Annotated in this window: 101 protein-coding genes, 2 tRNA genes and 9 pseudogenes (2 of these 112 running past the window's edge); 60 read left to right on the forward strand and 52 right to left on the reverse strand. The window is 68.2% G+C overall.

The window, feature by feature from the left end; genetic code table 11:
- The 6 genes from MZV50_RS06050 to MZV50_RS06075 all read left to right on the forward strand — a co-directional run.
- Positions 1 to 842: the 3' portion of an SGNH/GDSL hydrolase family protein gene (locus MZV50_RS06050; RefSeq protein ID WP_252633516.1), read on the forward strand. The gene continues 409 nt to the left of window position 1, outside the view; 842 of the gene's 1,251 nt are visible here — the last part of the coding sequence; its start codon lies off the left edge, out of view; its stop codon occupies positions 840 to 842.
- A 1-nt stretch (position 843) separates the two neighbouring features.
- Entirely contained in the window at positions 844 to 1,662 is an 819-nt protein-coding gene (locus tag MZV50_RS06055) for a sialate O-acetylesterase (RefSeq protein ID WP_252633517.1), read from the forward strand.
- Between the two features lie 59 nt (positions 1,663 to 1,721).
- The gene (locus MZV50_RS06060; RefSeq protein ID WP_252633518.1) at positions 1,722 to 2,312 is read left to right on the forward strand and encodes a DUF4893 domain-containing protein; all 591 of its coding nucleotides are present in this window, start codon (positions 1,722 to 1,724) and stop codon (positions 2,310 to 2,312) included.
- 96 nt (positions 2,313 to 2,408) lie between these two features.
- Complete coding sequence (locus tag MZV50_RS06065) at positions 2,409 to 3,176, forward strand: M48 family metallopeptidase (protein ID WP_252633519.1); 768 nt, start codon at positions 2,409 to 2,411, stop codon at positions 3,174 to 3,176.
- A gap of 97 nt (positions 3,177 to 3,273) precedes the next feature.
- Positions 3,274 to 5,853, forward strand: a complete 2,580-nt coding sequence (gene clpB / locus MZV50_RS06070; RefSeq protein WP_252633520.1) for an ATP-dependent chaperone ClpB — start codon at positions 3,274 to 3,276, stop codon at positions 5,851 to 5,853.
- 182 nt (positions 5,854 to 6,035) lie between these two features.
- Positions 6,036 to 6,368, forward strand: coding sequence for a hypothetical protein (locus tag MZV50_RS06075; RefSeq protein ID WP_252633521.1), 333 nt, complete (start codon positions 6,036 to 6,038; stop codon positions 6,366 to 6,368).
- Between the two features lie 125 nt (positions 6,369 to 6,493).
- On the opposite strand, the gene MZV50_RS06080 is transcribed toward MZV50_RS06075, so the two are convergent.
- Positions 6,494 to 7,081: a TetR/AcrR family transcriptional regulator gene (locus MZV50_RS06080; RefSeq protein WP_252633522.1), complete on the reverse strand. Its 588-nt coding sequence runs from the start codon at positions 7,079 to 7,081 to the stop codon at positions 6,494 to 6,496.
- 104 nt (positions 7,082 to 7,185) lie between these two features.
- Here MZV50_RS06080 and MZV50_RS06085 point away from each other — a divergent pair, with 104 nt between their 5' ends.
- Positions 7,186 to 8,154: an SDR family NAD(P)-dependent oxidoreductase gene (locus MZV50_RS06085; protein WP_252633523.1), complete on the forward strand. Its 969-nt coding sequence runs from the start codon at positions 7,186 to 7,188 to the stop codon at positions 8,152 to 8,154.
- Between the two features lie 205 nt (positions 8,155 to 8,359).
- Here MZV50_RS06085 and MZV50_RS06090 read toward each other — a convergent pair whose 3' ends face one another.
- Positions 8,360 to 11,026 (reverse strand): glycoside hydrolase family 3 C-terminal domain-containing protein, encoded by a 2,667-nt coding sequence (locus MZV50_RS06090; protein ID WP_252633524.1) that lies wholly within the window; start codon positions 11,024 to 11,026, stop codon positions 8,360 to 8,362.
- Positions 11,027 to 11,237: 211 nt separating this feature from the next.
- On the opposite strand from MZV50_RS06090, the gene MZV50_RS06095 reads away from it, so the two are divergent.
- Entirely contained in the window at positions 11,238 to 13,418 is a 2,181-nt protein-coding gene (locus tag MZV50_RS06095) for a TonB-dependent receptor (protein ID WP_252633525.1), read from the forward strand.
- Between the two features lie 209 nt (positions 13,419 to 13,627).
- Here the strand turns inward: MZV50_RS06095 and MZV50_RS06100 are convergent, their stop codons facing one another.
- The 3 genes from MZV50_RS06100 to bla all read right to left on the reverse strand — a co-directional run bounded on the left by MZV50_RS06100 (position 13,628) and on the right by bla (position 16,932).
- On the reverse strand, positions 13,628 to 15,268 hold the full coding sequence (locus tag MZV50_RS06100; RefSeq protein ID WP_252633526.1) for a sensor histidine kinase: 1,641 nt from the start codon (positions 15,266 to 15,268) through the stop codon (positions 13,628 to 13,630).
- Between the two features lie 131 nt (positions 15,269 to 15,399).
- The gene (locus MZV50_RS06105) at positions 15,400 to 15,750 is read right to left on the reverse strand and encodes a hypothetical protein (RefSeq protein ID WP_252633527.1); all 351 of its coding nucleotides are present in this window, start codon (positions 15,748 to 15,750) and stop codon (positions 15,400 to 15,402) included.
- 267 nt (positions 15,751 to 16,017) lie between these two features.
- Positions 16,018 to 16,932, reverse strand: coding sequence for a class A beta-lactamase (bla, locus tag MZV50_RS06110; protein ID WP_252633528.1), 915 nt, complete (start codon positions 16,930 to 16,932; stop codon positions 16,018 to 16,020).
- 99 nt (positions 16,933 to 17,031) lie between these two features.
- On the opposite strand from bla, the gene MZV50_RS06115 reads away from it, so the two are divergent.
- Together MZV50_RS06115 and MZV50_RS06120 are read left to right on the forward strand one after the other, a co-directional pair.
- Positions 17,032 to 17,901, forward strand: a complete 870-nt coding sequence (locus tag MZV50_RS06115) for a LysR family transcriptional regulator (RefSeq protein ID WP_252633529.1) — start codon at positions 17,032 to 17,034, stop codon at positions 17,899 to 17,901.
- Positions 17,902 to 18,093: 192 nt separating this feature from the next.
- Positions 18,094 to 18,663 carry an OmpA family protein gene (locus tag MZV50_RS06120; protein ID WP_252633530.1) on the forward strand — a complete coding sequence of 190 codons (570 nt, stop codon included), beginning with the start codon at positions 18,094 to 18,096 and terminating at the stop codon, positions 18,661 to 18,663.
- Between the two features lie 111 nt (positions 18,664 to 18,774).
- Here MZV50_RS06120 and MZV50_RS06125 read toward each other — a convergent pair whose 3' ends face one another.
- A complete protein-coding gene (locus MZV50_RS06125; protein ID WP_252633531.1) occupies positions 18,775 to 19,572 on the reverse strand; it encodes an SDR family NAD(P)-dependent oxidoreductase in 798 nt (265 codons plus the stop codon).
- Between the two features lie 112 nt (positions 19,573 to 19,684).
- On the opposite strand from MZV50_RS06125, the gene MZV50_RS06130 reads away from it, so the two are divergent.
- Together MZV50_RS06130 and MZV50_RS06135 are read left to right on the forward strand one after the other, a co-directional pair.
- Complete coding sequence (locus tag MZV50_RS06130; RefSeq protein WP_252633532.1) at positions 19,685 to 20,182, forward strand: winged helix-turn-helix transcriptional regulator; 498 nt, start codon at positions 19,685 to 19,687, stop codon at positions 20,180 to 20,182.
- 207 nt (positions 20,183 to 20,389) lie between these two features.
- Positions 20,390 to 21,766, forward strand: a complete 1,377-nt coding sequence (locus MZV50_RS06135) for a M20/M25/M40 family metallo-hydrolase (protein ID WP_252633533.1) — start codon at positions 20,390 to 20,392, stop codon at positions 21,764 to 21,766.
- 40 nt (positions 21,767 to 21,806) lie between these two features.
- On the opposite strand, the gene MZV50_RS06140 is transcribed toward MZV50_RS06135, so the two are convergent.
- Entirely contained in the window at positions 21,807 to 22,076 is a 270-nt protein-coding gene (locus MZV50_RS06140; protein WP_252633534.1) for a GNAT family N-acetyltransferase, read from the reverse strand.
- A 168-nt stretch (positions 22,077 to 22,244) separates the two neighbouring features.
- Positions 22,245 to 23,429, reverse strand: coding sequence for an acetyl-CoA C-acyltransferase (locus MZV50_RS06145; protein WP_252633535.1), 1,185 nt, complete (start codon positions 23,427 to 23,429; stop codon positions 22,245 to 22,247).
- A 235-nt stretch (positions 23,430 to 23,664) separates the two neighbouring features.
- Here MZV50_RS06145 and MZV50_RS06150 point away from each other — a divergent pair, with 235 nt between their 5' ends.
- Together MZV50_RS06150 and MZV50_RS06155 are read left to right on the forward strand one after the other, a co-directional pair.
- Positions 23,665 to 24,165, forward strand: a complete 501-nt coding sequence (locus MZV50_RS06150) for a winged helix-turn-helix transcriptional regulator (protein WP_252633536.1) — start codon at positions 23,665 to 23,667, stop codon at positions 24,163 to 24,165.
- Positions 24,162 to 24,374, forward strand: coding sequence for a hypothetical protein (locus MZV50_RS06155; protein WP_252633537.1), 213 nt, complete (start codon positions 24,162 to 24,164; stop codon positions 24,372 to 24,374). Before MZV50_RS06150 ends, MZV50_RS06155 begins: the two co-directional genes overlap by 4 nt.
- 202 nt (positions 24,375 to 24,576) lie before the next feature.
- Here MZV50_RS06155 and MZV50_RS06160 read toward each other — a convergent pair whose 3' ends face one another.
- From MZV50_RS06160 to MZV50_RS06190, 7 genes are all read right to left on the reverse strand, one after another.
- Entirely contained in the window at positions 24,577 to 25,203 is a 627-nt protein-coding gene (locus MZV50_RS06160) for a hypothetical protein (protein ID WP_252633538.1), read from the reverse strand.
- A 207-nt stretch (positions 25,204 to 25,410) separates the two neighbouring features.
- Positions 25,411 to 25,815, reverse strand: coding sequence for a DUF4126 domain-containing protein (locus tag MZV50_RS06165; RefSeq protein ID WP_252633539.1), 405 nt, complete (start codon positions 25,813 to 25,815; stop codon positions 25,411 to 25,413).
- A gap of 118 nt (positions 25,816 to 25,933) precedes the next feature.
- Positions 25,934 to 26,887, reverse strand: coding sequence for a proline iminopeptidase-family hydrolase (locus tag MZV50_RS06170; protein WP_252633540.1), 954 nt, complete (start codon positions 26,885 to 26,887; stop codon positions 25,934 to 25,936).
- Positions 26,888 to 26,960: 73 nt separating this feature from the next.
- Complete coding sequence (gene mnmA / locus MZV50_RS06175; RefSeq protein ID WP_252633541.1) at positions 26,961 to 28,181, reverse strand: tRNA 2-thiouridine(34) synthase MnmA; 1,221 nt, start codon at positions 28,179 to 28,181, stop codon at positions 26,961 to 26,963.
- 65 nt (positions 28,182 to 28,246) lie between these two features.
- Positions 28,247 to 29,170: a flagellin gene (locus tag MZV50_RS06180; protein ID WP_252633542.1), complete on the reverse strand. Its 924-nt coding sequence runs from the start codon at positions 29,168 to 29,170 to the stop codon at positions 28,247 to 28,249.
- A gap of 3 nt (positions 29,171 to 29,173) precedes the next feature.
- A complete protein-coding gene (flgK, locus tag MZV50_RS06185) occupies positions 29,174 to 31,285 on the reverse strand; it encodes a flagellar hook-associated protein FlgK (protein ID WP_252633543.1) in 2,112 nt (703 codons plus the stop codon).
- On the reverse strand, positions 31,276 to 31,404 hold the full coding sequence (locus MZV50_RS06190; RefSeq protein ID WP_252633544.1) for a hypothetical protein: 129 nt from the start codon (positions 31,402 to 31,404) through the stop codon (positions 31,276 to 31,278). Before MZV50_RS06190 ends, flgK begins: the two co-directional genes overlap by 10 nt.
- 76 nt (positions 31,405 to 31,480) lie before the next feature.
- On the opposite strand from MZV50_RS06190, the gene MZV50_RS06195 reads away from it, so the two are divergent.
- From MZV50_RS06195 to MZV50_RS06250, 12 genes are all read left to right on the forward strand, one after another.
- Positions 31,481 to 31,714, forward strand: a complete 234-nt coding sequence (locus tag MZV50_RS06195; protein ID WP_252633545.1) for a hypothetical protein — start codon at positions 31,481 to 31,483, stop codon at positions 31,712 to 31,714.
- Positions 31,711 to 33,600, forward strand: a complete 1,890-nt coding sequence (locus MZV50_RS26685) for a flagellar hook-length control protein FliK (protein WP_436792210.1) — start codon at positions 31,711 to 31,713, stop codon at positions 33,598 to 33,600. Before MZV50_RS06195 ends, MZV50_RS26685 begins: the two co-directional genes overlap by 4 nt.
- A gap of 14 nt (positions 33,601 to 33,614) precedes the next feature.
- Entirely contained in the window at positions 33,615 to 34,331 is a 717-nt protein-coding gene (locus MZV50_RS06205; RefSeq protein WP_252633546.1) for a flagellar hook assembly protein FlgD, read from the forward strand.
- Positions 34,332 to 34,464: 133 nt separating this feature from the next.
- On the forward strand, positions 34,465 to 36,225 hold the full coding sequence (gene flgE, locus MZV50_RS06210) for a flagellar hook protein FlgE (RefSeq protein WP_252633547.1): 1,761 nt from the start codon (positions 34,465 to 34,467) through the stop codon (positions 36,223 to 36,225).
- 167 nt (positions 36,226 to 36,392) lie between these two features.
- Positions 36,393 to 36,674, forward strand: coding sequence for a CtrA inhibitor SciP (gene sciP / locus MZV50_RS06215; protein ID WP_047410412.1), 282 nt, complete (start codon positions 36,393 to 36,395; stop codon positions 36,672 to 36,674).
- A 267-nt stretch (positions 36,675 to 36,941) separates the two neighbouring features.
- Entirely contained in the window at positions 36,942 to 38,603 is a 1,662-nt protein-coding gene (fliF, locus tag MZV50_RS06220; protein ID WP_252633548.1) for a flagellar basal-body MS-ring/collar protein FliF, read from the forward strand.
- The gene (gene fliG, locus MZV50_RS06225) at positions 38,603 to 39,625 is read left to right on the forward strand and encodes a flagellar motor switch protein FliG (protein WP_252633549.1); all 1,023 of its coding nucleotides are present in this window, start codon (positions 38,603 to 38,605) and stop codon (positions 39,623 to 39,625) included. Before fliF ends, fliG begins: the two co-directional genes overlap by 1 nt.
- A 10-nt stretch (positions 39,626 to 39,635) precedes the next feature.
- The gene (locus MZV50_RS06230; RefSeq protein WP_252633550.1) at positions 39,636 to 40,271 is read left to right on the forward strand and encodes a FliH/SctL family protein; all 636 of its coding nucleotides are present in this window, start codon (positions 39,636 to 39,638) and stop codon (positions 40,269 to 40,271) included.
- A gap of 15 nt (positions 40,272 to 40,286) precedes the next feature.
- A complete protein-coding gene (gene fliN, locus MZV50_RS06235) occupies positions 40,287 to 40,619 on the forward strand; it encodes a flagellar motor switch protein FliN (RefSeq protein ID WP_252633551.1) in 333 nt (110 codons plus the stop codon).
- A gap of 63 nt (positions 40,620 to 40,682) precedes the next feature.
- Entirely contained in the window at positions 40,683 to 42,056 is a 1,374-nt protein-coding gene (gene flbD / locus MZV50_RS06240) for a sigma-54-dependent transcriptional regulator FlbD (protein WP_252633552.1), read from the forward strand.
- 134 nt (positions 42,057 to 42,190) lie between these two features.
- Complete coding sequence (gene flhA, locus MZV50_RS06245; protein ID WP_252633553.1) at positions 42,191 to 44,296, forward strand: flagellar biosynthesis protein FlhA; 2,106 nt, start codon at positions 42,191 to 42,193, stop codon at positions 44,294 to 44,296.
- A 93-nt stretch (positions 44,297 to 44,389) separates the two neighbouring features.
- A complete protein-coding gene (locus MZV50_RS06250) occupies positions 44,390 to 45,802 on the forward strand; it encodes an OprO/OprP family phosphate-selective porin (RefSeq protein WP_252633554.1) in 1,413 nt (470 codons plus the stop codon).
- On the opposite strand, the gene MZV50_RS06255 is transcribed toward MZV50_RS06250, so the two are convergent.
- Positions 45,799 to 47,127: an oxygenase MpaB family protein gene (locus MZV50_RS06255; protein ID WP_252633555.1), complete on the reverse strand. Its 1,329-nt coding sequence runs from the start codon at positions 47,125 to 47,127 to the stop codon at positions 45,799 to 45,801. The two genes, MZV50_RS06250 and MZV50_RS06255, sit on opposite strands and share 4 nt — an antisense overlap.
- A 121-nt stretch (positions 47,128 to 47,248) precedes the next feature.
- On the opposite strand from MZV50_RS06255, the gene MZV50_RS06260 reads away from it, so the two are divergent.
- From MZV50_RS06260 to MZV50_RS06270, 3 genes are all read left to right on the forward strand, one after another.
- A complete protein-coding gene (locus MZV50_RS06260) occupies positions 47,249 to 47,872 on the forward strand; it encodes a TetR/AcrR family transcriptional regulator (protein ID WP_252633556.1) in 624 nt (207 codons plus the stop codon).
- 84 nt (positions 47,873 to 47,956) lie between these two features.
- Positions 47,957 to 48,484 (forward strand): hypothetical protein, encoded by a 528-nt coding sequence (locus MZV50_RS06265; protein ID WP_252633557.1) that lies wholly within the window; start codon positions 47,957 to 47,959, stop codon positions 48,482 to 48,484.
- A gap of 130 nt (positions 48,485 to 48,614) precedes the next feature.
- Entirely contained in the window at positions 48,615 to 49,019 is a 405-nt protein-coding gene (locus MZV50_RS06270) for a DUF4282 domain-containing protein (RefSeq protein ID WP_252633558.1), read from the forward strand.
- Between the two features lie 15 nt (positions 49,020 to 49,034).
- On the opposite strand, the gene MZV50_RS06275 is transcribed toward MZV50_RS06270, so the two are convergent.
- From MZV50_RS06275 to MZV50_RS06290, 4 genes are all read right to left on the reverse strand, one after another.
- Positions 49,035 to 49,481, reverse strand: coding sequence for a MarR family winged helix-turn-helix transcriptional regulator (locus tag MZV50_RS06275; protein WP_252633559.1), 447 nt, complete (start codon positions 49,479 to 49,481; stop codon positions 49,035 to 49,037).
- Positions 49,482 to 49,492: 11 nt separating this feature from the next.
- Positions 49,493 to 49,909: an organic hydroperoxide resistance protein gene (locus tag MZV50_RS06280; RefSeq protein ID WP_252633560.1), complete on the reverse strand. Its 417-nt coding sequence runs from the start codon at positions 49,907 to 49,909 to the stop codon at positions 49,493 to 49,495.
- 120 nt (positions 49,910 to 50,029) lie between these two features.
- Complete coding sequence (locus MZV50_RS06285; RefSeq protein WP_252633561.1) at positions 50,030 to 50,731, reverse strand: DnaJ domain-containing protein; 702 nt, start codon at positions 50,729 to 50,731, stop codon at positions 50,030 to 50,032.
- A 49-nt stretch (positions 50,732 to 50,780) separates the two neighbouring features.
- Positions 50,781 to 51,125: a hypothetical protein gene (locus tag MZV50_RS06290; RefSeq protein ID WP_252633562.1), complete on the reverse strand. Its 345-nt coding sequence runs from the start codon at positions 51,123 to 51,125 to the stop codon at positions 50,781 to 50,783.
- A gap of 92 nt (positions 51,126 to 51,217) precedes the next feature.
- On the opposite strand from MZV50_RS06290, the gene pdxH reads away from it, so the two are divergent.
- Complete coding sequence (gene pdxH / locus MZV50_RS06295; RefSeq protein ID WP_252635193.1) at positions 51,218 to 51,883, forward strand: pyridoxamine 5'-phosphate oxidase; 666 nt, start codon at positions 51,218 to 51,220, stop codon at positions 51,881 to 51,883.
- Positions 51,884 to 51,892: 9 nt separating this feature from the next.
- Here the strand turns inward: pdxH and MZV50_RS06300 are convergent, their stop codons facing one another.
- Positions 51,893 to 52,354, reverse strand: coding sequence for a hypothetical protein (locus MZV50_RS06300; protein ID WP_252633563.1), 462 nt, complete (start codon positions 52,352 to 52,354; stop codon positions 51,893 to 51,895).
- 126 nt (positions 52,355 to 52,480) lie between these two features.
- A complete protein-coding gene (locus MZV50_RS06305) occupies positions 52,481 to 53,167 on the reverse strand; it encodes a LuxR C-terminal-related transcriptional regulator (RefSeq protein WP_252633564.1) in 687 nt (228 codons plus the stop codon).
- A gap of 164 nt (positions 53,168 to 53,331) precedes the next feature.
- Between MZV50_RS06305 and MZV50_RS06310 the strand changes: the two genes are divergently transcribed.
- Positions 53,332 to 54,027 (forward strand): alpha/beta fold hydrolase, encoded by a 696-nt coding sequence (locus tag MZV50_RS06310; protein ID WP_252633565.1) that lies wholly within the window; start codon positions 53,332 to 53,334, stop codon positions 54,025 to 54,027.
- 337 nt (positions 54,028 to 54,364) lie between these two features.
- Here MZV50_RS06310 and MZV50_RS06315 read toward each other — a convergent pair whose 3' ends face one another.
- Both MZV50_RS06315 and MZV50_RS06320 read right to left on the reverse strand, forming a co-directional pair.
- Positions 54,365 to 55,390 (reverse strand): IS110 family transposase, encoded by a 1,026-nt coding sequence (locus MZV50_RS06315; protein WP_252633566.1) that lies wholly within the window; start codon positions 55,388 to 55,390, stop codon positions 54,365 to 54,367.
- 117 nt (positions 55,391 to 55,507) lie between these two features.
- Positions 55,508 to 56,128 carry a TetR/AcrR family transcriptional regulator gene (locus MZV50_RS06320; protein ID WP_252633567.1) on the reverse strand — a complete coding sequence of 207 codons (621 nt, stop codon included), beginning with the start codon at positions 56,126 to 56,128 and terminating at the stop codon, positions 55,508 to 55,510.
- Between the two features lie 158 nt (positions 56,129 to 56,286).
- Here MZV50_RS06320 and MZV50_RS06325 point away from each other — a divergent pair, with 158 nt between their 5' ends.
- Positions 56,287 to 57,786, forward strand: a complete 1,500-nt coding sequence (locus MZV50_RS06325; protein ID WP_252633568.1) for a bifunctional aminoglycoside phosphotransferase/ATP-binding protein — start codon at positions 56,287 to 56,289, stop codon at positions 57,784 to 57,786.
- A 212-nt stretch (positions 57,787 to 57,998) separates the two neighbouring features.
- Here MZV50_RS06325 and MZV50_RS06330 read toward each other — a convergent pair whose 3' ends face one another.
- Entirely contained in the window at positions 57,999 to 59,744 is a 1,746-nt protein-coding gene (locus MZV50_RS06330) for a hybrid sensor histidine kinase/response regulator (RefSeq protein WP_354668945.1), read from the reverse strand.
- Between the two features lie 232 nt (positions 59,745 to 59,976).
- On the opposite strand from MZV50_RS06330, the pseudogene MZV50_RS06335 reads away from it, so the two are divergent.
- Positions 59,977 to 61,656 (forward strand): annotated as a pseudogene (locus MZV50_RS06335) (long-chain-fatty-acid--CoA ligase); the annotation flags it as partial.
- A gap of 241 nt (positions 61,657 to 61,897) precedes the next feature.
- Here MZV50_RS06335 and MZV50_RS06340 read toward each other — a convergent pair.
- Positions 61,898 to 62,803, reverse strand: coding sequence for an MBL fold metallo-hydrolase (locus tag MZV50_RS06340; RefSeq protein WP_252633570.1), 906 nt, complete (start codon positions 62,801 to 62,803; stop codon positions 61,898 to 61,900).
- Between the two features lie 72 nt (positions 62,804 to 62,875).
- Between MZV50_RS06340 and MZV50_RS06345 the strand changes: the two genes are divergently transcribed.
- Positions 62,876 to 63,034: a hypothetical protein gene (locus tag MZV50_RS06345; RefSeq protein ID WP_252633571.1), complete on the forward strand. Its 159-nt coding sequence runs from the start codon at positions 62,876 to 62,878 to the stop codon at positions 63,032 to 63,034.
- Here MZV50_RS06345 and MZV50_RS06350 read toward each other — a convergent pair.
- Positions 63,031 to 63,438, reverse strand: coding sequence for a TIGR01244 family sulfur transferase (locus tag MZV50_RS06350; RefSeq protein WP_252633572.1), 408 nt, complete (start codon positions 63,436 to 63,438; stop codon positions 63,031 to 63,033). The two genes, MZV50_RS06345 and MZV50_RS06350, sit on opposite strands and share 4 nt — an antisense overlap.
- A 605-nt stretch (positions 63,439 to 64,043) precedes the next feature.
- On the opposite strand from MZV50_RS06350, the gene MZV50_RS06355 reads away from it, so the two are divergent.
- A complete protein-coding gene (locus tag MZV50_RS06355; RefSeq protein ID WP_252633573.1) occupies positions 64,044 to 67,226 on the forward strand; it encodes a TonB-dependent receptor in 3,183 nt (1,060 codons plus the stop codon).
- Between the two features lie 451 nt (positions 67,227 to 67,677).
- Here MZV50_RS06355 and sppA read toward each other — a convergent pair whose 3' ends face one another.
- Positions 67,678 to 69,465: a signal peptide peptidase SppA gene (sppA, locus tag MZV50_RS06360; protein ID WP_252633574.1), complete on the reverse strand. Its 1,788-nt coding sequence runs from the start codon at positions 69,463 to 69,465 to the stop codon at positions 67,678 to 67,680.
- A 174-nt stretch (positions 69,466 to 69,639) separates the two neighbouring features.
- Positions 69,640 to 69,716: transfer RNA gene (locus MZV50_RS06365), tRNA-Pro, on the reverse strand.
- A 165-nt stretch (positions 69,717 to 69,881) separates the two neighbouring features.
- Here MZV50_RS06365 and MZV50_RS06370 point away from each other — a divergent pair.
- The 5 genes and pseudogenes from MZV50_RS06370 to MZV50_RS06390 all read left to right on the forward strand — a co-directional run.
- Positions 69,882 to 69,955: transfer RNA gene (locus MZV50_RS06370), tRNA-Gln, on the forward strand.
- Between the two features lie 198 nt (positions 69,956 to 70,153).
- Positions 70,154 to 70,306 carry a hypothetical protein gene (locus MZV50_RS06375; RefSeq protein WP_252633575.1) on the forward strand — a complete coding sequence of 51 codons (153 nt, stop codon included), beginning with the start codon at positions 70,154 to 70,156 and terminating at the stop codon, positions 70,304 to 70,306.
- Positions 70,307 to 70,630: 324 nt separating this feature from the next.
- Positions 70,631 to 71,062 (forward strand): MucR family transcriptional regulator, encoded by a 432-nt coding sequence (locus MZV50_RS06380; protein ID WP_252633576.1) that lies wholly within the window; start codon positions 70,631 to 70,633, stop codon positions 71,060 to 71,062.
- A gap of 276 nt (positions 71,063 to 71,338) precedes the next feature.
- Positions 71,339 to 71,674 (forward strand): hypothetical protein, encoded by a 336-nt coding sequence (locus MZV50_RS06385; protein WP_252633577.1) that lies wholly within the window; start codon positions 71,339 to 71,341, stop codon positions 71,672 to 71,674.
- An 81-nt stretch (positions 71,675 to 71,755) separates the two neighbouring features.
- Positions 71,756 to 72,694 (forward strand): annotated as a pseudogene (locus MZV50_RS06390) (IS1182 family transposase); the annotation flags it as partial.
- A 20-nt stretch (positions 72,695 to 72,714) separates the two neighbouring features.
- Here the strand turns inward: MZV50_RS06390 and MZV50_RS06395 are convergent.
- Positions 72,715 to 73,934: pseudogene (locus tag MZV50_RS06395) on the reverse strand (IS256 family transposase).
- Between the two features lie 62 nt (positions 73,935 to 73,996).
- Here MZV50_RS06395 and MZV50_RS06400 point away from each other — a divergent pair.
- A pseudogene (locus MZV50_RS06400) lies at positions 73,997 to 74,359 on the forward strand (transposase); the annotation flags it as partial.
- Between the two features lie 609 nt (positions 74,360 to 74,968).
- Here the strand turns inward: MZV50_RS06400 and MZV50_RS06405 are convergent.
- From MZV50_RS06405 to MZV50_RS06415, 3 genes are all read right to left on the reverse strand, one after another.
- Positions 74,969 to 76,774 carry an ATP-binding protein gene (locus MZV50_RS06405; protein WP_252633578.1) on the reverse strand — a complete coding sequence of 602 codons (1,806 nt, stop codon included), beginning with the start codon at positions 76,772 to 76,774 and terminating at the stop codon, positions 74,969 to 74,971.
- Between the two features lie 75 nt (positions 76,775 to 76,849).
- A complete protein-coding gene (locus MZV50_RS06410; protein WP_252633579.1) occupies positions 76,850 to 77,401 on the reverse strand; it encodes a GNAT family N-acetyltransferase in 552 nt (183 codons plus the stop codon).
- Positions 77,402 to 77,531: 130 nt separating this feature from the next.
- A complete protein-coding gene (locus MZV50_RS06415) occupies positions 77,532 to 79,739 on the reverse strand; it encodes a S9 family peptidase (protein ID WP_252633580.1) in 2,208 nt (735 codons plus the stop codon).
- Between the two features lie 20 nt (positions 79,740 to 79,759).
- Here MZV50_RS06415 and MZV50_RS06420 point away from each other — a divergent pair.
- Positions 79,760 to 80,720 (forward strand): annotated as a pseudogene (locus tag MZV50_RS06420) (trypsin-like serine peptidase).
- An 85-nt stretch (positions 80,721 to 80,805) separates the two neighbouring features.
- Positions 80,806 to 81,002 (forward strand): annotated as a pseudogene (locus MZV50_RS06425) (CsbD family protein).
- Between the two features lie 100 nt (positions 81,003 to 81,102).
- On the opposite strand, the gene MZV50_RS06430 reads toward MZV50_RS06425, so the two are convergent.
- The 9 genes and pseudogenes from MZV50_RS06430 to MZV50_RS06470 all read right to left on the reverse strand — a co-directional run bounded on the left by MZV50_RS06430 (position 81,103) and on the right by MZV50_RS06470 (position 90,650).
- Positions 81,103 to 83,010: a M1 family metallopeptidase gene (locus tag MZV50_RS06430; RefSeq protein ID WP_252633581.1), complete on the reverse strand. Its 1,908-nt coding sequence runs from the start codon at positions 83,008 to 83,010 to the stop codon at positions 81,103 to 81,105.
- Positions 83,011 to 83,055: 45 nt separating this feature from the next.
- Entirely contained in the window at positions 83,056 to 83,532 is a 477-nt protein-coding gene (locus MZV50_RS06435; protein ID WP_252633582.1) for an OsmC family protein, read from the reverse strand.
- A 13-nt stretch (positions 83,533 to 83,545) separates the two neighbouring features.
- Positions 83,546 to 83,863, reverse strand: coding sequence for a DUF1272 domain-containing protein (locus MZV50_RS06440; RefSeq protein WP_252633583.1), 318 nt, complete (start codon positions 83,861 to 83,863; stop codon positions 83,546 to 83,548).
- Positions 83,864 to 84,091: 228 nt separating this feature from the next.
- Positions 84,092 to 84,541, reverse strand: a complete 450-nt coding sequence (locus tag MZV50_RS06445; protein WP_252633584.1) for a MaoC family dehydratase — start codon at positions 84,539 to 84,541, stop codon at positions 84,092 to 84,094.
- 54 nt (positions 84,542 to 84,595) lie between these two features.
- Positions 84,596 to 85,945 (reverse strand): Nramp family divalent metal transporter, encoded by a 1,350-nt coding sequence (locus MZV50_RS06450; protein ID WP_252633585.1) that lies wholly within the window; start codon positions 85,943 to 85,945, stop codon positions 84,596 to 84,598.
- A gap of 32 nt (positions 85,946 to 85,977) precedes the next feature.
- Positions 85,978 to 86,319: a DUF4180 domain-containing protein gene (locus MZV50_RS06455; RefSeq protein ID WP_252635194.1), complete on the reverse strand. Its 342-nt coding sequence runs from the start codon at positions 86,317 to 86,319 to the stop codon at positions 85,978 to 85,980.
- Between the two features lie 30 nt (positions 86,320 to 86,349).
- A pseudogene (locus tag MZV50_RS06460) lies at positions 86,350 to 87,357 on the reverse strand (nucleotidyltransferase family protein); the annotation flags it as partial.
- Positions 87,358 to 87,426: 69 nt separating this feature from the next.
- The gene (locus tag MZV50_RS06465) at positions 87,427 to 88,965 is read right to left on the reverse strand and encodes an acyl-CoA synthetase (protein ID WP_252633586.1); all 1,539 of its coding nucleotides are present in this window, start codon (positions 88,963 to 88,965) and stop codon (positions 87,427 to 87,429) included.
- 17 nt (positions 88,966 to 88,982) lie between these two features.
- Positions 88,983 to 90,650 (reverse strand): GMC family oxidoreductase, encoded by a 1,668-nt coding sequence (locus MZV50_RS06470; RefSeq protein ID WP_252633587.1) that lies wholly within the window; start codon positions 90,648 to 90,650, stop codon positions 88,983 to 88,985.
- A gap of 167 nt (positions 90,651 to 90,817) precedes the next feature.
- On the opposite strand from MZV50_RS06470, the gene MZV50_RS06475 reads away from it, so the two are divergent.
- The 8 genes from MZV50_RS06475 to MZV50_RS06510 all read left to right on the forward strand — a co-directional run bounded on the left by MZV50_RS06475 (position 90,818) and on the right by MZV50_RS06510 (position 97,051).
- Positions 90,818 to 92,155: a cytochrome P450 gene (locus tag MZV50_RS06475; RefSeq protein ID WP_252633588.1), complete on the forward strand. Its 1,338-nt coding sequence runs from the start codon at positions 90,818 to 90,820 to the stop codon at positions 92,153 to 92,155.
- A gap of 183 nt (positions 92,156 to 92,338) precedes the next feature.
- Positions 92,339 to 93,223 (forward strand): crotonase/enoyl-CoA hydratase family protein, encoded by an 885-nt coding sequence (locus MZV50_RS06480; RefSeq protein WP_252633589.1) that lies wholly within the window; start codon positions 92,339 to 92,341, stop codon positions 93,221 to 93,223.
- Between the two features lie 76 nt (positions 93,224 to 93,299).
- Positions 93,300 to 94,523, forward strand: a complete 1,224-nt coding sequence (locus MZV50_RS06485; RefSeq protein WP_252633590.1) for a DUF2336 domain-containing protein — start codon at positions 93,300 to 93,302, stop codon at positions 94,521 to 94,523.
- Positions 94,524 to 94,909: 386 nt separating this feature from the next.
- Positions 94,910 to 95,329, forward strand: coding sequence for a MucR family transcriptional regulator (locus MZV50_RS06490; RefSeq protein WP_252633591.1), 420 nt, complete (start codon positions 94,910 to 94,912; stop codon positions 95,327 to 95,329).
- Positions 95,330 to 95,525: 196 nt separating this feature from the next.
- Positions 95,526 to 96,020, forward strand: coding sequence for a motility/cell cycle regulatory protein MopJ (gene mopJ, locus MZV50_RS06495; RefSeq protein WP_252635195.1), 495 nt, complete (start codon positions 95,526 to 95,528; stop codon positions 96,018 to 96,020).
- Positions 96,021 to 96,111: 91 nt separating this feature from the next.
- Positions 96,112 to 96,516 carry a hypothetical protein gene (locus MZV50_RS06500; protein WP_252633592.1) on the forward strand — a complete coding sequence of 135 codons (405 nt, stop codon included), beginning with the start codon at positions 96,112 to 96,114 and terminating at the stop codon, positions 96,514 to 96,516.
- A complete protein-coding gene (locus MZV50_RS06505) occupies positions 96,513 to 96,779 on the forward strand; it encodes a DUF5985 family protein (RefSeq protein ID WP_252633593.1) in 267 nt (88 codons plus the stop codon). The genes MZV50_RS06500 and MZV50_RS06505 overlap by 4 nt, the downstream gene beginning before the upstream one ends.
- A complete protein-coding gene (locus tag MZV50_RS06510) occupies positions 96,776 to 97,051 on the forward strand; it encodes a DUF5985 family protein (RefSeq protein WP_252633594.1) in 276 nt (91 codons plus the stop codon). Before MZV50_RS06505 ends, MZV50_RS06510 begins: the two co-directional genes overlap by 4 nt.
- On the opposite strand, the gene MZV50_RS06515 is transcribed toward MZV50_RS06510, so the two are convergent.
- Genes MZV50_RS06515 through MZV50_RS06525 form a run of 3 tightly spaced genes read right to left on the reverse strand, consistent with a single transcriptional unit; the run spans position 97,048 to position 99,096 of the window.
- A complete protein-coding gene (locus tag MZV50_RS06515; protein ID WP_252633595.1) occupies positions 97,048 to 97,959 on the reverse strand; it encodes a ribokinase in 912 nt (303 codons plus the stop codon). The two genes, MZV50_RS06510 and MZV50_RS06515, sit on opposite strands and share 4 nt — an antisense overlap.
- A 34-nt stretch (positions 97,960 to 97,993) precedes the next feature.
- Positions 97,994 to 98,794 (reverse strand): flagellar type III secretion system pore protein FliP, encoded by an 801-nt coding sequence (gene fliP / locus MZV50_RS06520; RefSeq protein ID WP_252633596.1) that lies wholly within the window; start codon positions 98,792 to 98,794, stop codon positions 97,994 to 97,996.
- Positions 98,794 to 99,096, reverse strand: coding sequence for a FliO/MopB family protein (locus MZV50_RS06525; protein WP_252633597.1), 303 nt, complete (start codon positions 99,094 to 99,096; stop codon positions 98,794 to 98,796). Before MZV50_RS06525 ends, fliP begins: the two co-directional genes overlap by 1 nt.
- A gap of 116 nt (positions 99,097 to 99,212) precedes the next feature.
- Here MZV50_RS06525 and flgB point away from each other — a divergent pair, with 116 nt between their 5' ends.
- Genes flgB through fliE form a run of 3 tightly spaced genes read left to right on the forward strand, consistent with a single transcriptional unit; the run spans position 99,213 to position 100,412 of the window.
- The gene (flgB, locus tag MZV50_RS06530) at positions 99,213 to 99,656 is read left to right on the forward strand and encodes a flagellar basal body rod protein FlgB (RefSeq protein ID WP_252635196.1); all 444 of its coding nucleotides are present in this window, start codon (positions 99,213 to 99,215) and stop codon (positions 99,654 to 99,656) included.
- A gap of 11 nt (positions 99,657 to 99,667) precedes the next feature.
- Positions 99,668 to 100,087, forward strand: a complete 420-nt coding sequence (gene flgC / locus MZV50_RS06535) for a flagellar basal body rod protein FlgC (protein ID WP_252633598.1) — start codon at positions 99,668 to 99,670, stop codon at positions 100,085 to 100,087.
- Positions 100,088 to 100,097: 10 nt separating this feature from the next.
- Positions 100,098 to 100,412 carry a flagellar hook-basal body complex protein FliE gene (gene fliE, locus MZV50_RS06540; protein WP_252633599.1) on the forward strand — a complete coding sequence of 105 codons (315 nt, stop codon included), beginning with the start codon at positions 100,098 to 100,100 and terminating at the stop codon, positions 100,410 to 100,412.
- 67 nt (positions 100,413 to 100,479) lie between these two features.
- Here the strand turns inward: fliE and MZV50_RS06545 are convergent, their stop codons facing one another.
- Positions 100,480 to 101,463, reverse strand: coding sequence for a sodium-dependent bicarbonate transport family permease (locus tag MZV50_RS06545; protein ID WP_252633600.1), 984 nt, complete (start codon positions 101,461 to 101,463; stop codon positions 100,480 to 100,482).
- A 119-nt stretch (positions 101,464 to 101,582) separates the two neighbouring features.
- Between MZV50_RS06545 and MZV50_RS06550 the strand changes: the two genes are divergently transcribed.
- Positions 101,583 to 102,455, forward strand: coding sequence for a LysR substrate-binding domain-containing protein (locus tag MZV50_RS06550; RefSeq protein WP_252633601.1), 873 nt, complete (start codon positions 101,583 to 101,585; stop codon positions 102,453 to 102,455).
- A 76-nt stretch (positions 102,456 to 102,531) separates the two neighbouring features.
- On the opposite strand, the gene MZV50_RS06555 is transcribed toward MZV50_RS06550, so the two are convergent.
- Positions 102,532 to 102,684, reverse strand: a complete 153-nt coding sequence (locus MZV50_RS06555) for a hypothetical protein (RefSeq protein WP_252633602.1) — start codon at positions 102,682 to 102,684, stop codon at positions 102,532 to 102,534.
- A gap of 149 nt (positions 102,685 to 102,833) precedes the next feature.
- On the opposite strand from MZV50_RS06555, the gene MZV50_RS06560 reads away from it, so the two are divergent.
- Genes MZV50_RS06560 through MZV50_RS06570 form a run of 3 tightly spaced genes read left to right on the forward strand, consistent with a single transcriptional unit; the run spans position 102,834 to position 105,134 of the window.
- Positions 102,834 to 103,595, forward strand: a complete 762-nt coding sequence (locus MZV50_RS06560) for an ATP-binding cassette domain-containing protein (RefSeq protein WP_252633603.1) — start codon at positions 102,834 to 102,836, stop codon at positions 103,593 to 103,595.
- On the forward strand, positions 103,588 to 104,403 hold the full coding sequence (locus MZV50_RS06565) for an ABC transporter permease (protein WP_252633604.1): 816 nt from the start codon (positions 103,588 to 103,590) through the stop codon (positions 104,401 to 104,403). Before MZV50_RS06560 ends, MZV50_RS06565 begins: the two co-directional genes overlap by 8 nt.
- The gene (locus MZV50_RS06570; RefSeq protein ID WP_252635197.1) at positions 104,403 to 105,134 is read left to right on the forward strand and encodes a glycine betaine ABC transporter substrate-binding protein; all 732 of its coding nucleotides are present in this window, start codon (positions 104,403 to 104,405) and stop codon (positions 105,132 to 105,134) included. Before MZV50_RS06565 ends, MZV50_RS06570 begins: the two co-directional genes overlap by 1 nt.
- A gap of 59 nt (positions 105,135 to 105,193) precedes the next feature.
- Here the strand turns inward: MZV50_RS06570 and MZV50_RS26690 are convergent.
- The 5 genes and pseudogenes from MZV50_RS26690 to hutI all read right to left on the reverse strand — a co-directional run.
- Positions 105,194 to 105,271, reverse strand: a pseudogene (locus MZV50_RS26690) (hypothetical protein); the annotation flags it as partial.
- Between the two features lie 7 nt (positions 105,272 to 105,278).
- Positions 105,279 to 106,943 (reverse strand): urocanate hydratase, encoded by a 1,665-nt coding sequence (hutU, locus tag MZV50_RS06575; protein ID WP_252635198.1) that lies wholly within the window; start codon positions 106,941 to 106,943, stop codon positions 105,279 to 105,281.
- A 135-nt stretch (positions 106,944 to 107,078) separates the two neighbouring features.
- Positions 107,079 to 107,892: pseudogene (gene hutG, locus MZV50_RS06580) on the reverse strand (N-formylglutamate deformylase); the annotation flags it as partial.
- Between the two features lie 152 nt (positions 107,893 to 108,044).
- Entirely contained in the window at positions 108,045 to 109,583 is a 1,539-nt protein-coding gene (gene hutH, locus MZV50_RS06585; RefSeq protein ID WP_252633605.1) for a histidine ammonia-lyase, read from the reverse strand.
- Positions 109,568 to 110,773: an imidazolonepropionase gene (gene hutI / locus MZV50_RS06590; protein ID WP_252633606.1), complete on the reverse strand. Its 1,206-nt coding sequence runs from the start codon at positions 110,771 to 110,773 to the stop codon at positions 109,568 to 109,570. The genes hutH and hutI overlap by 16 nt, the downstream gene beginning before the upstream one ends.
- A 72-nt stretch (positions 110,774 to 110,845) precedes the next feature.
- Here hutI and MZV50_RS06595 point away from each other — a divergent pair, with 72 nt between their 5' ends.
- Together MZV50_RS06595 and hutC are read left to right on the forward strand one after the other, a co-directional pair.
- Complete coding sequence (locus MZV50_RS06595) at positions 110,846 to 112,225, forward strand: formimidoylglutamate deiminase (RefSeq protein WP_252633607.1); 1,380 nt, start codon at positions 110,846 to 110,848, stop codon at positions 112,223 to 112,225.
- Positions 112,222 to 112,708, forward strand: partial view of a histidine utilization repressor gene (gene hutC, locus MZV50_RS06600; protein WP_252633608.1) — the 5' portion only. Its footprint extends 221 nt past the window's final position; only the first 487 of its 708 coding nucleotides appear in the window; its start codon is at positions 112,222 to 112,224; the stop codon falls past the right edge of the window. Before MZV50_RS06595 ends, hutC begins: the two co-directional genes overlap by 4 nt.

The following is a 112,708-nucleotide window of genomic DNA, read 5'->3' on the forward strand; positions in this document are numbered from 1 at the left end:
TGGACCGCCTGGCCGTCAGCCTGGTCCTGCCCCAGGCGCCAGGCCTGTCGACCCAGCACCGCTCGGCCCGCACCACCACCTATCTGGCCGCCGGGGCGACGCCCGCCGCCGCCGACCTGCCGGGCGCGGCCACCACCCTGATGTGGCTGCAACTGGCCGGGGTCGAGGTCGACAACGCCAAGGTCTCGGCGGTCGCCACCTTCGGCGACTCGATCACCGACGGCGCGGGTGCCGGCGTGAACCGCTACGAGCGCTGGCCCGACGTGCTGGCCGAGCGACTGCGGGCCGATCCCGGGACGCGCGGCCTGTCGGTGATCAACGCCGGCGTCGGGGCCAACCGCCTGCTCAAGGACGGCTCCAGCCCCAGCGGCCTTGCGCGGCTGGACCGCGACGTGTTCTCGCAGCCGGGCGTCACGACCCTGATCGTGCTGATCGGGGTCAACGACATCGGCATGCTGTCGCGCGAGGGACCGGTGACCGCGGAAGGCCGCCAGGCGGTGGTCGAGGGCCTGAAGGCCGGCTACCGCCAGGTGATCGAGCGCGCCCACGGCCTGGGCATCCGCGTGGTCGGGGCGACCATCCTGCCGTTCGGCGGGACCAAGACCTACCGCTCCGACGCGGACGCCGACGCCGATCGTCAGGCGGTCAACGCCTGGATCCGGACCTCGGGCGCGTTCGACGCGGTGGTCGACTTCGACGCCGCCACCCGCGACCCGGCCCATCCCGAGCGGCTGAAGGCCGAGTACGACAGCGGCGACCTGCTGCACCCGTCGCCGGCCGGCTATCGCGCCATGGCCGCGGCGATCCCGCTGTCGATCCTGACGCCGGCCAAGGGCCGTTAGGATGCGTCGCCTGCTGCTGGTCGCCTGCGTCGCCGTCCTGGCCACGCCGGCCGTCGCCGCCCGCTCCACGTCCACGAAGGGGCCCGACGTCTATCTGCTGACCGGCCAGTCCAACATGTCGGGACGGGGCCTTCTGGAGGAGCTGACGCCCGAGGAGCGGGTCGCCGACCCGGCCATCCGGCTGTACGGCAACGACGGCGTGACCCGGCCGGCGCTGGATCCGCTGGACGATCCGACGGGCCAGGTCGACGCGGTCTCGACCGACGTCCAAGCGGCGGTCGGGCCGGGGTTGTTCTTCGCCCGGACCCTGCGCGGACTGAACGGCCGGCCGATCCTGATGGTCCCCTGCGCCAAGGGCGGCTCGTCGATCGGGCAATGGAAGCCGGGCGAAGGGCGAGACACCCTCTACGGTTCCTGCCTGGCGCGGGTCCGCGAGGTCGGCGGCAAGGTCCGGGGGATCCTCTGGTACCAGGGCGAGAGCGACGCCGGCCGCGCCGACTCCGCCGCCGGCTGGCGCGAGAGCTTCGAGGCGCTGGTCGCCCGGTTCCGGGGCGATCTGAAGACCAAGCGCCTGCCGCTGGTGCTGGTCCAGCTGGCCAACCCGCCGTCGCCCGAGGTCAGCGCGCCGCGCACCTATCCGTCCTGGGCGGCGATCCAGGCGGTCCAGGCCGGGCCCATGCCCGCCTGCGTGGCCATGGTCTCGGCCCAGGGGCTGCCGCTGAAGGCCGACACCCTGCACCTGACGACCGCCGGCCAGCGGGAGCTGGGCGGCAAGCTGGCCGAGGCGATGGACGGGCTGCGACGGCGGGGGTGCCGGTAGTCGAACTCTCGCCATCCGCGCGGCGTTAGCTTCTGACCTCAACGTCCCAGGAGCCGCCCATGCGCGCCGCGACCGCCGTCGTCCTTTCCCTGCTCGCCGCCAGCCCGGCCCTGGCCGCTTCGGGCGACTGGCGCGCCGACGCCCGCCGCGACGACATCCGACGGCTGGAGCGGCTGGACGAGGCCTGGGACGCGGCGCTGTCGCAGGCGCGGGGCGAGGGGCATGGTCGGGAGCTGCGGGCCCTGGGGGCGCTGGTCGACCCGCGCGCCGCCCTGGCCCGGCCCCAGCCGACGCCGGGCGGCTATCGCTGCCGGACCGTCAAGCTGGGCTCGCCGGGATCGGGTCCCTCCTACGTCGCCTATGGCTGGTTCCGCTGCCGCGTCGCGCTGACGCCGGGCGGCGACCTCGTCCTGGAGAAGACCACCGGCTCGCAGCGCCAGGCCGGCAACCTCTATCCCGAAGCGTCCAGGCGCCTGGTGTTCCTGGGCGCGGTCGCCTGGGGCACGGGCGAGGGCCGGGCCCGCTACGGCCGCGACGCCGACCGCGACCAGGTCGGGGTGTTCGAGCGGATCGGCGCGGGCCGCTATCGCCTGGTCCTGCCGTGGCCCAGGCAGGAGTCGAAGCTGGACATCCTGGAACTGCGGCGCTGACGGATGACAAACCGGTAAGGTCAAGCTCTGGCGGTTGCGCGCCGCAATGCGGCCGTCGATAAGGCGTATGTCGCGTTTGAAACATAGCCGAGCTTCATGGCCATCCTCGCCCGCCTGACCCTGCCTTTGCTTCTGGCCGCCGCCTGCATGGTGTCGGGCTGCGCCTACAATGCCGACCTGGGCCGCGACCAGCTGCTGATCGTCAATGACGACAGCCTGGCCCGCGACGGCGAGAAGGCCTGGGCCGACACCCTGCGCCAGAGCTACGTGTCCAAGGAGCCGCGCAAGAACGCCCGCGTCCAGGCCGTGGGCGAGCGGGTGATCGCGGCGGCGGGCCTGGCCAACCGGCCGTGGGACTACGCGGTGTTCCTGGACGAGGCGCCCAACGCCTTCGTGCTGCCCGGCGGTCACGTCGGGGTGACCGTGGGCCTGCTGGCCCTGGTCAAGAACGACGACCAGCTGGCCGCCGTGATCGGCCACGAGGCCGGCCACGTCGTCGCCCACCACGCCGCCGAGCGCGTCTCGCAGGAGCGGACCTCGCGCATCCTGCTGGGCATCGCCGGGGCGGCGGCCGGGGGCAGCGACCTGGGCAAGCTCTTGAAGGATCACGGCGGCGAGGCGGCCAAGTACGGCGTGCTGCTGCCGTTCTCGCGCAAGCAGGAGCTGGAAGCCGACCGCCTGGGCGTCGACTTCATGGCCCGCGCCGGCTACCGCCCGCGCGAGGCGGTGGCGCTGTGGAAGAGCATGGAGGCGCTCGACGAGGCCCAGGGCAGCAAGGGCGGCGACGCGCTGGGCTCGACCCACCCCTCGGACGCGGTGCGGATTTCCGAGCTGGAACGATATCTGACCAGCCGGGGTTGGTAGGCCTTGTGTGGCTGATCCGCCACACCTAAATGCCCTCTCGGAGCGTGCTGTGCTTGATCAAGGCGGCGCGCCCCGATCCGCCTAGGAAGGGGACACCATGAACATCGATCTCTATTCGGACCGCGCCAAACAGGCGGTCCAGTCGGCCCAGAGCCTGGCCCTCGCGCGAGGCCATCAGCAGTTCGCGCCCGAACACATCCTCAAGGTCCTGCTCGAGGAGAAGGACGGCCTTTCCCGCGCCCTGATCCAGAGCGCCGGCGGCCGCCCCGACCAATTGGACGGCGGCGTCGAGACCCTGCTGGCCAAGACCCCGCGCGTCGACGGCGCCGGCGGCCAGCTGTACATGAAGCCCGACACCGCCCGCGTCTTCGCCGAGGCCGAGAAGGCCGCCAAGGCGGCGGGCGACGCCTTCGTCACCACCGAGCGCCTGCTGATCGCCGTCGCCAAGGAAGGCGGCGACGCGGCCAAGCTGTTCAAGGAGGCCGGCGCCTCGGCCCAGGCCCTGGAGACCGCCGCCAACGCCATCCGCAAGGGCCGCACCGCCGACAACGCCAACGCCGAGGAAGGCTACGAGGCGCTGAAGCGCTACGCCCGCGACCTGACGGCGGCGGCCCGCGACGGCAAGCTGGATCCGGTGATCGGCCGCGACGAGGAAATCCGCCGCACGATCCAGGTCCTGTCGCGCCGCACCAAGAACAACCCCGTCCTGATCGGCGAGCCCGGCGTCGGCAAGACCGCCATCGTCGAAGGCCTGGCGCTGCGCATCATCAACGGCGACGTGCCCGAGAGCCTGAAGGACAAGAAGCTGCTGTCGCTGGACATGGGCAGCCTGATCGCCGGCGCGAAGTATCGCGGCGAATTCGAGGAACGGCTCAAGGCCGTGCTGGCCGAGGTCACCGCCGCCGAGGGCTCGATCATCCTGTTCATCGACGAGATGCACACCCTGGTCGGGGCCGGCAAGTCGGACGGGGCGATGGACGCCTCCAACCTCCTGAAGCCCGCCCTGGCGCGCGGCGAGCTGCACTGCGTCGGCGCCACCACGCTGGACGAGTACCGCAAGCACGTCGAGAAGGACGCGGCCCTGGCCCGTCGCTTCCAGCCGGTGTTCGTGCAGGAGCCGACGGTCGAGGACACCATCTCGATCCTGCGCGGCCTGAAGGAGAAGTACGAGGTCCACCACGGGGTGCGCATCTCGGACAGCGCCATCGTGGCCGCCGCGACGCTCAGCAACCGCTACATCGCCGACCGCTTCCTGCCGGACAAGGCGATCGATCTCGTGGACGAGGCCTCCAGCCGCGTGCGCATGGCGATCGACTCAAAGCCGGAAGAGCTGGACGAGATCGACCGCCGCCTGGTGCAGCTGAAGATCGAGCGCGAGGCCCTGTCCAAGGAAACCGACAGCGCCTCGAGGCAGCGCCTCGAAAACCTGGAAGTCGAAGTGGACGACCTGCAGTTCCGCAGCGACGAGATGACCGCCAAGTGGAAGGCCGAAAAGGAAAAGGTCGGCGGCGCGGCGCAAGCCCGCGAGGCCCTCGATCGCCTGCGCGCCGACCTGGCCAACGCCCAGCGCGCCGGCGACTTCGCCCGCGCCGGCCAGATCCAGTACGGCGAGATCCCGGCCCTGGAGCGCCGCCTGGAGGAAGCCGAGCAGGGCGACACCCAGGCCCTGACGCCCGAGGTCGTCGACGCCGAGCAGATCGCCGCCGTGGTCAGCCGCTGGACCGGCGTGCCGGTCGAGAAGATGCTGGAAGGCGAGCGCGAGAAGCTCTTGAAGATGGAGGACGAGCTGCGCGGTCGCGTGGTCGGCCAGGACGAGGCGCTGGCCGCCGTTTCCGACGCCGTCCGCCGCGCGCGGGCCGGCCTGCAGGATCCGTCCAAGCCGATCGGCAGCTTCCTGTTCCTGGGCCCGACGGGCGTGGGCAAGACCGAGCTGACCAAGAGCCTGGCCGAGTTCCTGTTCGCCGACGAGCACGCCATCACCCGCATGGACATGTCCGAGTACATGGAAAAGCACTCGGTCAGCCGGCTGATCGGCGCGCCTCCCGGCTATGTCGGCTACGACGAGGGCGGGGCGCTGACGGAGGCCGTGCGCCGGCGTCCGTACCAGGTCGTGCTGTTCGACGAGATCGAGAAGGCCCATCCGGACGTCTTCAACGTGCTGCTGCAGGTGCTGGACGACGGTCGCCTGACCGACGGCCAGGGGCGTACGGTCGACTTCCGCAACACGCTGATCATCATGACCAGCAACCTGGGCGCCGAGTTCCTGGCCAACCAGGAAGAGGGTGAGGACGTCGAGGCCGTCCGGCCGATGGTGATGAACATGGTGCGCGGCCACTTCCGCCCCGAGTTCCTCAACCGGATCGACGAAATCATCCTGTTCAAGCGCCTCAGCCGCGCGCACATGGGCGACATCGTCAAGATCCAGCTGCAACGGGTCGAGAAGCTGCTGACCGACCGCCGCATGACGCTGTCGATCGACGCCGAGGCCCTGAACTGGATCGCCGACAAGGGCTATGACCCGGTCTATGGCGCGCGCCCCCTCAAGCGCGTGATCCAGAAGGAGCTGGTCGACCCGATCGCCCGCAAGCTGCTGGCCGGCGAGATCGAGGACGGCGGCGTCATCGCCGTCGGCGTCGCGGACGGCCAGCTGTCGTTCGGCAAGGCGACCCTGCAGTAAATGGCCAAACTCCCTCTCTCTTGGAGATAGGGAGGGGCCCGCCTCCCAGAACGGACTCCATCCGTGTCATCCCGGCTCTCCGCGCTTGCGCTACGGCCGGGATGACACGAGATGGGGTGTTGCTGGCCCTGTGGCGTTGTCTGAACGCTTTCCCGTCAACGCCGTACGCGGTATCTCCCCGCATGGCCAAAACCACCAAGCTGATCGTCGAGTTCGACATCGAGGTCGACGGAGACCCCTATGTCTGGCGCCTGCACCGCCTGCCGCAGTGGTCGTACGACCCGTCGGAACGCCACGGCAAGGTGATCGCCGCGCGCCACAAGGAAGGCCAGCGCGAGGCGCTGATCGAGTTCCCGCCCGGCCCCAAGCCCAAGTTCAGCGCCCCGCCGCTGAAGCCCTCGCAGGTCCCCGTCCGCGTCGTCGCCAAGGCCATCGCCTCGGCCATCGAAGCCGGCTGGGAACCCCTGTCGCGCGGCAAGCCCGTGGTGATCTACGTCGACGAGGAGGGGGCGTAAGGCGCCCATCCTCCCCCTAGCGGGGGAGGTGCCGGCTCGAAGAGACGACGGAGGGGGAAGAGGCAAGGTTCGCAGCACTTCCCCCACCGGTCCTTCGGACCACCTCCCCCGCTAGGGGAGGATTTCTAGGCCCGCAGCCCCGCCATCATCACGCTGAGCAGCCTTCGCGCGCCGGCGTCCCAGCCGGGTTGTTCGTAGCCCTGGCTGAGCCCGCTCATCATCCTCAGAATATCCTCGAAGCCGATGTCGGGGCGGATGTCGCCGGCCGCGTGGGCGGCGTCGGTCAGCCTTTGCAACGTCGCCAGGATCGTCGAGCCCGAGCTGGCGTAGAGTTTCGAGCCCTCGCCCGGATCGGCGCGCAGCGCCGGGGCGATGACGCGCTTGGTGGCCATGTAGTCGATCAGCACATTCAGCCAGTCGCCCAGGGCCTGGCCCGCCGGCCCTCGGGCCAGCAGAGCGTCGGCCGAGGCCGCCAGCTGCTCGATCTCGCGCGCATAGACCGCCGCCACCAGCGCCTCGCGGGTGGGGAAGTGGCGATAGAGCGTGCCGATGCCCACGCCGGCCCGGCGCGCGATGTCCTCCAGCGGCGCTTCGGCCCCGGTCTCGGCGAAGGCCGCCTTGGCCGCCCCCAGCAGCAGGTCGCGGTTGCGCAGGCTGTCGGCGCGGGGCTTGCGGGTCCCCTTCTCGGGAGGAGCTTCAGAATCTTCGGGCATCGACCTTGAAAAGCGGAGGCTGCCTCCGAATATGTATCCGGAGCCTTCCTCCATTTAATCCTCCGGATCGGCTCGGACAACACCAAACCCTCAGGGACAGAGCCATGAGCACTCCATTCGGCGCCACATCCACCACCGACGACGTCCTGGCCGGCGTCGATCTTTCGGGCAAGCGCGTGCTGGTCACCGGCGTCTCGGCCGGCCTGGGCGTCGAGACCGCCCGCGTCCTGGCCGCTCACGGCGCGGATGTCGTCGGCGCGGCCCGCGACCTCCAGAAGGCGGAAGGCGCGACCGCCGTCGTCCGCGAGGCGGCGGCCGCCGGCGGCGGGTCGCTGACCCTGATCGAGCTGGACCTGGCCGACCTGAAGAGTGTCCGCGCCGCCGCCGACGCCCTGGTCAAGGACGGCCGGACCTTTGACCTCGTCATCGCCAACGCCGGCGTCATGGCTCCGCCTTTCGGCAAGACCAAGGACGGCTTCGAGACCCAGTTCGGCACCAACCACCTGGGCCACTTCGTGTTCGTCAACCGCATCGCCAGCCTGCTGAAGGCCGGCTCGCGGGTGGTGTCGCTGGCCTCGGCCGGCCACCGCTTCTCGGATGTCGATCTCGAGGATCCCAATTTCGAGACGACCGAGTACACGCCGTTCGGCGCCTATGGCCGCTCCAAGACCGCCAATGTCCTGTTCGCCGTCGAGTTCGACCGCCGGCACAAGGATCGCGGCGTGCGGGCCACCGCCGTGCATCCGGGCGGCATCCAGACCGAGCTTTCCCGCCACATGGACCCGGTCTTCATCCAGCAGTGGATGGACCAGCTGAACGCCGAGGCCGCCGCCGCGGGCCAGCCGCCGATCCAGCTGAAGACCATTCCGCAGGGGGCGGCGACCAGCGTCTGGGCCGGGGTCGTGGCGCCGGCGGACGCGGTCGGCGGCCGCTACTGCGAGGACTGCCATGTGGCCGAGCTGACCGACAACGACTCGCTGCTCCGCGCCGGCGTTCGGCCCTACGCCCTCGACCCCGCCCGCGCCCAAGCCCTGTGGGCGCTGAGCGAGACGATGGTCGGCGAGACGTTCTGAGGGGGTTTTAGCCGCCGGCCTCCAGACCCAAACACCGCTTCCCCGGCGAAGGCCGGGGCCCAGATCGAACCCAGGGCGGTTCACGCAATGGCGAGGTGAAAGGCGCGTTAGCCCCAGCCTCCCCGGATGAATCTGGGCCCCGGCTTTCGCCGGGGAGACGGAGAATGGGGATATGAATCGCGTTGGGCTGCCGAGGGGCCGGACCCTAGCCCCCGACCTCCACCGTCGCCGCGACGCCGGCGGGCTTGGCCAGGCCCTGCCGGCTGACCGGTTGGCCGCCGCCGATCCAGAGGTCGGCGGCGCCGGGGACCACGCGGCGCTGGCCCTTGTCGTCGACCGTGCTGAAGGCGGCGGGGTCGAGGGCGAAGGTCAGCTTGCGGGTCTCGCCCGTCTTGAGCGTCACGCGCTGGAAGCCCTTCAGGGACCGGATCGGCGCACCAGCGACGCCGGGGCGGGTGACATAGAGCTGGGCCACCTCGTCGCCGTCGCGGCCGCCGGTGTTAGTGACCTCGACCGAAACGGTCAGCGGCTGGCCCGGCTTCAGCTTCGCCGCGCTGAGCACCGGCTTGCCATACTTGAAGGTGGTGTAGGACAGGCCGTAGCCGAACGGGTACAGCGCTTCGCCGCCGAAGTAGCGATAGGTGCGGCCGGCCATGCCGTAGTCCTTGAACGGCGGCAGCTGCTCGGCCGAGCGGTAGAAGGTCACGGGCAGGCGGCCGGCGGGGCTGTAGTCGCCGGCCAAGAGGCCCGCCACCGCCGTCCCGCCCTCGCCGCCGGGGTACCAGGCCTCAACGATGGCCGGGACCTTCTGGTCGGCCCAGTTCACCGACATCGCCGAGCCGTTGACCAGCACCAGCACGGTGGGCTTGCCGGTGGCGACCAGGCCTTCCAGCAGCTTGGCCTGCGGGCCGGGCAGGTCGAGGCTGGTGCGGTCGCCGCCGGCGAAGCCCGGGGCGTGGACCGGCATCTCCTCGCCCTCGACCCGCGCCGACAGGCCGCCGACGAAGACGATCAGCTCGGCGTCCTTGGTGGCGGCCACGGCCGTGTCGGCGTTGTCGGCGGGCTGGCTCCAGGTCAGGCGCTGGCCGCCGCGATTGCTGTCCTGGCGGGCCTCGATGGTGATGGCGTAGGCCTTGCCGGCGGTCAGCATCACGGTCTGGGCCTGGCCCGGATCTTGGATCGTGTCCCAGGCTTCGGCGACCGGCCGGCCGTCGATCTTGATACGCCAGCCGCGCTCGCCGTCGATGGCGAAGCTGTGGGGGCCGCTTTGCGTCGGCGTGACGAAGCCACTCCAGCGGATGGAGGCCTGCCGGGCGGTGCGCGTCGGCCAACCCCAGCGGAAGTTGACGTTGGCGTCGACGCGCGTGGCGGTCGGCGCGCCGGCCAGCTCCAGGCCCGCATATTCCTCGACCTTCAGGCCCTTGGCCGCGCAGGCGGCGTCCTGGCAGAAGATCGCATCCGGCGTCGGCGCGCTGGGCGGACCGATCAGGCCCGTGCCCGCGACATAGGTGACCTTGGCGCCGGGGAAGCGGTCGCGGATGCCGGCCAGCACGGTGACCGGCTTGGACGGCGTGCCGTTGTAGTTGCCGACCAGAGCGTCGACGCTGTCGGCGTTGGGGCCGATCACGGCGATCGTCTTCGGCGCGGTCTTCAGCGGCAGCAGGCCGTCGTTCTTCAGCAGCACCATGGCCTTTTGCGCCGCCTTCAGGGCCAAGGCGCGGTGGGCGGGTGTGTCGTTGTCGGCGGCGGTGATCTTGCCCCAGGGACCCGAGCCCTTCGGGTCGAACAGGCCCAGGCGCATGCGGCCCTCGAACAGCCGGCGGGCGGCCTGGTCGACCTCGGCCTCGGTGGCCAGGCCCGTGCGCACGGCCTCGACGATGGCGGGCGCCTCGACGCCGTTGGCGCCGCCGAAGTCGCACAGCAGGTCGGTGCCGGCCTTGACCGTCACGGCGAAGGCCTCGGCCGCGGTCTTGCGATAGGCGTGCGAGGTGGGCAGGTAGACGTCGGCGATGGCCCCGCAGTCCGAGACCACGTGGCCGTCGAACTTCCACTGGCCGCGCAGCTTGTCCTTCAGCAGCGCATCGCTGGCGCAGGCCGGCTGGCCGTCGACGGCGTTGTAGGCGCACATCACCGACTGCGCCTTGGCCTTGGTCACCAGGGCCTCGAAGGCCGGCAGATAAGTGTCCTCCAGGTCGTGGCGCGAGGGGTGGATGTCGTCGCGATGGCGGTCGGCCTCTGGCCCGCTGTGGACGGCGAAGTGCTTGGCCATGGCCAGGGTCTTCAGGTGGTTCAGGTCGGGACCCTGCAGGCCCTCGACGAAGGCCGAGCCCAGGGTGGCGGTCAGGACCGGGTCCTCGCCCCAGGTCTCCTGGCCCCGGCCCCAGCGCGGGTCGCGGAAGATGTTGATGTTGGGCGACCACACCGTCAGGCCGCGATACTGGGCGGTCGAACCGTCCGGCGCGACCTTCTCGACATATTTGGCGCGGAACTCGGTGGCGATGGTGTCGGCGATCTCGTGGACGAACGGCGCGTCCCAGGTGGCGGCCATGCCGATCGCCTGCGGGAAGACGGTGGCCTCGCCGGCCCGGGCCACGCCGTGCAGGCCCTCGTTCCACCAGTTGTAGGCGGGCACGCCCAGGCGCGGGATCGCGGGGGCGGCGTGGCGCAGCTGGCCGGCCTTCTCCTCCAGCGTCATGCGCGAGACCAGGTCGGCGGCGCGCTGGGCGGCGGGCAGCTTGGGATCCTGGTAGGGCAGGGGCTTGTCGGGCGGGGTCTGGGCGACCGCCGAGGACGCGATGGCCAGCGCGATCAGCGACGGCGTGATGGCCCTGACGGCGATCTGGCCAGCAATCTTTCCAGCGATCAGGCGCATGGTCGTTTCTCTCCCCGCTCCCGGCTTCGTCGCCGATGTCAGCGCCGGGAAGCTAGCAGAAATGATACCGGTAACAAGTAGCTCGCTGGTCATGATGGCGTTCCGATATTCACTATCGTGAGTGTGAATATTGACGCATCCGCCGTTTGGTGGGACCCTTGGGTTTCGGGCGCCGCAAGAGCGCCGGAGGAAGCATCCGAAGGGGAAGACCATGAGACGAGAGCTCTGGCTGACGGCGTCGGCCGCCATGCTGCTGTGGGCGGGCGCGGCGCGGGCCCAGGACGCCCAAACGACCCAGACGACCCAGCAGGCCAAGCACGACGAGCCGGCGGTGCTGGGCGAGGTGGTGGTCACGGCGGAGCGGCGGACGACCAACCTGCAGACCACGGCCGTCGCGGCCACGGTGCTCAGCGCCGACGACCTGAACAACAAGGCCGTCTCGTCCCTGGACCAGCTGCAGTTCGCCGCGCCGTCGGTGACGGTGCAGAACTTCGGCCAGGGCAACTTCTTCAACGTGCGCGGCATCGGCAAGTCCGAGGCCACGACCGCTGTCGGCGTGGGGGTGATCACCTATCGCGACGGCGTGGCGGCGTTCCCGGGCTATTTCCAGACCGAGCCCTATTACGACCTAGCCAGCCTGGAAGTGCTGCGCGGTCCGCAGGGCACCTTTGCCGGCGCCAACGCCACGGGCGGGGCGGTGTTCATCCGCTCGCAGGATCCCAACTTCCGGGGCGTGAACGGCTACGTCCAGGGCCAGGTCGGCAACTACAAGGACTTCAAGGCCCAGGGCGCGATCAACCTGCCGATCAGCGACACCCTGGCCGGCCGGATCGCCTTCAACCACGAGACCCGCGACAGCTTCTGGGACATTACCGGCCCCTACAAGGGTCACCCCGGCGACGTGGACAGCAACAGCATCCGCCTGGGCCTGCTGTGGGCCCCCAGTCCGGCGCTGAAGGTGACGCTGAAGGCCGACTACAACGACATCGACCTGGGCGGCTATCCGGCCGATCCGGCCCTCTCGACCAACGATCCGTTCAAGATCACCAGCAATGGCCCCAACTCGGCCCACGACACCTTCGTGCGCTCGTCGCTGAACGCCAGCTACACGTTCGGCAACGGGATCATGCTGCGCTCGATCACCGGCTACCAGAACGGCACGGCCAAGTTCTCGACCGACCTGGACGGCACGAGCGCGCTGAACAACACCTTCTACGACACGGTCAAGGAGGAGGTCTGGTCGCAGGAGTTCAACCTGCTGTCGCGCGGCGACCAGCGCCTGACCTGGCTGCTGGGCCTGTACTACCAGTACGACGAGGTCGAGTTCCCGGCCTCGAAATATCCGACCGCGGACTATCGGGTCGGCTTCCCCGAGAACGTCCTGGACATCTATCTGTGGGGCAAGACGCCCAAGGAGACGTCGGCGGCGTTCGGCCAGGTCAGCTATGACCTCAGCGACCGCCTGCAGCTGCAGGTGGGCGCGCGCTACGCCCATTCGGTCTCGACCAACGACGACGTCTACCAGACCTATCCGCAGTTCGGGATCGTCCTGCTGCAGAACTCCCAGATCAAGGACGACAAGGTGACCGGGAAGGTCACGCTGAACTGGAAGCTGGACGACGACAACTTCGTCTACGGCTTCGTGGCCACGGGTCACAAGATGGGCGGGCTGAACGGGCCCAACCTCTACCAGCCGGCCAAGGCCTTCGCGCCCGAGAACCTGACCGACTACGAGGCGGGTTGGAAATCGACCCTGGCCGGCGGCCGCGTACGCACCCAGCTGGGCGTCTACTACAACGTCTACAAGAGCTTTCAGGTCAACATCGGCGACCCCCAGTACCCGCAGATCAACCGCATCCAGAACGTCCGCGGCGACACCAAGCTGTACGGCCTGGAAGGGTCGGCCCAGGCGCTGTTTGGACGCGCCGCCTTCGACGTGGCGGTGTCGGTCTCGCACTCGTCGCTGGGCGGCTTCTACGGCGCCGATCCGCGCCGGGGGCGGACGGGGACCTGTGATCCCGCCAGCGGCCCGGCCAGCGTCAACTGCGTCGACCTGAACGGCAACCGCCAGGCCTACGCCCCGACGTTCACCTTCCACGCCGGGGCGCAATACACGTTCGCGCTGGACGGCGGGGCCACCCTGACGCCCCGGCTGGACTACGCCCACATCGGCTCGGCCTATACGACCATCTTCAACAACGCCGCGCTGGGCGACCGGCTGGCGGCGCGCGACATCGCCAACGCCCTGGTCACCTGGGCCAAGGGCGACTGGAAGCTGGCGGCGTACGCGACCAACCTGACCAACCAGACCTATGTCGCGGCGATCAATTCGGGCCTGCGCTACGCCGGGCCGCCCCGGCAGTACGGCCTGAACCTGACCCGGATGTTCTAGAGCGGATCGGCGTTCAGCACCTCAATGGACCTCGCACTCCTTTCCCCGTTTCCCCGGCGAAAGCCGGGGCCCAGATTTATCCAGAGAGACTGGGGCTGACGCGCCTTTTCGCCTCGCCATGCCGGTGAACGCCCGGGGTTCGACCTGGGCCCCGGCTTTCGCCGGGGAGAGCGGGTTTTTGAAGCTCAGAAGCCGAAGTTCGATCTGTTCTAGAGCTTCGGGACGCCGGCGAAGACCGGGCGGGCGGCGGGCGCGGGCTGGGCCACCGCGAACGCCGCCTCGACGGTGAAGCGGCTGCCCTGGCCGGGCTGGCTGTCGACGTCCAGGACGCCGTCCATCATCTCGACGATCTGGCGGGTGATGCCCAGGCCCAGTCCCGCGCCGCCGGCGCGGCTGGCTTGGTCACCGACCTGTTCGAAGGGGCGGAAGATGGCGTCCAGCTGGTCGGCGGCGACGCCGACCCCGGTGTCCTCGACGACGAAGCGCAGGCGGGCGCTGGCGTCCTGGGCCGAGACGACCGACACCCGCAGGGTCACGCCGCCCGTTTCCGTGAACTTGATGGCGTTGCCCAACAGGTTGATCAGCACCTGGCGCACGCGCTTGCGGTCGGCGACGACGGCGGCCGGCACGTCCGGCGCGATGTCGACCCCGAAGTCCAGGCCCTTTTCCTCGGCGGGCAGGCGGAACATGTCGCCGACCCCGGCCAGGGTCTCGCGCAGGTCGAATGGCGCGGCGACCAGCTCGAACTTGCCGGCCTCGATCTTGGCGATGTCCAGGATGTCGCTGATCATGGCCAGCAGGTGCTCGCCGCTGGACTGGATGGCCGTGACGGCGGCGCGCTGCTTGATGTCCAGGTCGGTGCGGTTCAGCCAGTAGGCGTAGCCGATCACCGCGTTCAGCGGCGTGCGCAGCTCGTGGCTCATATTGCCCAGGAAGCGCGACTTGGCGCTGCTGGCGGCCTTCTCGGCGGCGTGGGCTCCGGCCAGCAGGCGAGCCTCCTGGGCCTGCATCCGCTGGCGGGTCTCGTAGGCGCGCCGCATGCCCAGGGCGCGATGGACCAGGAAGCCGGCGCTCAGGACCAGCCAGGCCCCCAGGATGACCAGGTAGTATTGCTCGGTCGAGAGGTACGAGCCCTCGAAGACGATGTCGTCGATCGACATGGCCAGGGCGTCGGGCGCCTTGGCGTCGCGGGTGGTGATGGCCACGATGTGGACCTGGTCCAGGTCCGGGGCGGTTTCGCGCGACGGCAGGCCGTGATTGGCCACCCACCACTGCTCGGGGGCCAGCTGGGCCAGCGGCAGGCGGACCTCGTTGCGGCCCTGGACGACGGGGAAGTCGATGGCCAGCGGCATCAACTCGTCGCCGAGCCGGGCGCGCAGGGCCGGCGGCGGCGAGGCCTTGACCAGCAGGCGCAGGTGGTCGCCCGCGCCGTGATAGGTGAACCGCAAGGTGACGGTGCGCAGGCGCGTGAAATCCAGGCCGACGTCGCGGCGCTTGGCGTCCAGCTGCAGGCCATAGCCGCAATAGGGATATTGCACGCCTCCGCGGATCTCGCACGACCAGGCCAGCGGCCGGGCGGGGTCGATCGACGCGACCGAGCGGCCGCCGTTCTTGGCGTCGGAGAAGGCGAAGGTCGCGAACCGTTCGGACTGGGGCGAGAAGACCAGCCGCTGGGTGGTGAGGGCGCTCTTGCCCAGCACGGCGGCGAAGGTGATGGCCAGCAGCAGGAAGACCGCCGCCTCGAGCCGGAGGTTGGCGTAGTCCAGCCAGGGCTTGTGGCCGAACCGTCCGGCGGGGCGCGCTAGAACGCGCTCCGGGGTCGACGCCTGATGATCCGGACCGTTGGGCACTTTTCCCCTCGAACGCCCCGAGGCGCGCTCGGCTCCCGACATGGAAACCGGTGTCTCCCTCTTAGGAGAACAGCGTTTCCGCATCGTTTAGCGGGGACCTTAAAGGGTGCGACATTTTTGACCGTCCGGGCCTACCGCCGCCCCATCCGCGCCAAGGCGGCCTGCATGGCCGCGGCCTGGGCCGCCGGCGCCCTGACGGGCGGCGGGGCCGGCGGCGGCTCGGCGTCGATCCGGGCCAGGGCTTCCTGGAGGATCGTCGGCGCCGCGCGGGGTCTGTTCTCACGCGGCGGCGGGACCAGGGCGCTGATCCTGCGAGCCTCGACGGCCAGCTGGCCGGCCAGCCGCGCCTTTTCACGGGCCTTGGCCAGCACGGCCGGGTCGTTGCTGTGCTCGATCATCGCCCAGGCGGCGTCGATCGCGTCCATCAGCTTCTTCTGCAGGGTTTCGCACCAGCTGCGGGCGGGGGTGTCGGTGTCGCTCATGAGGGTCAAGCATGAGGGCGCCGAGACCCGCGAGCATAAGAAACGGGTGTTTTCGTCTAAGTATCTGTAATTGAAGGGAAGTGTCGGCGTTTTTACGGGGATATCCACGGGCGTTCCCTCCCCCTTGCGGGAGAGGGGGGCCGTCGAAGGCGGTCGGGTGAGGGGTGCTCTCTTTGCGATGACGCCTTTCGACCCCTCATCCGTCAGCTTCGCTGAGCCCTTCTTCCGCAAGGTGAGAAGGGGCGCCCTGTGGATAACTTTATGTCGTTACGCCCCGAACCCCGCCGTCACGACGGCGCGGGCCACTTGGGCGTGCACCGCGTTTCGCGCATCGTCGTCACTGCTGCCCCGGTCGTGGAAGCACGCGATCAGGATCGGCTTGCGGCCGGGCGGCCAGGCGATGGCGATGTCGTTGGTGGTGTTCTTGCCGTTGTTGCCGGTCTTGTCGCCGACCCGCCAGCCCTTGGGCAGGCCCGCCCGCAGGCGCCTGTCGCCGGTCCTGTTGGCCACGACCCAGTCGGTCAGCTGCCGGCGCGAGGCGGGCGAAAGGGCGTCGTCCAGCAGCAGGGTCCTCCAGGTCGCCAGGATCGCGGACGGGGTGGTGGTGTCGCGCGGATCGTCGGGGGCGCCGGTGTTCAGCTCGGGCTCGCGGCGGTCGCTGCGGGTGGTCTGGTCGCCGATGGCCCGCAGGAAACGGGTCAGGTCGGCGGGGCTTCCTAGAGCGTCGAACAGCAGGTTGGCAGCGGCGTTGTCGCTCCAGGTGATCGTCGCCTCGCACAGGGCGCCGATGGTCATGCCGTCCTCGATGTGCTTCTCGACCACCGGCGAATTGCCCATCAGCACGTCGCGGCCGAAGGTCACCCGGCGGTCCAGCCGCTCGCGGCCCTGGTCGACCCGGCGCAGGATAGCCGCCGACAAGGGCATCTTGATCGTGCTGCACATGCGGAAGCGCTCGTCGCCGCGCCAGGCGAACCGGCGGCCGGTCCGGGTGTCCAGGACCGCAACGCCCAGCCGACCGCCGCTGGCCCGCTCCAATTCGTTAATACGTGAAGTAAGGTCTGAAGCCGGCTTGTCGGCGAAGAGGGCGGCGTTCGCCACGTCGGGCGCCAGGCCAAGCGAAAGTCCGGACACGACGGCGGGCGCGGCCGCCAGGGCCGTTATCAGCATTCTGCGATTGAGCATGTAGGGGTCTCCTTGCCCGCGAACCCTTGCCCGGCGCTGGCCCTCCCCGCAAACGACGATACCTTGGCGGAGCCATTAGCTGAATTTGGGTCTATCGCCATGAGCCGCGCCCAGCTGCCCCTGAACGCCCTGCGCGCCTTCGAGGCCTCGGCCCGCCACCTGTCGTTCACGCGGGCCGCGATCGAGCTGTGCGTGACCCAGGCCGCCGTCAGCCACCAGGTCAAGGGGCTGGAGGCGCGGCTGGGCGCGGCCCTGTTCCGCCGCCTGCCGCGCGGCCTGGCCCTGACCGACGAGGGCCTGGCCCTGCTGCCCAGCGTGCGCGACTCGTTCGACAAGCTGGGCGACGTCCTGGCCCGCTTCGAGGGCGGCCGGGTGCTGGAGGTCCTGAGCGTCGGCGTGGTCGGCACCTTCGCGGTCGGCTGGCTGCTGCCGCGCCTGGCCGACTTCCGCGAGGCTCATCCGTTCGTGGACCTGAGGCTGTTCACCAACAACAACCGCGCCGACCTGGCGGGCGAGGGGCTGGACTGCGCCATCCGCTTCGGCGACGGGGCCTGGCACGGCACCGAGGCCGCCCCGCTGTTCGAGGCGCCGATGAGCCCGCTGTGCGCGCCCGCCCTGGCCGAGCGCATCGCCGAGCCGACCGCCCTGTTCGGCGAGACCCTGCTGCGCAGCTATCGCGCCGCCGACTGGCCCGACTGGTTCGCCGCCGCCGGCCTGTCGCCGCCCCCAATCCGGGGGCCGGTGTTCGACAGCTCTTGGGTGATGGTCGAGGCGGCGATGCAGGGAATGGGGGTGGCGCTGGCCCCGCCGATGATGTTTGCTCGCGACCTGCAACAGGGGCGCCTGGTACGCCCCTTCCAGACTCAGGTCAGCGCCGGCCGCTACTGGCTGACGTGGCTGAAGTCCAAGGCTCCGAGTCCCGCGCTTCGGGCTTTTCAGGCGTGGCTTTCGCGCACTTCGGAAGAATAAAAAACTTCGGAACCAAAGTCCGGACACGGCGCTTGCGCGCGGTATAAAGTCTCGGAATTGTCGAGCTGTATCAATGGTCTAGCTTGGCCCGGAAGCGCCGGAATCGCGCCTATCTTTGGCCCAGTTTGGCTTGCCGAGTTCATCCCAGCGAGCGTTGCAGGACGCCCGCGCCCACTACGGATGAGACTTAAAATGATAGCAAGCACGAAGACCATGATGGTCGCCGCCGCCCTGGTGATGGGCGGCCTGTCGGTTTCCGGCTGCGCGACCAAGAAGTACGTCAACACCCAGGTCGGTCAGGTTAATGAGCGGGTCAGCGCTCACGACACCCAGATCGGCGAGCTGGACAAGACGTCCAAGGAAGCCCTGGATCGCGCCATCGCGGCCGGCAAGCTGGCCGAGGGCAAGTTCCAGTACGCCCTGGTGCTCAGCGACGACTCCGTGAAGTTCCCGGTCAACGCCGCGGATCTCTCGCCGGAAGCCGAGCAGCGCCTGGCGGAGTTCAGCGAGAAGCTGAAGGCCGACAACAAGAACGTGTACCTGGAGATCCAGGGCCACACCGACAATTCGGGCTCGAAGGAATACAACGAAGAGCTCGGCGAGAAGCGCGCGGAGACCGTGCGCAAGTTTCTGAGCCAGCATGGCGTCGCCCTGAACCGGATGGCGACGATCTCGTACGGCCCGGAAAGCCCGGTCGCTCCGAACGAAACGCGCGAAGGCCGGGCCCAGAACCGCCGCGTCGTCGTGATGGTGCTCAGCTAAGAGTTTACCTTCCGGGAGGTCATTCAACGGCCGGCATCAACCCGTTGAACGACCTTCAGGGCGGACTCGCCGGCGCGGGAGTGAGCGCCGCGCCGGCGAGCTTTCCATTGTCTAGGCCTTGAAACGCGCGGCCGGCTGGCTGCGCGACAGGTTCGGATAGAGCTTGGCCTTGGCGGCCAGGGCATTGTCCCAGTCGGCGGCGTCCGGCAGCGACGGGATCGTCACCAGCTCGCCCCGGTCGAAGCCGGCCAAGGCCGCGTCGACCATGTCGTCGACGTCCATGACCATGTTCGGATCCATCGCCTCGATGTCCGAGCCCGAGCGTTCCCAGATCTCGGTCCGTGTGGCGCCGGGCAGCACCGCCTGCAGGCGAACGGCCGAGTTGGCGAACTGCACGCGCAGGCCCTGAGTCAGGTACAGGACGAAGGCCTTGGTCGCGCCGTAGACGGGCATGCCCAGCTCGGGCATCAGCCCGACCACCGAGGCCAGGTTGACGATCACGCCGGTGTCGCGCGGCACGAAGTTGCGGGCCGCCGCCGAGGCCAGGCGGGTCACGGCCGTCACGTTCAGCTGGATCATCTTCTCGAACGCCTCGGGATCGGTCGCCACGAAGTCGTTCGCGCCGGCCACGCCGGCGTTGTTGACGAGGGCGGTGATGGCCGTGTCGGTCGCCAGGCGCTGCTCGATCTTCACCAGGTCGGCCTTGTCGGTCAGGTCGGCCTTGATCACCTCGACCTTGACGCCGGCCTCGGCGCGCAGGCGCTCGGCCAGGGCGTTCATACGGGCCTCGTCGCGGGCGACCAGGATCAGGTCGTGGCCGCGCTTGGCCAGGCGGTCGGCATAGACCGCGCCGATGCCGGTGGACGCGCCCGTGATCAGGGCCACGCCCTGGTTGCTCTTGTCGCTCATCTTCGTCTCAAGTCCCTCTTGTCCAATCGTGGGCCGAGGCCCCAACGGTCCGGCGTTCCGCATAGCTATGAGGTAACTTGCATTTCGCAAGTAAGTGGCCAAGTCTTTCGTCATGAGCAAATCTGAACGCGCCCTCACCCAATGTCCGGTCGGCCGCACGCTGGAGCGGGTCGGCGACGGCTGGACCTTCCTGATCCTGCGCGACGCCGGCCATGGCCTGACCCGCTTCGACCAGTTCGAGAAGAGCCTGGGCGTGGCGCCTAACATCCTGACCAAGCGTCTGGCGGCCCTGATCGAGAACGGCCTGCTGGAGAAGCGCCGCTACCAGGAACGGCCGCCGCGCTTCGAATACGTGCTGACCGACCTGGGTCGCGACTTCGGCGGCGTGCTGGCGGCCATGCTGGCCTTCGGCAACCGCCACTTCATGCCCGAGGGCGTGGCCGGCCAGCTGGTCGATCGTGAAACAGGCAAGGCGGCCGAGCCGATCCTGGTCGACAAGGTCAGCGGCAAGCCGATCACCGCCGAGGCCTTCGCGTACGCCGCCGGCCCGGCGGCGGGGCCCGAGGTGCTAGACCGGGTGGCGTTCATCGCCGCGCGGGGGTCCCAATAATCCCACCTCCCCGGCTAAAGCCGGGGCCCAGGTCGAACCCGGAGCGCTCGATGGGCTGACAGGGCATGTCTCGGATCATCCCAAATCGCTCGGACTGAATCTGGGTCCCGGCTTTCGCAGGGAAGACGGAGGGGGAGATCGGGGTTGGGGGTTGTGTGTCGAGAGCTTGATCGGCAACGTCCGGACCCTGATTTCCGGGGAATCCGCATGCGTCTGCCTCTAACCCTCGCCGCCCTGCTGGTCGCCGGCGCCGCCAACGCCCAGCAAGCCCCTTCGACCGACCAGCCGCTGCTGCGGACCATCGCCGCCGACGTCGATCCCAAGGCGCTGGAGAGCACGATCCGCGCGCTGGTCGGCTTCGGCACGCGGCACACCCTGTCGGACACCAGGTCGGACAAGCGCGGCATCGGCGCGGCGCGCCGCTGGGCCAAGGCGCGGTTCGAGGCGATCGGCAAGGACTGCGGCGGCTGCCTCACAGTCGAGACTCCGGCCCAGACCTTCACCGGCAAGCGCGCGCCGAACGGCGTCGAGGTCATGGACGTCCTGGCCATCCAGAAGGGGACGACCGATCCGAACCGGGTGATCCTGATCGCGGGCCACATCGACAGCCGCGTCACGGACGTCATGGACTTCACCAGTGACGCGCCGGGCGCCAATGACGACGCCTCGGGCGTGGCGGCGGTGATCGAGGCGGCGCGGGTGCTCAGCAAGCACCGGTACGCCGCCACCCTGGTGTTCGCGGTGCTGTCGGGCGAGGAGCAAGGCCTATACGGCGGCAAGGTGCTGGCCGACTACGCCCGGGCCCAGGGCTGGAAGGTCGAGGCCGACCTCAACAACGACATCGTCGGCAACAGCCGCGGCCAGAGCGGGGTGATGGACAACACCCACGTCCGGGTCTTTTCCGAAGGCACCAAGGCCGTCGAGACGCCGGAGCAGGCCAACAGCCGGCGCTACAACGGCGGCGAGGTCGACAGCCCCTCGCGCAACCTGGCCCGCTACCTGGACGGCCTGGCCGACCGCTACCTGACCAATTTCGACGTGGTCATGGTCTACCGCACCGACCGCTATGGCCGGGGCGGCGACCAGGTGCCGCTGCTGGAAGCCGGCTATCCGGCCGTGCGGGTGACCGAGGCGGTCGAGAACTACGACCGCCAGCACCAGACCCTGCGCACCGAGAACGGCAAGGCCTATGGCGACACCATTGACGGGGTCGACTTCGCCTACCTGGCCCAGGTGACGCGGTTGAACACGGTGGCCATGGCCAGCCTGGCCTCGGCCCCCGCGCCGCCGGCGGGCGTCAAGATCGAGGGCGCGGTCAGTCCGGACACCAAGGTGTCCTGGAGCCCGACGCCGGACGCGGCGGGCCACAAGGTCTGGTGGCGCGGCACGACCGACCCGACCTGGCGCTTCAGCCGCTGGGTCCCGGCTGGCGACACCGCCACCACCCTGAAGGACGTCGTGATCGACGACTTCTTCTTCGGGGTCTCGTCGGTCAGCGCCGACGGCTGGGAAAGCCCGGTCGTGTTCCCGGGGGCGGCGGGGAGCTTCGAGAGCGCGGTCACCGCTCCCGCGATCAACAAATAAACCAACTTCCCGGCGAAAGCCGGGGAAACGGATTGAAGAGCTAGGCGATCAGGTCCGGATCGTTCCGCTTCAGCCAGGCCGCCGCGTAGGAGCATAGCGGGGTGATCCGCATGCCCTCGGCGCGGGCGGTCTCGGCGACCTTGCCCATCAGCCGTCCGGCCGCGCCGGTCCCGCGCAGGGCCATGTCGGCCTCGACGTGGGGGATGACCAGCCGGTGGCCCGCGCGCTGGTAGTCGGCCCAGGCGAGATGCCCGTCCTCCTCAAGCTCGTAGCGGCTGAGTTCGGGGTTGTGGCGGAAGGTGTCGGTCATGGCTTTCCAACGCGGGGCGACGGCGGTCGTTGCCACATATAGAAACCCTCCCCCTAGCGGGGGAGGTGGCGCGAAGCGCCGGTGGGGGAAGTATTACTGAGCTTGCCTCTTCCCCCACCGTCGTCTCTTCGAGCCGACACCTCCCCCGCTAGGGGGAGGATTGAATCGCTAAACCAGCTCCACCGCCATCGCTGTGGCCTCGCCGCCGCCAATGCAGAGGGACGCCAGGCCCTTCTTGCCGCCGCGCGCCTGCAGGGCCGCGATCAGGGTGCACAGGATCCGCGCGCCCGAGGCGCCGATCGGGTGGCCCAGGGCGCAGGCGCCGCCGTTGACGTTCAGCTTGTCGGGGTCGATGCCCAGCTCCTGCTGGGCGATCATGGCGACCACGGCGAAGGCCTCGTTGACCTCGAACAGGTCGACGTCAGCGACCTCCCAGCCGGCCTTCTTCAGCGCCTTCTTCATGGCCGGCACGGGGGCGGTGGTGAACAGGCCCGGTTCGTGGGCGTGGGCGGCGTGGCTGACGACGCGGGCGACGATCGGCAGACCCAGTTGCTTGGCCACGCTCTCGCGGGTCATGACCAGGGCGGCGGCGCCGTCGCTGATCGAGCTGCTGTTGGCCGCCGTGATGCCGCCGTCGCGGGCGAAGGCCGGGCGCAGGGTCGGGATCTTGGCCGGGTCGGCCTTCAGGGGCTGCTCGTCGGTGTCGACGACCTCGGTCCCCTTGCGGCTGACGACGGTGACCGGGGTGATCTCGGCCTTGAAGGCGCCGCTCTCGATCGCCGCCTTGGCCTTGGCCAGGCCGCGCGTGGCGTAGTCGTCCATGGCCTCGCGGCTGAACTGGTACTGGGCCGCCGTGTCCTCGGCGAAGGCGCCCATCAGCTTGCCCGGCGTGTAGGCGTCCTCGAGCCCGTCCAGGTACATCGAGTCCCACATCTGGTCGTGGCCGATGCGGGCCCCGGCGCGGTGCTTGGACAGCAGGTACGGCGCGCCGGTCATGCTCTCCATGCCGCCGGCCACAACGACGTCGACCGAGCCCGCGGCGAGGGCGTCGTGAGCCAGAATGGCGGCCTGCATGCCGCTGCCGCACATCTTGTTGACGGTGGTGGCCTCGACCGAGAGGGGCAGGCCCGCGCCCAGCGCCGCCTGACGCGCGGGGGCCTGGCCCAGGCCCGCCGGCAGCACGCAGCCCATGATGATCTGCTCGACCTTGTCGCCGGCCACCCCGGCCCGTTCGACCGCCGCCTTCACGGCGCTGGCGCCCAGTTCGGTGGCCTTCACCCCGCCCAGCGCGCCCTGGAAGCCGCCCATCGGCGTGCGGGCATACGAGACGATGACGACGGGATCGGCGGACATGAACGAGGCTCCCTGAGCTGATTTCGAGGCGAGATAGGCCCTCATCGACGCATCATGCGCAAGTCGGTTGCGAGAGCGTGATGGAAAGGGGCGAGCGGTTTCGACGGGGGATCGCCGGACCGCTCGCCAGTCTGCAATAACCGAGAGAGTCAATTGCGATAAAAAACCTACTCCGGTTCATATTCAAACGCAACGCTCTCTTGCTTTCCCTCGCGGAACGCCGCACCCTGCCAAAATGGGCCGCACAGCTGACTATACGAACGAACGTTGCTCGGTCGCCGCCACCCTCGAAGTCGTGGGCGATCCGTGGACCTTGCTGATCCTGCGCGACGCCTTCGCCGGGGTGAAGCGCTTCGAGCAGTGGCAGGAGCGGCTGGGCGTGGCCCGCAATGTCCTGGCCGCGCGGCTCAAGAGCTTGGTCGAGAACGGGGTCATGGAGACCCGGCGCTATTCCGAGCGTCCGCCGCGCCACGAATACTGGCTGACCCAGAAGGGCCTCGCTTTGTCGCCGGTGCTGCTGACCATGGCCGAGTGGGGCGACCGCCACGTCTATGGCCGCGACAACTCGCCGGTGCTGTTCAATCACAAGGCCTGCGGCTGCGCCTTCCATCCCGTCCTGGCCTGCGAGGCCTGCGGCGACGTGGTCCAGCGCCGCGACCTGGAGCGCGCCCCGCGCAAGACCGAGGCCCCGACCGTCGGCGAGGCCCTCGAGGCCGTGAAGATCGCGGCCGAGTGAGCTTTCGCTTCCACGTCCATCGCGACAAGCCGGCCTATCGGCTGGTGATCGCGGAGGGCGCGCCGTTTCCGGCGGAAGCGAATGAGGACGACTGGCGCTTCACCCTCGCCCGAGAACGCGCCGACACCGCGCCCGATGTCGCCAAACGGGTCGACGAGACCGGCTACTGCCTGTTCAAGATCGGGCTGTCGTTCGACGAGATCGTCTAGCGCGGATCCAGGTTCAGCGTCCTCCGAGCCTCATACCCCATCACCGTCTCCCCGGCGAAAGCCAGGGCCCAGATCCATCCAGAGAGGTTGGGGCTGACGCGCTTTCTCGCCTCGCCGCCCCATGAATGCTCGTGGGTTCGATCTGGGCCCCGGCTTTCGCCGGGGAGGGCGGATCTTGGGGGTTCGAAGCTGAATGCAGACCCTACCGCGCGGCCCTGCCGTAGGCGCTGATGGCGGCGGCCATTTCGGGGGTGGCGTCGGCGGGGACGGCGGGCGCAGTGTCGGGCGCGGCGCCGCCGGCCAGGCGAGCCTGGGCCTCGGCCGACAGGGTGATGCTGTCGCGGCGCTCGGCCGTCGCGGGCTGGACGCCCTCGAGATCGGCCTGCAGGCGGCCGCGATAGTCGGCGACCGAACTGGGCCCCTGGCTGTCCTGAACGCCGACCTGCAGCGAGGCGATGATCGCCTGATCGGTTTCGGACAGGCCGTTGAAGGCGTCGAGCGCCTGGCGTTGCGGCGCGGGCGGCGCGGCGTCGGCGCCGGCCCAGGCCGAGCGGGTGAAGGTGTTCAGCGCCGACTGGATGGTCTTGGCGAAGGGCGACTCGGTCAGCGCCTGGGTCAGGCTCGCGCGCTCGGCGTAGCCCGCGCCGTTATAGCGATTGGCCAGGGCGTGATAGGCGTTCAGCTGCTGGTCGACCCCAACCGCGCCGCTGGTGTCGTTCAACGCGGCCGTCGCGGCCGCGACGCCGCCGGGAAAGGCGAGCGAGGACTGGGCCGCGTCGATCGTCGATGTCTGCGATATCCGCATCTTGTCGGCAGCTTGGCGAGTCATGGTGAAGGCCGCGTGAATAACGCGGTTTTTCGCACGGAAAGCGTGGCCCTTACGCTGCGGCCGAATGGCGCGGCCTTAGTCCGCGACGCCGCCGCGCAAAGGATCCTCGCCGGTCAGGTCCTTGATGTGCTGGCGCTGGCGGCGGACGCCCTCGGCCGTGACCTTGGGCTTGGGCGGTTCGGGGGCGCGGCGCGGGTTTCTTCGGGGTCATCGCAGGGCTCGCGTGACCAGCTGGGCCGCGCCGACGGTCAGGGCGTCCTCGACCAGGCCGCTGGGCGTCTGGCCGAAGCGGTCGATGGCCCGCATGCGCAGGTTGAAGATGACATAGGCCGCCGCCACCGCCGCGCCGGCCGCGATCGCGCCGCCCAGCAGCATCCGCTTGCGTGGCGCCAGGGCCGCCCCGGTCAGGCCGGCGGTGATGACCCGCGCGGCGATGCCCAGCGGCACGATCCGGTCGGGCGCGGACTTCAGCTTGTCGCCCCACAGCTCGCCGGCGGCCAGGGCCTTGGTTCCCGCCGCGACCAGCGGGTGACCCAGCAGGCGGGCCGAGGGGTTGTTGTCGGCCAGATGACCGCCGTGAGCGGCCTCGCTGACCGCGGCCAGCGGCGTCATGGAACGGGATCCGGCCGACAGGCCGATGAGTAGGGAGCGGAGCATACGGGCGTTCCTATTGGCTGTCCCAACCAGAACCCCGCGCCGCCCGGTTCGATCCCTTGGCGGGCGACCGGCCTCAGGTCTCGGCCAGGAACCCCCGTACCAGGGCGTTGTAGGCGTCCGGCTGTTCGACCATGGTCATGTGCGAGCAGCCCTTCATCACCACCATGCGCTTCGGTCCGGAGATCCCGTCGCGGATGGTCTCGTGGCAGTCCAGGGTGACCTCGTCGAACTCGCCGGTGGTGATCAGGGTCTTCTGGGTGATGGCCTTCAGGTCCTTGCGGCGGTCCCAGGTCTTGATCACGCCGGTGATGTAGAACTCGTTGGGACCGTTCATCACCCGGTAGGCGATCGACTTGGAGAGGGCCTCGAACGAGACCAGGGCGTCCGGCGTCGGTGGGACCCGCAGGACGAAATTGTCGTAGAACTTCTGGGTCAGGGCAGCGTATTCGGGCGTGTCCATCTTACCGGCCTTCTCCAGGCCGTGCAGTTTGGCGGCGAAGCCGTCGGGCATGCTGTCGATCAGCCGTTGCTGGCCGGCCATGGCCTGGGGCACACTGGCCAGGGCGCCGCCCAGAATGACTTTCTCGACGCCCGCGCCGCGACCTTGGCACAGATACTCGATGGCCAGCATCGAGCCCCACGAGTGTCCCAGCAGCACCACCCTCTCCAGGCCCAGGGCCTTGCGCACCGCATCCAGCTCGTCGACCGAGCGCTGGACGGTGTAGATCGCCGCGTCGGTCGGGGCGTCGGCCTTGCCCGTGCCCAGCTGGTCGTAGAAGATCACCGGGCGCTCGTCGGCCAGGGCCTTCATCGAGAGCAGGTAGTTGTGCGCCGCGCCGGGACCGCCATGCAGGGTCAGAAGCGGCGTCTTGCCGCCCGATCCGAACTTTCGCCAATAGATCTTGCCGCCCGGGATCTGGGCGTAGCCCTCCGCTTCCGGAACCGCGGCCTTGGCCATGCCCGCGCTCAGCAGGGCCGCGCCGCCGGCCAGCGCGCCGCGCCGGCTGATCGTCGTTCGATCGGTCATCTCTTGAAGTCCCCTGGCGCGGCTCGCGGCATGCGGGTCGATTAGTCGACGGCGCGCCAGAATGGCAAGGGGATCAGGCTGCGTCGAGATCCATCGTCCGCGTCGTGCCGGCGATGAAGCCGCCACCCAGCACGCGCTCGGGATCGGCGGGATCGTACAGCACACAGGCCTGGCCCGGGGCGACGCCTTCCTCGGCGCCGTCGAACACGACCGCGACCTCGCCGTTCTTCAGCGCCAGGCGGCCGGAGACCGGTTCGCGGGTCGAGCGGACGCGGGCCAGCACGGGCTGGCCGTCTTCGGCGGCGGCTTCCAGGCTGTCCTGGCCGCCCAGCCAGCTGCCTTCCTTCAGGGTCAGGGACGCGGTCAGCAGGGCCTCGCGCGGACCGACGATCACGTGGCGCTTGTCGGCGTCGATGCGGACCACGAACAGCGGGTCGCCGACGGCGATGTTCAGGCCCCGGCGCTGGCCGATCGTGTAGCGGGTCACACCCTCGTGGCGACCCAGCACGCGGCCGTCCAGGTGCACGACGTCGCCCGGCTCCGCGCCCTGCGGCCGGATGCGGTCGATGACCGTGGTGTACTTGCCCTCGGGCACGAAGCAGATGTCCTGGCTGTCGGGCTTGTCGGCGATGGCCAGGCCCAGGCCGGCGGCGACGGCGCGCACGGTCGGCTTGTCCATGCCGCCCAGCGGGAAGCGCAGGAAGTCCAGTTGGTCGCGCGTGGTGGCGAACAGGAAGTAGCTCTGGTCCTTGGCCGGGTCGGCGGCGCGGCGCAGCTGCGGGCGGTTGCCGCCCCCCGTGAAGGCCCGTTGCACATAGTGGCCGGTGGCCATGGCCTCGGCGCCCAGATCGCGGGCCACGTCCAGCAGGTCGCGGAACTTGACCGTCTGGTTGCAGCGCACGCACGGGATCGGCGTCTCGCCGCGCAGATAGGCGTCGGCGAAGTCCTCGATGACCTGCTCGCGAAAGCGGCTTTCGTAGTCCAGCACATAGTGCGGGATGCCGATCCGCTCGGCCGCCATGCGGGCGTCCAGGATGTCCTGGCCGGCGCAGCAGGCGCCCTTGCGCGAGACCGCCGCGCCGTGGTCGTAGAGCTGCAGGGTCACGCCGACCACGTCATAGCCGGCGCGGGCCAGCAGGGCGGCGGTGACGGTGGAGTCCACGCCGCCGGACATGGCCGCGACGATCCGCGTTCCCTCCGGCAGGCCGACCGCCGCGCGCACCTGTTCGACCGCGCGCGCGATGAGGGCGTCGGCGTTGTCGGTGGGGGCAGGGGACAGCAGGTCGGCGTTCATCCGCCGCCATATAGCGGCTGGAGGGCCTTTTTGCGAGGTCGCGGCGGGGCGGCTTGTCGCCGCCCCTACTTCAGGACGTTCAGCAGAGACGACTGCTGCAGGCTGCTGAACACCTGGGCCGAGGCCTGGACGGCCAGTTGGGCGGCCTGCAGGCGGGTGGCGGCGTCGGCCATGTCGACGTCGGTGATGCCGCCGACCATGGTCGTCAGGGTGTCGGCCTGGTTGGACAGGTCCTTCTGGGCGCTCTCGAAGCGCTTCTGGGTCACGCCATTCTTGCCCTGGGCGTCGATGACGCCCTTGTAGGCGTTGTCGAAGGTGGGCAGCAGGCCCTTCAGGAACGAGACCTGGGTGTCGTTGAGGTTGCCGGTGAACGGTCCGTTGGCGTCGACATAGGCCTGGACCTGCTTGAAGGCGTCGAACACGTCGACCCCCACCGCGTCGCCCAGGATGCCGGTCTTGGCGCTGGTCTGCTCGTCGACCCGGTTGGTCTGGACGTACTGGTCGTTCTGGAACAGGTCCGTGGTCGCCGCGGCGGCGGTCAGGTCGGTCATGACGGTCGCCGTGGTGGTGGCGGTGTCGGTCTTGGCGCCCGAGAAGACATAGAGGCCGTTCGACTTGGTGTTCAGCCCCTGGACCACCTCGCCGAAGCTGGCGGTCAGCTGCTGCATCAGGGTCGTGGCGTTGCCGGCCGCCAGCGAGTTGGCGATGGCCTCGCGGGCGCTCTGGGTGGCCGTGCCGATGCGGCCGAGGCCGGTGTCCTGCATCTCCAGCCGGTTGCCGACCATCTTGGACTGGTCGATCAGGCCGTTGATGCGCGTCTGCGTGCCGCGCATGGCGGTCAGCATCTCGGCGTTCTTGGCGTAACCCTTCAGGTCTGAGGCGACCTTCTGGCTGGACACCTGGGCGCCGACGTCATTCTGGCGCACCTGCGCCTTCATGAGGTTGGACGTCATGATGTTGTAGTTCTGGACGGTGGAGACGCGGGTCATGGCCTACCTCATAATTCCGACGAGCACGTCGAACATGTCCTTGGTCGCCTGGATCAGGCGGGCCGAGGCGTTGAAGGCTTGCTGGTAGGTGGTCAGGTTGATCAGTTCTTCGTCGAGGTTCACGCCCTCTTCCGACTGGCGCTGGCTGTCGACTTCGCTGGACACCGCCTCGGCGGCGTCCTTGCGGCTGGCCGCGGTGGCGGCCTTGCGGGCGACCGCGCCGCTGAAGTCCGAGGCGTAGCGGTTGACCGTCATGGTGACGGCCGAGGCGTCGCCGGCGGCCGAGAAGGCGGTGGTGGTCTCGCCGGCCTTGGCCAGGGCCAGGGCGCCGCGGCCGTCGCCGATGGCCAGGGCCGCCGCGCCGCCGACCACCTGGGTCAGGTCCAGCTTGGCGAAGGGCAGAAGCTTGGGGTTCTGGTCCATCGCCGTGTTGACGTAGAACTTTTCGCCCCGGGTGCTGCGCTCGGCCGGGCCGATGCCGAAGAGCTGGCTGGCCGAGGGGCCGCCGACGCCGCGCTCGGTGGTGTCGGCCTGGATCGACATCGTCACCGGCGTGGTGCTGTTCGAGGCGAAGCTGATCTGGCCCTTGCTGTTCAGCGAGAACTGGCCGTACAGGCCCGTGCCCGAGGCGCGCGAGTTCAGGGCGTCCAGCATGTCCTGCATCGTGCCGCCGAGAGGCGGGGCGACGGTGATGTCGCGAATGCGGCCGCCCTCGACGTCGGTCAGGCGGATGGTCATGGCGCCCGAGGTGAAGCCGTTCGGGTCGGCCGCCGTCAGGCCCGTCTCGTAGGGCGAGTAGCCGTTCGTGCGGATGATGTCGTTCAGGCCGAAATAGTGGCTGAAGCCCTTGCCGGCCTTGGTCGCCGGCGTGGTCGCATCGTCCTGGATGGCCACGCCCAGGCCGCCGTTCCCGGTGATGCTGAGCGCGCCGCCCGAGAAGCCCACCGCGCCGGAGCCGCCCATGGCGGTGTTCAGCTGGGTCATGAAGTCGGCGGGGGTGAAGGCCGGGCCGGCGGCGCCGTTGACGGTCATCGTGCCGGCGTCGAAGTCGATGTCGATCCGGCGCTGGATGACGCCGCCGCTATCGGTCAGGGCGATCGTGGTCTTGCCGGTGAAGCCGGTGATCGCGGCCTGGGCGTCCAGGCCGGTGTCGCGCCCGTTCAGGGTGGTCGGGGCCGGCACCGACGAGGCGGCGTTGGACGCGCGGTTGATTTCCTCGGCCGCGCGCGAGGTGAACTCGCCTAGCTGGTCGGACAGGCTGACCAGCTCGACGTTGCGCACATCCATCAGGCCCTTGATCTCGCCGCTGGAGATGTTCAGCGGGGTGGGCTGGACCGAGCCGTTGGCCAGCTGCACCGTCAGATAGCCCGTGGCCGTCGGTGAGGTCTGGTAGGTCAGCTTGGCCGCGCCGTCGCCGGCCAGCGGCAGGCCTTCGGTCGAGCGCACATAGATGCCGCCCAGGGTGCGGGGCGTGATCTGGACGTTCATCAGCTTGCTGAGCTCGTCGACCAGCCCGCTCTGGACGTTCTCGGCGCCGGTGGCGTCGGCTCCGGCCACCTTGGCGCGGGTGATGTCGGTGTTCAGGCCGTTGATCTGGTCCAGCAGGTCGTTGACGCGATCGATATCGCCCGAGATGCGGGCGTCGGCGTCCTTGCCCAGCTTGGACAGCGACGAGGTGATCCGGCTGGACTCGCTGAGGAAGTCGTCCACCCGCGTGAGCGCCTGGGTGCGCAGCAGGGAAGAGGACGGATCATCCTGGGCCGCCGAGAACGCCGAGTAGATGTCGTCCAGGGTCGAGAAGAAGCTGGTGTCGCCGCTAGGGTCGCCGAACAGCTGCTGGGCGCTGTTCAGGGTGTCGGAGACGACCGAGGCGCGGCTGCCGTCGGAAGAGGCGTTCAGGCTGGCCGACTGCAGGAAGCGGTCGGTCGCGCGCTTGATGGCGTCGATGCTGACGCCCACGCCCATGCCGTTGGACAGCAGGTTCGACTGGCTGACAGTCTTGCGGACGTAGCCGGAGGTGTTGACGTTGGCGATGTTGTCCGACGTGACGCGCAGACCCGTCTGCGCGGCCATCATGCCGGACGTCGCCGTGCTCATGATCGCGTTCAGCGACATGCATAGGCTCCTTGCAGCTCGGCAAACCGCGCAACGCAAGACGCGTCATTGCCCGGCGAAACTTGCCGGGTCGCGGTGGGGATTGGATCCCCGATATGTGCCAAGCCATTGAAATTCATGGCGATATGTTCCGGTGGTCGGAAATTCGACAAGACGTCCTGCGCAAGGACGGCGCCAACTGGCCCGGAGGCGGCCTTGCGACGCGGCGACGCGGCAACAGACGTCCTTGCCGGGCCCTCGAACTCGGCAAAAAGCGCCGCACAAGGCGCGATTTTTCTTCGTAAACAAGGAATTAAATCGAAGGAAATCCGTTGGTTAGAGGTGGTTTTCGGAGTTGGCCCGACCATTGCTCAGAGGGAAGTCGATCAAAGCGTGTTCGTCATGGACCGCCGCACCAACCGAGCCCAAGCGAGCAACGACTGCGAATGACCGCGATCGCCGCCCCTACCGCCGCTCTTCCCGCCGCCCCGGCCCCGTCGGCGAGCGCCAAGTCGTCGAACGACGGCTTCGACGCCCTGCTGGCCATCGCGGGTAAGGACGACGAGGCCCCCGCGCCCCGCGCCGCGCGCTCGGACAGCAAGAGCGAGCCCCGCGAGGCCAAGGACGACCGGCGCGACGTGAAGACGGCCGACAAGCCGGCGCGCGATACGTCCAAGGCCGACGCCAAGGCCGCGGACCGGGCCGATGATCGGGCCGACGCCGCCCAGGACGCCCGCGCCGATCGCGCCGACGCCGCCGGCAAGGCCGCTGACCGGGCCGCCGATCGCGCCTCGGACAAGGCTTCGGACCGGGCTTCGGACAGGGCCGACGCCACCCAGGACGCCAAGGCCGACGCCGCCGGCGACAAGGCCGCCGCTTCGGACAAGGCCACCGACACCGCCGACAAGGCCTCGGACGCCGCCCAGGCCGATACGACCGACGCCGCCGCTCAAGCCGCCGCCGCCCAGGCCGCTGCCACCCTGATCGCGGCCATGACCGTCCCCGTGCAAGCCACGGTCCAGGTCGTGGCGACCGGTGACGCCCAGCCGGCCGTCGAGGCCACGGCCCCCGACCAGGCCGCCGATTTCACCGCCGTCGTCGCGGCCGCCCAGACCGCTCCGGTCGCCGCCCAGCCCGCCCAGCCCGCGCCGGCCGCTCAGCAAGCGTCGGCGACGCCGGCCCAGGCGACCGCCGCCCAGGCTCAGCCGACCGCCGCCGCCGCCGTCCAAGCCGCCGCGCCGCAAGGCCAGGCCGTGGACGCCGCCGCGCTTGAAGCCCTGGCCCAGCTCTCGGCCGACGCCGCGGCCCCGGTCGCCGCGAGCGATGTGGACCAGACCGCGCCGAAGACCGCCGAAACCAAGCCCGCCGCCGACGCCGCCAAGACGGCCGAGGCCCCGAAGGTCGCCTTGGCCCAGCCGACCGCGCCGGCCCCGGTCGCCGCGCCGGTCGTCGCGCCTGTCCAGGCCGAGGTCGTCGCCGAGGTCGCGCCGGTCGCCGAGGCGGCGACGGCCGAAGCCGCCGTGGAAACCGTCGAGGCCGCCGCGCCGGAAGTCGCCTCGGCCACCCCCAAGACCGCCGAGGCCCCCAAGGCCGCGCCGGCGCCGCTGGCCGCCCAGGCCAAGGCCGCCGACGCCGTGGCCGTCGAGACCGCCCAGGCCGTGACCGCCGTCGCCGCGGGCGCCGCCGGAAACGGGGGCAAAACGAACACCGACGGCAAGGGCTCGAACCCCAACGCCGCGACGGTCGCCGCGGTCGACGCCCCGGCCGCCACCGCCGCCGCCGTGGACACCAACGCCCTGGCCGCGCCGGCTCCGGCCCTGCAGGCTCCGGCGGCCAGCGCCTCGGCCCCGGCCGCCGCGCCGGCTCCGGTGCGCGGCTCGCCCGAGACGGTCGCGGCCCTGTCGGCCGAGATCGTCAAGAAGGCCGACGCCAAGACCACCCGCTTCGACGTCGCCCTGACGCCGGAAGGCCTGGGCAAGGTCGACGTGCGTATCGAGATCGGCCGCGACGGCGCCCTGACCGCCTCGATGAAGTTCGACACGGTCCACGCCGCCCAGGAGCTGCGCAACAAGGCCGGCGAACTGCGCCAGGCCCTGGCCGACGCCGGCTTCAACGTCGCCGACAACGCCCTGAGCTTCGACGTCTCGAGCCAGAACAGCGGCCAGAACCAGAACCCCTTCCTCGCCTTCCAGGACTTCGGCGACCAGGGCCAGCGCGCCTTCAGCGGCCGCGCCTTCCAGGCCGCCCTGACCGGCGAGGAAGACATCGTCATCACCCCCGAACTGCTGCCCGGCCTGAAGACGGCCGCCGACAGCGGCCTGGACATCCGGATTTAAGGAAGGATCGCGCCATGACCACGGCCGTCTCGTCGCAGAACACCTCGTCGGTCCTCGACAAGATCAACAATTCGCGCTCGTCGCTCGCCAACAACGAGCAGACGTTCCTGAAGCTACTGACCACCCAGCTGAAGAACCAGGATCCGCTGTCGCCCACCGACACGACCCAGATGACCCAGCAGATCACCTCGATGACCGGCGTCGAGCAGCAGCTGGTCACCAATGACCTGCTGGCCGCCCTGGTCGGCATGAACACCGGCACGGGCCTGTCGGAAGGCGTCAACATGATCGGCAAGCAGGTCACCGCGACCACCGACAACTCAACCCTGAAGAACGGCAAGGCGACCTTCTCGTGGAGCCAGCCCGGCGCCTCGACCTCGCTGACGGTCGAAGTCAAGAACGCCGCCGGCAAGGTGGTTCGCACCCTGAAGCCGGACGACCAGAAGAGCGGCGCCCACACCATCACCTGGGACGGCAAGGACGACAGCGGGGCCCAGCTGGCCGACGGCGGGGTCTACACCATCGCCGTGACCGCCAAGGGCCCCGACGGCAAGGACCTGAAGGCCACGAACATCAAGGGCCGCGCCGAAGGCCTGGTCACCGCGGTCGACAACTCCACCGGCTCGCCGATGGTCATCGTCGACGGCCAGTCGATCCCGGTCGACAGCGTCATCGGCATCACCGCCGTCGCCTCGAACAACAACACCGCGGCGGACAAAGAAGCCGCCTGATCCTCTACCGACAATTCACCGATCGAACGGGCGTCAGAATGACGCCGACGCGGTCCCCGGAAGACGGTCTTCCCCGGGATCCAAACGCAAACAGCGCTGAACCCTCGAACCCCTTCAAAGCAGGAATTCAGTCATGAGCATCAACAGCGCCATGCTCGCCGGCGTCTCCGGCCTGATCGCCAACTCCTCGGCCCTGGCCGCGATCTCGGACAACATCGCCAACGTCAACACGGTCGGCTACAAGCGCTCCAGCGCCAACTTCTCGACCCTGGTCACCTCGGGCTCGAAGAACCAGACCTACAGCGCCGGCGGCGTGAAGGCCCAGACCCACCAGTTCATCAGCCAGCAGGGTCTGACCCAGTCGACGACGTCGAACCTGGACCTGTCGATCTCGGGCTCGGGCTTCTTCGTCACCACGGAAAAGCCGGAGAACCTGACGGCGACCGACACCCGCTCGTTCACCCGCGCCGGTTCGTTCCAGCTCGACAACCTGGGCTATCTGAAGAACGACGCTGGCCTCTATCTGCAAGGCTGGCTGGCCGATCCGGTCACCGGCGCGATCACGCCCGACCCGTCGGACCTGATGCAGCTGTCGTCGATCAACGTCGGCACCGTCGGCGGCACGGCCGAGAAGACCACCCGCGTCGGCGTCAACGCCAACCTGCGCTCGGAACAGCCGGTGGCCGCGGCCGTCTCGTACAAGGTCGGCACGGCCGGCACGGCGTCGAAGACCAACGTCATCGACTCCAACGGCGTCAGCCACAACTATGACGTCGTCTACAGCTCGACGGGCCTGGCCAATCCTGCGGCTTCGGGCAACAACGAGTACCAGGTCGACATCAAGGAAAACGGCGTGATCATCGCCACGGGCACCGTGGGCTATGACCCCGCGACCCACGAGATCATCAGCTCGACCATCGATTACAAGGGCGCCTCGCCGGTCGCCGGCAGCACCACCAACACCCGCATCAACGCCGCCGGTGACACGATCAACCTGATCGACCTGGGCATCACCTCCGCCGGCGCCGACGACGCCGACGTGGTGTCGGGCAAGCTGTACGACCCCAGCACCTGGTCGATGTCGGACTACGCCAAGGACAACACCAAGGGCGTCAAGCCGGACTTCGAGATCCAGATCCCGCTGTCGGACTCCAAGGGCGGCCAGCGCACCGTCACCCTGTCGCTGCTGAAGGGCCCGGGCCCGAACCAGTGGTACGCCGAACTGCGCGCCAAGCCGGGCGACCTGGCCAACAACAGCAACGGCCAGATCAGCACGGGCATCGTCAGCTTCACCACCGACGGCAAGCTGCAGAGCACCGGCAACCTGTTCGGCGGCACCATCCCGACCTCGATCACGATCCAGGCCTCGGGCACGGCCCCGGCCACCCCGCCGGCCGTGACGCCGCCGACCTGGGCCGACGGCCTGGGCATCGACACCCAGGACGTCCAGATCGACCTGGCCAGCGCCGCCGGCGGCCTGACCCAGTACAACAGCCAGTCGGTCGTCCAGTCGGTCAACACCAACGGCACCGCCTTCGGCAACCTGACCAACATCGAGGTCGACGATCAGGGCTATGTCTCGGCGATCTTCGACAACGGCGTCACGCGCCGGATCGCCCAGGTCGCCGTAGCCACCTTCAGCAACCCGAACGGCCTGAAGGGCGTGAACGGTAACGCTTATCGCGTCACGAACGAAAGCGGCACCTACAGCCTGAAGGCTCCGGGCCAGGGCGGCGCGGGTGCACTGGCTCCCTCGACTCTGGAAGCTTCGACTGTCGACCTGTCGACTGAGTTCACCGGCCTGATCACCACGCAACGAGCCTACTCGGCCTCGTCGAAAATCATCACGACCGCAGATCAGATGCTTGAAGAACTTCTGAATATTAAGCGCTGATCCTAGGGATTAACGATCTTTAATTCTTATGTTTCACACTGAGACACTGCGGACTGCTTGGGCGCTGCCTTGTTTAGGCCTTTCTTTACTATTGGAATTAAGCCGATGTTATTGGGCGGCGCCTATGGTGGGTCCCAACAGTGATGGTTGTGGAAAGGCGTAAAGCCATGTTGCAGCAGCAGCGCACGAACAGCCGGGGTGAAAAGTACGTCATCGGTCCGACCGGTGCGCCTCTGACTCTCTCCGACTTGCCGCCGCCGGAAACCCAGCGTTGGGTGATCCGTCGCAAAGCCGAGGTCGTGGCCGCCGTCCGCGGGGGCCTGCTCTCGCTGGACGAGGCGTGCGATCGTTACAAGCTGACCAACGAGGAGTTCCTCGCCTGGCAGCAGTCGATCGACCGGCACGGCCTGGCGGGTCTGCGGACCACCCGGATCCAGCAGTACCGTTAAGACCCGTGAGGGGGTGCGTTAATCTGACCACCCTCTTTCGGACCTGAAAATCCCCAAGGCCTTGGGCCAAAAGGGTTTGAAGACGTTCAGCGGCCGCTCCCGAGAGGGGGCGGCCGCGACGTTTTGGCGCCTCCGGAAGCCCTTCCGACCCCCAAATATAAACGCCTCGTTTACCTTGTACTGGGTAAATCCTGCCTACCGACGGGCGGTTCTCGTTCGCGTGTCGGTTCCTCCTCGTGGAGGAGTTGGGATCAGGGGTGGGGCTTCGTGGAAAGCTTTCTGGGTTCGATCAAGCAGTTCGGCGTCGGGCGTCTGGCCGCGATGCTCGGCGTGGGCGCCGGCGTCGTCGCGGTCCTGGTGGCCCTCGTCATGTTCATGGGCAAGGAGCCCAATGAGCTGCTGTATTCCAACCTGGACCTGAAGGAAGCGTCCCAGGTCACCCAGGCCCTCGACCAGGCCGGCATTAAGTATGAGACCAAGGGCGACGGCTCGACGATCATGGTGGCGCGCGACAAGGTCGCCAGCGCCCGTCTGATGGTCGCCGGCAAGGGCTTGGTCAGCTCCGGCTCCATCGGTTACGAAATCTTCGACGGCAGCAGCGCGCTGGGCCAGACCGACTTCGTCCAGCAACTGAACCGCCAGCGCGCCCTGCAGGGCGAACTGGAACGCACGATCAAGGCCATGCAGGGCGTCAACAGCGTCCGCGTTCACCTGGTGCTGCCCAAGCGCCAGCTGTTCGAGGAGGACGCCGAGCAGCCGTCGGCCGCCGTCACCGTCGGCGTCGGCTCGCGCGAGCCGGGTTCGGACATGGTCCGCGCCATCCAGAACCTGGTCGCCTCGTCGGTCCCGAACATGAAGGCCGAGAAGGTCACGGTCATCGACCAGCACGGCAAGACCCTGTCGGCTCCCAGTGACGACAGCCTGGCCGGCAAGGAAGCCCAGGACCGCCGCACCGAGGCCGAGGCCCGCATCGCCAAGACGGTCAAGGACATGATCGAAGGCGTGCTCGGCCCGGGCAAGGCCCGCGTCAACGTCACCGCCGACATCAACCTGGACCGCGTCACCACCCAGGAAGAGCGCTTCGATCCGGACGGCCAAGTCGTCCGCTCGGAAAGCACCAACGAGTCGGGCGCCTCGGAAACCAAGAACGACGACACCTCGGGCACGACCGCGACCTCGAACGTGCCCGGCCAGGGCGCCAACGCCGGCTTCCAACAGTTGGGCTCGCGCTCGAACGAGACCGGCGCCGTCACCAACTACGAGATCTCCAAGTCGGTGAAGACCACCGTCCAGGAGCCCGGCACGATCAAGAAGGTCGCCGTGGCCGTGGCCATCGACGGCGTCACCGCCCCGATGGGCAAGGACGGCAAGCCCGGCGCCTATACCCCGCGCACCGCCCAGGAGATCCAGCAGATCGAGGAACTGGTGAAGACCGCCGTCGGCTACGACGCCGCCCGCGGCGACCAGGTCAAGGTCACCAACATCAAGTTCCCGCAGCCCGAGGACCAGGGTCTGGAAAAGCAGGGCCTGCTGGCGGGCTTCGACAAGAACGACATCATGCGCTTCGCCGAGCTGGGCATCCTGGGCGTGGTCGCGCTCTTGATCCTGCTGTTCGCGGTCCGTCCGTTCATCAAGAACCTGGTCGAGCCCGCGCCGGTGCAGATGGCCCTGGCCGGTCCCGGCGGCGTCCCGGCCGTGACCCGTATGGTCACTCTGTCGGACGGCACCCAGCAACAGGTCGTGGTCGACGAAAGCGGCGAGCCGATCGCCATCGCCGGCCCGGCCAGCGACATCGACTCGCGCATCGACATCGCCAAGATCGAGGGTCAGGTTAAGGCCTCGTCGATCAAGCGCGTCTCGGAGTTCGTCGAGAAGCATCCGGAGGAGTCCGTCGCGATCCTCCGTAACTGGCTGCACGAGTCGAACTGATGGCCATGAAAGCCGCCGTCACCGATCTGAAGAACCTTTCGGGGCCGGAAAAGGCCGCGATCGTTCTGCTCGCGCTCGGTGAGGAACACACCAAGATCTGGGAAGCCCTGGACGACGAGGAGATCAAGGAAGTCTCCCAGGCCATGGCCGGCCTCGGCACGGTCTCGGCCAGCGTGGTCGAGGATCTGCTGGTCGAGTTCGTCTCGGGCATGAGCTCGACCGGCGCGATCATGGGCTCGTACGAGCAGACCCAGCGCCTGCTGGCGTCGTTCATGCCGCAGGACAAGGTCGACCAGCTGATGGAAGAGATCCGCGGTCCGGCGGGTCGAACTATGTGGGACAAGCTCGGCAACGTGAACGAGGCCGTGCTCGCCAACTATCTGAAGAACGAATACCCGCAGACCGTCGCGGTGGTGCTGTCCAAGGTGAAGAGCGACCACGCCGCCCGCGTGCTGGCCTGCTTGCCGGAAGACTTCGCCCTGGAATGCGTCACCCGCATGCTGCGGATGGAGCCCGTGCAGCGCGAGATCCTCGACAAGATCGAGATGACCCTGCGCACCGAATTCATGTCGAACCTGGCGCGCACGTCCAAGCGCGACAGCCACGAGATGATGGCCGAGATCTTCAACAACTTCGACCGCCAGACCGAGGCTCGCTTCATCGCGGCCCTGGAAGAGCGCAACCGCGAGGCCGCCGAGCGGATCCGCGCACTGATGTTCGTGTTCGAGGACCTGTCGAAGCTGGACCCGGGCGGCATCCAGACCCTGCTGCGCGGTACGCCGAAGGAGCAGCTGGGCCTGGCCCTGAAGGGCGCCTCGGACAAGCTGCGCGACCTGTTCTTCTCGAACATGTCGGAACGCGCCGCCAAGATCATGCGCGAGGACATGGAGAGCATGGGCCCCGTGCGCCTGAAGGACGTCGACGCCGCCCAGGTGGGCATGGTCCAGGTCGCCAAGGACCTGGCCGCCAAGGGCGAGATCATGCTGGCCGGCAGCGGCGGCGACGACGAGCTGATCTACTGAGGGACATGGCATGATGGACACCCCTCGCAAATTCGGCTTCGACACGGTCTTCGACGACCGCGGCGGCGTCGCCTACACCCCGCCCAAGGTGAAGAAGAGCTTCACCCCCGAAGAGCTCGAGGCCGCCAAGGCCCAGGCCTACGCGGAAGGCGAGCGTTCGGCCGTGGCCCATGCCGAGCGGGACGCCGCCAACGCCCTGGCCGAGGTCGCCCACGCCATTCAGGAGGCCTTCGGGGCGCTGACCCACGTGGCCCACGAGCACCGCGAAGGCTCGGCCATGCTGGCCCTGGCCTGCGCCCGCAAGATCGCCGACGCGGCCCTGCACCACTTCCCCGAAGCGCCGGTGACGGCGGCCCTGGAGGCCCTAGCCCGCGAGGTCGAGGCCCAGCCGCGCATCTTCGTCCGCGTCTCGCCCGAGCTGGAAGGCCGCACCCAGGAAGCGCTGGAGCATGTCGCCGCCCAGATCGGCTATCCGGGCCAGATCGTCGCCCGCGCCGACGGCGCCATGGCCCCGGCGGCCTTTACTTTCGACTGGGGCGAGGGCCGCGCGGCCTTCGATCCCGACGGCGCGGCCCAACGCGTCACCGAAGCGCTGGAGGCGGCGATCGCCGCCGAAGGCCTCCACGCCGAACCCCTGTTCTCCTGAGAAGGCTGAAGTCCGATGGCCGAAGACAATCTCCCGCTCGACGAATTCGGAGGCTCGATGCTGGCCTCCGAAATGCCGGTCGAGCTCAGCGACAAGACCGCGTCGGACCTGGCGCCGGTCTTCGACGTGCCGGTCAACATATCGGCCGTGCTGGGCCGCGCCCACATGTCGGTCGCGCAGCTGCTGCAACTGAACCAGGGTTCGATCCTGGAGCTGGACCGCAAGGTCGGCGAGGCGATCGACATCTATGTCAACAACCGCCTGGTCGCCCGGGGCGAGGTCGTCGTCGTCGACGAGCGCCTGGGCGTGACCATGACGGAAATCATCAAGGACGGCGACCAGAGCTGATCGCTCGGGTTCGAAACTTAGATTGAGGTCTTCCGGTCAGGGGATCTCGCGGGAGAGTGGATTATGCGGCTTCTGGTCGTCGGAAAACTGAACGGGCAGCTCTCGGTCGCCGTGAAGATGGCGATGAACGCGGGCGCGAAGGTCTCGCACGTCGAGTCGGCGGAGCAGGCGACCAACGCCTTGCGCGCGGGGCAGGGCGCGGACCTCCTGATGGTCGACTACGCGCTGGATATCGCCAGCCTGATCGCGGCCAACGAGGCCGAGCGGATGCGGGTGCCGGTGGTGGCCTGCGGCGTCGACGCCGACCCCATGCGCGCGGCTGCGGCCATCAAGGCCGGCGCCAAGGAGTTCATCCCGCTGCCGCCGGACGCCGAGCTGATCGCCGCCGTCCTGGCCGCTGTGGCCGACGACGACAAGCCGATGGTCGTCCGCGACCCGGCCATGGAGCAGGTCATCAAGCTGGCCGACCAGGTCGCCCCGTCCGAAGCCTCGATCCTGATCACCGGCGAAAGCGGTTCGGGTAAGGAGGTCATGGCGCGCTACGTCCACGGCAAGAGCCGCCGGGCCAAGGCGCCGTTCATCTCGGTCAACTGCGCCGCCATCCCCGAGAACCTGCTGGAAAGCGAGCTGTTCGGCCACGAGAAGGGGGCCTTCACCGGCGCCATGGCCCGCCGCATCGGCAAGTTCGAGGAAGCCGACGGCGGCACCCTGCTGCTGGACGAAATCTCGGAAATGGACGTGCGCCTGCAGGCCAAGCTGCTGCGCGCCATCCAGGAGCGCGAGATCGACCGCGTCGGCGGCTCGCGGCCGGTCAAGGTCAACATCCGTATCCTGGCCACCAGCAACCGCGACCTGGCCCAGGCCGTGAAGGACGGCACGTTCCGGGAAGACCTGCTCTACCGCCTGAACGTCGTGAACCTGCGCCTGCCGCCGCTGCGCGAGCGCCCGGCCGACGTCATCAGCCTGTGCGAGTTCTTCGTGAAGAAGTACTCGGCCGCCAACGGCATGGCCGAAAAGCCGATCTCGGCCGAGGCCAAGCGCCGCCTGATCGCCCACCGCTGGCCGGGCAACGTCCGCGAGCTGGAAAACGCCATGCACCGCGCGGTGCTGCTGTCGACCGGCGCCGAGATCGAGGAGTTCGCCATCCGCCTGCCGGACGGTCAGCAGATGGCGTCGGCCCCGTCGCCGGACGCGGCGGTGGCTCGCGGCGCCCAGATGGCCGCCGACGCGGTGTCGCGCACCTTCGTCGGCTCGACGGTCGCCGAGGTCGAGCAGAAGCTGATCATCGACACCCTGGAGCACTGCCTGGGCAACCGCACCCACGCGGCCAACATCCTGGGCATCTCGATCCGCACCCTGCGCAACAAGCTCAAGGAATACGGCGACGCCGGCATCCCCGTTCCGCCGCCGCAGGGCGGGATCGGCGCGGCCGCTTAGGCGGTCAAGATGTCGCGGCGCCGCGACCATCCGTCCGGCGCCGAACATGGCTAATTTTGGTTAAGGAGATGGCGGCGGACCGCAAATCGCTTCAAGCGCTGGTCTAGCTTTCCATCCACGGTTCAAGGTTCAGCATGGCCGACGCCGCCGCCCCGACAGCCGCCAGGTCCGTCCCCAGCGCCAAGTCGCTGCTGGACGGTTTCCTGCGTGGCGAGATGGGCCTGGCGCTGGGCGTCGTGGGCATCATCGTCCTGCTGATCCTGCCGGTTCCGCCGATCCTGCTGGACCTGCTGCTGGCCATCTCACTGACCGGCTCCGTGCTGATCCTGATGACGGCGATCCTGATCAAGAAGCCGCTGGAATTCACCTCGTTCCCGACCGTGTTGCTGGTCGCGACGCTGTATCGCCTGGGCCTGAACGTGGCCTCGACCCGCCTGATCCTAGGCCACGGCCAGGAAGGCACCGGCGGGGCCGGCGCGGTCATCGAGGCCTTCGGTCACCTGATGATGCAGGGCAACTTCGTCATCGGGGTGATCATCTTCATCATCCTGGTGGTGGTGAACTTCATGGTCGTCACCAAGGGTTCGGGCCGGATCGCCGAAGTGGCGGCCCGCTTCACCCTGGACTCCATGCCCGGCAAGCAGATGGCGATCGACGCCGACCTGTCGACCGGCCTGATCGACCAGGAGATGGCCAAGGTCCGCCGCAAGGAGCTGGAGCAGGAAAGCACGTTCTTCGGGGCCATGGACGGCGCCAGCAAGTTCGTGAAGGGCGACGCGATCGCCGGCCTGATCATCACCGGCATCAACATCGTCGGCGGCATCATCATCGGGGTCGTCCAGCACAAGATCCCGATCGGCGAGGCCGCCTCGTCCTACACCATCATGACCATCGGCGACGGCCTGGTCAGCCAGATCCCGGCCCTGATCATCTCGATCGCCGCCGGTATGGTCGTGTCCAAGGCCGGTGTCGAAGGCTCGGCCGACAAGGCCCTGGTCACCCAACTGGCCATGAACCCGGCGGGCCTGGGCATGGTCTCGGCCTCGGCCGGCATCATCGCCCTGATCCCGGGCATGCCGATCATCCCGTTCGCGGCCCTGTCGCTGGGCGCGGGGGCGCTGGCCTACAAGCGGGTCCAGGACGCCAAGAAACCCAAACAGATCGATCCCGCCGCCCTCGAGGCCGCCGCCCCGGCCGAGGCCGAGGAAGAGCCGATCAGCGCCTCCCTGGCCATCGATGACGTCAAGATCGAGCTGGGCTACGGCCTGCTGACCCTGATCAACGACCTGGACGGCCGCAAGCTGACCGACCAGATCCGCGCCCTGCGCAAGACCCTGGCCGGCGAGTTCGGCTTCGTCATGCCGCCGGTGCGGATCCTCGACAACATGCGCCTGGCCAACCAGGGTTACGCCATCCGCATCAAGGAGATGGAAGCCGGGGCCGGCGAGGTCCGCCTGGGCAGCCTGATGGCCATGGACCCGCGCGGCGGCCAGGTCGAGCTGCCCGGCGAGCATGTGCGGGAGCCCGCCTTCGGCCTGCCGGCCACCTGGATCGCCGACGACCTGCGCGAGGAAGCCACCTTCCGCGGCTACACGGTCGTCGACCCGGCCACGGTGCTGACCACGCACCTGACCGAGATCCTCAAGGAGAACATGGCCGACCTGCTGTCCTACGCCGAGGTTCAGAAGCTCTTGAAGGAGCTGCCGGAAAGCCAGCGCAAGCTGGTCGACGACCTGATCCCCGGCACGGCCACGGCCACCACGGTCCAGCGCGTGCTGCAGTCGCTGCTGAAGGAGCGCGTCTCGATCCGCGACCTGCCGCAGATCCTGGAAGGCATCGGCGAGGCCGCGCCGCACACTGCCTCGGTCACCCAGCTGGTCGAGCAGGTCCGCGCGCGCCTGGCCCGCCAGCTGTGCTGGGCCAACCGCGCCGACGACGGGGCCCTGCCGATCATCACCCTGTCGGCCGACTGGGAGCAGGCCTTCGCCGAGGCCCTGATCGGCCCCGGCGACGACAAGCAGCTGGCCCTGCCGCCCTCGCGCCTGCAGGACTTCATCCGCGGCGTCCGCGACGCCTTCGAACGCGCCGCCCTGGCTGGCGAGGCCCCCGTGCTGCTGACCAGCCCCGGCATCCGCCCCTATGTCCGCTCGATCATCGAACGCTTCCGCGGCCAGACCGTGGTGATGAGCCAGAACGAGATCCACCCCCGGGCGCGCCTGAAGACGGTGGGCATGGTCTAAGCGGCTTTTTCGCCGATCGATCACCGTTGTCGTGAAACCTTCACCGAAATGTCTCATTGAGGGCGGGCAGGTAGTTCGTTCGATGGTGATGTTTTGCATCCGACCACGTCGCTCGTCGCGCTGGGCGCGACGGGGCTCTGCCTGCTTGCCGCTCCCGCCTGGGCGCGCGAGACCCTTGGTCCCGAGGACGCCGCCGCCCTTCGCGCCGAGATCGCCAGCCTGAGGGCGCAACTCCAGCGCATGGAAAGCCGCCTGGACGCGGCGACCGGGCTGTCGCGCACCGCGCCGCCGCCGACGCCACTGCCGCCGCCGGTCGCCGCGGTCGTCGAGGCTCCGGCCAAGCCGGCCGCCCCGGCGACGCAGATCAGTTGGAAGGGCGCTCCGCAGTTCGCCGCCGCCGGCGGCAAGACCTTCAAGGCCAAGGGGCGCATCCAGGCCGACCTCGGCCATGTCGACGCGCCCAGCGGCCTGGCCGACCGAGGCCTTGGAACCGCGTCCGAGATGCGCCGTATCCGCCTGGGCGGGGAGGGGAGCCTGGGCGCGGGCATCGCCTACAAGCTGGAGCTGGAGCTGTCGGACAACGCCGTCGACCTGGTCGACACCTTCGTGACCTACAAGACCGGGCCGTGGCTGCTGGCCGCTGGCAACCAGAACCAGTTCCAGTCGCTGGACGAGCTGACCGGCGACACCTCCGGCTCGTTCATGGAGCGGGCGGCCTTCACCGACGCCTTCAACTTCGAACGCCGCCTGGGGCTGTCGGCCCAGTACGAGAACGGCGGCTGGCTGCTGCAGGCGGGCCTGTTCGCCGACGACATCACAGCGCTTTCCAACGCCAGTGACGGCCCGGCCGGCGGCGACGAGAACAACAGCCATGGCCTGGACGGCCGGGTGGTCTGGGCGCCGAAGCTGGGCGAGACCCAGCTGCATTTCGGCGGCTCGGCGCACTGGCGAAACCTGGGGCGGGTGGCCGACACCGCCACGCGTTACCGCCAGCGGCCTTACCTGCACACCAGCAACAGCCGGCTGATCGGAACCTCTGCCGTGGCCGTGCGCGAGGAGACCCACTACGGCGTCGAGGCCGCGTTCGTGCGTGGCCGCTGGCACGGGGCGGCGGAGGTTCACGGCCTGGAGGCCGACACCAGGACGGGGCCCGATCCGCGCTTCCTCGGCGGCTATGTCGAGCTGGGCTATTTCCTGACCAACGACACGCGTGGCTACAAGGGGGGGATCTTCGACCGCGCCAAGCCGTCGCGGCCCCTCGGCGTGGGCGGCGTCGGCGCGCTGCAGCTGAACGTGCGCTACGACTATCTGGACCTCAACGACCGGGGGATCGTCGGCGGCCGGCAGGCCGCCTGGCTGGCGGCCCTGATCTGGCAGCCAGTCGAGTATCTGCGCTTCAACCTCAACGCCGGCGTCCTGGCCTACCAGGACGCCACGCCGCTGCCGGATGGCGACCGCGACTACACCGCGCGCGTCGCCGGGGCCCGGATGGAGCTGGATTTCTAGGCCGCGGCCGGCTTGGCGGTCCCGGCCGGGCGGTATTTCTCCGCATCCGACGTGAACTCCGCGTGGCCGTAGCGTTTCAGCTGGCGCTTCAGCTTGGCCACCAGGTGGGCGTCGGCCAGATCGGAGACGCCCGGCACGTTGCGCGCGAAGCGATAGGCCATCAGCTGGCTGGTCACCAGGAGGGCGACCAGGCCGAACATCATGAAGTCGCGCGGCCCGATCTCGACCCCCATCCGACGGGCGGCGGCCAGGTCGCCGTTCATGAAGTTGCGCAGGAAGAACACCTTGGAGAAGCGGCGCTCGACCTTGTCGAACAGGCGGTTCTCGGGGCGCTCGTCGGGCGGCAGATAGGCGTTCAGCGTCGCCCGGACCAGCTCGCCGCAGGTGGCGTCGTCGAAGCCGGCGCGCAGCGTGCCGCTGCGGGCGTTCATCGTGTCCACGACCCCCTGTGGCGTGTCGGCCAGCAGGTCCTCGGGCAGGCCCAGCAGGAAACAGCGATAGCGGGCCAGCTCGACCCGGGCGCGTTCGTCGGCGGTGAAGGTCTTCCGCCCCTGGGCGACGATCTTGTAGCTCATCAGGAAGATCGGGATCAGGCCGGCCGGCATCTGGTCGACCTGCGGGATCGGGATGCCATAGACGCGCACGTCCCAGCGGTCCGAGCGCTTCAGGGCGTTGAACCGCACCATCGAGTGCATCAGCCGCACCATGGCCGCCGCGCGGAAGCCCGCGCCGTGGCGCTCCAGGGATCCCGGCAACAGGGTGGTGGTGAAGAAGGTCGCCGTCTCGTTGACCCGGCGGGCGGCCGTGTCGTTCGACAGGGTCCCGGTCAGGGCCATGGGCAGGGCGGCGTACTTGTTCATGAAGGTGGCGATGAACGCGCCCCGGATCGCGAACGGCCCGAGGTTGGCGGCGGCGTTGCGGTCCAGGCGCTGGCCTTCGCGCACAAGGTCCATGTCCACCCAGTCGGGCGCGCGCTCCATGTCGGCGATGAAGGCCGCAAGCTCCGGCGGCGCGTCGGGGACCGCCTCGATCCCGGCGTCGCAGGCCGTGGTCAGCATCTGGATCAGCGGCCGGAAGCCGTATTTCGGCATTAGGGCGGCATAGGCGTCGGCGACCACGTCGCCCAGCATGGTGTAGGCCTTGATCAGCGCGACCTTGTCCGGATCCAGACCCCCTTTTCGAGCCAGGTGCGGCGCGACGCTGGCCTTGGGATCGTCGGTGAAGCGCTCGGGCGTGGCGTCGAAATCCACATCGCCATACAGCGCGGGCAGGGCGGTCTTCTGCGCGGCGACCTTGGCGCGGACCCGTTCTAGCGGCGTTGGCATGTTCATCCTCGTGTGACGGCCCGTCGGAGCCCTCGTCTCGGATCGAAGCCTATGTAATCGTCGTTCATCGGCCTACTCGCCTTGCCCGCCGGGCCGGGCCCCGAACGGAGCACGCCGGCAAGTGACTGAAAAGACGAGACGAACGCCGCGCCAATCGCGCTCCGAGGCGACGGTCGAGGCGATTCTAGAGGCGGCCTTTCAACTTTTGGAGCAGGGCGGCGTCGAGGCCCTGACCACCAACCATATCGCCGAGCGGGCCGGGGTCAGCGTCGGCACGCTGTATCAGTACTTCCGGGGCAAGCAGGCGATCCTGGCGGCCCTGGCCCAGCGTCGGGCGGCGGCGGCCCGCGACCGCATCGCGCGGATCGTCATCGCCAATTCCGGCGTGGAGAAGCCCGGGATCGGCGCCGTGCGCCTGATCGTCCGCACCTTGGCCACCGCGTTCGAGGGCTCGCCCGCCACCCGCCGGGCCCTGCTGGACGCCCTAACTCAGGAGGGCGGCGACGATGTGGTCATGCGCAATCACCTGGCCTTCTTCGATGCGATCGCCGGCAAAGCGGTGTTCGGCTTTCCGCTGTCGCCCGAGGCCGGTTTCGTCCTGACCCACGCGGTCGTCGGGCTGCTGCGCGCGGCGACGATCGAGAGCGATCTGGCCCTGGATCCGGACCGGTTGGAAGACGAGCTGGTGCGGTTGATGGAAAGCTACATTTCGGCGCTTTTGGTCACGCGAGGCGCGCTCCGGTAGAGTCGGATGTCGACTCGACGACGGAACCGTCATGGCAAGGTCACGTTGTTTCCGCCGGGAGGGGCCCCCGACGGAGAGTGAAACATGACCAACAAGATCGCCCTGCTCGCCGCCGCCGCGTCCCTGACGTTCGCTGGCGCGGCCTTCGCCCAGAGCACTTCGACCACCACCACGAGCCCGGCCTCGGCCGCGCCGACGCAGAGCATGCCGTCGGCCACCACGCCGAATCCGGCCTCGCCGACCTCGCCGACCACGGCGGCGCCGACTCAGTCGACGACGACGACCACCACGCCGTCGTCCAGCACGACCACCACCCAGAGCACGACGCCTTCGGCCAATCCGGCTGACAGCGCCGCCACGCCCAGCTCGGCCACCGTCGCCAGCTTCAAGGTCGGTTCGGCCGTGAAGGACGCCGCCGGCCTGCCCGTCGGCCAGATCACCGGCACCAGCACGGGCGCCGATGGTTCGACCAACGTCATCGTCACCAATGGCGGCGTGAAGTTCGCCCTGCCGGGCAACAGCCTGAGCGCGGGCGCTGACGGCAGCGTCTCGACCACGGCCACCAAGGCCCAGATCGACGCCACCGTCGCCGGCGCCAAGCCGCAGCAATAAGGCCCATTCTCGGCCCGAAGCGACCACGAGCCCGCCCGGCATTGCCGAGCGGGCTCGTCACTGGTAGCGATGGCCCCAAGCCTGTTCGTTTCGCGACAGGCTCTTGTCTGAAGAGGCGTTCATCGCCGTCTTGGGGTTCCGTATGCCTCCGGCCAATAAGTCAAAGCGTGGTTCCAATTCGCTTTTGTGGGATCTGCTGACGTTCGACCGCCTGGTCACCGGGCCGGTGATTCACTTCATCTATTGGGCCGGCCTGGGCGTCGTGGCGCTGTTCGGCTTTTCGGTCGTCGGCGCGGCCGTGGGCCTGGCGCTGAAGGAGCCGGGCGTCGGCTCGCTGCTGCTGGCCTTCCCCGTGCTGATCGCCGGCCTGCTGGTCGCCGGGGCGCTGGTGCTGCTGTGGCGCGCCTTCTGCGAGTTCTACGTCGCCATCTTCCGGATCAGCGAGGACCTGCGGGCGCTTCGCCAGACCAGCGACGCCGACCACGCCGTCCATCGCGCCCGCCAGCAGGCGCAGGCCCAAAGCGAGCAGGCGTAGGACCCGTCGGTCCGGCTATTTCGCCAGTGTCTTGAGGCGATCGCGCAGCACGCCCAGCGCTTCCAGCGGCGTGTCGAGGGCGCAGATCATCTGTTCGGGAATCGCCTCGGCCTGATCGCGCAGGGTCCGCCCCTTGTCGGTCAGGGCCACGATGACCCGCCGCTCGTCCTCGGGGTCGCGGCGGCGTTCCACCAGGCCGCCGGCTTCCAGGCGCTTGAGCAGTGGGGTCAGGGTGCTGGAATCCAGGTCCAGCGCTTCACCCAGGGCTCCGACCGTCTGCGGGTTTCGCTCCCACAGCACCAGCATCACCAGATACTGCGGATAGGTCAGGCCCAGGGCGTCCAGCAATGGTCGATAGAGCCGCGTCATCCGGTTCGCCGCGCCGTAGAGGGCGAAGCACAGCTGATTGTCCAGGCGCAGAGCCTCGACGGGGCGATCGGAAGACGCGGTTTTCTTGCTCATCGACCTACTAGTTAAAGCGCCTTGACGCTGATGGCCACGTCCACGTTGCCACGGGTGGCGTTCGAATACGGGCACACCTGGTGCGCGGTGGCCACAAGGGCCTCGGCGTCCGCTTGGCTCAGGCCCTGGGTTTCGACCTCCAGGGCGACTTCAAGCTTGAAGCCGACCTCTTGGGTGGCGAGACCGACCTGGCCGGTGACGGTCGAGCCGGTGAGGGCGATCTTCTGGGTGCGGGCGACGTGGGCCATGGCGCTCTGGAAGCAGGCGGCGTAGCCGGCGGCGAACAGCTGCTCGGGATTCGTGCCGGTTTCCTTGCCGCCCAAGGCCTTGGGCATCGACAGTTGCACGTCCAGCAGGCCGTCTTCGCTGCGGGCGTGGCCGTCGCGGCCGCCGACGACGGTGGCGCGGGTGGTGTAGAGGGTGGTCATGGGGTCGCTCCCTTGCTCAAGTTTGATGAGAACGATTTAATCGCGTGCGATATAATTTCAAGGCATGGATCTCGAAAAAAGATCGTGCGTAATGAGTATCTTCCGAATGGGGAGAGGATTTCAGGCCGCCCAGGCGGCCGCGAAACGCTTCAGCAGGGACCGCGCCGGGCTCTCGGCGCCGGCCTCGGCGGCTTCCAGGCGCAGGAACAGGTCGCCGGCCTTGTGCGTGGCGCGAGCGGGCAGGCCCTGGCCAGGCAGGCGGACCAGACCGCGGGCGGCGGCCTTGGTCGAGATCCAGGCGGGACGACGGCCCAGCGGGGTGTCGGCTTCGACGCGGCCGCCTTCGGCCAGCACGCGCGGATCGACCCTGCCGGTCAGCCACAGGTCGTCGCCGCGCACCAGCACCCCGTCCTGAGGGCGATGCCGGACTTCGAAGGTCACGCCCTCGACGCGGACCTTGTCGCCCTCGCGCAGGCCGGCCGGCAGCTTCAGCCGCAGGCGGCGGCCGTCGATGGCCAGCTCCTCGGCCCCGCCGGAAATGGCGACGGCGATGTCGATCTCCAGGAGCACGCGATCGGCGATCGGCGCGGCCGAGGCCACGACCGGCGGAAAGGTCGCCGGCTGGTACGGATGCTCTTGCAGCAGGCGATAGGCGGCCAGCACGTCGCGGAACAGGGCCGCGTCGCCGGTCGGGCGATCGGGGTGCGCGCGCTTGGCGGCCTCGCGATAGGCCTTGCGCAACTCGCGCTCGCCCGCGTCGGCGGCCACGCCCAGCAGGGCGCGGGCGGCCGAAAGCGTCAAGGCGGCGGCACGGGCGGTCATGGCCGGACCCTGACGCCGCGATGGTCAACGAGGCGTTAAGTTAAGACTTTCAGGGATGCAGCAGCAGCGCGGGGACCAGAACGGCGGCCACGGCCGCGACGATCAGCATCATGCCGAAAACGCCCGGGGCTCCCGGCGCCGTCCAAAGATCCGCCGAGGGCTCGGCCTCCGGGCCCAGTTCGGCGAGCTGCGCGCGGGTCTTCTTCAGGCGACGCCAGGACATCACGAATATCGGCGCCAGAAATAGAACGGTAAGGAGCGCACCGATCAGAACGCCTGCAGGCGTTTTCGCCGCATGGGGGCGGACGAGGTCCAGCCAGACGGCGCCGGCAAGAATGAAGATCGCCAAGGCCAGTTCCAGTCGGGCGACGCCGAGGCGGGTCTTCAACTTCATGGATCAAGCCCCCACGTCATCACCTTCAGATTGCGTCAGGCGTGACCGTCGTCAAGGTGGCTCACCGCGCATCGTGGGCCTATATCAGCGTCATGAGCGACCAGACCCTGATCCCCGCCTCGCCCAGCGAGGACGACTATGTCCGCCAGGTGACCGAGGCGGTCCCGCCGGCCCTGTTGTCGGAAGCGGATCCGTTCGCCCTGTTCGCCGAGTGGCTGGAGGAGGCGGGCAAGAAGGAGCCCAACGACCCCAACGCCATGGCCGTCTCGACCGTCGACGCCGACGGCATGCCCGATTCGCGCATGGTGCTGCTGAAGGACTTCGATCCGCGCGGCTTCGTCTTCTACACCAACACGCACAGCGCCAAGGGCCGCGAGCTGGAGGGCCAACCCAAGGCCGCCCTGCTGTTCCACTGGAAGTCGCTGCGCCGCCAGGTGCGGATCCGGGGCGTGGTCGAGCCGGTCAGCGAGGCCGAGGCCGACGCCTATTTCGCCAGCCGCGCCCGCCACAGCCAGTTGGGCGCCTGGGCCAGCGACCAGTCGCGCCCGCTGCCCGACCGCCTGGCCCTGGAGAAGCGGGTCGCCGAGATGGGCTTGAAGTTCGGCCTCTCCAAGGTGCCCCGCCCACCGCACTGGTCGGGCTATCGCATCGTCCCCGTCACGATCGAATTCTGGCGCGACCGCCCGTTCCGCCTGCACGAGCGCCTGGTCTTCGACCGGGTGGGGCAGGGCTGGACGACGAAGCGACTGTTTCCGTAAGGGGCGGCCTCACTCCCAGGAAAACCTCGTTCGCAGCGCGCAGCCCGAAGGATCCTGGCCCTCTTCGAAAAGCCGCACCCGGCTGATGGCTTTCAACTGGTGCGCGTTCAACGGCTTGTCCGAGCTGAAATACGCAGCGCCATGACCGCCATTCCAGATGGCGACCTCATAACGATCGCCCTTTCGACGTTGTGCAAACCTCGCCGGCTTCGTGCCGTTTTGAGCCTCGACCATCCGACCTTTCGGCCGGCTGGCCCAACCTATGCCGCGCACATCCAGCGACCCGAATGGCCCTTCCCAAAGGAAGGTCCCGCTATGGAAGCCACCCTCAAGGGTCGTGACTTTTTCGCCGGGCAATAGATCGATTATCGGCGCGTAACCGCAGAAGCGGCCGGCGCCCTCCAACTCGGCGGCTTCCGCGAGAAGAGGCAGCCCCGCGGCGAGGACCGCCGCCACGATCAGCTTTCTCATGATGGAATCCTAAGCCGCGACGCCATGAAACTTAAGTTGCCGAGGGTCCGCTCACGACCCGTTACGGAACTTCAGCTTCGGCATCCGGCCTTTGAGCGCCTGGCTACTTCGTCTGGTCGATAGTGCTTAGAGGGACGTCAGGCCAAGGCGGGTCGCCATGCTGACAAGTTCAGCGAACGACCTCGCTCCCATCTTGCGCATCAGTCGCCGCCTGTGGACCTTGACCGTGATCTCGCTGATGCCCAGGTCGCCGGCGACTTGCTTGTTCAGGCGGCCCGAGATGATAAGCGTCAGCACCTCGCGCTCCCGGCGGCTCAAGCGGCCGAGGGCGGCATAAAGGTTGCGCCAACTGGAGAGATCGCGAAGCTGCAAGCCGCTGCGTTCCATGATCTCGCGCAGCGCTTGCTCGGCCTGTTTCTGATCGTTGATGTCCACCATCAGATTGTACCAGCGGACGATCCTGCCGCTGGCATCCCTGAGCGGGGCGCCCCTCGTCTGAAGCCATCGGTAATCGCCGTCACGATGGCGGGCCCGAACCTCAAATTCAAAGGGAGCGCCGCTCACGATTGCGGCGTTGAAGCATTCCACGGCGAGCGGCCTATCTTGCGGATGCGTCAGACCACCCAGACCCCAATGCCGTAATGCGTCATGCTGTTTGTTGAAGAATTCGAAGACCGGCTTGTTGGCGAACTCAAGATCGCCGGAAGCCGAGAAGACGGCGATCAGGCCCGGGACGCTGTCAAACGGCTCTGGCGATTCCCCGGAGACTAGTCGCCCGACTTCTGGACTCGTGGGCGTGAAGATTGCTGTCATTCGCCGGCGACTCCCAGGCTTCGCGCAAAAGCTGCGTCGGACAGGGCGCCGTCTTGCGGAGGCGATAGCGTTCAGAAGGCGGCTATTACACCTTAGTATCAATTGCGACCGACGCCAGGAGATGACCGACTTGCCGGTATCTCATGATCAAAAAGGAGGCGTCGATGTCCGGCAAACCCAGTATCGTTTTCGCACATGGCCTGTGGGCGGATGGCTCGTGCTTCAGCGGTGTTATCGAGCCGCTCATCGCCGACGGCTACGAAGTCATCTCAACGCAGAACCACCTGAACACCGTTGCCGATGACGCGGCGTCCGTGCGGTTGTCCCTGGGGCGAGCAAGCGGCCCCGTCGTCCTGGTCGGCCACTCCTACGGCGGTTCCGTCATCACCGCCGGCGGCGCGGATGACCGCGTCAAGGCGCTTGTATACATTTGCGCGTTCGCACCGGAAGACGGGGCTGCAACTCAGGACGATCAAGGCAAGTTCCCGCAAACGCCGATCTTTCAGCATGTCGAAGCCGCTGACGGCAGGCTCTATCTTCGCCGCTCAGGCATCCCCGAATTTGCCGGCGACTTGCCGGAGGCCGGGCAGAGCCTGATCTGGTCTACGCAGATGGGACCGCTCGCCGACCTCTTCACTCAGCCGGTCTGGGGCGCGGCCTGGAAGACGAGGCCGACCTACTACATCGTTGGCACGGAGGATCGGACGATCCAACCCGACCTTCAAAGGTTTCTCGCCAAGCGCATGAACGCGGAGGTGACTGAACTGGCTTCGAGCCACGTGCCGATGCTGTCGCAGTCGAGACGAGTCTACGAGGTCATCCGTAGCGCGGCGGACGCCGTGCAGCAGTCGCTATCCTGACCTCTGGTGTACGTGAGCGCGATGTGGCGGACGGCGGGTCCGCGCGGCGGCCGCTCTTGGCCAACTCAAGGTCCGCTCACCATCTGTGGACGCCCCCTTCAGCGCAAGACGGATTTCGAAGCTCTGACGCTTGATCGGATGCTGCCATCTGTCCGGCCTGTTGTGCACCCGAGAGCGCTGGCCCGTATGGAAGTTCGCGGATCAGGTCCAAATCACCCATAGCGTGCTCAAGGAAGGCACGGTGGTAAGCCCTGGTTTTCCTGATCCCGTCTCACCGACTGTGCGCCATACCCTCCGTCGTCCGACTACGCTTCGACGCCTCTGGAGCCGGCGGCCGTCAGGCCGCCAGCGCCGGAGCCCTGTAGACGCCGCCCCTGGCCAGCAGCGCCCAAATGATCCTTGGGGTCTTGTTGGCCAAGGCTACGGCCACGAGCATCCGCGGCTTGCGGGCCAGCATCTGCGCCAGCCACGATCCGGGCGGCGCGCCGCGGATCAGGGCCTGCTTGATCACCGCGCTGGCGCCGATCACCAGCAATCGCCGCAAGGTTCGCTCGCCGGCCTTGGTGATCTGGCCCAGCTTCTGCTTGCCGCCGCTGGATCGTTGCACCGGCGTGAGGCCCAGCCAGGCCGAGAAGTCGCGTCCGCAGCGGAAGGCCTCAGATCCCGGCGCCAGGGCCACCATGGCCGAGGCCGTAACGGGTCCGATACCTGGGATCGTCATTAGCCGGCGCGCGACAGGGTCTTCCTTGGCGCGCCGGGCGATCTCGGCATCGAGGCTGGCGATCTCCGTCTGCAGCGCATCCAGCATCCGCACCATCACCTGCAGGCTGACGCGCGCGGCCGGCGGAAGCTGGCTTTGCGGATCCTCGATCTCGGCGACCAGGCGCTCGACGTACATCACGCCCTTGGGCGCGACGTAGCCGAACTCAGCCAAGTGGCCGCGCAGGCCGTTCATGATCTGGGTGCGCTGGCGCACCAGCAGATCCCGGGCCCGGAACACCACGCCGCTGGCCTGCTGCTCGCGGCTCTTCACGGGCACGAAGCGCATCGTGGGCCGCTGGGCGGCCTCGCAGATCGCCTCGGCATCGGCTTCGTCGTTCTTCTGCCGCTTCACGAACGGCTTCACGTAGGCGGGCGGGATCAGTTTGACCGTGTGGCCCAGCGCTTCCAGCTCGCGCCCCCAGTGATGAGCGCCCGCGCATGCCTCCATGGCCACAATGCAGCGCGGCTGACCGGCGAAGAACGCCAGCAGCCGGCCCCGACCAAGCTTCTTGCGGAACATAACCGAGCCGGCGGCATCGGCTCCGTGGGCCTGGAACACTGACTTGGCGATATCCAGCCCGATGATGGTAATCTCGCCCATGGGCGCCTCCCTCGAGTGAAGCTCAACACCTCACTCTGGCACGTAGATGCCGTCGGGGGGCGTCCACCCCATCACCCACTCGAGACCTTCCACACGTTCGCTTCCGAGGCGGTCCGCCTACTTCACCCCGTACCGCGCCAGGAAGGTCTCTACCGCGTCCTCGGCGATCGCCTTGATCGGGCGTCTCGGCTGAACCTCGTCGCCGGCCGAAAGGCCCAGGACCAGGGTCACGTGGTCCAGCATGCCCATCAGCTGGCCGGCGGCCCACGAGGGCTTGTCGACCTTCAGTTCGCCGGAACGGATCAGGTCGTTGATCACCGCGATCGCCGCGCCGCCCAACTCGTCGCGGGCGCTCTGCAGGAAATATTCGGCCACGTCCTCGAACCGGCGACGCTCGGCCGTGACGATGCGGAACATGGCCCGGGTGTCCGGACGCGAGAAGAAGGCGGCGTAGGCGCAGGCCAGGGCGGTCAGGCGGACGCGGGCGTCGCCCTTGACGCGCACGGCCTCGCGAACCGGGGCGGCGATGCCGCTGACTGTCTCCATGACGATGGCCTTGAAGAGGTCGGCCTTGCTGGGGAAGTAGGCGTAGAGGGTGGCCGTCGAGACCCCGGCCGCGCGGGCCACCACCTCCATGCCGGCGTCCGCGTAGCCTTGGCGAAGAAACAGGCTCCTGGCGGAGCCGAGGATCTCCTCGCGCTTGTGACCCGACCGTTTCAGACCCGCGCCGACAAGCATTTGAACACTCGCACTGGATTGGCTTTGATACAATCTAGCCGCGAAAACGGGGCCTAAGCAAGGCTGGGATGAAAGGTGGCGTGGGAGGACTCTCGCGCGCGTTTCGGCTATGCAGCCCCCGCGCCGGATTTCGTGCGCGGACAGATGGGATTTTCGGCGTGATCAAGGACGCGGAAGCCGCGCGCGAACAGGAAGTGGCCGCCTGGTTCGAAGGACGGGCGGAAAGCACGATCGAGACCTCGTGCGCCCGGGTGTTCCTGATCGGCGGCTCGGCCTTCAAGGTGAAGCGTCCGGTCGACTTCGGGTTTCTGGATTATTCGACGCTGGAACTGCGCCGCTGGGCGCTGGAGCGCGAACTGACCTTCAACCGCGCGGCCGCGCCGGACATCTATCGCGAGGTGCGTCGTCTGACGCGCACGGCCGACGAGGGCCTCGAGATCGACGGCCAGGGCGAGATCGTCGAGTACCTTCTGGAAATGCGCCGCTTCGACCAGAACGGGGTTCTGGCCACCCAGCCGTGGGCGATCGACGACGCGCTGGAGGATTCGCTGGGCCGCACGGTGGCCCGCTTCCACACCGGGGCGACCCTGCGTCCGCAGGGCGGCGGCGTTTCGGCCCTGGGCTATACGATCGCGTCCAACGCCAACCTGCTGCGCGGCCTGGCGCCGCGCCTGGGCCGGCAGGCGGTCGAGCGCCTGGTCCATGAGACCGACATCGCGCTGGAGCGCCTGGGCCCGCTGCTGGACGGCCGGGCCAAGGCCGGTTTCGCCCGCCACTGTCACGGCGACCTGCATCTGGGGAACATCCTGATCGAGGACGGCCAGCCGATCCTGTTCGACTGCATCGAGTTCAACGACACCCTGTCGGACATCGACGTGCAGTACGACCTGGCCTTCCTGCTGATGGACCTGGACTTCCGCCGTCGCCGCGACGCCGCCGGCCGGGTGCTGAACGCCTATCTGGACGAGGCCGCCCGCACGTTCGGCGAGGGGCTGTGGACGGGTCTGGCGGCCCTGCCGCTAATGCTCAGCGTCCGCGCCGCCGTGCGCACCCACGTCTGGGCCTATACAGGCGACGACGAGGCCGCGCGGGCCTATCTGCAGACCGCCCTGGAACACCTGGCCCCGAGGCCGGTCAGCCTGGTGGCGGCCGGCGGCCTGTCGGGCTCGGGCAAGTCGACCTTCTCGCGCGTCTGCGCCCCCGGCCTGGGTTCGGCCCCCGGCGCGGTGGTCCTGCGCACCGACGAGATCCGCAAGCGCCTGTGGGGGGTGCCGTCCCTCCAGCGCCTGCCGCGCGAGGCCTATACGCCGGAGATGAGCGCGAAGGTCTACGACCAGCTGTTCCACGACGCCGAGCTGTGCCTGAAGGCCCGGCGCTCGGTGGTGCTGGACGCGGTGTTCCTGAAGCCCGAGGAGCGGGCCCGCGCCGAGGCCCTGGCCAAAAGCTGCGACGTCGCCTTCCTCGGCGTCTGGCTGGAAGCCCCGCCGGAGGTGCTGCGCGAGCGCGTGGCGGCCCGCGTCAACGACGCCTCGGACGCCGACGTGGCCGTGCTGGAAAGCCAGCTGGCCCGCGACACGGGCGAGATCACCTGGCGAAAGGTCGACACGGTCAGCGCCTTCGAGGACGAAGCGCGGGCCCTGGCCGAGGCGATGGGGTAGGGATCCAAGCATGGTGCAGAGCAGCTAATATTTTGCCTTCCTGGGCCTTGTGCCCAGGACCCAGGCCCGAGGCGACTATGCGCGTCGGCATTCACGCGGCGGTCGGTCCGAGACCTGTCCAATACTCAGCTGTTCCTGAACCCTGGGTCCTGGGCACAAGGCCCAGGAAGGCGAGATTTAAAGCTCAAGCGTCGAGCTAATGTCGATCTACCTCACGCCGCCTGCCGCTCGGGCGGATCGGGGTTCACCGCGCGGAGGATGGCGGTGATCAGGTCCGCCGGCCGGACCGGCTTGCCCAGATAGTCGTCGAAGCCCAGCCCCAGGAACCGCTCGCGGTCGCCGGCCATGGCCGAGGCGGTCAGGGCGATGACGGGCAGGCCGGGATCGCCGGCGCGGCCGGCGCGGATGGCCTCCAGGGCGGTGATGCCGTCCATCACCGGCATGTTGATGTCCATCAGCACGCAGTCGTAGTGCTCCTGGGACATCGCCTCCAGCGCCTCCTGGCCGTTCTCGACCACGGTCAGGGCCACGCCCGCCGGCTCCAGCATGGTGCGCACGACCAGCTGGTTGATCGCGTTGTCCTCGGCCATCAGCACGTGGATCCGGCCCAGGTCCTCGTCCTCGACCGCCGGTTCGGGGCGTTGCGCGACCGGCGGCTGGACCGCCGTCGCGCGGATGCTGAGCACGAAGCAGGCGCCGCCGCCGCTCCCCGCGCGCAGCACCAGGTCGCCGCCCAGCTGGCGGGCCAGGGATCTCGAGATGGCCAGGCCGAGGCCCGCGCCGCCATAGCCGCGCGAGATGGTTTCGTCGGCCTGGGTGAAGCTGTCGAACACCCGGTCGGCGGCCTCGGGCGGCACGCCAGGACCGGTGTCGCAGACGGTGAAGCGGATCAGCTGTTCCTCACCCGCCGGCTCGGCGCTGACCGAGACCCGTACATGGCCCCGGGCGGTGAACTTCACGGCGTTGGAGACCAGGTTGGTCAGCACCTGGCGGATGCGCAGGGGATCGGCGTGGACCCAGGCGGGAACCTCGATGTCGAAGCGGGCGAACAGCGACAGGCCCTTGGCCTCGGCCGCGTCGCGCCAGGCGGCGACCACGTCGGCGACGATCGCGCGGGGGTCGATGGCCTCGGGCGCCAGCTCGACCTTGCCGGCCTCGACCCGCGACAGGTCCAGCACGTCGTTGAGGAGCTGCATCAGACTGTCGCCCGACTTGATCATCAGCTCGACCTGCTGGCGCTGAGTGGCGTCCAGGTTCGAGCGTTCCAGGGCGTGGGCCATGCCCAGCAGGCCGTTCATCGGCGTGCGCAGCTCGTGGCTGGTGACGGCGATGAAGGTCGACTTGGCGCGGGCGGCCTCCAGGGCCCGCTCGCGTTCGTCGCGCAGGCCGCGGGTCAGCTCGTCCATGCGCCGGGCGGCGGCGCGGTTGCGCAGAGCCACGTTCAGGGTGACGCCGACCAGTAGCACCAGCGACCAGCGCGTGGCCTGGGTCACCGTGTCCGAGCCCGCCATGAAGAAGAACGGGAAGACGATCAGGCTCAGCATCGGCGCCAGGGCGCTGATGATCAGCAGGGCCAGGGGCTGGTGACGATACTGCTGGGTGAAGACCAACTGGCCGCACCAGATGGCCACGGCCGCGATCTTCAGCTTTTCCGGACCGTTCAACCATAGCAGGGCCGCCAGCGCCGCCCAGCTGCCGTTGACGGGGATGGCCGCCAGGATGAAGGCGGCGCGCTCGGAGCGCCGGCCCGGCCGTCCCTTGCCGAAGTTCCGCGTCGCCAGGAACGCCAGGCCTTCGGCGACCAGGAAACTGGCCAACCAGGCCAGGGCCGTCCGGTAGCCCAGGCCCAGGCCGACGATCGCCGCGCCCAGGCCGCCGGAGAACACGCGCGAGGGACCCAGTCGCCGGATATCCGCGGCGACCTCGTCCAGCCGCTCGTCCGCCAGTGTGTCGGCCACCCAGCCCAAGGATCGTCTCCAATCGACGAACCTTGTTCGTCCACGTTGAGACTATCCCCCGCGAACAACCAAGAGTCTCTTTACGCGACCTGCGACCGATCAGCGCGTGCGCCTCATAGAGGACTGAGTTCGCTGATCTCTCCCTGTCGCGAGCGCCACGCGTTGCGCGTCGCGTCGCGCGCCGATAGCCTTGCCTGAACAACGATAAGCAATACCGGGAGAGCACGTTCCGATGCAGGGACTGATGCAGCATGGGGCTCTGACCCTCGACAAGATCATCGACCACGCGGCGTCGTGGCACGGCGGCCGCGAGGTGGTCAGCCGGTCGGTCGAGGGGCCGATCGTGCGCACAACCTACACGCGGATCCACGACCGGGCCAAGCGGGTCTCCAACGCCCTGCTGGCCCTGGGAATCAAGCCGGGCGACCGCGTCGGGACCCTGGCCTGGAACACCGCCCGCCACATGGAGGCCTGGTATGGGATCATGGGTATCGGCGCCGTCTGCCACACCCTGAACCCGCGCCTGTTTCCCGAACAGATCGCTTGGATCGCGGACCACGCCGGCGACCGGATCATCTTCGCCGACCTGACCTTCCTGCCGATCCTGGCGGCGATCCTGCCGCGCTTGCCCCAGGTCGAGCACGTGGTGGTCTTCACCGATCGCGCCCATATGCCGGCCGATTTCGCCGTGGCCGGCGACGCGCCCGGCTTCAGGGGCTTGCTGGCCTACGAGGATCTGGTCGAGCAGCATCACGCCGACTGCGCCTGGGGCGGGTTCCACGAGGATACGGCCGCCGGTCTCTGCTACACCTCGGGCACGACTGGCGACCCCAAGGGGGTGCTGTACTCGCACCGCTCGAACTTCCTGCACACCCTGATCACCCTGCAGCCCGACGTGATGGGCCTGTCGCAGAAGGACGTGATCCTGCCGGTCGTGCCGATGTTCCACGCCAACGCCTGGGGCGTGGCGTTCTCGGCCCCTGGCACGGGCGCCAAGATGGTGATGCCGGGCGCCAAGATGGACGGCGCCTCGATCTTCGAGCTCTTGGACACCGAGGGCGTGACCTTCTCGGCCGCCGTGCCCACCGTCTGGCAGATGCTGCTGCAGCACCTGGAGGCCACGGGCGCCAAGCTGCCGCTGCTGAAGAAGGTGGTGATCGGCGGGGCGGCCTGTCCCGAGAGCATCATCCGCGCCTTCCACGACAAGTACGACGTCGAGGTGGTCCACGCCTGGGGCATGACCGAGACCTCGCCGGTCGGGACCCTGTCGGTGATGACCGACGCGCTGGAGCAACTGCCCTACGATGAGCAGATGCCCTATCGCCTCAAGCAGGGGCGCCCGCCGCTGGGCGTCGAGATCTGCCTGCGCGACGACGAGGGCCGGCCGCTGCCGCACGACGGCAAGGCCTTCGGCCACCTGAAGATCCGTGGGCCGATCATCGCCGCCGAGTACTTCCGGGGCGTGGGCGGTCAGATCCTGGACGACGAGGGCTTCTTCGACACCGGCGACGTGGCCACGATCGACGACCACGGCTTCATGCAGATCACCGACCGGGCCAAGGACGTCATCAAGTCGGGCGGCGAGTGGATCAGCACCATCGAGATCGAGAACATCGCCGTCGGCCACCCCAAGGCGGCCCTGGCGGCGGTCGTTGGCGCGGCGCATCCCAAGTGGGACGAGCGGCCGGTGCTGCTGGTCAAGCTGAAGCCGGGCGAGACGGCGGCCAAGCAGGACTTCATCGACTTCCTGCACGGCAAGATCGCCAAGTGGTGGATGCCTGACGACGTGCTGCTGGTCGACGACATCCCGCTGGGGGCGACCGGCAAGATCGACAAGAAGCTGATCCGCAAGCAGCTGGCCGACCAGGGCTATCAGCTGCCGGCCACGCCGCTGGCGGCGTCCAGTCCGGCCAAGGCGGGGTGAGGTTGGGGGCTGATCAGGAGCGCCAGCCGATCAGGCCCCTAAGCGCTCAATTCCCGTCTTCCTGGGCCTTGTGCCCAGGACCCATTGTTCAGGAACAGCTGCGTTAGGTGTCAGGTTTTCGGCCCGGCGCCGTGTGAATTCCAGGGCGCGGAGTGCGCCTTTGGCCTGGGTACTGGGCGCAGGGCCCAGGAAAGCCAGGATATTCGCACGGCGGGCCCGTGATCGCCCCCTAAGCCAGCCGATACGCCGTCTCCAAGCCCGGCGCGCCGTCCGCCACCACCCGGCCCTCGCGGACCAGCTGGATCATGTGGGCCAGCACCGAGTGGGCGGCGGCCGGGTGCAGCCGGGGATCCACCGCCGCGTAGAGGCTGGGGACCATGGCCTTGATGGTCGTCAGGCCCGCGTCCAGGGCGTCCAGGATCTGGGCCTCACGCGCCCGGCGGTGGGCGACATAGGCGTCGAGGAACGGGCCGACCTCGCGGACCGGCGCGCCGTGGGTCGGCCACAAGGCAGCGAAGCCGCGCGACCTGACTTTTTCCAGGCTGGCGAAATAGGCGCCCATGTCGCCGTCGGGTGGCGTGATTACCGTCGTCGACCAGCCCATGACATGGTCGCCCGAGAACAGGGCGTTCTCCTCGCGCAGCGCGAAGCAGACATGATTTGAGGTGTGACCGGGCGTGGTGATCGCCTCCAGCGTCCAGCCGGGACCGCTCAGCACGTCGCCGTCGGCCAGGGTCACGTCGGGCCGGAAGCGGTCGTCGGCGCCTTCTTCAAGACTTTTGGCCTCCAGCGCCGGCGCGTCGTCGGCGAAGGGCGAGGGCGCTGGCAGGCCATGGACTTTAGCCCCGAACGCCTCGGCCAGCGGGTGGGCGAGGGGCGAGTGGTCCAGGTGATGGTGGGTGACCAGCACGTGGGTCACCCGTTCGCCGGCCAGCGCCGCCTTCAGGGCCTCGAAGTGCTCGGGCAGGTCCGGGCCGGGATCGATCACCGCCACCTCGCCCCGGCCGACGATGTAGACGCCCGTGCCAGTATAGGTGAACGGCCCCGGATTGCGGGCGATGACGCGCCGGATCAGCGGCGAGACCGCGTCGCAACGGCCGTACTCGAACGCCAGCTCGCGCACGAAGGGAATCATCGAGGGCACTCCGTGGTGAACGCGGCGCCGGTCTTGCGCCTCGCCCCGCCAGTAACCCCGGGAAGGACGGTCATGGCGGCGGACGCGGCGATTTTTGTGTCAAAACGGCTCCAGCGCGCGGTCTTCGCCGTCCTGTGTATCATCCTGGCCCAGTTCGTCCTGGCCAGCTGCCAGGCCGAACCAACGCCGATGGCGGCCCGCGTATCGGCCGCCCACCCAGGGGGTTTCTAGCGCGGCAGCACGCCGGAAAGGTCATAGCCGGCCTGGAGGCCGTGGTTGACGAGGGTCTCGCGATCCTCGCCCGCCAACGTCCGGCCGATCGACCAGGTGACGATCGAGCGCGTGCCCGACCGACAGAAGGCCAGGACCGCTCCCTTCGCCGCCTCGACCGCCGCGCGCACCGCCTCGACCTGGTCCGGCGTCGGCCCACCGCGCACGGGCGCGTACAGATAGTCCAGACCCGCGGCCCGCGCCGCCGCCTCCATCGCCGCGCTGGACGGCTGATCGGGATCCTCGCCGTCGGGACGGTTGTTGATCACGAGCACGAATCCCTCGGCCGCGGCCCGGGCCATGTCAGCCTCGGCGACCTGCGGGCTGACGGAAAAGGAGTCGGTGACGCGCCGGAAGTCGCTCATGGATTCGCCGAAAACTGCACGCGGCGCACTCCGCCGCCCGACCGCATCTTCGCGGCCCGGGGGCGCCTAGGCAATGGTCAGTGGCGCCTCGGCGTCTGCACGCTCCGCGATCATTCGCGGGGATAATGTGCCACCAATCTGACACATACTAACGGATATTTACCCATAAATCGCACCGAAGGGGGATGATTTCCTCGGTGTCAAGGCTTGAGAGCCAAAAACACCGACGGAAATACTTCGAAAGGCGCCGCGCCGCGCCACCCTTGCCAAGCGGCGAAATAACCCACGAAAATCAAAGAGGTGGTCCACTTTTTCTCTGATTTTCAGGCGCTTAGGGCGCGACGTGGACCGCTGATCTCCCGAAAAGGGGCGGTGCTGTGGCGATTTTGCGACAGCGGTTAGCGATGTGGGTTACATTTTTGCAATGACAATTGACCCTTGGCGGTCACGGCCCCTAACGTCGTCCCAACCGGGGAAATGTTTCCGGGACACTAGTGATCTCGTGGCGCGAATAGGCGGTTTTCCGCTCCATGTCGGACAAAGTTTCTAGAGGGGGACTCGTCCGATTTGCCGCTCGCGTCATGCTCAGAGGGGATTTGAACAGCATGAATTCCACCAAAGGTAGCGCCCGCGCGCGTCTACTGACGACGACCCTGCTCGCCGGTCTGGCGGCGGTCGTCACGCCCGTCGCGATCGCGACGATGGCGGTCGTGGCTCCGACCGTGGCCAACGCTCAGGACTACAGCTCGGGCTCGCTGGTCGGCACCGTCCGTGACAGCGCGGGCGCGCCGGTCAGCGGCGCCGCCGTCGCCGTCAAGTCGCTGGATCAGGGCTTCACTCGCTCGGTGACCACCGACGCCACCGGCCAGTTCCGCATCCCCCTGATCCCGATCGGCGGCTATTCCGTCGCCATCAGCAAAGAAGGCTACCAGGCCACCAACGACGGCAACGTGCGCGTCGGCCTGGGCGGTTCGACGGCCTATTCGTTCACCTTGGCTAGCGCGGGTGAGTCTGTCAGCGAAGTGGTGATCACCGCCACCGCGAATCCGCAGCTCGACTTTGCGGCGACGACCAAGGGCCTGACCGTCGACATTGAAACCCTGACCAAGCAAGCGCCGATCGGCCGCTCGCTGACGGCGGTGGTTCAGCTGGCTCCGGGAGCCCTGCAAGGCAACGCCAGCGTGGTCTCGACCTCGCCCGCGACGCCTGACTTCAGCACTCAGCCTTCGATCGGCGGCTCTTCGATCGCTGAAAACGCCTTCTACGTTAACGGCCTCAATATCACGAACTTCAACACCTACGTGGGCGGCGCCGCCGTGCCGTTCGACTTCTATAAGTCGATCGAGGTGAAGACCGGCGGCTATCCCGCCGAGTTCGGTCGCGCCACTGGCGGTGTGATCAACGCCGTCACCAAGTCGGGCTCGAACGACTTCAAGGTCGCGTTGCATGGCAACTTCGAGCTGAACTCGCTGCGTGACCACTCGCCGGATACCTACGAGTACGCAAACCATCGCAGCGGCCGTCAGAACAACAGCGCCACCATTGAGGTGAGCGGGCCGATCATCGAGGATCACCTGTTTTTCTACGTGCTGAATCAGCAGCAAAAGGAAACGCTGAAGACGGCGCAGTCGACGAATGGCCAGTATGTGGTCGACACGACCAACGACCCGTTCTGGGGCGGCAAGCTGGACGGCTACATCACGGACAAGCAGCGCGTCGAACTTACCTATTTCGACACGACCCGCACCACGAACCGCAAAGCGTTCAGCTATAACTCCAGCACCGACACCATCGGCGCCGCCTTGCCGCCAACCACCTATCAACTGGGCGGGCAGAATTGGGTCGGCCGCTACACCGGCACCTTTACTGACTGGTTCACCCTGTCGGCGGCATACGGCAAGAGCAAGGATCGCACGAACACTCTGCCGGCCGACACCACGAGCCCGCGTGTTCGCTCGGACGTGAGCGCCACAAACCCGCTGGTCTCGGGTCCGACGCGGACGATCAGCAATCAGAAGTCGGCGTCTTACGCCACCTTGAGCACCGAGCGTGAATTCTATCGCATCGACGGTGATCTGTACTTCAATCTGATGGGGTCGCATCACGTCCGTACGGGTTACGACCACGAAAAGACGACGCTGAACCACGCCCAGACTTCTACGGGCGGCATCGGTTACTTCTACCACGTTGGCTCCGCCAGCGACGCGCGCGGTGTGGCTGCCGGCGTCCCCTATGTCGAGGTGTCGACGCAACGTCTGGGCGGCGCGCCTGTTCACGGCATCAATGCCGCCTACTATGTGCAGGATGCTTGGGACATTACGAAGGGTCTGACCCTCCAGCTGGGCATTCGCAATGACAAGTTCACCCTTGGAAACCTGGCCGGTGAAACGGTCCTGGATTTCAAGAACAACTGGGGGCCGCGGCTGGGCTTCACCTGGGACCCGGTCGGCGATGGGGCTAACAAGGTGTTCGGCTCTTATGGCCGTTACTTCATCCCGCCGGCGTCGAACCTGAGCTATCGCGGCGCCGACCTGGGCTACAGTGCGTTCTTCTACGCGCCGACGGCCGCCGGGTTTGCGATGAATCCGACGACGATGGCCCCGACGGCGCTCGGGACCCAGATCACGGCGACCACGAACCCGACCGGCACCTTCACCTACTGCCCGCTCAACAACCCGGTTGCTGGTTCGCCCGGCGTCAAGGGTTGCGCCGTGCCGTTCGGCGTCGGCGTGCCCGAGCCCGCTGCCTCCAAGACCGCTCAGGGCCTGAAGGCGACCTACGAAGACGAGTTCACCGTGGGTTATGAGCGCCGGTTCAACACGCTCTGGAAGGGCGGGGTCTCGCTGACCTACCGTGCGCTCCACCGCGTGTCGGAAGATATGACGCTCGATCCGTATATCCGTCAGTATTGCGCTTCTCGTCTGACGGGCGCTGCCCTCACCGCCTGTAATACGGTTTGGAACAACTCCTGGCAGTATATCGTCTTCAATCCTGGCGAAGATCTCACGATTAAGCTGCGCGCGCCGAACTCGGCCGTGCACTCGCCCGAGACGATTGCTGCCTTGAACGGCGCTCTGCCGGCCACGCTCACCTTCACCAAGCAGGAACTCGGTTTCCCGACCGTGAAGCGCGAGTACGTTGGCCTGGAGTTCAATTTTGAACGCGCGTTCGATGGCAAGTGGGGCCTGCAGGGGTCTTACGTGCTCTCCGAGTCGAAGGGTAACTACGAAGGCACGGTCCTATCGGACAACGCTCAGACGGACGCTGGCAGCACCATCCTGTTCGACTTCCAGCACTTGGCTGACTACCAGTATGGCCTGCTGCCGAACCATCGGGCTCACCAGTTCAAGCTGTTTGGTACGTATGCTCTGACCGACAACCTGATGCTCGGCGCCAACGGCACCTTGCTGTCGCCGCGTCACCAAGGCTGCTTGGGTCTGGCTCCGTACGAAGGTGACCCGTCGCAAGACTACGGCGCGTCGGCTCGCTACTGCGGTGGCAAGCCCGCTCCGCGCGGCAAGGGCCTGAAGACGGATTGGGTCAAGACCCTCGATCTGTCGCTGCGCTACACTCTGCCGGACAGCATCGTTCCGGCGAATGGCAACCTGGTCCTCCGAGCCGACGTGTTCAACATCTTCAACTCCAAGGCTGTTAACTCCCGTGAGGAAGCCGGCGAAACCGACAACGGCTCTCCCTACGTGGACGACAACGACAAGCCGCTGTGGGGTGCGCCGATCGCTTATCAAACCCCGCGCTACGTGCGTCTGGGCTTCGATCTGGCCTTCTAAGACGTGACACAACGGTTGTGAGAATGGCGGCGGGCTCCACAGGAGCCCGCCGTTTTCTTTTTGAGAGCGACGGTGCATGCTGAGGCGCGATCAAGCGCTTCGGCCTCTACGTGGTCGGTGTAAAGGCGCAACCTTCGCCGCCTTTTCGAGCGACAAGCTGGGCGTGGCCCCAGGCCATCGCGCGTGCCGCAGCGAACCCTTCTGCGGTCAGCCAGCCTTGCGAGAGGTTTCAGCGGCATCGGGCCTAGTGACTTCCTCGATGCAACATCCGCCTACGCGCACGGCTTTGGCCGATCACCATCGCGCAGTCCGTCGGCTAGCCAGGGCGGTCGTTCTGGCGCGTCGCCACGGGCGCGAACGACTGCTTCCGATCCTCTAAGCCCATGGCGCCCAGCAAAAAGGCCGCCCAGGATGCCCCGGACGGCCTTCCGATCCTGCCTCCGCTAGAGCCTTACCGCACCGGCGTGTCCGCCAGCACCGACGCGCCGCCCGGCGCGGCGCGCAGGCGGGCGTGGGCCATCTCGTCGAGGATCGCCTGCGAGCGCGGATCGCCCAGCACCCAGGCGGCGGCCGCCAGGGTCTTGGCCGAGGCCTCGCTGACGCCCAGGAAGCGCTCGATCGCCTCGAACGGCGATTGGCCGCCGTCCATGCGCTTGAGGCGCACGCCGTCGTCCAGCTTGGCCAGGGCCTTGGCCTTGTCGACCGCGTCGTAGAAGCCGCCCAGTTCGTCGACCAGGCCCAGCTGCTTGGCCTGCTCGCCGGTCCAGACGCGACCCTTGGCGATCTCGCGCACGCGCTCGGGCGGCAGCTTGCGGCCCTCGGCCACCCGGGCGACGAAGCCGGCGTAGATGCGGTCCATCCAGCCGGCGAACTTGGCGCGCTGGTCGGGGGTGAAGCCCTCGGCCGAGCCGAACGCCTGGGAATAGTCCCCGCCGACGTGCAGGTCCTTGGTGTCGACGCCGAAGCGGGCCAGGGCGTCGCCCAGGGCGAACTTACCGCCATAGACGCCGATCGAGCCGGTCAGGGTCGAGGGTTCGGCGACGATCGAATTGGCCTGGCTGGAGATCCAGTAGCCGCCCGAGGCCGCGTAGGTCCCCATGCTGACCACGACGGGCTTGCCGGCCGCCTTGGCGCTCTTCACCGCCGCCAGGATCTGTTCGGACGCGGTGTCCGAGCCGCCGGGCGAGGAGACGCGGAAAACGATCGCTTTGACGTCCTTGTCGTCGGCCGCGGCCTTGAAGGCCTGGGCCACGTCGTCGGAATAGACGTTGCTGTCGCCGCCGAACGGCGAGCCGCCGCTGCTCGCGCCGGTGACGATCGCGCCCTCGGCCCCGATCACGGCGATGGCCGGGCCGGTCTTGACCGACGGCGGCTTGGAGCGATTGGCGTAGTCGTCGAAGTCGATCAGCTTGGCGCCCTTGCCGGCCTTATCCAGGGAGAAGGCCTGGATGTCGCTGACCTGGCCGACCTTGTCGATCAGGCCCTTGGCCTGGGCCTCCTGGGCGCCGTACGGGCCCTCCTCGAGAGTCTTGGTCAGCAGGACCGGGTCGCGCTTGCGGTCGACGGCGGCGCTGGTCAGGGCGGTGCGGTAGACCGAGCCCATCCAGGACAGCGTCGATTCCCGGTGAGCCGGGGTGTAGTCGCTATAGAGATAGGGGTTCACGGCGTTCTTGTATTCGTAGCGCTGCTCGTACTCGGCCTTGACCCCGTACTTGTCGAAGAAGCGCTTGAAGAACATCGACTCGGTCGAGACGCCGACCGCCTGGAAGCTGGAATCGGGCTGCATCCAGAACTCGCTGGTCGCCGCGCCCAGCATGTAGGTTGAGGTGACCATGCCCGAGGGGTAAAGCCCCTGGCTGTGGGCGTAGATCGGCTTCTTGCCGACCTCGCGGAAGTGCTTGAACGCCAGGCGCAGCTCATCGGCCGCGGCCGGGGCGATACCGCCCTCCGGCAGGCGCACCAGGACGCCCTGGACCTTGTCGTCCTTCTCGGCGCGGCGCAGCGTCTCGATGATCGACATCACCGAATCCCCGCCGCCGCCGCTCAGCGCCGCGAAGGGGTTCTTGGGCGCCTGGTCGGTGAGGCCGTCGCGAAGATCCAGTTGCAGGACGGTGTGGGCGGGGACGGGCGCGGGGCGGGCGGCCCCGGCGGCCATCACGATCAGCAGGAAGGGCACTCCGACCACGAACAACAGAAGGCCGACGAAGACGCCGGCGACGGTCAGGAAGAACTGCTTCATCGGAGGTCCTGCTTGCGAAGTCGTCGACAAGCTAACCGGTGTCGGGGCCGCAACCAAATGAAGAGCGCGCAACGAATCTCGTCACGGACGCCGCACAGGCCAAGCGCCGCTTTCGCGGCGCCTAAGCTTCTGTATTTTGGGCAGGTTTCCCGCTTCTGGCTAGCGGGGGAGAAATGGTCGGAGTGGCAGGATTTGAACCTGCGACCCCTGCGTCCCGAACGCAGTGCTCTACCAGACTGAGCCACACTCCGACTTGGAGGCCGGCCTTATAGGGGGCGGTTTCGGAGGGCGCAAGCGCCTTTTTCGAGGTTCGTTCGGGAGCCTGAAAAAACTTCTGAAATGGCCTGTTGCATCCATCCGAGTCGTGAGCTATCTCCACCGCCTCGCCGGGCCCACCAGGGTCTCGCCGTTCCTGCTGGGGAATGGTGTAATGGTAACACTGCGGTTTTTGGTACCGTCATTCTAGGTTCGAGTCCTAGTTCCCCAGCCACTTCCTCCCCGAAGACTTAGTGTTGCTGAAGGCTCCGCCCCGCGCGGGGAGAGCCGACTTGCGTGGTTTTGGCTCCGACGTACCGCGCCAGCGCAGCGAGGGTCCTGACGCCCGTGTCGCGGTCGATCGAGATCTTGGCGATACAACGGACTATCCGGGAAGTCGTGCGCGGCCGGCGAAGGCCTCGGGAAAACGGGCTTGGTCGCGGCGATGGCGCGCTTCGTCGGTGAAGCTTGGCTTTGCAGCGGCCTGTACGGCCATGAACGCTTCGGAAATCGGGATGTCGGCGTGCGAACGTTCCGCTGTCAGGTGCAGATGCGCAACGGCCGAGTCGACGAGGCCGCGCCATAAGGCGACGAGGCGGCTGGTCTGGCGGCGATCGTGACGTCGAGGCGTCGGGATGCGGTATTTGTCCGTGCGCCTGTTGATAACCGCTAAGTCCAGTTCGCAGTTGCGAGACAGAATGACACCCGCATGGGTTTAGGGATGGCTTCAAGCGTCTGATAACAACGTTTGCATACGTATAGTTGACGGAAATTCAGCTCGTTGAACGTGCTCATCCCCAGTCGATTGTTGCCGTTCTTCACGAATTGAAACAGAAAATCCGTCCGAACTACTTGTATTTTCGAGGTGAGGGTGTATTTGCGGACACACTAGGGGAATGGAGTTATGATCGTGGAAGACAAAGCGACCCTGATCGAGCTTACAGCGGAAATCGTCGCCAACTATGTGGCCAATAATTCGACGCCGGTTTCCGAACTTCCGGCGCTGATCCGGGCCACGCATGATGCTCTGGCTGGTATTGGCGCGCCGCCCGCGCCGACCGTTGAAGCCGTGAGCAAGGCCACGCCGGCTCAGATCCGCAAGAGCATCACGCCCGAAGCGCTGATCAGCTTCGAGGATGGCAAACCGTACAAGACGCTGAAGCGCCACCTGACGACCCACGGCATGACCGTGGCGGAGTACAAGGCCAAGTGGGGGCTGCCGAACGACTATCCGACGACCGCGCCCGCCTACAGCGAGGCCCGCTCGAAAATGGCCAAGGCCCTGGGCCTGGGCCAGGGCGGTCGCAAGGGCAAGGCGCCCGCGCGAGGCCGCAAGGGCTGATCGGCTTCCAAGCCTTTCGAGACAAGCCTTTCAAGAGACGAAAAGGGGACGCGGCGGGCGTCCCCTTTTTTGTGCGTTGCGCCTTGGTGACCCTTGGGGGCAAAGCGCTCGTCTTTCCTGCCTGAAGAGGGGATCCGAGACCGGCTCACTGACGGGTCGAATGGCTGCGTCCAACCCTTTCTTGACTGCCGGAACGTCTGCTACGCGTTCGCCATGTTTGGAGCACGCATAGCGATCCTAGGCCTTTCGACCGTCCTCATGGTCGGCTGCTCCCTCATGGCTCGAGAGGTCAGTGGCCCTTTCTACGTGATGTACGTCGCTGACAGTGATGAGCGAGCGTTATTCCGCTGTCCGGACGGTCCCAACGAGGGATGCGCGATTGACGGCTTGCCCGGTCCGGATGTGTTCGCCGCTGGCGGAAACGCGACGTACATCGTCGTTGCGCGACACCGCGCGGGTCGCGATGAATATTTCTATTTCCGTCGCGTTGCCGAGGAACGGCGCGGGTGGGGCGCCAATCCCGAGGTTATCGTTGGACCGCTCGGAAAGCCCGAGTTCGACGCTGCCTCCAAGCAGTTGGAATTGCCGGCGCTGATTGATTTTTCGCGGTAGGGCCGACGTCCACTCGCCACCGAGGCTGTGTGAAAACCCCGAAGCACCGTAGTCTTTAGGGGAAGGCTTCGGAGGTGCGGGATGGCGCGCTTTATCGAGGGAGAGGATCGTCGGCAGGTGGCGCTGCTACCGGAATGCCTGGACGATTACGTCGGCGAGGACAGTTCGGTCCGGGTGATCGACACGTTTGTGGACGAGTTGGATCTTGGAGCGCTAGGCTTTGACCGAGTGCGGGCCGCTTCGACGGGGCGGCCTGGCTATCATCCCGGCGCGATGCTGAAGCTCTATCTCTACGGGTACCTCAATCAGGTGCAGTCGAGCCGGCGGCTGGAGCGCGAAGCGGGGCGCAACACCGAGTTGATGTGGTTGCTGGGCAAGCTGGCCCCGGACTTCAAGACCATCGCCGACTTCCGCCGCGACAATGGCCAGGCGCTGCGGGCGGCCTGCGCCGCCTTCGTGGCGATCTGCCGGGACATCGGCCTCCTGACCGGCGGCGTGGTGGCGGTGGACGGCAGCCGGTTCAAGGCGGTGAACACGCGCGACAAGAACTACACGCCGGGCGCGGTGCGTCGGCGCATCGAGCAGGCCCAGGCGAGCATCGGGCGCTATCTGGAGGCGCTGGACGCGGCGGATCGCCAGGAAGGCGAAGAGGCTCAACTGCGCGGGGACCGCCTGAAGGACCGGCTGGACGCGCTGCGGCGGCAGGTGCGCGACCTCAAGGTGATGGAGGCCGAACTCGCCCAGGCTCCGGACGGGCAGATATCACTCACCGACCCCGACGCGCGGGCCATGGCCACCCACGGCAAGGGGACTGGGATGGTGGGCTACAATGTCCAGGCCGCCGTCGACGCTGAACACCATCTCGTCGTCGCCCATGAGGTGACCAACCAGGGCCACGACCGTAGCCAACTGGCCAACATGGCGGCGCGGGCCAAGGCGGCGACAGGGACGGACGCGCTGACGGTGCTGGCCGACCGGGGTTACTTCTCGGGACTGGGACTGTCAGGAATTTCGTGTGAAGGCCGGGCGGTTGAACATGTTTAGGCGGCGGCTCGGTTGAAGCGATGTCCGAAGAGGACGGCGAACTGAGCCTTGGCCATGTGCCACTCACGAGCGGGCATGGTCCATTCTTTCTCGGAGCGGTTCAAGACCAGGAAGAGAAGCTTCAGGGCGGCCTCGTCGGTGGGGAAGTGCCCCCTGGCGCGGACGGCCCTACGAAGCTTTGAGTTCAGGGCCTCGATGGCGTTGGTGGTGTAGATCAGGCGGCGAACGTCGTGCGGGAAGGCGAAGAAGGGGATAACCTCGTTCCAGGCCCTGCGCCAGGACATGCCGATGGCGGGGTATTTCTGGCCCCATTCGCCGACCTCAAAGGCGTCCAGGGCCGCCTGGGCGGCAACCGCGTCCACGGCCCGGTAGATGTCCTTGAGGGCGGCTGCGACCGGCTTTCGATCCTTGTAGGAGACAAAATCCAGGCTGTTTCGCAGCAGATGGACGATGCAGGTCTGGACCGTGGCCTCTGGGAAGACGGCGGTGATCGCCTCGGGAAACCCTTTGAGGCCATCGACCACGGCGATCAGCAAATCCTCAACGCCGCGATTTTTGAGCTCGTTCATGACCCGCAGCCAGAACTTGGCGCCCTCGTTCTGCTCAAGCCACAGGCCCAGGATTTCCTTGCCGCCATCGTGCCTTACGCCGAGCGCCACGTGCACGGCCTTGTTGCGGACCAGGCCCTCGTCGCGGATCTTCACCCTAAGGGCGTCGAAGAACACCAGCGGATAGACCGGCTCCAGCGGGCGGGCCTGCCAGGCGGCGATCTCGTCCAGGACCGCGTCGGTGACCACGCTGATTAGGTCGGGCGAGACTTCCACGCCGTAGAGCTCGCGCAAATGGCCGACGATCTCGCGGTTGCTCATGCCGCGCGCGTACATCGAGATGACCTTGTCGTCGAAGCCCGGAAAGCGGCGCTGGTACTTGGCGATCAGCGTCGGATCGAAACTGGCCTGGCGATCGCGCGGCACGTCCAGAGACAGCTTGCCCGCGTCGGTGATCACCGTCTTTGAGCCGTAGCCGTTGCGACTGTTGCCACTGCCGTGCGGGCCTCCAGATGGTGATCCATCTCCGCGTTCAGCGCCCGCTCGGCCAGCGCCTTCTTCAGGCCGTCGAGCAGCCCTCCAGGGTCAAAAGCTGTCTTGGCGTCGGCCCCAGCCAGTAGCTGGTCCAAAATCGCATCCGGAATAGAGGGCTCTTTGCGTCGGGCCATAGGGTCTCTCCTTGATTCCCATCATGCCCGGCCTTCACACGAAATTCCTGACAGTCCCCATGACCACCGTGGAGAACGGGCAAACCCTGCACCGCTACTGGAACCTCTCCGCCTGCAAGAGCTGCGCGCTGAAATCCCAGTGCACCCCGGCCAAGGAGCGCCGCGTCACACGCTGGGAGCACGAGGCCGTCATCGAGGCCATGCAGCGAAGGCTGGACCGACATCCCAAGGCCATGCGCATCCGACGACAGACCGTCGAGCACGTCTTTGGAACCTTGAAGGCCTGGATGGGATCCACCCACTTCAAGACCCGGCGGATGAACAACGTGGCCGCCGAGATGAGCCTGCATGTGCTGGCCTACAATCTCCGACGCGCCATCGCCGTCGTCGGCGCCCAACCGCTCATCGCAGCGATGCGGGCCTGAGAAAAAGAGACCCGCGCCGCCCACATCCCCCATGAGGTCCCAGGCGTTTCCACACAGCCTCCACCCCTTGCCGCACTTCACCCCGTCCGCTCTCCGGCCTGGCGACCAAAGTCCGGTTTCAGGCGCGCCATCAATTCCTGCACCCGCCCCTATTCAGACGATGCCACGTCCCGCTCCTAGGTGACCGGCCCCACGCTTGTCGGTCGGCTCACTGCCTTGCAGCTTCGGAGGACCGGAAAGGCGTGGGCAGCGGGTCGGCCTCGGGCGGCGCAAGATAGAAAAGGTAACCTTCGGCATTCGGCGCGTGCCAACGATGCCCTCTCTCGCGCCGGGATCGAGCAGCTGAAGACGGTAGTCAAAGGGGTAGCGAACGAGTTCGATCTCCCTGGAGGCGTCGCCGTATGCGTAGCGTCCTCTCGCGACGCGTTCACCGTCGAATGGGTTGGCGTTGTGGACCATGACGGAAGACTTACAGACGGATCGCCGAATGTCTGCACCCCACCCCGAACAGACGATGCACCTGTCCGCTTTCGTCAGCGACGACCGGACCTTGCCAGTGCCGGGGCATGTTCGTCATCTCGAGACTGAAATGACGTGGACTTGCGGGCCCTAGGCCACGCCGCGCGTGTCGGCTTCGCCCTCGACGTTCAGCGACAATACCTTGGCCAGAGCCTCGACCAGACGCGGGATTTCGACCGGCTTGGGCACCAGGGCGTCCATGCCGGCCTCGGCATAGAGCGTGCGTTCGTGGGTCAACACGCTGGCGGTGACGGCGATGATGGGCGTGCGCGGACGGCCCGAGCTGTGCTCGCCGGCGCGGATCGCCTGACTGGCCGCGACGCCGTCCATCACCGGCATGTGAATGTCCATCAGGATCGCGTCCCAGCGATCCTTCTCCCACATGGCCACCGCCTCGCGGCCGTCGACCGCGAAATGGCCGTTGACGCCCAGATGGCCCAGCAGGGTCAGCAGCACGGCGCGGTTGGTCTGATTGTCGTCGACCACCAGGATCTTGGGGGCTCCGGCCTCGACCTCGGGCGCCGCGATGTCCATCGCGGCGGGCGGCGCGGCGGGCGCGACCTCGGGCATCGGCAGGGTGACGGCGAAACAGGCGCCGCCCTCCGGCGACGGCGAGAACGCGATCGTCCCGCCCATCAGCTCGACCAGCGTCTTGCAGATGGCCAGGCCCAGGCCCGAGCCGCCGGCGCGACGGGTGCTGGAGCTGTCCAGCTGGGCGAACTTGGTGAAGAGACGGTCGCGCTGGTCCTCGGGAATGCCGACGCCGGTGTCGATGACGCGCACGGACAGGCTCTGGTCGTCGCCCTCGACGAGCACCCGCACGCCGCCGCTTTCGGTGAACTTGATGGCGTTGGAGATCAGGTTCGACATCACCTGGCGCAGCCGCTCGGCGTCGCCCAGGCGCCAGCCGGCGGCCGGCGGGGCGATCTCGAGGCTGAAGTCCAGGTCCTTGTCGCGGGCGAGGCCGCCGTAGAGCTGGCGCAGGGCGTCCAGGTGGGCCGAGAGGTCGAACGGGGCCGGAATGATGTCCATCTTGCCCGCCTCGACCTTGGAGATGTCGAGGACGGCGTTGATCACGCTGAGCAGCGAATGGCCCGAGGCGGTGATGGTGTCGAGGCGGCGGCGCTGGTCCGGCGCCAGTTCGCCCGCGGCCATGATCTGGGCCATGCCCAGCACGCCGTTGAGCGGGGTGCGGATCTCGTGGCTCATCGTCGCCAGGAACTCGGTCTTGGCGCGGTTGGCGGCCTCGGCGCTGAGGGCCAGGCTCTGGGCTTCTGTCTTCAGCCGGCGGTTCTCGGCCAGCTCGCGTTCCAGCTCGGCGTTCAGGGCCTCGCTGGCCAGGCGCGCGCGCACCTCGCGACCGACGACGCCGCGCATCATGGCCGAAATGCCGATCGCCGCGAAAGCGCCAGCCAGACCGATGAACATGTACTGGGCGACCGGATCGCCCGGCGCGTCGGAGGCCATCCAGCCCAGGCAGGCCATGGCCACGGCGACGCTGACCAGGGCCACGCGGCGGCTGGGCGCCGAGGTGGCGAAGGCCACCGACATCAGGACGAAATAGACCAGCTTAGCCGGTTCGAAGTGGATCAGCTGATAGGCGACCGTATTGCCCAGGAACAGGCCGTTCATGCCCAGCACCAGCAGCTCCAGCCTCGGGCCACCTAGGCGGGCCTTGCCGATCACGAACCAGCTGGCGAAGGCATAGAGCGCGGAGAAGACCGCCAGGCCCTCCAGCACGGCGAAGGCCGTCCCTTTTTCGTAGAAGGGGTGGGATAGACTGATCAGGACATAATAGAACGCCGTGGCGATCAGGTAGCCACGCGCGATCGGCACGTAGGCCTGGACCAGCGCGAGCTTGGACCGCCTCTGCTCGTCAGTCTTCGAAGCCGCCAAGACCTGCTCCCGACCTTCCCCAGCCGAATAGTCTGGCAGAAGAGTGGTTAAGCCTTATTTCGAAAGACGATACTTTTACACGCCGATCAAGCTCATTCCGGGGGCGTCCGGCGGCGTGTCCGTCCCGCCGTTCAGGGAACGCTGCATCCAGACCAGATCGACCCAGCGGCCGAACTTGTGGCCCATGCCCGGAAAGACGCCCTGTTTCTCGAAGCCCATGGCCGCGTGCAGGCCGATCGAGGCGGTGTTGCCGCTGTCGCCGATCACCGCGCACATCTGGCGCAGGCCCAGCGCCTCGCACTGGCTGATCAGCTCGCCCAGGAGCGCCTTGCCGACGCCCTTGCCCACGGCCTTGGGCGAGACATAGACGCTGTCCTCGACCGTGTAGCGATACGCCGCGCGCAGACGGAACGGGCCGGCATAGCAGTAGCCGACCACCGCGCCGTCCAGCTCGGCGACCAGGTAGGGCAGGCCGCGCTCCAGGAAGGCCGCGCGGCGGCGGCCCATCTCGGCCTCGTCCGGCGGGACTTCCTCGAAGGTGCCCAGGCCGTTCAGGACGTTCCAGGCATAGATGGCGGCGATCGCCGGCACGTCGGCGTCGGAGGAGGGGCGGATCACGACGCTCATTACAATCCTCTCCCCGTGGGAGAGGTGGCGCGAAGCGCCGGAGAGGGGAGTGATCCCGTCGACCGAACTTCCCCCTCCGTCCGCTTCGCGGACACCTCCCCCGCTTGGGGGAGGATTTCGACACTTACGCTCACGCCGTCTTCCACCCCTGTTCCACCGCCCACACCGCGAAGGCGTAGTCCAGGGCGATCTCCTTGAGGAAGTCAAAGCGTCCCGATGCGCCGCCGTGTCCGGCGTCCATATTGATCTTCAGCAGGACAGGTTTGCCGCTGGTCGAGGCGGGGCGCAGCTTGGCGACCCACTTCTCGGGCTCCCAGTAGGTGACGCGCGGATCCGACAGGCCGCCGGTGGCCAGGATCGCCGGATAGGGCTTGGCCGCCACGTTGTCGTAAGGGCTGTAGCTGGCGATGTAGTCGTAGGCCGCCTTGTCCTCCAGCGGATTGCCCCATTCGGGCCATTCCGGCGGGGTCAGGGGCAAGGTGGTGTCGCTCATGGTGTTGACCACGTCGACGAACGGCACCGCGGCGATGATCCCGGCGAACAGGTCCGGGCGCATGTTGGTGATCGCGCCCATCAGGAGGCCGCCGGCCGAGCCGCCATAGGCGACCGTGTTGGCGGGCTTGCCGTAGCCGGCCGCGTGCAGATGTTCGGCGCAGGCGATGAAGTCGGTGAAGGTGTTCTTCTTCTTGAACTTCTTGCCGTCCAGGAACCAGCCCCAGCCCTTTTCCGAGCCGCCGCGCGGGCAGGCGGTGGCCCAGATCCAGCCGCGGTCGACCAGGCTGAGGTTGCGGATCGAGAAGCTGGGCTCCATGGCGATGCCGTAACTGCCGTAGCCGTACAGCAGCAGCGGGGCCGAGCCATCCAGCTTGGTCCCCTTCTTCATCAGGATGAAGATCGGCACCTCGGTCCCGTCACTGGCCTTGGCGTTGAGGCGGCGGGTCTCGTACTGGGCCGGATCGTGGCCGGAGGGGATCTCCTGCGTCTTGCGCAGGGTCCGCTGGCGGCTCTTCATGTCATAGTCGAACCACTGCCGGGGCGTGGTCATAGAGTTGTAGACGAAGCGCAGATTGTCGGTGTCGTACTCGTAGCCGCCTTCCAGGCTCAGGGCGTAGGCGGCTTCGTCGAAGGCGATGGCGTGTTCGGTCCCGTCCAGCGCGGTGACGGTCACGCGGTTCAAGGCGTCGACCTTCTCCAGGCGCACGAACCAGCGCTTGAAGGCCATGGTGCCGGAGATCAGCCGGCCCGGCTGGTGGGCGACCCAGTCCTTCCAGTTCGCCTTGCCAGTGGCGTTTTCGGGACAGGTGACCAGCTTCCAGTCGACCGCGCCGTCGGCGTTGGTGCGGATGACCCAGTGGTCGTTCCAGTGCTCGACCTCGTAGCGGACGCCGACCTCGCGGGGATGGAAGACCACTGGCGTCGCGGTCGGGGTCGCGGCCGGGATGATCAGCGCCTCGCTGGTCTCCTGGTTGCCGCACGAGATGACGACATACTTCTCGGACGCGGTGACGCCCACGCCGATGAAGAAGCCCTCATCGGGCTCGTCATAGATCAGCACGTCGTCCTTGGCCGTTCCCTTGGCGGGGCGGCGATAGATCTTGGCCGGACGGCCGTTGTCGTCGCGGAACGTCCAGTACAGCCACTGGCTGTCGGGCGAGAAGCAGAAGTCGCCCGTGGTGCTCTCCACGGGGCTGTCCAGAACCTGGCCGCTCGCCAGGTCCTTGACGTGGACGCGATAGACTTCCGAGCCCTGCTCGTCGACGGCGAAGGCGTACAGCTTGTGGTCGGGCGAGTGGCCGGCGGCGCCGACCTGGTAGAAGGCCTTGCCCTTCGACTCCTTCTCCTCGTCCAGCAGGACCTCCTCGGTCCCGCCCGCCGTTCCAGCTTTGGCGGAGGGCTTGCGGGCGTGAATCGGGTGCTGCGCGCCCTTCTCGAAGCGGGTGTAATATTCGAAGGGGCCGTCCTTGCTGGGGACGCTGGCGTCGTCCTCCTTGATGCGGCCCTTCATCTCCTCGAACATTTTTTGTTGAACAGCCTCGGTCGAGGCCAGCATGGCCTTGGTGTAGGCGTTCTCGGCCGTCAGGTGCTCCTTGACGTCGGCCTTGATCAGCGACGGGTCGCGCAGGACCTTCTGCCAGTTGTCATCCTTCATCCAGGCATAGTCATCGGTCCGGGTCCGTCCCAGCTGCTCGATGGTCTTGGGGATCTTCTTGGCGACGGGCGGCGTGGGGCGAGCGGCGTTGTCGGCGGACATGGGGGACCCGAAAGCTGTTCCAGACAGGATGGTGGGGGCAGACGTAAGCACGGCCGCTGCGCTCGTCACCATTTGTCGACGATTCATGCGCAAAATCCCCCGTAACCCTGCACAACGCGCAACTGCGTCAGAACGACAACTTGCGGTGTGAGATTCCTGTGGTCAAATTCACTTTGTAGTCGGGCGACGAGTAGTAGCGAAGCGTAACAAGGGGGCGTCATGCCGTTGGATCTGTCCGTAGACCTGATCAAGGCCACGGTTCAGCTTGAGCAGCCGCTGGGCGACGGTTCGCGGACCGTCGGCACGGGTTTCCTCATTTCCGATCCGACCCCGGACGGCAAGCCGCGCACCATTCTGGTGACCGCCGCCCACGTCTTCGAGAAGATGCCGTCGATGTCGGCCAAGATCGGCTATCGCATCGAAGGCAGCGACTCGGTCTGGCGCTATGATCCCGAGACCCTGAAGATCCGCGACGGCGATCATCCGCTGTGGGTCAAGCACCCGACCCGCGACGTCGCGGCCATGGTGGTCGAGGCTCCGCCGGAGTTCGTCAAGGCGGCCATCCCGCTGAACTACCTGGCCAAGGACGACACCTTCAACAAGTTCAACCTGGGCCCCGGCGACGAGATGATGGCGCTGGGCTTCCCGCGCGGTCTCTCCGCGAACCCGGCCGGTTTCCCGATCCTGCGCTCGGGCCGCGTGGCCTCGTATCCGCTGGCCCCGGCGACCAATTTCCCGACCTTCCTGATGGACTTCTCGGTGTTCCCCGGCAATTCGGGCGGACCGGTGTTCATGGCCGAGGGCGCGCGCCGCCGGCCGGGCGCCAACGAGAGCCAGGAGGTCCAGTTCGTGGCCGGCCTGCTGACTCAGCAGGTCGAGCTGTCGGGCGAGCGCCTGGAGATCGGCATCGTCACCCACGCCAAGTTCATCCGCGAGACCCTGGCTATGCTGGACCAGGTTCCCGGCGCGCCGGTCACCCAGGCGCGGACCGCCAAGCCCGAGCCGGTGATGCCGGGCGCGACGCCGGCCGTGGCGGTTTCGGCCATGGCGATGGGCGCCTCGCACTAGCGGATTCCTGGTCCACTTTCTCGGAACGAGAGGCGCGCGAAGCCCGTTCTTGTTGGGACTTCAACACCAACATCAGGAGCGAGCCATGAGCACCAATCGTGTCGAAGGCGCCATCGACAAGGGCGCGGGCGCTATCAAGCAAGCCGTCGGCAAGGCCACCGGCAACGAACGCCTCGAAGCCGAAGGCGCCGTCCAGAAGGCCAAGGGTGACGTCCAGAACAAGGTCGGCCAGGCCCAGGACAAGATCGGCGACGCCATCAAGCGCTGAACGCCCGCCTATGACTAAAGAAAACGGCCGCCGGAGCGATCCGGCGGCCATTTTTGTTGTCTGGGCTTGGCTCATTCGTCTCCCCGGCTTTCGCCGGGGAGACGGATCGGAAGACTACTTCACCACCCCGTCCACCGTCTGGCGCGTCACCGCGTGGTATAGCGGTCGGGTCTTCGCATAGAGCCCCTTGGCGATGGGCCGGCCCCAGTCGCCCTGGGCCATCAGGTCCTTGAACAGCGGGGCGACGAACTTGCGGCGGCCCTGTTCGGTCAGGAAGGTTTCTAGCGACGGCACGGCCGGCTGGTAGCGGTTGGCCACGGCCAGTTCCAGCCACACGAAGCGGATCTCGCTGTTGCCTTGAGCGGAAAGGCCGAAGGCCTTGTCCAGCGTCGCCAGCCGCTCGTCCGACAGCTTGCGCGGCAGGCTGGCGACGAAGCGGGTGCGCTCGGGCGTGCTCCAGGCGTTCCATTTGGCCAGCGGCGCGGGCCCGCCCTGGGCGAAGGCGGCGGCCAGGGCGTCCACGGCGGGGAAGGCCGCCGACTTGATGTGCACGGCGTTGTCCGGCAGCCCCACCTCGTAGACCCACTTGTCGATGCCGATCGCGGCTTCCAGCTTGGGATCGCCCTTGATCAGGTTCTGGCGCAGGTCGGCGACGAAGCCGGCGGTGGTTTGGCTCTGGAAGGCGTGGCGGGCGAAATAGCTCTTGAGATACGCGTCCCAGCGCGGCCGGCCGACGGCCTTTTCGATGGTGCGAAGGAAGGTCGCGCCCTTCTGGTAGGCGATGTCGGTCATGCCGTCGTCGGGATCGCGGCCGGTCAAGTCCAGGTGCAGGCGAGTGTCGGCGCCGGTGGGGCCGCCGGCGTCCTTGATGGCGTCCTGCAGGTCGCTCCAACCCAGATCGGCCAGCATGTCGGCGCGCGGCTTGCCGTATAGCTTCTCCATGATCCGGTTCTCGAAATAGTCGGTGAAGCCCTCGTTCAGCCAGAAGTCCGACCAGGTGGCGTTGTTGACCAGATTGCCCGACCACGAGTGGGCCAGCTCGTGCGCCACCAGGCTGACCAGCGAGCGGTCGCCGGCGATGATGGTCGGGGTGGCGAAGGTCAGGCGCGGGTTTTCCATGCCGCCGAACGGGAACGACGGCGGCAGCACCAGCAGGTCGTAGCGACCCCAGGCGTAGGGGCCGTAGAGGCTCTCGGCCGCCGCGACCATCTTCTCGACGTCGACCAGCTCGTAAGCCGTCTTCTTCATCACCGACGGCTCGGTATAGACGCCGGTCCGCTTGCCCAGCGGGGTGAAGGTCAGGTCGCCGATCGCGATGGCGATCAGGTACGAGGCGACCGGCTTGTCCATGCTGAAGCGATAGGCGCGCGAGCCGTCCGGCAGCGGCTCGCCGTTCGGCGTCAGCATCTTGGCGCTCATCACCGCCTTCAGTCCCTTGGGCGCGACGATGCGGGCGGTCCAGGTCTGGCGGATGCCCGGGCTGTCCTGGGTGGGGATCCAGGTGCGGTTCAGGATCGCCTCGCCCTGGCTGAACAGATAGGGCTTCTGCTTGCCGGCGGTCTGGGCGGGCGTCAGCCACTGCAGGGCCGCGCCGTCGGGGGCGCTGTCGTAGCTGACCACGATCCGGCGATTGCCGTTGAGCGTGACCGTCAGCGGCGCGCCCAGGATCGGATCGGCCTTGCCCAGGCTCCACGGCAGCGCCTTACCCTTGGCGTCGGTGACGCCATGGATGACCAGGCCCTTGGTGTCGAGCACCACGTCCTTCGCGCCCGGCGCGGCGGCGATGTCCAGCGCGGCCGTGCCGGTCATCTTGTGGCCGGTGAAATCGGCGGTCAGGTCCAGGTCGATGTGCGTGACCCGCGCGACCAGTGGCTGGGCGTAGGAGTGGATGTCGCGCGCCTCGGCGGTCTTCAGGATCGCGGGGACCGGCGGCGGCGCCTTGGAAGAGACTTGCGCCAGCACGGGCGCGGCGACGCCGCACAGCAGGAGCGACAGCAGAATGGCGCGGGCTTTGGAGGTCATGGATCTTCCCTGTGCGAAGGGAGATGTCTATGCGCCCGCCTGGGGTCAGGCGTCCACTTCCTCGTAGGTCGCCGCGTAGTCGACGGGGAAGTTCACCGAGCGGGCGATGAAACAGACCTTATGGATCTCGCGGTGGATGGCGTCGGCCTTGGCGAGATCCGCGCCGCGCTCGACCCGGATGAGCGGCCGCAGGGTCGCGCGCAGGAAGCGCCCGGCGCCGTCGGGCGTGCTCTCGCCGACGCCGATCGGCTGGTCGCGATAGCCGCGCACCACGATCCGGGCGTTGCTGGCCAGGTGCAGGTACCACAGCATGTGGCAGGCGCTCAGCGACGACAGCAGCAGGTCTTCCGGGTTGTGCAGGCTCGGGTCGCCGCCCAAGAGCGGGTCGTTGGAGCAGGGCACGGGCGGCTTGCCGAGCGTGGCGATGGTCCAGGTGCGGTCATAGCCGCGATAGGTCCGCGTGCCGTCGCCGCGATCGCCGGTCCATTCGATCAAGCTGGTGTAGTCGTGCTGCTTGGCCATCTGCCGCTTCTCCCTAACGGTCTTGGGGAGGGACATCCTTCAGCCGCGCAGTCATGGCGGCGATCTCGTCCCGGCTCCAACGGGTGTGTTTGCGGGTCTGGCTGGCGGGATGGAAGCCCAGGCCGAGTGAAATATGCGGATGGCGCCAGGCTTGGCGCGGACGGATCGGGCGCGGCGCCAGGCCGCCGCCGCAGGTCGGGCAGACGTTATGTAGGACGTCGTCGGCGCACGCGGCGCAGTAGGTGCACTCGTAGCTGCAGATGCGGACGTTCAGCGCGTCCGGCGGCAGATCGACGTCGCAGAGTTCGCAGTTGGGGCGGAGCTCGAGCATGCGGCTGGGTAGCGCGAGCGGAAGCCTCGCGAAATGACGGCCATCCCTCGATTTATGCCAAACCTCACTGCCTCCCTAGGCCTTGTGCCTAGGGCCCATCGTTCCGCCTCTCAAATTTCCAGAGGAGCGCTGCCACGATGGCGGAGAACTCCAATCGATACCGTGTCTGGCGGGCAAATGGGTCCTCGCCACAAGGGGGAGGAAGGCGATGTAGGTGGGAAGAGAACGCTAAGCCCCGTAGATCACCGAGATCGTCTCGGCCACGCAGGCGGGGCGCTCTTCGCCCTCGATCTCGATGGTGCATTCGTTCTTCATCTGCAGGCCGCCCGACTTGGGCTCGGCCGAAAGCAGTTTCTGGCGCATGCGCACGCGCTTGCCGACCCGGACCATGCCGGTGAAGCGGACCTTGTCGCAGCCGTAGTTGATGCCGCGCGTGACGCCGGTGACGCGCAGGATGTCGGCGCCCAGCATCGGGATCAGCGACAGGGTCAGATAGCCGTGGGCGATCGGGCCGCCGATCTCCTTGGTGGCGCGTTCGACGTCGACATGGATCCACTGGTGGTCGCCGGTGGCCTCGGCGAACAGGTTCACGCGCTCCTGGGTGACCTCGACCCAGTCCGACACCCCGATCTCCTGGCCGACCAGGCTGGCGACGTCGGCGTAGGCGACTTCCTTCATGACTTTTCTCTCCCAAACGATTGTTTGGATAGAGACCAGCCCGCGCCGCGCGGGTCAACCGGAGAAGGTCGAGACCACCAGCCAGACATTGGCCGCCGAGATCACCACGAACAGGAACCAGGCCACGATCTTGGTGAGCCAGCCGTTGGCGAACGCGCCCATCAGCGCCTTGTCGTCGGTGAAGCGCAGCAGCGGCCAGATGGCGAACGGCAGCTGGGCCGATAGCACCACCTGGGTCAGGACCAGCAGCTTGCCGACCGAGTGCTCGCCCAGGGTCAGAACGCCGATCAAGGCCGGGACGATGGCCAGGCCCCGGGTGATCAGCCGCCGTTGCCAGCAGGGGATCTTGAGGTTCAGGAACCCCTCCAGGATCACCTGACCGGCGATGGTGCCGGTGAAGGTCGAGCTCTGGCCCGAGGCGAACAGGGCGATGGCGAACAGCACCCCCGCCAGCACGCCACCGGTGACCGGCGCCAGCAGCTGGTGCGCCTCCTCGATGCCGGCCACCTGCGTCAGGCCCGTTCCGTGAAAGGCCGAGGCCGCCAGGATCAGGATGGCGGCGTTGATCAGTAGGGCCAGCAGCAGCGACACCACCGTGTCGACGGTCGACAGACGGATGGCGGCGCGCTTGCCCGGCTCGTCGGCCGGCGTGACTCGCGTCTGCACGATCGCCGAGTGCAGATAGAGGTTATGCGGCATGATTGTCGCGCCCAGTATGCCGATCGCCAGGTAGAGGGCGTTGCCCTGCTGCAGCGCCGACAGCGACGGGACCAGGCCGCGCGCCACGTCGCCGGCGTTCGGCGGGGCCAGGATCAGCTGGACCAGGAAACAGATCCCGACCGTCGAGATCAAACCGAGGATGATCGCTTCCAGCTGTCGGAAGCCCTTGCCCTTCAGGCCCAGCACGATGACCGTGTCCAGCGCGGTCAACAGCACGCCGGCCCACAGCGGTATGCCCAGCAGCAGCTTGAAGGCCAGGGCGCTGCCCAGCACCTCAGCGATGTCGCAGGCGATGATGGCCAACTCGGCCAGCAGCCATTGGACCTTGACCGTCTTCGGTCCGAACCGCTCGCGCGACATCCGCGCCAGGTCCTTGCCGGTGACCAGTCCCAGCCGCATCGACAGGGTTTGCAGCACGATGGCCGCCAGGCTGGACAGCACCACCACGAACAGCAGGCTGGTTCCGTAGCGCGAGCCGGCCTCGATGTCGGTCGCCCAGTTGCCGGGGTCCATGTAGCCGACGCTGACCAGCAGGCCCGGCCCCGCCACCCGCAGCATCCGCTTCCAGGTCGGCAGGCCGTCGGGAACCGTGACCGCGCCCCGCACCTCCGAGGGGCAGAACGGCGCGGTGGCGGTCTTTGGAAGCGAGAACCGGGGCAGGCGGTCGAGCAGGGCGGCGAGCATGCGGTCTAGTTAGAGTGGCACGGCCCCGCTTGTCAGCCCTCGGCGGCCAGTCGCGCGTCCAGGGCGGCGCGATCGTTCACGAACCACACCTGGCGCCCCTTGTTGGACTCGAACACGAAGTCGCGCAGGCTGCGGCTGGCTTTCGTGCGGGCGGTGATGTCGCCGACGAAGGCCAGGCGCATGCGGTAGTTGGTGAACTTCTGGATCACCTCGCCGGCGATGCGGCTCGACAGATCCAGGAAGCCGTCGGCCAGCCGCTCGACCGGCACGACGACGAGGTCGGCCTCAGCGCCCCAGGCCTCGCCCAGCAGGTCGTTGGTTGTGGCGGCGTCCAGCGGCGGGCCTTCGGCGGTGGCGAACAGGATCTTGGTCATGGCGGGCAGATAGGCGACGCGCCGTAAGCTTTCCAGCGCCGCGCGGGCTTGCTCGGGCAGCAGGCTCACCGCCTGATCCAGCAGTTCCCGCCAGGCCTCGCCCCGGTCACGGGCCTCGGCATAGGCGTCGCGCAGGGCGAAGGGATCGTCCTGGGCCAGCGCTTGGATCAGAGCCTGAGCCTGTTCGAGATCCTTACGGCGCTTGGGATTGGCCTGGCTGCGCTTGCGGGAGATGATCAGCTTGTGGACCGCATAGCGAGCCGGTGCGGGGACGCGCACCAGCACGCCATCGCCGTGCAGGACGGCGGCCTCGACCGTCTCACGCAGCAGGAAGTCCATGAACCGCAGCGGCGTGGCGTCCGTTTTCAAGGCTTCCAACCGCGACGTCTCCTCATCGCCGGCGTGGCGGCTGGTGGTCAGGACGTCGACCGCATAACCGTCCGGCGTGCGATAGGTCGCGCTTTTGCTGGGATCCAGCTTGGGTACGGGGGAGAAGGCCTGATCGGCCGCGCGCAGGACGTCGAGGAATGATCGGTCCAGCCCATCATCGATCGCCATCGAGATCCCATAGTCCTGGGCGATGTCGAGATTGCCGGTTCGAGCCGCCTGGGCGGGCAAGATGAAGCCAAGGGCCGCGCCATAGGTCTGGAAAGCGACCGTGCCGACCACGGCCGCGCGCAGGCGGAACACGCCCGCGTGCGCCAAGACGTTCAGGATGCGACCCGTACGCTCGTCGGGCGCGTGCAGACCTGCGGCGCGCAGCGCGCGAACCAGCAAGCGACGACCTTCGGCGGCGCTCTTTACGGACTTGGCGCGCTGAATGGTGTCGAGCAGTTCGGGGGTTTCGAGACCCAGATAGCGCTCTGGGCGCTCGCCTTGGGTTTGGCGCGAGCGGGCATACCAATAAAAGCGCCCCTTGCGCTCGCGGCGCAGGAAGCTCGCGCCCTCGCCAAACTCAGCGATGCCGGCTGCACGGAGCTGATCCAGCAACTCGGCGACGTTCGTATGGATCGCCAGGGGAAGGCGTTGAAGGGTCACGACATCACCGTTGCCACCACTTTTGAATTTGTGGTGGCAACTCTGTTGAAAATCAACAAAAAGGTGAAACTACACGATCCGGCTCTCGCCCTTGCCCCAGTAGGCGTCGCGGATCAGCCGCTTGTAGAGCTTGCCGGTCGGGTGGCGGGGCAACTCGGCCATGAAGTCGATCCGCCGCGGCGACTTGACGTGGCTGAGGTTGGCGCGGGCGAAGGCCATCAGTTCGGCGGCGAGGGCGGCCTGATCGCTCGTCTGGTCCATCGGCTGGATGACCGCCACCACCTGCTCGCCCATCTCCTCGCACGGCGCGCCGACCACGGCGGCGTCGGCGACCTTGGGGTGGGTGATCAGGAGGTTCTCGATCTCCTGCGGATAGATGTTCACCCCGCCCGAGATGATCATGAAGCTCTTGCGGTCGGTCAGGTACAGATAGCCGTCTTCGTCGGCCCAGCCGACGTCGCCCAGGGTCGTCCAGCCGTGTCTGTTGTAGCTCTCGGCGGTCTTGTCGGGGGCGTTGTGGTAGTTCACCGCCGGGCCGTTGGCGAAGTAGACCGTACCTTCGGTGCGCGGCGGCAGCGGGTCGCCATTCTCGTCGCAGATGCGCAGCTCGCCCAGCACCGCCTGGCCGACGCTGCCTTTGTGGGCCAGCCAGTTGTCGGAATTGATCCAGCAGAACCCGTTGCCCTCGGTGCCGGCGTAGTACTCGTAGATCACCGGCCCCCACCAGCCGATCATCTGTTCCTTGACCGGCACGGGGCAGGGAGCAGCCGCGTGGACCGCCGACTTCATCGACGAGACGTCGTACTTGGCGCGGGTCTCCTCGGGCAGTTTCAGCATGCGCACGAAGTGGGTCGGGACGAACTGGCCGCAGTTGACCTTGTGCTTCTCGATCAGGTCCAGGGCGGCCTCGGGATCGAACTTCTCCATCACGATCACCGTGCCGCCCAGCTTGTGGACGGTCATGCACCAGCGCAGCGGGGCGGCGTGATAGAGCGGGGCGGGCGAGATGTAGACGCTGTCGCCCGAGAAGCCGAACAGCCCCTGGGCCATCATCTGCAGGGCGTTGGGCGCGTCGATCGGACCGCCGCTCAGGGCCGGCTTGACGCCCTTGGGGCGGCCGGTGGTGCCCGATGAATAGAGCATGTCCGAGCCGGCGGTCTCGTCGGCGACAGGCGTGGGCGGCTGGCCGGCGAAGGCCGCGCCGAGGTCGGCATAGGCCCCGTGCGGACCGCCGGCGGCGAACAGGGTCAGGTTCGGGACCAGCCGGGCGATCTCGTCGATCAGTGGGCCCATGGCGGTGGAGGTGATGAACACCTTGGCCCCGCAGTCCTTGAGGATGTACTCGGCCTCGCCCGCCGTCAGTTTGGTCGAGACGCAGACGAAATAGAGGCCCGCGCGCTGGGCCGCCCAGGCGACCTCGAAGAAGCGGGCGTTGTTCTCCATCAGGATGGCGATGACGTCGCCGGGCTTCAGGCCCAGCGACCGGAACAGGTGCGCGCCTTGGTTCGAGCGCGCGTCTAGCTGGGCGTAGGTCACGACCTCGCCGGAGCCGGCCATGACGTAGGCCGGCTTGTCGCCTTGGGCCTGGGCGTGGAGGTAGGGGTGCATCTCGATACCTCTTTGGCTTAAGCGGCGACGGGCGCGCGGGCGGCTTCGCGGATCATGTCGCTGGCCTTCTCGGCGATCATGATGGTGGGGGCGTTGGTGTTGCCGGAGACCAGGCGCGGCATCACCGAGGCGTCGACGACGCGCAGGCCGTCCAGGCCGCGCACGCGGAGCTGAGCGTCCACGACGGCCATGGGGCCGTGGCCCATCTGGCAGGTGCCGACCGGGTGATAGATGGTCGAGCCCGACAGGCGAGCGTAGTCCAGAAGCTGGCTGTCGGTGCGGAACTCGCCGCCCGGATTGATCTCGCTGTCGACATAGGGTGAGAGGGCCGGGGCCTCGCCGATCTTGCGGGCCCATTTCAGGCCGGCGACGGCGACTTCCTGGTCCAGCGGGTCGGCCAGATAGTTGGCGAAGATGCTGGGATACTCCGCCGGATCGGCCGACTTGATGCGGATGTGGCCGCGGCTCTCGGGACGCAACTGGCAGGGGGCGATCGTCAGGCCCGGCAGGTCCTCCAGCTCCATCTTCTGCTCGTTGACCAGCTTATCCAGGTCCATGGTCGCGGGCAGGATGTGAAACTGGATGTCGGGGCCGACCAGATCGGGGCGCGACTTGCAGAACGCGGCGATGTGCGCGGCCGACAGGGTCAGGAGGCCCTTGCGCTGGAACAGGTAGCGCAGCGCCTCGCCGGCCAGGCGGCCGCCCTTGGACTGCTCGTTGACCGAGACGACGCCGGCCTTCAGCCGATAGCGCACGCTCATCACGTAGTGGTCCTGCAGGTTTTCGCCGACGCCGGGCAGGTCGGCGATCACGGGAACGCCGTTGCGGATCAGGAGCTCGGCCGGCCCCACGCCCGACAGCTGCAGCAGTTGCGGCGAGTTGATCGCGCCGCCCGCGAGGATCACCTCGGCGCGGGCCATGGCCACGCGCTTGACGCCGTTCTGGGTGAATTCGACGCCGGTGGCGCGGCGGCCCTCGAACAGGACGCGGCCGGCCAGGGCGTTGGTCTCGACCTTCAGGTTCGGGCGGGTCATGGCCGGGTGCAGATAGGCCACCGCCGCCGAGCAGCGTTGCCCGTTCTTGACCGTCAGCTGGTAGTAGGTCGCGCCTTCCTGCGACGAACCGTTGACGTCGTCGTTGCGCGGAATGCCGGCCTGCTCGCAGGCCTCGATCACCGCGTCCGAGACGGGGTGCTTGGTCGTGACGTCCGAGACGTTCAGCGGACCGCCCGTGGCGTGCCAGTCGCAGCCGCCGCGCTCCTGGTGTTCGGCGCGGCGGAAATAGGGGGCGACGTCGTCCCAGCCCCAGCCCTCGCAGCCCAGCTGTCGCCAGCCGTCATAGTCGGCGTGCTGGCCGCGGATGTAGAGCAGGCCGTTGATCGAGGACGAGCCGCCCAGCACCTTGCCGCGCGGCCAGACGTGGGTGCGGCCGCCCGTGCCGGGGTCGGGCTCGGTCTGGTACAGCCAGTTGACCTTGGGATCCTTCAGGGTCGACGAGTAGCCGACCGGGATGTGGATCATCAGGTTCGAGGCGAACTGGCCGAGGTTCTTGGTCGGGCGGTCGTCGCCGCCGGCCTCCAGCAGCACGACCTTGAACTTGCCGCCCTCGGACAGCCTGGCCGCCAGCACGCAGCCGGCCGAGCCCGCGCCCACGATGACGTAGTCGGCCTCGATGATCCCGGTCATCGTCTCTCTCCCTTCACCGTCGCGCGTGTCTCCGCATGATCAGTGTTCAGTTGAGAGCATGCGCCCAGGTTTAGCGATCGCGCAAGTTGCCGTCGCGGCGCCGTTGGTCCGACGCGTTTCCAGGATATCGTCGGCCTAAAGAACGGTGTTAAAAAGGGAGTGCGCTCATGGACTTGATCAGCCAGACGGTGGTGGATGGCCTCGCCGGCCCGGGCGCGCCGCCAACCTATCCGACCTTGAGCGGCGTCGACCTGGCCGACATCTTCCGCTTCACCAAGGGGCAGCCCTGGGCCGACTTCGCGCGGATGCGAGCCGAGGCGCCGGTGATGTGGCATCCCGAGCCGTTCGACGGGCCCGGCTTCTGGGCCCTGACCCGCTACGAGGACGTTCAACGCGTCAACGGCGATCCGGAGACCTTCTCGTCCCAGCGCGGTGGCATCCTGATGGCGATGGGCTCGCCCGAGAAGCGCCACGCCCTGCTGTTCCGGGCGTCCATGGACACCATGATCAACCTCGACGCCCCGCATCACCTGCAGCTGCGCCGCGAACACATGCCCTATTTCACGCCCGCCTATCTGCGTGGCCTGACCGAGCGGGTGCGGGCCGAGGTAACGCGGCTGCTGGACGCGATGGAGCCGCTTCTGAAGGACGGCGCCGAAATCGACATGGTCGAGCATTTCAGCTCGCACCTGCCGCTGTTCACCCTGTGCGAGATCCTGGGCGTGCCGCCCGAGGACCGGCCCAAGTTCCTGAAGTGGATGCACTATCTGGAGCGCGCCCAGGACTTGGCGGTGCAGAACGCCGCCGCCCCGGTCGCCCCGACCCTGGAGCTGATGCAGTTCGTCCAGGACTTTAACAACGGCGTCGAGGAGATGTTCGACTACGGCCGCGCGATGCTGAAGAAGCGCCGCGAGGACCCGAAGGAGGACCTGATGACGGCCATCGCCCGCGCCCAGGTCGACGGGGCGCTGCTGGCCGACGAGTACCTGGACGGCTCGTGGCTGCTGATCGTGTTCGCCGGCAACGACACCACCCGCAACACCCTGTCGGGGGCGATGAAGCTGCTGACCGAGTTCCCCGACCAGAAGCAGCGGCTGGTCGACGATCCGTCCCTGCTGGGCGGCGCGGTCGACGAGTTCATCCGCATGGTCAGCCCGGTGATCTACATGCGCCGCACGGCGACCCGTGACGTCGAGATCAACGGCCAGCTGATCCGCGAGGGCGAGAAGGCGATCATGTACTACGGCGCGGCCAACCGCGATCCGGCCATGTTCCCCGAACCCGACCAGCTGGACGTCACCCGCGCCAACGCGAACAAGCACATCGCCTTCGGCTACGGCCCCCACACCTGCATCGGCAAGCGCGTGGCCCAGATCCAGCTGGAGGAGGCCTATCGCCAGATCCTGGCGCGGTTCCCCGACCTGACGTGGACGGGAAACATCGAGATCGCCCCGAACAACTTCGTGCACGCGATCAGCAAGCTGGGCGTGAAGCGGGGCGGCTGAGCGCCCCCTCCAGCTCTCCGGGCCACCTCTCCCGCAGGCGAGGGAGGATAGGCGCGTCTTTTCCTCACCCGTGAAACGGGGGAGGTGGCGCGGCGCGAATACGCGCCGCGGCGGAGGGGGCGCTAAGGCGTTGCCCTCAATTCATACACGTGTTTGGATTGCTCCAAACGAGGAGGAACACCCATGTCGCAACCGACCTTCGAGGCCCTGCTGTACGACGTCGAGGACGGGATCGCGACGATCACCCTGAACCGTCCCGACCGGATGAACGCCTTCACCGCCCGGATGATGAAGGACCTGCTCGAGGTGTTCGACGTCACCGACGCCGACGACGCGGTGAAGGCGGTGATCATCACAGGCGCGGGCCGGGCGTTCTGCGCTGGGGCCGACCTGGGCGGCGGCGGGGCGACCTTCGACCGCAGCTCGCCCCAGGCGATCGAGCGCGAGGAGGGCAAGGTCGGTGACGTCTATCGCGACGGCGGCGGCCGCGTGACCCTGCGGATGTACGACAGCCTGAAACCGATCATCGGCGCGATCAACGGCGCGGCGGTGGGCGTGGGCGTGACCATGCAGCTGCCGATGGACATCCGCCTGGCCTCGACCGAGGCCAAGTTCGGCTTCGTCTTCGCCCGCCGGGGGATCAATCCCGAGGCCGCGTCCAGCTGGTTCCTGCCGCGCCTGGTCGGCCTGCAGACGGCGCTGGAGTGGTGCTACACCGGCCGCGTCTTCCCGGCGTCCGAAGCGCTGGAGAAGGGGCTGGTGCGCTCGCTGCACGCGCCCGACGACCTGTTGCCCGCAGCCCGGGCCCTGGCGCGCGAGATCGCCGACAACACCGCGCCGGTTTCGGTGGCGATCACCCGCCAGCTGCTGTGGCGCATGGCTGGGGCCAGCCATCCGATGGAGGCCCACATGGCCGACAGCCGCGCCATCCAGTCGCGCGGCGCCTCGGGCGACGCCAAGGAGGGCGTGACCTCGTTCCTGGAGAAGCGCGCGCCCGTCTATCCGAACCGGGTGTCGACCGACCTGCCCGACATCTGGCCGGAGTGGCGGGAGCCGGAATTCCGCTAGGCGGGGGCATCGCGGGCGCGTTTCGTCGCGCCCGTCCTCACCAGCCGTTAAGCGCGGTCTGCTCTATGTCGAGCCGATGAACTCAGCCGCGCGGACATCGTCGCTCGTGGAGCCGGAGGCGCCCAAGGCCCCGCCGCGTTCGCGCCTGACCTTGCTGAAGCGGCTGGCAGACGTGGTCTGCCTGCCGACCAACCAGATCAACGCCTTCGAGCGCGCGATGACCGCCGACCTGCTGGTCGAGATGCTGCGCGACGCCAGCGTGGCCGAACGCGAGAAGGTCGCTGGTCGCCTGGCCGTGCTGAACGAGATCCCGGGCGTACTGGTCCGGCTGTTGCTGCGTGACGAGCTGCCGGTGGCGCGGGCCCTGCTGGTCGAGGCCGAGCGGCTGACGGACGCCGACCTGATCAGCTGCCTCTACAACGCCTCGACCGAGCATCGCCGCCTGATCGCCCAGCGGCGCGGGGTCAGCGAGGTGGTGGCCGACGCCCTGGTCGACATGGGCGAGCCGCCGGTGATCGAGACCCTGTTGCGCAACGACCTGGTCAGGCTCAGCCACCAGGGCGTGGAGAGCATCGTCGCGGCCACTCGCGACGCGTCCTATCTGATCCCGTTGCTGCTGCGCCGGGCGGAGCTGCGTCCCAGCCATGCCTATGTGATGTTCTGGTGGGCCGACGCCGAGGTGCGCAAGATCATCCTCCAGCGCTTCGCGGTGTCGCGCGAGATCCTGCGGGAGGCGGTCGACGACGTCTTCGATCCCGTCTCGGCCGAGGGGGCGGAGGATCCGCTGTCGCGCAAGGCCCTGCGGTTCATCGATCGCCACCAGCGCAACCACGCGGCCATCGACAAGAGCCCGTTCGGCAGCCTGGAGGAGGCCATCGCCGCCGGCGCGAACGGCCTCACCCGCGAGATCGCCGAGGAGATCCTGTACCTGGCGGGGCTGCAGCCGATGACCGGCGCCAAGATCTTCACCGATCCGGGCGGTGAGCCCCTGGCGGTGCTGTGCAAGGCCGCGGGCCTGCCGCGCGGCTGCGTGCGTCAGCTGTGGCGTGGCCTGGACCGGCAGGAGGTCGACCGCAGCGGCGAACTCGACCATGCGCTGGAACGGGTGATGATCATCTACGACATGGTCGCCGTGGATCGCGCCCAAACCGTGCTGCGCTACTGGGACTGGTCGCTGACCTCGGCCCTGACCCCGGCCCTGTTGAAGGCCATCCGCGAGGGCGAGGAGGCCGCTGTTGGCGAATATTCGGCCCCGCGACGCGCGGGGATGATGACATTGTCCCGCGATCTCGATCGCTAAAACCTGATAAACAGGCCCTATCTTCAAACATTTAGAGCATGATCGGGCGCTGTTGATCGCGCGCGTCCAACCTTGGCGCGCTTTTGTGGCCCGGGCCGGCAAGTCTAAAGCGCGTTTCACGGGCGGCGGCGGACGCACTTTCGTCACGCGTGCCTTAAATATGGGATATCGCTGGTTTCTCGCGCGGCTGCTTGTGCTCGCTTAGGAACTCAACCTCCCTTACTCCCGGTCTCGGGTCTTCATCCCAATCAGTGAACACTAGATTATTACGTGTAATCTCTTGAGAGGTCCGTATTGCCCGGCGCAAGCAATCTTTGTATGCAGCGTTCGACTGAGCAGTGAATCAGCCGCATCAACAAAAAGATTTGGCTTACGGGCGAGGCCTTATGGAAGACCAATCCGATCTGATCGAGATGACGGCGGGCATTGTCTCCGCCTATGTCGGCAACAACGTGGTCGCCACCACCGACCTGCCGGCCTTGATCAAGCAAGTTCACGCCGCGCTGGCCACCGTCGGCGCGCCGGCCAGCGAGCCGGCCCCGGCCCCCAAGGAGCCCGCGGTCCCGGTCAAGAAGTCGATCACGCCCGACTTCCTGGTCTGTCTCGAGGACGGTCGCAAGTTCAAGTCGCTGAAGCGCCACCTGCGCACGAAGTACGACATGACCCCCGAGGAATACCGCGCCAAGTGGGGTCTGCCCAAGGATTACCCGATGGTCGCGCCGAACTACGCCGAGGCGCGTTCGAACCTGGCCAAGCAGATGGGCCTGGGCCAGGGCGGCCGCAAACCGGCCCGCAAGGCGAAATAGTCGAGTCGGAACAAAAGCTTGGCCGTAAGCGGCCGAAAGCATCGCAGCGCCCGTCGTCCGAACCCGGACGGCGGGCGTTTCCGTTGGTGGTTGACTCCCACAGGGAATCTCGTCGCGCGACATGTTTTTCGCTTGCCGCCGATTCGTTCCTTAAGCGATAGTGAATCGAAGTGATTCCAAGGGCTTGTTGAGGACTCTGAAGATGTCCGCGCAATTGAGCGCATCCGCTACGGCGGCCCGCGCTCATCAGGAGATGTTCGCCTACTGGGCGTCCCTCCGTCGGGGGGCGAGCCTCCCCGCGCGCGTCGATCTGCATCCTTCGAGCATGAAGCGGCTGCTGCCGACGGTCAGCTTGATCGACGTCGTCAGCGAACCGCGCGACTATCGCCTGCGCCTGGCCGGCACCGGTCTCTACGGCGTCTACGGCCGCGAGATCACCGGCCGCAGGCTGGACGACGTCTACAACACCGCCGCCAGCGAGTACTGGCGCAAGGAGTTGGACAAGGTAGTCGACGAGCGCCGTCCGGGCGTCGGCGTCCACAACCTCGCCTGGCGCGGCGCCCCGCACATGTCGATCCTGTGGCTGCGCCTGCCGCTGGCCACCAACGGCAAGGACGTCGACATGATCCTGGGCTACGACGCCGTGGTCGGCGCCCAGGCGGAAAGCGCCTCCGGCATCCGCGCGGCCTGAGCGCCGCGAAAAACCCCAATGGTCAAGCTTGCCCAGCGGGCGAACGCGCTTAAGGTCGCGCGCTTGCGAGGGGGCAGCTTGTCGAAACGGCGTGACCAAGGATCCTGACGTTCTGATCTTCATCCGCGAACACATCCGGTCGGTGTGGGCGCTGGAACTGCTGTTGAAGCTGAAGGGCGATCCCGAGCGGTGCTGGTCGGCCGCCGAGCTGGTCGAGGCCATGCGCGCCAGCCACGCCCTGGTCGACGACAATCTGGCGGCCTTGATGAACGCGGGCCTGGTGGTCCCCGACGATCGCGACGGCTTCCGCTATCGCCCCGCCGCGCCGGCCCTGGCCGCGCTGTGCGACGAGCTGGAGGAGACCTATCGCGTTCGTCCGGTGACCGTGATCCGCTGGATCTCCGCGCCGGCCGAAAAGCTGCAGTCGCTGGCCGACGCCTTCAAGTTCTCCGGCAAGTCCAGGTCCCAGAAGCCGCCCAAGGGAGGCGACAAATGACGCCCGCCGTCGTCTATGGACTCTGCCTGGTGGCCAGCCTGCTATGCGCGGGCCTGCTGACCCGGGCCTGGCTGGCGGCGCGGACGCGCCTCCTGCTCTGGACCGCGGTTTCATTCGGCTTCCTGGCCGTGAACAACCTGCTGCTGGTCGTCGACCTGGTGCTGCTGCCGACCCAGGTCCAGCTGTGGTGGCCGCGCCAGGTCGCGCTGATGGCGGCGATCGGCGTGCTGATCTACGCCTTCATCTGGGAGGTTGATCAATGACCGGGCAGGAGGGGCTGGTCGCCGGAGCGCTGTCCGCCGGCTTCCTGGTGCTGGCGGCGTTCTTCCTGCGGTTCTGGGGGCGGACGCGCGACGGCCTGTTCCTGGCCTTCTCGGCGGCGTTCGCCCTGATGGCGGTGAACCAAGCCCTGCCGGTCGTGCTGCGCATAGCGCAGGAGGATCGCGGCGGCATCTACCTGATCCGCCTGGCCGCCTTCCTGCTGATCATCGTGGCGGTGGTCGGCAAGAACCTGAAGCGCGATCCCGAAGGCTAACCCTCGAGAAACGCCTCGACCTCGCGGCGGGACGGCATCGACGGCGCGGCGCCGGCCTTCTGGACCGAGAGGGCGGCGGCGGCGTTGGCCAGTTCGACCGCCTCGCGCAGGTCCATGCCGGCGGCCAGGGCCGCGGCCAGACCGCCGCAGAAGCAGTCGCCGGCCCCGACGGTGTCGATCGCCTTGACCTTCTTGCCCTCGACCAGGAACGCCTCGTCGCGGCGCACGGCGGCGACGCCGGCCACGCCCAGGGTGACGATGATCGTCTGGTCCGGGCGACTCATCAGCTTGCGGGCGGCGACCGAGACCTCTTCCAGCCGCACCGGCTCGCGGTCCAGCTTGGCGTAGCTCGCCAATTCCGTCTGGTTGACGATCAGGATGTCGGTCAGCGGAAACAGCGCCGCGCCCTGGGGCAGGGCTGGGGCGGCGTTCAGCACCCGCAGCGCGCCCTTGGCCGCGCCGGTCCGGAACAGGGTCTCGATCGCCGTGGCCGGGGTCTCCAGCTGGCACAGCAATACGCGCTGGCCTTCCAGTGGGGTCGAGGCCACCTGCTGGGGCGTGACCATGGCGTTGGCGCCGGAGGTGACGACGATCATGTTCTCGGCGTTGTTGGCCACCCAGACGTGGGCCTGGCCGGTCGGCACGCCGGAAAGCTCCATGACGTCGGCCACCTGAACGCCGTAGCCGGCCAGCTTGGCCTTCAGGTTCTTGCCGCTGTCGTCGGCGCCGACCGCGCCCATCAGGCGGGTGGCCGCGCCCATGCGCGCGGCGGCCACGGCCTGGTTGGCGCCCTTGCCGCCCAGGAACAGCTCCAGGGACAGGCCGGCCACGGTCTCGCCCGGGCGCGGCAGGTCGTCGACCCGCGCCACGGCGTCCAGGTTGATCGAGCCGAGAACGAAAACAGTCATGGCCGTAGGTCTTCTTTGGGTCTTCTAGAGGTCGTTATCCGCCGCCGCCGCGCTGGAAGCTCTCGACGAGGCTGCCCGCGACGAGTCGCCAGCCGTCCACTAGCACAAAGAAAATAAGCTTGAACGGAAGACTGATGGTCGCCGGCGGCAGCATCATCATGCCCATGCTCATCAACACGCTGGCCACGACCAGGTCGATGACCAGGAACGGGATGAACAGCAGGAAGCCGATCTCGAAGGCGCGCTTCAGTTCCGAGATCATGAAAGCCGGGGTGACGACCTTCATCGGCAGGGCCTGGGCGTTCTGGGTCTGGGGTGTCTTGGACAGGCGCACGAACAAGGCCAGGTCGTCACGATCGACCTGACGCAGCATGAACTGCTTCACCGGCCCGCTGGCCTGGTCGAAGGCCTCGGGCAGTTCCATCTGGTGATCCAGCAGCGGCTTGATGCCGGCGTCGTACGAGCGCTCGAAGGTGGGGCCCATGACGATGGCGGTCAGGAAAAGGGCCAGGCTGATGATCACCGGGTTGGGCGGACTGGACTGGATGCCGATGGCGGTGCGCAGCAGGCCCAGCACCACCACGATCCGCACGAACGAGGTGGTCATGATCACGATCGAGGGCGCCAGCGACAGCACGGTCATCAGGGCGACCAGCTGAACGACGCGGTCGGTCAGGCCCGCGCCGGTGCCCAGGTTGATGTTCACCGCCGATTGGGCCATCGCCGCGGCGGGCATGACCGCGCAGGCGATGGCCGCCAGAACCGAGATGATCGCGGCGCGGCGGAGATCCTCCGGCTTGGCGCCCGTCACGGACTTGATCAGGTCGCGGATCATCAGGCCACGGGCTCCGGCGCGGGAACGGTAGGGGCGGGCTCACCCTTCGGGGTCCAGTCCAGCAGCTTGCCGTCGCCCAGCAGCACCAGGCGCTCCTCACCGTCCAGGCTGACGACGACGAGGCGGCGGGTGGGGTCCAGAGCCAGGCTCTCGACGACCTTCAGCCGGCGGTCCTGGCGGGCGGCGATCATGCGGCCCACGGCGTCGGGGCCGAACTTGCGCAGCGCCCAGGCGGCCAGGCCGATCAGGCCCAGGGTGACCGCCAGCGCCGCCAGGGCGCGAATGAATTCGATGGGGTCCATGGGCGCCCGGAAGAGGGGTGGCGAGACAACTTGGCGCAGGCGAACGCCCCCGCTAGCCCTGGTGTGCCTGAGGGTTCTTAATGTCGAATTAACCCTGTTTCTTCACCATGATCGCCATGGGACCCGACGACATTCCCCTTTTCGGCATGCTCAAGAGCCGCCTCGGCTATCTGACCGAGCGCCAGAAGCTTGTCGCCCAGAACGTGGCCAACGCCGACACCGCCGACTACAAGCCCCACGACCTGAAGCCGTTCAGCTTCCAGGCCTCGCTGATGAACCAGAGTTCGGGCGCGGCGTATCGCGGGGGGACCAGCGCCCCGACCACCGGCGTCCAGATGATCGCGACCTCGGCGTCCCACCTGGCGCCGGCCAAGGCTCCCAGCGCCTGGCGCGAGACCTCGGGCGCCGACTCGGAAGTCACCCTCGACGGCAACGCGGTCTCGCTCGAGGACCAGATGCTCAAGATGACCGACGCACGGATGAACTACGACGCGGCGATCAGCTTCTACCAGAAGTCCATGAACATGCTGCGCCAGGCCGCGCGCAAGCCGAACGGTTGAGGATTTAGGCGATGCCCGAGATCAAGTCCCAATCGCTGGCGACCATGGCCGTGGCCTCCTCGGCCCTTCGCGCCCAGCAAGGCCGCATGCGGGTCATCGCGGAAAACCTGGCCAACGCCAACTCGACCGCGCGCACCGCCGGCGGCGATCCCTATCGCCGCCAGGTCCCGGTGTTCCGGCCGGCCAACGTCCAGGGCGCCGAGGGCGTGCAGATGTTCCGCGTCAGCCCTGACGAGAGCGACTTCAAGACCGAGTACGATCCCGGCAACCCGGCCGCCGACGCCAAGGGCTACGTCAAGCTGCCCAACGTCAACACGCTGGTCGAGGCGCTGGACATGAAGGAGGCGCAGCGCGCCTACGAAGCCAACCTCAACGTCATCGAGACCGCGCGGGCCATGGAAGCCCGCACGCTCGACATCCTGAAGAAGTAGAGGCTAGGCCATGATCACCGCGCTCGCCGCCGCCAAGGCCTACGCCTCGCAAGGCGCGATGTCCGTCGGGTCGATCGGCTCGATCGGCGGGGCCGACAAGCCCAAGGGCATGGATTTCGGCGACATGCTGAAGTCGGCCATGGAGGGCGCGACCAAGGCCTCCAAGGTCGCCGAGCACAAGATCGCCGACCAGGTGGCCGGCAAGGCCGAATTGGTCGACGTCGTCACCGCCATCAGCTCGGCCGAGGCCAGCCTGGAAACGGTGATGGCCGTGCGCGACCAGGTGATCTCGGCCTATCAGGAAATCATGCGGATGCCGATCTAGAGCGCGTTCGGTTTAAGGGTGAGCGGCCAATCGCTCGAACGCGCTCTAGGTCTAAACCCGACAGATTCTAGCGGCTCAAGGCTAGAGCCAGTTGGGCGTAGAGCGGGATGCCCAACAGGATGTTGAACGGGAAGGTCACCCCCAGCGACAACGTCAGGCACAGGCCGGCGTCCGCCTTGGGCAGGGTCAGGCGGATCGCGGCGGGTGCGGCGATATAGGACGCCGATCCGGCCAGGGCCGTCAGCACCGCCAGTTCCCCGCCGCGCAGGCCGAGCAGCCAGCCCAGGCCCAGCGCCAGGGCCGCGCCGGCCAGGGGCATGATCACGCCCATCGCCACGACCGCCGGCCGCACTTCGCGCCAGGCCCGCAGCCGCTCGGCCGCCGTCACGCCCAGCTCCAGCAGGAACAGGCACAGGACGCCCTGGAACATCGGCCCGACGAAGACGCTCAGCTTCGCCGCGTTGGGCGCGTTGGCCGCGAGGCCGACCGCGAAGCTGCCCAGCAGCACGACCGCGGCGGGGTTCAACAGCGCCTCATGCAGCAGCTTGCCGGCGGAGGCCGAGCGCGCCTCGTTCGGCGACATCAGCTTGGCCAGGGTGACGGCGACCAGCACCCCGGGCGTCTCCATCAGCGCCAGCACCGCCGACATGTAGCCGGCCGGCTGATGGCCGATCGAGCTCAAATAGCTCTGGGCGGCGGCGAAGGTGACCACCGAGACCGAGCCATAGTGCGCCGCGAAGGCCGCGCTGTTCAGGCTGGTCAGGCCCGCCCGCCGCATAGCGGCATATGCCGCCACGGGCAGCAGCAGGGCCAGGGCCAGGCCAGCGACGGCGGCGCTGACGAAGGTCGGGTCCAGGCCGTGGGCGCGCGCCTCGGCGCCGCCTTTGAACCCGATGCACAGCATCAGGTACATCGACAGGAAGCTCATGGCCCCCTTGGGCAGTCGCAGCGGCGAACCGGCTAGTGCGGCTCCCGCGCCGAGCACGAAGAACAGCACCGCCGGCTGGGTGAGATTGCCGGCGGCCTGCGCCAGACCCTGGGCCAAATCCATCTGAGAGAGCTCCTTGCGACGCCCCCGGTCGAGGCGCGGCGGTGCTCTAGCCAAGCTTTCTCAATTCGATAAGGTAATCCATTGCATCGTTATCATGAGCATATGTAATAGTTCGACCTGTGCCGAACACGACGAATCTCGACCTGGACCTGCTCCGCGCCTTCGTGATGGTCAGCGAAAGCCGCAACTTCACCCGCGCGGGCGAGCGGCTGGGCCGGTCCCAGTCGGCGGTCAGCCTGCAGGTTCGGCGGCTGGAGGACCTGATCGGCGAGCCGCTGTTCCAACGTGACGCCCGCCGCGTCAGCCTGACGGACAAGGGCGAGGTGTTCCTGGCCCAGGCGCGGCGGCTGCTGCGAGTCAATGACGACATCGTCGCGGCCCTGGCGGCCGACGAGGTCGAGGGCGAGGTGCGGCTCGGCGCGCCGGAGGACTTCGCCACCGCCCACCTGCCGGCGGTACTGGGCGCCTTCGCCCGCAGCCACCCGCGCATCGCCCTGTCCGTCACCTGCGACCTGACCCTCCGGCTGCTCGACAGGATGAGCGCCGGCGACCTGGACCTGGCCCTGGTCAAGCGAGAGCCCCTGGGTGGCGAGCTGGGCGTGCGGGTCTGGCGCGAGCCGTTGGTCTGGGTCGGACAGGACAGCGAGGACTTGGCGTCCGGCAAGGTCGTTTCGCTGATCGCCGCGCCATCGCCCTGCGTCTATCGCCGCCGCGCCACGACCGCCCTGGACGAGGCCGGCCGCGCTTGGCGCATCGCCTATACGAGCCCGTCGGTGGCGGGGCAGCTGGCGGCGTTGCGGGCAGGGCTGGGCGTCTCGGTCCTGCCGCGCGCCATGGTCCCCGACGACCTTACGATCCTGGGCCAGGCGGCGCCGCCCTTGGCCGACGGCGAGATCGCCCTGATCCGCAACCGCGAGGCCGGCCCCGCCGCCGACCGCCTAGCCGAGCACGTGCTGACGGCGCTGGACCGCGCCGTCGCCCATCGGGGCTGAGCGCATGAAAAAAGAGCCGCGTCCGGGGGACGCGGCCTTCAAGTCGTTCGGGGGAGAAGAAGCAAAAACGCTAAGCTCACACATGCAGGAACGCCCGAGCGACCGTGAGCAGACCGCCCCAGACGATCGCGTTCAGCACGGCGGCCAGCAGCACCGCGAACCCCAGCGGCCATTGGCGCGGCGCGCGGACGCGCGGGTCGAAAGGACGGGCTTGCGGGACGACGGACATGAGGGGCTCCTTGAACCTGTCGTCCATGGTCGAGATTGACTCGGCCGTTGCGAACCTGACGACCTGTCGCGCGCCGCCTTGTCGCACCCGGACTTTGGGGCAAGGCTCCGAGGCGGCGAGCGGCTGATTCCCCACCGTCCGGAGTTCCGATGAGCGCCATCGTCCTCGACCAGGTCAGCAAGACATACGGTGGCCGGGCGGTGCTGGCCCCGACCTCGCTGGCGATCGCCAAGGGGCGTTTCGTCGCCCTGGTCGGCGGCTCGGGCGCGGGCAAGACCACGCTGCTGAAGCTGATGAACGGGTTGTCGACGCCGACGACCGGCCGGGTGCTGATCGAAGAGGCCGACATCGCCGAGCGGCCGGGGCCGGAGCTGCGGCGCGGGATCGGCTATGTCTTCCAGGAGATCGGGCTCTTTCCGCACATGAGCGTGGCCCAGAATATCGGGATCACGCCGGACCTGCTGGGCTGGCCGCCCGGCGAGATCGCCGCGCGGGTCGACGCGCTGCTGGACCTGGTGGCCCTGCCGCGCGACGTCGCCGGCCGGTCGCCGGCGCAGCTGTCGGGCGGCCAGCGCCAGCGGGTGGGCGTGGCGCGAGCCCTGGCGGCCAGGCCCTCGATCCTGCTGATGGACGAGCCGTTCGGGGCGCTGGATCCGGTGACCCGCGTGGCCCTGGCCGACGACGTCCGACGCCTGCACGAGACCCTCTCCCTGACCACCGTGATGGTCACCCACGACGTCGGCGAGGCCCTGCTGCTGGCTGACGAGGTGGTGGTGATGGCCGATGGCGAGGTGCTGGCCCACGCCCCGCCGCGCGACCTGCTGGCCGGCCATCCCGACCCGGTCGTCGCCGACCTGATCGCCGCGCCCCGCAAGCAGGCCGAACGTCTCGCGGAGCTGGCCCGTGGCTGACCGTCTTCACGCGGCCCTGGCCGTCCTGCCCGAGCGCCTGGGCTGGCACGTGGCCCTGTCGGCCTCGGCGCTAGCCCTGGGCCTGGCCATCGCCCTGCCACTGGGCGTCGCCGCCGCGCGCAGCCCGCGCCTGAAGTGGATCGCCCTGGGCGGCGCGGGCCTGGTTCAGACCATTCCCAGCCTGGCCTTGCTGGCGCTGTTCTATCCGGTGCTACTGCTGCTTTCCGGGGTGGCCGTGAAGGTGTTCGGCCATGGCTTTCCGGCGCTGGGCTTCCTGCCGTCGCTGCTGGCCCTGACCCTCTATTCGATGCTGCCGATCCTGCGGAACGCGGCGGCGGGCGTCTCGGGCGTCGACCCGGCGGTGGTCGAGGCCGCGCGGGGCGTGGGCATGACCGACCGCCAGCGGCTGTGGAGGGTCGAGCTGCCCCTGGCCGCGCCGGTGATCATGGCGGGCGTGCGCACCGCCGCCGTCTGGACGATCGGCGCGGCGACCCTCTCGACCCCCGTCGGCCAGACCTCGCTGGGCGACTACATCTTCTCCGGCCTGCAGACCGAGGATTGGGTGGCGGTGTTGGTCGGCTGCGCGGCTTCGGCGGGCCTCGCTTTGGTCGTCGACGGCCTGCTGGGCCTGATCGAGGGCGGCGTGGCGCGGCGGGAGCCCAAGCGCCTGTGGGCCGGCGGCGCGGGCCTCGTGATCGGTCTGCTGGCGGCGCTGGCGCCCTGGCCGGCGCGGCGCTATCGCAAGGGCGGCCCGCCTATGTCATCGGGGCCAAGAACTTCTCCGAGCAGTACATCCTGGCCGAACTGATGGCGGGCAGGCTGGAGGCCGAGGGGGCGAGCGTCCAGCGGCGCGTGAACCTCGGCTCGGCGGTGGCCTATCGCGCCCTCGCGGCTGGCGAGATCGACGCCTATGTCGACTATTCCGGCACCCTGTGGGCCAACGTCCTGAACCGCACGGACAACCCCGGACGGGCGGCGGTGCTAGACGGCCTGCGGACCGAGCTGAAGGCTCGCGATGGCGTGGTGCTGCTGGCCCCGCTGGGCTTCGAGAACGCCTACGCCCTGGCCATGCGCCGCGACCGCGCCGAGCAGCTGGGCATCAAGACCTTGGCTGATCTGGCGACCAAGGCCCCGGACCTGACCATGGGCGGCGACCTGGAGTTCTTCTCGCGACCCGAGTGGGCGGCGGTGGTCGAGGCCTATGGTCTGCGGTTCAGGGCCAAGCGCCAATTCCAGCCGACCTTCATGTACCGCGCTCTGGAGAGCGGCGAGGCCGACGTGATCTCGGCCTTCTCGTCGGACGGCCGGATCGCGGCCGACGACCTCGTGCTGCTGGGCGATCCCAGGGGCGCGCTGCCGCCTTACGACGCGGTGATCCTGATCTCGCCGAAGCGGGCGGGGGATCGGCGACTGCTGGACGCGTTGACGCCGCTGGGCGGGAGCATCGACGTCAAGGCGATGCAGGCGGCCAACTACGCGGTGGATCGGGATACGGGGAAGAAGAGCCCGGCCGAGGCGGCGGGGATGCTGGCGCGGTAGGGAGCGCCCCCTCCGTCTCGATGCGTATTCGCATCGATCCACCTCCCCCGCACGCGGGGGAGGATGAGCAGCTTCCTCCTCACCCGTGAAACGGGGGAGGTGGCGCGGCGCGGATACGCGCCATGACGGAGGGGGCGCTAACGCTCAAAGAATCCCCGGCAGGTCCAGCCCCTTCTCCCGCGCGCAGTCTACTGCGATCTCATACCCCGCATCCGCATGCCGCATGACCCCCGAGGCCGGGTCGTTCCACAACACCCGCGCGATCCGCTTGGCCGCCGCCTCGGACCCGTCGCAGACGATCACCATACCCGCGTGCTGCGAGAAGCCCATGCCGACCCCGCCGCCGTGGTGCAGCGACACCCAGGTGGCGCCCGAGGCGGTGTTCAGGAGAGCGTTCAGCAGCGGCCAGTCCGACACGGCGTCCGAGCCGTCCCGCATCGCCTCGGTCTCGCGATTGGGCGAGGCGACCGAGCCCGAGTCGAGGTGGTCGCGGCCGATGACGATCGGGGCCTTCAGCTCGCCGCTGGCGACCATGGCGTTGAAGGCCAGGCCCAGGCGATGGCGATCGCCGAGACCCACCCAGCAGATGCGGGCGGGAAGACCTTGGAACTTGATCTTCTTGCCCGCCATGTCGAGCCAGTTGTGCAGGTGCGGGTTGTCGGGGATCAGCTCTTTGACCTTGGCGTCGGTCCTGGCGATGTCCTCGGGATCGCCTGACAGCGCCGCCCAGCGGAACGGGCCGATCCCCCGGCAAAACAGCGGGCGGATATAGGCCGGCACGAAGCCGGGGACGTCGAAGGCGTTGGTGACGCCTTCCTCCAGCGCCATCTGGCGGATGTTGTTGCCGTAGTCGACGGTTGGGACGCCGGCGGCCTGGAAGTCCAGCATGGCGCGGACGTGCGTGGCCATCGAGGCGCGAGCGGCCTTGTTCACGCGCTCCGGATCACGCTCCTTGGCCTCGGCCCACTGCTCCAGGCTCCACCCCGCCGGCAGGTAGCCGTTGACCGGGTCGTGGGCGCTGGTCTGGTCGGTCAGCAGGTCGGGACGGACGCCGCGCTTGAAGAGGTCCGGCAGCAGCTCGGCGGCGTTGCCCAGCAGACCGACCGAGATCGGGGTCTTGGCGGCGCAGGCCTCTTCGATCCAGGCCAGGGCCTGGTCGACGCTGGCGGTGGACCTGTCGAGATAGCCGGTCCGCAGCCGCATCTCGATCCGCGACGGCTGGCATTCGATGGCCAGGCACGAAGCGCCGGCCATCACCGCGGCTAGCGGCTGGGCGCCGCCCATGCCGCCCAGGCCCGCGGTCAGCAGCCACTTGCCCGAGAGATCGCCCGCATAGTGCTGGCGGCCCATCTCGACGAAGGTCTCGTAGGTGCCCTGCACGATGCCCTGGGCGCCGATATAGATCCACGAGCCGGCGGTCATCTGGCCGTACATGGCCAGGCCGCGTTTATCGAGCTCGTTGAAGTGCTCCCAATTGGCCCAACGCGGCACGAGGTTGGAGTTGGCGATCAGCACGCGCGGCGCGTCGGCGTGGGTGCGGAAGACGCCGACCGGCTTGCCGGACTGCACCAGCAGGGTCTGGTCATCGTCGAGGCGGCGCAGGGTCTCGACGATCTTGTCGAAGCTCTCCCAATCTCGCGCCGCGCGGCCGATGCCGCCATAGACCACCAGCTCCTCCGGACGCTCGGCGACGTCGGGATGTAGATTGTTCATCAGCATCCGCAGCGGGGCTTCGGTCAGCCACGACTTGGCGGTGAGCGCGGTCCCGGTGGCCGGGCGGATGACGCGGGTGTTGTCGCGGCGGGTCATGGAGTCCTTTCTCCTCACCCGCGCAGCGGGGGAGGTGGCGCGGCGCCGATAGGCGACGTGACGGAGGGGGCGCGGGCGGCGTCGGACGCCCCCTCCACCGCCGTTCGGCGGTCCCCTCCCCGCACGCGGGGGAGGAGAGGAGATCGCGAAATGCAGGCAGGCCTGCAGCACCTCCTCCAGCACCGCGCGCAAAGGCTCGGCGCGGTCGGCGTGGAAAGGTGGGGGCCAGGTGTCTTCGGTGGGCGGCTCGGCCGGGTCGTCCATGTAGCCCCGGCAGGCCAGCTCCATCTGGACGGCGTGAACGTCCGTGGCGGGTTGGCCGTAGTGGCGTGTCGTCCAGCCGCCCTTGAAGCGGCCGTTGGTGACGCGTGATCGTCCGGAGGCGTCACAGGCGGCCTCGACGGCGGCGGTCAGGGCTTGGGCGCAGGAGGCGCCGCTATTGGTACCGAGATTGAACTGCGGCAACTCGCCGTCGAACAGGCGCGGCACACGCGAGCGGATCGAATGGGCCTCGTACAGCACCACCGTCGGATGGACCGCGCGCAGGCGGTCGATCTCGGCGCGCAGGGCGGCGTGGTAGGGCTCGAAGTACAGCGTCCGCCGCCGCTCGATCTCGGGCGCGTCCGGTCCGCCGTCGCGCCACAACGGCTCGCCGTCGAAGGTGGTGGTCGGGCACAGCTCGGTCGTCGCCTGGCCCGGATAGAGCGAGGCGCCGGACGGGTCGCGATTGACGTCGATGACCGTGCGCGAGATCGCGGTCCGCACGATCGTCGCGCCCATCCCCTCGGCGAAGGCGTAGAGGCGGTCGACCCACCAGTCGGCGTCCTTGCGCGCTAGCCACGGCGAGACGAGGCCGACCTCGATGTCCGGCGGGATCTCGGTTCCGGTGTGGGGCAGGGAGATGATGAGGGGGGGCGTCACCGCGCGTCACCTGGAGCCAGCTCACAATCCCACCTCCGACCCCCCCGGCGAAAGCCGGGGCCCAGATTCAGCCTGAGCGGCTTGGGTGTTCGCGTCCGCGACCTCGGCCGATCGCCAAGCGCCCATGGGTTCGATCTGGGCCCCGCCTTTCGCCGGGGAGATCGGGGTGGGGGGGAGGCATCAGCTAACCCCCGGCAGCTCGCCCGCCGCTTCGATCACCGCCCCCGATCGCACCAGGGCGTTGGCCGCCTCCAGGTCCGGGTGGAAGTGGCGGTCGTCCGTCAGGTGCGGCACCTGGCTCCGCGTCAGCTTGCGCACCGCTTCCAGCGCCGCGCTTGATCGCAGCGGGGCGTTGAAGTCGCAGCCCTGCGCCGCGGCCAGCAATTCGATTCCCAGGACGGCGGTCGCGTTCTCAACCATGGCCAAGAGGCGCCGCGCGCCGTGGGCGGCCATCGAGACGTGGTCCTCCTGGTTGGCCGAGGTCGGGATCGAGTCGACGCTGGCCGGATAGGCTTTCTGCTTGTTCTCCGAGACCAGGGCGGCGGCCGTGACCTGCGGGATCATGAAGCCGGAGTTCAGGCCCGGCTTGGGCGTCAGGAACGCCGGCAAACCGGAAAGCGCCGGGTCGACCAGCATGGCGATGCGGCGCTCGGCGATCGAGCCGATCTCGCAGACGGCCAGGGCGATCATGTCGGCGGCGAAGGCCACCGGCTCGGCGTGGAAGTTGCCGCCGGACAGCGCCTCGTCGGCTTCCGGAAAGATCAGCGGATTGTCGGAGACGCCGTTGGCCTCGGTCGCCAGCGTTGTGGCGGCCTGGCGCAGGACGTCCAGCGCCGCGCCCATCACCTGGGGCTGGCAGCGCAGGCAGTAGGGGTCCTGTACGCGCTCGTCGGCCTTCAGGTGCGAGGCGCGGATCTCGGACTGGGCCATCAGCGCGCGTAGGGCGGCGGCGGTCTCGATCTGGCCGGCGTGGCGGCGCAGGGCGTGGATACGCGGGTCGAACGGCGTGTCCGAGCCCTTGGCGGCCTCGGTCGACAGCGCGCCGGTGACCAGGGCCGACTGGAACAGCCGCTCGGCCTCGAACAGGCCCGCCAGGGCGTTGGCGGTCGAGAACTGGGTGCCGTTCAGCAGGGCCAGGCCTTCCTTGGGACCCAAGGTCAGCGGCTCCAGGCCGGCCTTCTTCAGCGCCTTGGACGCCAGCTTGCGCTCGCCGTCGACGAAGATCTCGCCGACCCCGATCATCGTCGCGGCCATATGGGCCAGGGGCGCCAGGTCGCCCGAGGCGCCGACCGAGCCCTGAGCCGGCACGACCGGGATCAGGTCCTGCCGCAGCATCACCTCCAGCATCCGCACGGTCTCGACCCGCACGCCCGAGGCGCCTTGGGCCAGGCTGGCCAGCTTCAGGGCCATCATCAGGCGGATCACCGGGACGGGCGAGGGTTCGCCCACGCCTGCCGCGTGCGACAGGACGATGTTGCGCTGCAGGGTCGCCAGGTCCGCGTCGCCGATGCGGACGCTGGCCAGTTTTCCGAAGCCCGTGTTGATCCCGTAGACCGGCTCGCCCTTGGCCAGGATGCGCTCCACGGCCGCCGCGCTTTCCGCGATCACCGGCCAGGCCGCCTCGGCGAGGGCGGCCTTCGCGCCCCGATAGATCGCCTTCCAATCGGCCAAAGGCACGTCGCCGGGGTTCAGAACAAGCTGGGTCACTGGCCTCTCCACACGCGCGCATGGAGCGGGTTGAAGCCCATGCGATAGACAAGTTCGGCGGGACGCTCGACCTCCCAGACGGCGAGGTCGCAGGCCTTGCCGGCCTCCAGCGTCCCGCGGTCGTTCAGGAGGCCCAGCGCTCGCGCGGCCTCGCGCGTCACGCCGGCCAGGCACTCCTCGACGGTCATCCGGAAGAGGGTGGCGGCCAGGTTCATGACCAGCAGCGGCGAGGTCAGGGGCGAGGTCCCGGGGTTGCAGTCGGTGGCCAGGGCCATGGGCACGCTCGCGGCGCGAAGGGCCGCGATCGGTGGGGCCTTGGTCTCGCGGGTGAAGTAGTAGGCGCCGGGCAGCAGGGTCGCGACCGTGCCCGAGGCGGCCATGGCGGCGACGCCGGCGGCGTCCAGATGCTCGAGGTGGTCCGCCGACAGCGCCCCGAATTCGGCGGCCAGCGCCGCGCCTTCGAGGTTGGACAGCTGCTCGGCGTGCAGCTTGACCGGCAAGCCGTGGGCGCGGGCCGCCTCGAACACCCGGCGGATCTGGGCGGGCGAGAAGCCGATGCCCTCGCAGAAGCCGTCGACCGAGTCGGCCAGGCCCCGCGCTGAGATGGCCGGCATCATCTTCTCGCAGACCAGGTCGACATAGCCGTCCGCGTCGTCGCGGTATTCGGGCGGCAAGGCATGGGCGCCCAGGAAGGTCGTGCTGATCCCGACGCGGCGGATGTCGGCCAGGGCGCGGGCGGCGCGCAGGCTCTTGAGTTCGTCCTCCAGGGAGAGGCCGTAGCCGGACTTGATTTCGACCGTGGTGACGCCTTCGGCGATCAGGGCGTCCAGGCGGGACAGAGCGGCTTGCACGAGCTCGCCTTCCGAAGCCGCGCGGGTGGCCCGCATGGTCGAGACGATGCCGCCGCCGGCCCGGGCGATCTCCTCGTAGCTGGCCCCGGCCAGGCGCAGCTCGAACTCGTGGGCGCGGTCGCCGGCGAACACGAGGTGGGTGTGCGGGTCGATCAGGCTGGGCGTGATCCAGCGACCCTCGCAATCGATCGTGCGGGTGGCTTCGAAGGCGGGGGCGTCATCGGCCGAACCAGCGTAGACGATGCGCCCGTCGCGGGCGGCGATCACGCCGCGCTCGACGATTCCCAGGCCCGGCCGCGTCGGGTCGAGGGTGGCGAGACGGCAAGTTATCCACAGGGTGTCGCACTGCATCCTGGTCGCCTCCCTCTCTTGCGGCGGGGTCTAATATGTATAGACATATTTGCGAACGATGAGGCTTGTCCAGTGACCGACGCCCAAAATCCCGAGCCGACGTCCACGGTGGTCTGGTGCGAGAGCGCCCTGCTGGCGGACGGCTGGGCGCGCGGCGTGAAGCTCACGCTCACCGACGGCCGCATCGCCCGGATCGACACCGACACCAGCGCGGGCGACGCTCAGCGCCTTGGTCCAGCCCTGCCGGGTCTGGGCAACGTCCACAGCCACGCCTTCCAGCGGGCCATGGCGGGCTTGGCCGAGACGCGCGGCGACACGGGCGACACCTTCTGGACCTGGCGCGAGGTGATGTACCGCTTCCTGGAGCGGCTGGACCCCGACATGGCCCAGGCCATCGCCGCCATGGGACAGGTCGAGATGCTGGAGGGCGGCTTCACGCGGGTGGGCGAGTTCCACTACCTGCACCACGCGCCCGACGGCGGCGCCTACGACAATCCGGCCGAGATGGCCGTGCGGATGGCAGCGGCGGCCGAGGAGACCGGGATCGGCCTGACCCTGCTGCCGGTGTTCTACGCTCACAGCAACTTCGGCGGCCTGCCGCCCTCGGACGGCCAGAAGCGCTTCATCCACGACGTGGACGGCTTCGCCCGGCTGGTCGAGGCTTGCCGCGAGATCGTCGCGCCGCTCCCCGAGGCGGTGGTCGGCGTCGCGCCGCACAGCCTGCGCGCCGTCACGGGCGAGGAACTGACCGCCATCCTGCCCCTGGCCGCCGGCGGGCCGATCCACATGCACGTGGCCGAACAGACCAAGGAGGTCGACGACTGCCTGGCCGCCACCGGCGCGCGGCCCGTCCGCTGGCTGATGAACCACGCCGAGGTCGACAAGCGGTGGTGCCTGGTCCACGCCACCCACATCAACGCCACCGAGACCGAGCGCCTGGCCAAGAGCGGCGCGGTGGCGGGCCTGTGTCCGGTGACCGAGGCCAATCTGGGCGACGGGATCTTTCCGGCCCCCGACTATCTGGCCGCTGGCGGAAGCTTCGGAATCGGCACGGACTCCAACATCGTGATCGACGCCGCCCAGGAGCTGCGGACCATGGAATACGCCCAGCGCCTGACCAAGCGGGCGCGCAACGTGCTGGCCGGCGGTTCGCGCCGTTCGACCGGCGGCGACCTGTGGCGGGCGGCGACCGTGGGCGGGGCTCAGGCCCTGGGCGTTGGCCGCGGCGGCCTGCGTCGTGGTGCGCCGGCCGACTTCATCACGCTGGATCCGAACCATCCGAACCTGGTCGGCCGGTCGGGCGACACGCTGATCGACAGCCTGGTGTTCGCCGGCGGCGGGATCGACACCGTCTGGCGGCATGGCCAGCAACGGGTCTCCGGTGGTCGCCACCATGCGCGCGAGGCGATCACCGCGCGCTACGTCCAGACCCTGAAGGCCCTGCTGGCGTGACCGGACCGCTGCATCAGCGCATCCGCTCGGAGATCGAGGCTCGCATCCGCTCGGGCGAATGGGCGCCCGGCCACCGGGCCCCGACCGAGGCCGAGCTGATGGAACAGTACGGCTGCGCGCGGATGACGGTGAACAAGGCCATGACCGCCTTGGTCGAGGCCGGGCTGATCGTGCGCCGCAAGCGGGCCGGCTCGTTCGTGGCCCGGCCCAAGGTGCACGCGCCGGTGCTGAACATCCCCGACATCCAGTCCGAGATCGTCGCGCGCGGCGAGGCCTACGCCTTCCGCCTGCTGTCGCGCACGGTGCGGGCCGCCGATCGCGACAGCCCCGACGAGGTCGCGCTGGCGGCCGGCGGCAAGCTCCTGGAGCTGGACGGCGTGCACGACGCCGGCGGCCGGCCGTTCGCCCTGGAGCGGCGGCTGGTCTCGCTGAAGGCCGCGCCCGAGATCGAGGCCGCCGATTTCGCCGAACATCCGCCCGGCG

Source organism: Caulobacter segnis (genome assembly GCF_023935105.1).
In the GTDB taxonomy this organism is placed as follows: Bacteria; Pseudomonadota; Alphaproteobacteria; order Caulobacterales; family Caulobacteraceae; genus Caulobacter; species Caulobacter segnis_B.

Coding starts and splice junctions, on each gene's coding strand:
- MZV50_RS06525 (WP_252633597.1), bottom strand. CDS start 99,096: ATGGACCCCATCGAATTCATTCGCGCCCTGGCGGCGCTGGCGGTCACC.
- fliE (WP_252633599.1), top strand. CDS start 100,098: ATGATCACCGCGCTCGCCGCCGCCAAGGCCTACGCCTCGCAAGGCGCG.
- MZV50_RS06120 (WP_252633530.1), top strand. CDS start 18,094: ATGATAGCAAGCACGAAGACCATGATGGTCGCCGCCGCCCTGGTGATG.
- MZV50_RS06150 (WP_252633536.1), top strand. CDS start 23,665: ATGGGCCGCACAGCTGACTATACGAACGAACGTTGCTCGGTCGCCGCC.
- MZV50_RS06265 (WP_252633557.1), top strand. CDS start 47,957: ATGACCAACAAGATCGCCCTGCTCGCCGCCGCCGCGTCCCTGACGTTC.
- MZV50_RS06315 (WP_252633566.1), bottom strand. CDS start 55,390: ATGGGCGAGATTACCATCATCGGGCTGGATATCGCCAAGTCAGTGTTC.
- MZV50_RS06320 (WP_252633567.1), bottom strand. CDS start 56,128: ATGCTTGTCGGCGCGGGTCTGAAACGGTCGGGTCACAAGCGCGAGGAG.
- MZV50_RS06140 (WP_252633534.1), bottom strand. CDS start 22,076: ATGACCGACACCTTCCGCCACAACCCCGAACTCAGCCGCTACGAGCTT.
- MZV50_RS06385 (WP_252633577.1), top strand. CDS start 71,339: ATGGCTCGAGAGGTCAGTGGCCCTTTCTACGTGATGTACGTCGCTGAC.
- MZV50_RS06465 (WP_252633586.1), bottom strand. CDS start 88,965: ATGCACCCCTACCTCCACGCCCAGGCCCAAGGCGACAAGCCGGCCTAC.
- MZV50_RS06135 (WP_252633533.1), top strand. CDS start 20,390: ATGCGTCTGCCTCTAACCCTCGCCGCCCTGCTGGTCGCCGGCGCCGCC.
- hutI (WP_252633606.1), bottom strand. CDS start 110,773: ATGCAGTGCGACACCCTGTGGATAACTTGCCGTCTCGCCACCCTCGAC.
- pdxH (WP_252635193.1), top strand. CDS start 51,218: ATGAGCGACCAGACCCTGATCCCCGCCTCGCCCAGCGAGGACGACTAT.
- MZV50_RS06410 (WP_252633579.1), bottom strand. CDS start 77,401: ATGAGCGTCGTGATCCGCCCCTCCTCCGACGCCGACGTGCCGGCGATC.
- flgE (WP_252633547.1), top strand. CDS start 34,465: ATGAGCATCAACAGCGCCATGCTCGCCGGCGTCTCCGGCCTGATCGCC.
- MZV50_RS06450 (WP_252633585.1), bottom strand. CDS start 85,945: ATGCTCGCCGCCCTGCTCGACCGCCTGCCCCGGTTCTCGCTTCCAAAG.
- MZV50_RS06415 (WP_252633580.1), bottom strand. CDS start 79,739: ATGAATCGTCGACAAATGGTGACGAGCGCAGCGGCCGTGCTTACGTCT.
- MZV50_RS06055 (WP_252633517.1), top strand. CDS start 844: ATGCGTCGCCTGCTGCTGGTCGCCTGCGTCGCCGTCCTGGCCACGCCG.
- MZV50_RS06485 (WP_252633590.1), top strand. CDS start 93,300: ATGAACTCAGCCGCGCGGACATCGTCGCTCGTGGAGCCGGAGGCGCCC.
- MZV50_RS06255 (WP_252633555.1), bottom strand. CDS start 47,127: ATGCCAACGCCGCTAGAACGGGTCCGCGCCAAGGTCGCCGCGCAGAAG.
- MZV50_RS06125 (WP_252633531.1), bottom strand. CDS start 19,572: ATGAGCGACAAGAGCAACCAGGGCGTGGCCCTGATCACGGGCGCGTCC.
- MZV50_RS06340 (WP_252633570.1), bottom strand. CDS start 62,803: ATGATTCCCTTCGTGCGCGAGCTGGCGTTCGAGTACGGCCGTTGCGAC.
- MZV50_RS06300 (WP_252633563.1), bottom strand. CDS start 52,354: ATGAGAAAGCTGATCGTGGCGGCGGTCCTCGCCGCGGGGCTGCCTCTT.
- MZV50_RS06560 (WP_252633603.1), top strand. CDS start 102,834: ATGAGCGCCATCGTCCTCGACCAGGTCAGCAAGACATACGGTGGCCGG.
- MZV50_RS06085 (WP_252633523.1), top strand. CDS start 7,186: ATGAGCACTCCATTCGGCGCCACATCCACCACCGACGACGTCCTGGCC.
- MZV50_RS06445 (WP_252633584.1), bottom strand. CDS start 84,541: ATGAAGGAAGTCGCCTACGCCGACGTCGCCAGCCTGGTCGGCCAGGAG.
- MZV50_RS06430 (WP_252633581.1), bottom strand. CDS start 83,010: ATGACCTCCAAAGCCCGCGCCATTCTGCTGTCGCTCCTGCTGTGCGGC.
- flbD (WP_252633552.1), top strand. CDS start 40,683: ATGCGGCTTCTGGTCGTCGGAAAACTGAACGGGCAGCTCTCGGTCGCC.
- MZV50_RS06305 (WP_252633564.1), bottom strand. CDS start 53,167: ATGACAGCAATCTTCACGCCCACGAGTCCAGAAGTCGGGCGACTAGTC.
- MZV50_RS06180 (WP_252633542.1), bottom strand. CDS start 29,170: ATGACCCGCGTCTCCACCGTCCAGAACTACAACATCATGACGTCCAAC.
- MZV50_RS06510 (WP_252633594.1), top strand. CDS start 96,776: ATGACCGGGCAGGAGGGGCTGGTCGCCGGAGCGCTGTCCGCCGGCTTC.
- MZV50_RS06080 (WP_252633522.1), bottom strand. CDS start 7,081: ATGCCCGAAGATTCTGAAGCTCCTCCCGAGAAGGGGACCCGCAAGCCC.
- clpB (WP_252633520.1), top strand. CDS start 3,274: ATGAACATCGATCTCTATTCGGACCGCGCCAAACAGGCGGTCCAGTCG.
- flgK (WP_252633543.1), bottom strand. CDS start 31,285: ATGTCGCTGAACGCGATCATGAGCACGGCGACGTCCGGCATGATGGCC.
- MZV50_RS06440 (WP_252633583.1), bottom strand. CDS start 83,863: ATGCTCGAGCTCCGCCCCAACTGCGAACTCTGCGACGTCGATCTGCCG.
- MZV50_RS06290 (WP_252633562.1), bottom strand. CDS start 51,125: ATGAAGTTGAAGACCCGCCTCGGCGTCGCCCGACTGGAACTGGCCTTG.
- MZV50_RS26685 (WP_436792210.1), top strand. CDS start 31,711: ATGACCGCGATCGCCGCCCCTACCGCCGCTCTTCCCGCCGCCCCGGCC.
- MZV50_RS06355 (WP_252633573.1), top strand. CDS start 64,044: ATGAATTCCACCAAAGGTAGCGCCCGCGCGCGTCTACTGACGACGACC.
- MZV50_RS06545 (WP_252633600.1), bottom strand. CDS start 101,463: ATGGATTTGGCCCAGGGTCTGGCGCAGGCCGCCGGCAATCTCACCCAG.
- MZV50_RS06115 (WP_252633529.1), top strand. CDS start 17,032: ATGAGCCGCGCCCAGCTGCCCCTGAACGCCCTGCGCGCCTTCGAGGCC.
- MZV50_RS06190 (WP_252633544.1), bottom strand. CDS start 31,404: ATGAATTTCAATGGCTTGGCACATATCGGGGATCCAATCCCCACCGCG.
- MZV50_RS06230 (WP_252633550.1), top strand. CDS start 39,636: ATGATGGACACCCCTCGCAAATTCGGCTTCGACACGGTCTTCGACGAC.
- MZV50_RS06145 (WP_252633535.1), bottom strand. CDS start 23,429: ATGTCCGCCGATCCCGTCGTCATCGTCTCGTATGCCCGCACGCCGATG.
- flgC (WP_252633598.1), top strand. CDS start 99,668: ATGCCCGAGATCAAGTCCCAATCGCTGGCGACCATGGCCGTGGCCTCC.
- MZV50_RS06205 (WP_252633546.1), top strand. CDS start 33,615: ATGACCACGGCCGTCTCGTCGCAGAACACCTCGTCGGTCCTCGACAAG.
- MZV50_RS06515 (WP_252633595.1), bottom strand. CDS start 97,959: ATGACTGTTTTCGTTCTCGGCTCGATCAACCTGGACGCCGTGGCGCGG.
- MZV50_RS06060 (WP_252633518.1), top strand. CDS start 1,722: ATGCGCGCCGCGACCGCCGTCGTCCTTTCCCTGCTCGCCGCCAGCCCG.
- fliP (WP_252633596.1), bottom strand. CDS start 98,794: ATGATCCGCGACCTGATCAAGTCCGTGACGGGCGCCAAGCCGGAGGAT.
- MZV50_RS06435 (WP_252633582.1), bottom strand. CDS start 83,532: ATGGCCAAGCAGCACGACTACACCAGCTTGATCGAATGGACCGGCGAT.
- MZV50_RS06285 (WP_252633561.1), bottom strand. CDS start 50,731: ATGACCGCCCGTGCCGCCGCCTTGACGCTTTCGGCCGCCCGCGCCCTG.
- MZV50_RS06455 (WP_252635194.1), bottom strand. CDS start 86,319: ATGACCAAGATCCTGTTCGCCACCGCCGAAGGCCCGCCGCTGGACGCC.
- MZV50_RS06170 (WP_252633540.1), bottom strand. CDS start 26,887: ATGACCGATCGAACGACGATCAGCCGGCGCGGCGCGCTGGCCGGCGGC.
- sppA (WP_252633574.1), bottom strand. CDS start 69,465: ATGAAGCAGTTCTTCCTGACCGTCGCCGGCGTCTTCGTCGGCCTTCTG.
- bla (WP_252633528.1), bottom strand. CDS start 16,932: ATGCTCAATCGCAGAATGCTGATAACGGCCCTGGCGGCCGCGCCCGCC.
- MZV50_RS06065 (WP_252633519.1), top strand. CDS start 2,409: ATGGCCATCCTCGCCCGCCTGACCCTGCCTTTGCTTCTGGCCGCCGCC.
- MZV50_RS06480 (WP_252633589.1), top strand. CDS start 92,339: ATGTCGCAACCGACCTTCGAGGCCCTGCTGTACGACGTCGAGGACGGG.
- MZV50_RS06165 (WP_252633539.1), bottom strand. CDS start 25,815: ATGACGCCGCTGGCCGCGGTCAGCGAGGCCGCTCACGGCGGTCATCTG.
- MZV50_RS06475 (WP_252633588.1), top strand. CDS start 90,818: ATGGACTTGATCAGCCAGACGGTGGTGGATGGCCTCGCCGGCCCGGGC.
- MZV50_RS06095 (WP_252633525.1), top strand. CDS start 11,238: ATGAGACGAGAGCTCTGGCTGACGGCGTCGGCCGCCATGCTGCTGTGG.
- MZV50_RS06570 (WP_252635197.1), top strand. CDS start 104,403: ATGGCGGGCAGGCTGGAGGCCGAGGGGGCGAGCGTCCAGCGGCGCGTG.
- MZV50_RS06470 (WP_252633587.1), bottom strand. CDS start 90,650: ATGACCGGGATCATCGAGGCCGACTACGTCATCGTGGGCGCGGGCTCG.
- MZV50_RS06310 (WP_252633565.1), top strand. CDS start 53,332: ATGTCCGGCAAACCCAGTATCGTTTTCGCACATGGCCTGTGGGCGGAT.
- MZV50_RS06280 (WP_252633560.1), bottom strand. CDS start 49,909: ATGACCACCCTCTACACCACCCGCGCCACCGTCGTCGGCGGCCGCGAC.
- MZV50_RS06350 (WP_252633572.1), bottom strand. CDS start 63,438: ATGAGCGACTTCCGGCGCGTCACCGACTCCTTTTCCGTCAGCCCGCAG.
- flgB (WP_252635196.1), top strand. CDS start 99,213: ATGGGACCCGACGACATTCCCCTTTTCGGCATGCTCAAGAGCCGCCTC.
- fliN (WP_252633551.1), top strand. CDS start 40,287: ATGGCCGAAGACAATCTCCCGCTCGACGAATTCGGAGGCTCGATGCTG.
- hutU (WP_252635198.1), bottom strand. CDS start 106,943: ATGACCCGCCGCGACAACACCCGCGTCATCCGCCCGGCCACCGGGACC.
- MZV50_RS06555 (WP_252633602.1), bottom strand. CDS start 102,684: ATGTCCGTCGTCCCGCAAGCCCGTCCTTTCGACCCGCGCGTCCGCGCG.
- MZV50_RS06090 (WP_252633524.1), bottom strand. CDS start 11,026: ATGCGCCTGATCGCTGGAAAGATTGCTGGCCAGATCGCCGTCAGGGCC.
- MZV50_RS06275 (WP_252633559.1), bottom strand. CDS start 49,481: ATGAGCAAGAAAACCGCGTCTTCCGATCGCCCCGTCGAGGCTCTGCGC.
- fliG (WP_252633549.1), top strand. CDS start 38,603: ATGGCCATGAAAGCCGCCGTCACCGATCTGAAGAACCTTTCGGGGCCG.
- MZV50_RS06505 (WP_252633593.1), top strand. CDS start 96,513: ATGACGCCCGCCGTCGTCTATGGACTCTGCCTGGTGGCCAGCCTGCTA.
- MZV50_RS06130 (WP_252633532.1), top strand. CDS start 19,685: ATGAGCAAATCTGAACGCGCCCTCACCCAATGTCCGGTCGGCCGCACG.
- sciP (WP_047410412.1), top strand. CDS start 36,393: ATGTTGCAGCAGCAGCGCACGAACAGCCGGGGTGAAAAGTACGTCATC.
- MZV50_RS06345 (WP_252633571.1), top strand. CDS start 62,876: ATGGCGGCGGACGCGGCGATTTTTGTGTCAAAACGGCTCCAGCGCGCG.
- MZV50_RS06490 (WP_252633591.1), top strand. CDS start 94,910: ATGGAAGACCAATCCGATCTGATCGAGATGACGGCGGGCATTGTCTCC.
- MZV50_RS06075 (WP_252633521.1), top strand. CDS start 6,036: ATGGCCAAAACCACCAAGCTGATCGTCGAGTTCGACATCGAGGTCGAC.
- mnmA (WP_252633541.1), bottom strand. CDS start 28,181: ATGAACGCCGACCTGCTGTCCCCTGCCCCCACCGACAACGCCGACGCC.
- flhA (WP_252633553.1), top strand. CDS start 42,191: ATGGCCGACGCCGCCGCCCCGACAGCCGCCAGGTCCGTCCCCAGCGCC.
- MZV50_RS06160 (WP_252633538.1), bottom strand. CDS start 25,203: ATGACTCGCCAAGCTGCCGACAAGATGCGGATATCGCAGACATCGACG.
- MZV50_RS06105 (WP_252633527.1), bottom strand. CDS start 15,750: ATGAGCGACACCGACACCCCCGCCCGCAGCTGGTGCGAAACCCTGCAG.